At 65.3% G+C, this 91883-nt stretch carries 84 protein-coding genes; 37 read left to right on the top strand and 47 right to left on the bottom strand.

The window, feature by feature from the left end; genetic code table 11:
- Positions 1-34: 34 nt before the first annotated feature.
- The 4 genes from ACFPO9_RS16265 to ACFPO9_RS16280 form a co-directional block, all read right to left on the bottom strand.
- Positions 35-421, bottom strand: a complete 387-nt coding sequence (locus ACFPO9_RS16265; RefSeq protein ID WP_379772169.1) for a hypothetical protein — start codon at positions 419-421, stop codon at positions 35-37.
- 517 nt (positions 422-938) lie between these two features.
- The gene (locus ACFPO9_RS16270; protein WP_379772171.1) at positions 939-2396 is read right to left on the bottom strand and encodes an NAD(P)(+) transhydrogenase (Re/Si-specific) subunit beta; all 1458 of its coding nucleotides are present in this window, start codon (positions 2394-2396) and stop codon (positions 939-941) included.
- The gene (locus ACFPO9_RS16275) at positions 2393-2737 is read right to left on the bottom strand and encodes an NAD(P) transhydrogenase subunit alpha part 2 (protein ID WP_379772173.1); all 345 of its coding nucleotides are present in this window, start codon (positions 2735-2737) and stop codon (positions 2393-2395) included. Before ACFPO9_RS16275 ends, ACFPO9_RS16270 begins: the two co-directional genes overlap by 4 nt.
- 142 nt (positions 2738-2879) lie before the next feature.
- Positions 2880-3992, bottom strand: coding sequence for a Re/Si-specific NAD(P)(+) transhydrogenase subunit alpha (locus ACFPO9_RS16280; protein ID WP_379772174.1), 1113 nt, complete (start codon positions 3990-3992; stop codon positions 2880-2882).
- A 258-nt stretch (positions 3993-4250) separates the two neighbouring features.
- Here ACFPO9_RS16280 and ACFPO9_RS16285 point away from each other — a divergent pair, with 258 nt between their 5' ends.
- The 3 genes from ACFPO9_RS16285 (at position 4251) to ACFPO9_RS16295 (ending at position 6488) form a co-directional block, all read left to right on the top strand.
- Complete coding sequence (locus ACFPO9_RS16285) at positions 4251-4757, top strand: NUDIX hydrolase (protein WP_379772176.1); 507 nt, start codon at positions 4251-4253, stop codon at positions 4755-4757.
- The gene (mnmA, locus tag ACFPO9_RS16290) at positions 4757-5863 is read left to right on the top strand and encodes a tRNA 2-thiouridine(34) synthase MnmA (RefSeq protein ID WP_379772178.1); all 1107 of its coding nucleotides are present in this window, start codon (positions 4757-4759) and stop codon (positions 5861-5863) included. The genes ACFPO9_RS16285 and mnmA overlap by 1 nt, the downstream gene beginning before the upstream one ends.
- Positions 5864-6011: 148 nt before the next feature.
- Positions 6012-6488: a chemotaxis protein CheW gene (locus tag ACFPO9_RS16295; RefSeq protein ID WP_379772180.1), complete on the top strand. Its 477-nt coding sequence runs from the start codon at positions 6012-6014 to the stop codon at positions 6486-6488.
- A 6-nt stretch (positions 6489-6494) separates the two neighbouring features.
- On the opposite strand, the gene ACFPO9_RS16300 is transcribed toward ACFPO9_RS16295, so the two are convergent.
- The 3 genes from ACFPO9_RS16300 to ACFPO9_RS16310 are packed head-to-tail and all read right to left on the bottom strand — an operon-like array spanning position 6495 to position 8347.
- A complete protein-coding gene (locus ACFPO9_RS16300) occupies positions 6495-6878 on the bottom strand; it encodes an ANTAR domain-containing response regulator (protein ID WP_379772181.1) in 384 nt (127 codons plus the stop codon).
- Positions 6879-6894: 16 nt separating this feature from the next.
- Entirely contained in the window at positions 6895-7671 is a 777-nt protein-coding gene (locus tag ACFPO9_RS16305) for a 5'-3' exonuclease (RefSeq protein WP_379772182.1), read from the bottom strand.
- Positions 7672-7675: 4 nt separating this feature from the next.
- Positions 7676-8347 (bottom strand): glutathione S-transferase family protein, encoded by a 672-nt coding sequence (locus ACFPO9_RS16310; RefSeq protein ID WP_379772184.1) that lies wholly within the window; start codon positions 8345-8347, stop codon positions 7676-7678.
- A 162-nt stretch (positions 8348-8509) separates the two neighbouring features.
- On the opposite strand from ACFPO9_RS16310, the gene ACFPO9_RS16315 reads away from it, so the two are divergent.
- The 3 genes from ACFPO9_RS16315 (at position 8510) to ACFPO9_RS16325 (ending at position 12559) form a co-directional block, all read left to right on the top strand.
- Positions 8510-10054 (top strand): methyl-accepting chemotaxis protein, encoded by a 1545-nt coding sequence (locus tag ACFPO9_RS16315; RefSeq protein WP_379772186.1) that lies wholly within the window; start codon positions 8510-8512, stop codon positions 10052-10054.
- Positions 10055-10117: 63 nt separating this feature from the next.
- On the top strand, positions 10118-12025 hold the full coding sequence (locus ACFPO9_RS16320) for a CocE/NonD family hydrolase (RefSeq protein WP_379772188.1): 1908 nt from the start codon (positions 10118-10120) through the stop codon (positions 12023-12025).
- Positions 12026-12211: 186 nt separating this feature from the next.
- The gene (locus ACFPO9_RS16325; protein WP_379772189.1) at positions 12212-12559 is read left to right on the top strand and encodes a hypothetical protein; all 348 of its coding nucleotides are present in this window, start codon (positions 12212-12214) and stop codon (positions 12557-12559) included.
- Between the two features lie 117 nt (positions 12560-12676).
- Here the strand turns inward: ACFPO9_RS16325 and ACFPO9_RS16330 are convergent, their stop codons facing one another.
- The 3 genes from ACFPO9_RS16330 to ACFPO9_RS16340 are packed head-to-tail and all read right to left on the bottom strand — an operon-like array spanning position 12677 to position 15120.
- Complete coding sequence (locus ACFPO9_RS16330; RefSeq protein ID WP_379772191.1) at positions 12677-12940, bottom strand: DUF6587 family protein; 264 nt, start codon at positions 12938-12940, stop codon at positions 12677-12679.
- Between the two features lies 1 nt (position 12941).
- Positions 12942-14840: a ferrous iron transporter B gene (gene feoB / locus ACFPO9_RS16335; protein ID WP_379772192.1), complete on the bottom strand. Its 1899-nt coding sequence runs from the start codon at positions 14838-14840 to the stop codon at positions 12942-12944.
- A gap of 13 nt (positions 14841-14853) precedes the next feature.
- On the bottom strand, positions 14854-15120 hold the full coding sequence (locus ACFPO9_RS16340; protein ID WP_230029700.1) for a FeoA family protein: 267 nt from the start codon (positions 15118-15120) through the stop codon (positions 14854-14856).
- A gap of 217 nt (positions 15121-15337) precedes the next feature.
- Here ACFPO9_RS16340 and ACFPO9_RS16345 point away from each other — a divergent pair, with 217 nt between their 5' ends.
- The 3 genes from ACFPO9_RS16345 to bfr all read left to right on the top strand — a co-directional run bounded on the left by ACFPO9_RS16345 (position 15338) and on the right by bfr (position 16876).
- Positions 15338-15553: a (2Fe-2S)-binding protein gene (locus tag ACFPO9_RS16345; RefSeq protein ID WP_230029699.1), complete on the top strand. Its 216-nt coding sequence runs from the start codon at positions 15338-15340 to the stop codon at positions 15551-15553.
- 127 nt (positions 15554-15680) lie between these two features.
- The gene (locus ACFPO9_RS16350) at positions 15681-16370 is read left to right on the top strand and encodes a PepSY-associated TM helix domain-containing protein (RefSeq protein ID WP_379772194.1); all 690 of its coding nucleotides are present in this window, start codon (positions 15681-15683) and stop codon (positions 16368-16370) included.
- Between the two features lie 23 nt (positions 16371-16393).
- On the top strand, positions 16394-16876 hold the full coding sequence (gene bfr, locus ACFPO9_RS16355; protein WP_379772195.1) for a bacterioferritin: 483 nt from the start codon (positions 16394-16396) through the stop codon (positions 16874-16876).
- On the opposite strand, the gene ACFPO9_RS16360 is transcribed toward bfr, so the two are convergent.
- Positions 16863-17828: a PfkB family carbohydrate kinase gene (locus ACFPO9_RS16360; protein ID WP_379772197.1), complete on the bottom strand. Its 966-nt coding sequence runs from the start codon at positions 17826-17828 to the stop codon at positions 16863-16865. The two genes, bfr and ACFPO9_RS16360, sit on opposite strands and share 14 nt — an antisense overlap.
- Before the next feature lie 8 nt (positions 17829-17836).
- Positions 17837-18454, bottom strand: a complete 618-nt coding sequence (locus ACFPO9_RS16365) for a glutathione S-transferase family protein (RefSeq protein WP_379772198.1) — start codon at positions 18452-18454, stop codon at positions 17837-17839.
- 165 nt (positions 18455-18619) lie between these two features.
- On the opposite strand from ACFPO9_RS16365, the gene purB reads away from it, so the two are divergent.
- A complete protein-coding gene (gene purB, locus ACFPO9_RS16370; protein ID WP_379772200.1) occupies positions 18620-19996 on the top strand; it encodes an adenylosuccinate lyase in 1377 nt (458 codons plus the stop codon).
- A gap of 141 nt (positions 19997-20137) precedes the next feature.
- Here the strand turns inward: purB and ACFPO9_RS16375 are convergent, their stop codons facing one another.
- Positions 20138-22090, bottom strand: a complete 1953-nt coding sequence (locus tag ACFPO9_RS16375) for a TOL_0244 family TonB-dependent receptor (protein WP_379772202.1) — start codon at positions 22088-22090, stop codon at positions 20138-20140.
- 279 nt (positions 22091-22369) lie between these two features.
- On the opposite strand from ACFPO9_RS16375, the gene ACFPO9_RS16380 reads away from it, so the two are divergent.
- Genes ACFPO9_RS16380 through ACFPO9_RS16390 form a run of 3 tightly spaced genes read left to right on the top strand, consistent with a single transcriptional unit; the run spans position 22370 to position 24133 of the window.
- Entirely contained in the window at positions 22370-22930 is a 561-nt protein-coding gene (locus ACFPO9_RS16380) for a cytochrome b (protein WP_379772204.1), read from the top strand.
- 10 nt (positions 22931-22940) lie between these two features.
- Complete coding sequence (locus tag ACFPO9_RS16385; protein WP_379772206.1) at positions 22941-23504, top strand: YceI family protein; 564 nt, start codon at positions 22941-22943, stop codon at positions 23502-23504.
- Between the two features lie 56 nt (positions 23505-23560).
- Positions 23561-24133: a YceI family protein gene (locus ACFPO9_RS16390; protein WP_379772207.1), complete on the top strand. Its 573-nt coding sequence runs from the start codon at positions 23561-23563 to the stop codon at positions 24131-24133.
- A 94-nt stretch (positions 24134-24227) separates the two neighbouring features.
- On the opposite strand, the gene ACFPO9_RS16395 is transcribed toward ACFPO9_RS16390, so the two are convergent.
- Positions 24228-25724: a hypothetical protein gene (locus ACFPO9_RS16395; protein WP_379772209.1), complete on the bottom strand. Its 1497-nt coding sequence runs from the start codon at positions 25722-25724 to the stop codon at positions 24228-24230.
- A gap of 264 nt (positions 25725-25988) precedes the next feature.
- On the opposite strand from ACFPO9_RS16395, the gene ACFPO9_RS16400 reads away from it, so the two are divergent.
- The 4 genes from ACFPO9_RS16400 (at position 25989) to ACFPO9_RS16415 (ending at position 30535) form a co-directional block, all read left to right on the top strand.
- Positions 25989-26258 (top strand): GlsB/YeaQ/YmgE family stress response membrane protein, encoded by a 270-nt coding sequence (locus tag ACFPO9_RS16400; protein WP_047826747.1) that lies wholly within the window; start codon positions 25989-25991, stop codon positions 26256-26258.
- Between the two features lie 87 nt (positions 26259-26345).
- A complete protein-coding gene (locus ACFPO9_RS16405) occupies positions 26346-27605 on the top strand; it encodes a phospholipase D-like domain-containing protein (RefSeq protein WP_379772210.1) in 1260 nt (419 codons plus the stop codon).
- Between the two features lie 99 nt (positions 27606-27704).
- On the top strand, positions 27705-29864 hold the full coding sequence (locus ACFPO9_RS16410) for a S46 family peptidase (protein ID WP_379772211.1): 2160 nt from the start codon (positions 27705-27707) through the stop codon (positions 29862-29864).
- Positions 29865-29938: 74 nt separating this feature from the next.
- Positions 29939-30535, top strand: a complete 597-nt coding sequence (locus tag ACFPO9_RS16415) for a YfbM family protein (protein ID WP_379772213.1) — start codon at positions 29939-29941, stop codon at positions 30533-30535.
- A 48-nt stretch (positions 30536-30583) separates the two neighbouring features.
- On the opposite strand, the gene ACFPO9_RS16420 is transcribed toward ACFPO9_RS16415, so the two are convergent.
- On the bottom strand, positions 30584-32083 hold the full coding sequence (locus ACFPO9_RS16420) for an APC family permease (protein ID WP_379772215.1): 1500 nt from the start codon (positions 32081-32083) through the stop codon (positions 30584-30586).
- A gap of 160 nt (positions 32084-32243) precedes the next feature.
- On the opposite strand from ACFPO9_RS16420, the gene ACFPO9_RS16425 reads away from it, so the two are divergent.
- Together ACFPO9_RS16425 and ACFPO9_RS16430 are read left to right on the top strand one after the other, a co-directional pair.
- A complete protein-coding gene (locus ACFPO9_RS16425) occupies positions 32244-32729 on the top strand; it encodes an RrF2 family transcriptional regulator (protein ID WP_379772217.1) in 486 nt (161 codons plus the stop codon).
- Positions 32730-32826: 97 nt separating this feature from the next.
- Entirely contained in the window at positions 32827-33996 is a 1170-nt protein-coding gene (locus tag ACFPO9_RS16430) for a globin domain-containing protein (protein WP_379772219.1), read from the top strand.
- An 86-nt stretch (positions 33997-34082) separates the two neighbouring features.
- On the opposite strand, the gene ACFPO9_RS16435 is transcribed toward ACFPO9_RS16430, so the two are convergent.
- The 11 genes from ACFPO9_RS16435 to ACFPO9_RS16485 all read right to left on the bottom strand — a co-directional run bounded on the left by ACFPO9_RS16435 (position 34083) and on the right by ACFPO9_RS16485 (position 50484).
- On the bottom strand, positions 34083-34946 hold the full coding sequence (locus ACFPO9_RS16435; RefSeq protein WP_379772221.1) for a head GIN domain-containing protein: 864 nt from the start codon (positions 34944-34946) through the stop codon (positions 34083-34085).
- A gap of 125 nt (positions 34947-35071) precedes the next feature.
- On the bottom strand, positions 35072-36187 hold the full coding sequence (locus ACFPO9_RS16440; protein WP_379772223.1) for an NADH:flavin oxidoreductase/NADH oxidase: 1116 nt from the start codon (positions 36185-36187) through the stop codon (positions 35072-35074).
- A 52-nt stretch (positions 36188-36239) separates the two neighbouring features.
- On the bottom strand, positions 36240-37235 hold the full coding sequence (locus ACFPO9_RS16445) for a succinylglutamate desuccinylase (RefSeq protein WP_379772224.1): 996 nt from the start codon (positions 37233-37235) through the stop codon (positions 36240-36242).
- Positions 37236-37244: 9 nt separating this feature from the next.
- The gene (locus tag ACFPO9_RS16450; protein WP_379772226.1) at positions 37245-41957 is read right to left on the bottom strand and encodes an NAD-glutamate dehydrogenase domain-containing protein; all 4713 of its coding nucleotides are present in this window, start codon (positions 41955-41957) and stop codon (positions 37245-37247) included.
- A gap of 198 nt (positions 41958-42155) precedes the next feature.
- Entirely contained in the window at positions 42156-43499 is a 1344-nt protein-coding gene (astB, locus tag ACFPO9_RS16455) for an N-succinylarginine dihydrolase (protein WP_379772227.1), read from the bottom strand.
- Position 43500: 1 nt separating this feature from the next.
- On the bottom strand, positions 43501-44970 hold the full coding sequence (astD, locus tag ACFPO9_RS16460) for a succinylglutamate-semialdehyde dehydrogenase (protein WP_379772229.1): 1470 nt from the start codon (positions 44968-44970) through the stop codon (positions 43501-43503).
- Positions 44963-45997, bottom strand: a complete 1035-nt coding sequence (gene astA, locus ACFPO9_RS16465) for an arginine N-succinyltransferase (protein ID WP_379772230.1) — start codon at positions 45995-45997, stop codon at positions 44963-44965. The genes astD and astA overlap by 8 nt, the downstream gene beginning before the upstream one ends.
- Before the next feature lie 22 nt (positions 45998-46019).
- Positions 46020-47072: an arginine N-succinyltransferase gene (locus ACFPO9_RS16470; protein WP_379772231.1), complete on the bottom strand. Its 1053-nt coding sequence runs from the start codon at positions 47070-47072 to the stop codon at positions 46020-46022.
- Positions 47073-47142: 70 nt separating this feature from the next.
- Positions 47143-48384 carry an acetylornithine/succinyldiaminopimelate transaminase gene (locus tag ACFPO9_RS16475; protein ID WP_379772232.1) on the bottom strand — a complete coding sequence of 414 codons (1242 nt, stop codon included), beginning with the start codon at positions 48382-48384 and terminating at the stop codon, positions 47143-47145.
- A 228-nt stretch (positions 48385-48612) separates the two neighbouring features.
- The gene (locus ACFPO9_RS16480) at positions 48613-49554 is read right to left on the bottom strand and encodes a GlxA family transcriptional regulator (protein WP_379772234.1); all 942 of its coding nucleotides are present in this window, start codon (positions 49552-49554) and stop codon (positions 48613-48615) included.
- Between the two features lie 18 nt (positions 49555-49572).
- Positions 49573-50484 (bottom strand): DMT family transporter, encoded by a 912-nt coding sequence (locus ACFPO9_RS16485; RefSeq protein ID WP_379772236.1) that lies wholly within the window; start codon positions 50482-50484, stop codon positions 49573-49575.
- 77 nt (positions 50485-50561) lie between these two features.
- Between ACFPO9_RS16485 and ACFPO9_RS16490 the strand changes: the two genes are divergently transcribed.
- The gene (locus ACFPO9_RS16490) at positions 50562-50843 is read left to right on the top strand and encodes a hypothetical protein (RefSeq protein ID WP_379772237.1); all 282 of its coding nucleotides are present in this window, start codon (positions 50562-50564) and stop codon (positions 50841-50843) included.
- 9 nt (positions 50844-50852) lie between these two features.
- Positions 50853-51686, top strand: a complete 834-nt coding sequence (locus ACFPO9_RS16495; protein WP_379772239.1) for an HDOD domain-containing protein — start codon at positions 50853-50855, stop codon at positions 51684-51686.
- Between the two features lie 378 nt (positions 51687-52064).
- Here ACFPO9_RS16495 and secF read toward each other — a convergent pair whose 3' ends face one another.
- The 5 genes from secF to queA all read right to left on the bottom strand — a co-directional run bounded on the left by secF (position 52065) and on the right by queA (position 57732).
- The gene (gene secF, locus ACFPO9_RS16500) at positions 52065-53087 is read right to left on the bottom strand and encodes a protein translocase subunit SecF (protein WP_379772241.1); all 1023 of its coding nucleotides are present in this window, start codon (positions 53085-53087) and stop codon (positions 52065-52067) included.
- A gap of 15 nt (positions 53088-53102) precedes the next feature.
- Positions 53103-54995 carry a protein translocase subunit SecD gene (gene secD / locus ACFPO9_RS16505; protein ID WP_379772243.1) on the bottom strand — a complete coding sequence of 631 codons (1893 nt, stop codon included), beginning with the start codon at positions 54993-54995 and terminating at the stop codon, positions 53103-53105.
- Positions 54996-55023: 28 nt separating this feature from the next.
- Positions 55024-55359 (bottom strand): preprotein translocase subunit YajC, encoded by a 336-nt coding sequence (gene yajC, locus ACFPO9_RS16510; RefSeq protein WP_230029665.1) that lies wholly within the window; start codon positions 55357-55359, stop codon positions 55024-55026.
- A 195-nt stretch (positions 55360-55554) separates the two neighbouring features.
- Complete coding sequence (tgt, locus tag ACFPO9_RS16515; protein ID WP_379772245.1) at positions 55555-56694, bottom strand: tRNA guanosine(34) transglycosylase Tgt; 1140 nt, start codon at positions 56692-56694, stop codon at positions 55555-55557.
- Positions 56695-56700: 6 nt separating this feature from the next.
- Positions 56701-57732 (bottom strand): tRNA preQ1(34) S-adenosylmethionine ribosyltransferase-isomerase QueA, encoded by a 1032-nt coding sequence (gene queA, locus ACFPO9_RS16520; RefSeq protein WP_379772311.1) that lies wholly within the window; start codon positions 57730-57732, stop codon positions 56701-56703.
- Positions 57733-57819: 87 nt separating this feature from the next.
- Between queA and recG the strand changes: the two genes are divergently transcribed.
- Positions 57820-59913, top strand: coding sequence for an ATP-dependent DNA helicase RecG (gene recG / locus ACFPO9_RS16525; protein WP_379772247.1), 2094 nt, complete (start codon positions 57820-57822; stop codon positions 59911-59913).
- A gap of 88 nt (positions 59914-60001) precedes the next feature.
- Here recG and ACFPO9_RS16530 read toward each other — a convergent pair whose 3' ends face one another.
- Positions 60002-60265 carry a hypothetical protein gene (locus ACFPO9_RS16530; RefSeq protein ID WP_379772248.1) on the bottom strand — a complete coding sequence of 88 codons (264 nt, stop codon included), beginning with the start codon at positions 60263-60265 and terminating at the stop codon, positions 60002-60004.
- Positions 60266-60422: 157 nt separating this feature from the next.
- Between ACFPO9_RS16530 and ACFPO9_RS16535 the strand changes: the two genes are divergently transcribed.
- Positions 60423-61166, top strand: a complete 744-nt coding sequence (locus tag ACFPO9_RS16535) for a CPBP family intramembrane glutamic endopeptidase (RefSeq protein WP_379772250.1) — start codon at positions 60423-60425, stop codon at positions 61164-61166.
- Here ACFPO9_RS16535 and ACFPO9_RS16540 read toward each other — a convergent pair whose 3' ends face one another.
- Positions 61167-61508 carry a hypothetical protein gene (locus ACFPO9_RS16540; RefSeq protein ID WP_379772251.1) on the bottom strand — a complete coding sequence of 114 codons (342 nt, stop codon included), beginning with the start codon at positions 61506-61508 and terminating at the stop codon, positions 61167-61169.
- A gap of 90 nt (positions 61509-61598) precedes the next feature.
- Positions 61599-62573, bottom strand: coding sequence for a GlxA family transcriptional regulator (locus ACFPO9_RS16545; protein ID WP_379772252.1), 975 nt, complete (start codon positions 62571-62573; stop codon positions 61599-61601).
- Between the two features lie 89 nt (positions 62574-62662).
- Between ACFPO9_RS16545 and ACFPO9_RS16550 the strand changes: the two genes are divergently transcribed.
- The gene (locus tag ACFPO9_RS16550; RefSeq protein WP_379772254.1) at positions 62663-63352 is read left to right on the top strand and encodes a DJ-1/PfpI family protein; all 690 of its coding nucleotides are present in this window, start codon (positions 62663-62665) and stop codon (positions 63350-63352) included.
- A 40-nt stretch (positions 63353-63392) separates the two neighbouring features.
- Here the strand turns inward: ACFPO9_RS16550 and ACFPO9_RS16555 are convergent, their stop codons facing one another.
- The 5 genes from ACFPO9_RS16555 to pyrC form a co-directional block, all read right to left on the bottom strand.
- Positions 63393-63794 carry a hypothetical protein gene (locus tag ACFPO9_RS16555; RefSeq protein WP_379772256.1) on the bottom strand — a complete coding sequence of 134 codons (402 nt, stop codon included), beginning with the start codon at positions 63792-63794 and terminating at the stop codon, positions 63393-63395.
- 150 nt (positions 63795-63944) lie between these two features.
- On the bottom strand, positions 63945-64319 hold the full coding sequence (locus ACFPO9_RS16560) for a 50S ribosome-binding protein YggL (protein WP_379772257.1): 375 nt from the start codon (positions 64317-64319) through the stop codon (positions 63945-63947).
- Between the two features lie 18 nt (positions 64320-64337).
- Complete coding sequence (locus ACFPO9_RS16565) at positions 64338-65336, bottom strand: Gfo/Idh/MocA family protein (RefSeq protein ID WP_379772259.1); 999 nt, start codon at positions 65334-65336, stop codon at positions 64338-64340.
- On the bottom strand, positions 65329-66162 hold the full coding sequence (locus tag ACFPO9_RS16570) for a DUF3025 domain-containing protein (protein ID WP_379772261.1): 834 nt from the start codon (positions 66160-66162) through the stop codon (positions 65329-65331). Before ACFPO9_RS16570 ends, ACFPO9_RS16565 begins: the two co-directional genes overlap by 8 nt.
- A gap of 6 nt (positions 66163-66168) precedes the next feature.
- Positions 66169-67218 (bottom strand): dihydroorotase, encoded by a 1050-nt coding sequence (pyrC, locus tag ACFPO9_RS16575; protein WP_379772262.1) that lies wholly within the window; start codon positions 67216-67218, stop codon positions 66169-66171.
- 169 nt (positions 67219-67387) lie between these two features.
- Here pyrC and ACFPO9_RS16580 point away from each other — a divergent pair, with 169 nt between their 5' ends.
- Both ACFPO9_RS16580 and ACFPO9_RS16585 read left to right on the top strand, forming a co-directional pair.
- A complete protein-coding gene (locus tag ACFPO9_RS16580; protein WP_379772264.1) occupies positions 67388-68104 on the top strand; it encodes a sulfite exporter TauE/SafE family protein in 717 nt (238 codons plus the stop codon).
- A gap of 125 nt (positions 68105-68229) precedes the next feature.
- Positions 68230-69402, top strand: coding sequence for a sensor histidine kinase (locus ACFPO9_RS16585; protein WP_379772265.1), 1173 nt, complete (start codon positions 68230-68232; stop codon positions 69400-69402).
- Here the strand turns inward: ACFPO9_RS16585 and ACFPO9_RS16590 are convergent.
- A complete protein-coding gene (locus ACFPO9_RS16590) occupies positions 69392-70117 on the bottom strand; it encodes an amino acid ABC transporter ATP-binding protein (RefSeq protein WP_379772267.1) in 726 nt (241 codons plus the stop codon). The two genes, ACFPO9_RS16585 and ACFPO9_RS16590, sit on opposite strands and share 11 nt — an antisense overlap.
- A gap of 173 nt (positions 70118-70290) precedes the next feature.
- Here ACFPO9_RS16590 and ACFPO9_RS16595 point away from each other — a divergent pair, with 173 nt between their 5' ends.
- The 5 genes from ACFPO9_RS16595 to ACFPO9_RS16615 all read left to right on the top strand — a co-directional run bounded on the left by ACFPO9_RS16595 (position 70291) and on the right by ACFPO9_RS16615 (position 74515).
- Complete coding sequence (locus ACFPO9_RS16595) at positions 70291-71562, top strand: dicarboxylate/amino acid:cation symporter (protein WP_379772269.1); 1272 nt, start codon at positions 70291-70293, stop codon at positions 71560-71562.
- Positions 71563-71676: 114 nt separating this feature from the next.
- Entirely contained in the window at positions 71677-72765 is a 1089-nt protein-coding gene (locus ACFPO9_RS16600) for a type II asparaginase (RefSeq protein WP_379772271.1), read from the top strand.
- A 400-nt stretch (positions 72766-73165) separates the two neighbouring features.
- The gene (locus ACFPO9_RS16605; RefSeq protein ID WP_379772273.1) at positions 73166-73657 is read left to right on the top strand and encodes an Hcp family type VI secretion system effector; all 492 of its coding nucleotides are present in this window, start codon (positions 73166-73168) and stop codon (positions 73655-73657) included.
- 10 nt (positions 73658-73667) lie between these two features.
- Positions 73668-74144 (top strand): penicillin-insensitive murein endopeptidase, encoded by a 477-nt coding sequence (locus ACFPO9_RS16610; RefSeq protein WP_379772275.1) that lies wholly within the window; start codon positions 73668-73670, stop codon positions 74142-74144.
- Positions 74141-74515 carry a hypothetical protein gene (locus ACFPO9_RS16615; RefSeq protein WP_379772277.1) on the top strand — a complete coding sequence of 125 codons (375 nt, stop codon included), beginning with the start codon at positions 74141-74143 and terminating at the stop codon, positions 74513-74515. The genes ACFPO9_RS16610 and ACFPO9_RS16615 overlap by 4 nt, the downstream gene beginning before the upstream one ends.
- A gap of 223 nt (positions 74516-74738) precedes the next feature.
- Here ACFPO9_RS16615 and ACFPO9_RS16620 read toward each other — a convergent pair whose 3' ends face one another.
- Complete coding sequence (locus tag ACFPO9_RS16620) at positions 74739-75611, bottom strand: Kdo hydroxylase family protein (protein ID WP_379772279.1); 873 nt, start codon at positions 75609-75611, stop codon at positions 74739-74741.
- Positions 75612-75614: 3 nt separating this feature from the next.
- Positions 75615-77471 carry an ABCB family ABC transporter ATP-binding protein/permease gene (locus tag ACFPO9_RS16625; RefSeq protein WP_379772282.1) on the bottom strand — a complete coding sequence of 619 codons (1857 nt, stop codon included), beginning with the start codon at positions 77469-77471 and terminating at the stop codon, positions 75615-75617.
- A gap of 62 nt (positions 77472-77533) precedes the next feature.
- Here ACFPO9_RS16625 and ACFPO9_RS16630 point away from each other — a divergent pair, with 62 nt between their 5' ends.
- Complete coding sequence (locus ACFPO9_RS16630; protein ID WP_230029645.1) at positions 77534-77968, top strand: acyl-CoA thioesterase; 435 nt, start codon at positions 77534-77536, stop codon at positions 77966-77968.
- A gap of 7 nt (positions 77969-77975) precedes the next feature.
- Positions 77976-79562: an alkaline phosphatase D family protein gene (locus ACFPO9_RS16635; RefSeq protein WP_379772285.1), complete on the top strand. Its 1587-nt coding sequence runs from the start codon at positions 77976-77978 to the stop codon at positions 79560-79562.
- A gap of 155 nt (positions 79563-79717) precedes the next feature.
- On the opposite strand, the gene ACFPO9_RS16640 is transcribed toward ACFPO9_RS16635, so the two are convergent.
- The 4 genes from ACFPO9_RS16640 to ACFPO9_RS16655 form a co-directional block, all read right to left on the bottom strand.
- Complete coding sequence (locus ACFPO9_RS16640; protein WP_379772288.1) at positions 79718-81391, bottom strand: long-chain-fatty-acid--CoA ligase; 1674 nt, start codon at positions 81389-81391, stop codon at positions 79718-79720.
- Positions 81392-81518: 127 nt separating this feature from the next.
- Positions 81519-83201: a long-chain fatty acid--CoA ligase gene (locus tag ACFPO9_RS16645; RefSeq protein ID WP_379772290.1), complete on the bottom strand. Its 1683-nt coding sequence runs from the start codon at positions 83199-83201 to the stop codon at positions 81519-81521.
- 153 nt (positions 83202-83354) lie between these two features.
- Entirely contained in the window at positions 83355-84482 is a 1128-nt protein-coding gene (locus ACFPO9_RS16650) for an aminopeptidase (protein ID WP_379772293.1), read from the bottom strand.
- A 138-nt stretch (positions 84483-84620) separates the two neighbouring features.
- Positions 84621-86699, bottom strand: a complete 2079-nt coding sequence (locus ACFPO9_RS16655) for a molybdopterin-containing oxidoreductase family protein (RefSeq protein ID WP_379772296.1) — start codon at positions 86697-86699, stop codon at positions 84621-84623.
- A gap of 126 nt (positions 86700-86825) precedes the next feature.
- On the opposite strand from ACFPO9_RS16655, the gene ACFPO9_RS16660 reads away from it, so the two are divergent.
- Positions 86826-88016: a M20 aminoacylase family protein gene (locus ACFPO9_RS16660; protein ID WP_379772299.1), complete on the top strand. Its 1191-nt coding sequence runs from the start codon at positions 86826-86828 to the stop codon at positions 88014-88016.
- 95 nt (positions 88017-88111) lie between these two features.
- Here ACFPO9_RS16660 and ACFPO9_RS16665 read toward each other — a convergent pair whose 3' ends face one another.
- Positions 88112-89035: an NAD(P)-dependent oxidoreductase gene (locus tag ACFPO9_RS16665; protein ID WP_379772302.1), complete on the bottom strand. Its 924-nt coding sequence runs from the start codon at positions 89033-89035 to the stop codon at positions 88112-88114.
- Positions 89036-89126: 91 nt separating this feature from the next.
- On the opposite strand from ACFPO9_RS16665, the gene ACFPO9_RS16670 reads away from it, so the two are divergent.
- The 3 genes from ACFPO9_RS16670 (at position 89127) to ACFPO9_RS16680 (ending at position 91811) form a co-directional block, all read left to right on the top strand.
- Positions 89127-89684: an acyloxyacyl hydrolase gene (locus ACFPO9_RS16670; RefSeq protein ID WP_379772304.1), complete on the top strand. Its 558-nt coding sequence runs from the start codon at positions 89127-89129 to the stop codon at positions 89682-89684.
- Between the two features lie 129 nt (positions 89685-89813).
- Positions 89814-91265, top strand: coding sequence for a DHA2 family efflux MFS transporter permease subunit (locus tag ACFPO9_RS16675; RefSeq protein WP_379772306.1), 1452 nt, complete (start codon positions 89814-89816; stop codon positions 91263-91265).
- A 72-nt stretch (positions 91266-91337) separates the two neighbouring features.
- The gene (locus ACFPO9_RS16680) at positions 91338-91811 is read left to right on the top strand and encodes a YbhB/YbcL family Raf kinase inhibitor-like protein (protein ID WP_379772308.1); all 474 of its coding nucleotides are present in this window, start codon (positions 91338-91340) and stop codon (positions 91809-91811) included.
- Positions 91812-91883: the final 72 nt, after the last annotated feature.

Raw genomic sequence — 91883 nt, forward strand, 5'->3', positions numbered from 1 at the left:
GCGTCAGGCTCTGAAAACTGACGCTAACTAAGCATCAGGCTGTGTCCGGGAATAGCGGGGCAACATCACGCCGCACATTCGTGAAGCCGGCCTGCTCCAGCAGCCGGCCCAGCGAGTAGCGGTCGTACATCCCCATGTGGATTTCCCCGCTCAGCCGGAAGGCGCCGATGCGCAGGGCCTCGCTGCCCAGCTTGTCGCGCAGCTTGACGCGCAGGTGGCTGACCAGTTTCCTGGGTGTGAGCTTTTTCAGCTTTGCCATCATGGGAGTGGGCTGCGCGGCGGCGCTGCCCTCGGCCTGGCTGCGCCCGCGGGCGATGATGCTGCGCCCGACGTGCCCGATGCGCTCGACGATGTAGTCCTCGTTGGGCAGGCGCGGCTGCTTCAGGAAGTCGCCCATCTCGCCTTCCGGGCGGTTGCGCACCGTCTGGTCGAACAGCTCGAGCAGGATCCAGTCGTAATTCGCGCTTGAGACCGCGCTCGGATGCGCGAGGTTTCCTGCAGGTGGCGCAGGTATTCGACGGCGATGTTTTCCAGGTCGGGCACCACCACGCGCAGCACGCCGCCGGGTTTGAGGACCGGCAGGCGTTCGCGCACGAAGCCGGGCGCCTTGTCCTTGGGGACCTGCTCCAGCCCTGGGAATGGTAGACGACGTCGAACTGCTTGTCGGGATAGGGAAACCCCTGCAGGAGGTTATGGACCTCGACGTGCGGACTGCTCGAGGCCATGTCGACGTTGGTCCACGCCGGGTGGAACTTCTTGCCGCAACCAACGTTGAGATAGTTGATTTTTTGCATGGCTGCCTCACGAAACAGATGGACAACCGATCCACTATATCAATTTGAAAATTCGGGCTGTGGACCTTACGCAAAGCTGTGGCCTTACCGATACATCACTGCGGCAAGCGGGCACGACGGACTTTGCCGCGCCCGCGCCCTGCTTCACTCCACCGCTTTTACCATCGATTCGATCACCTTCTTCGCATCGCCGAACACCATCATCGTGTTCGGCTGGTAGAACAGGTCGTTGTCCAGGCCCGCATAGCCGGACGCCATCGAGCGCTTGTTGACGATGATGCTCTTGGCTTTATAGGCCTCCAGGATGGGCATGCCGGCGATCGGGGATTTGGGATCCTTGGCGGCAGGGTTCACCACGTCGTTCGCGCCCAGCACCAGCACCACGTCGGTCTGGCCGAACTCGCCGTTGATGTCCTCCATCTCCGCCACCTGGTCGTAGGGCACCTCGGCCTCGGCCAGCAGCACGTTCATGTGGCCCGGCATGCGGCCCGCCACCGGGTGGATCGCGTAGCGCACCGTCACGCCGTGCGCCGTCAGCTTGTCGACCAGTTCCTTGACCGTGTGCTGGGCGCGCGCCACCGCCAGGCCGTAGCCCGGCACGATGATCACGGATTCCGCATTCTGCAGGATGAAGGCGGCGTCCTCCGGGGAGCCGGCCTTGACCGGACGCTGCTCTTTCGCGCCGCCGGCATCGAGCGCTGCCGCCTCGCCGCCGAAACCGCCCAGGATCACATTGAAGAAGGAGCGGTTCATCGCCTTGCACATGATGTAGGAGAGGATCGCGCCGCTCGAACCCACCAGCGAACCGGCGATGATCAGCATCGAGTTATTCAGCGAGAAGCCGATGCCCGCCGCCGCCCATCCCGAGTAGGAGTTCAGCATCGACACCACCACCGGCATGTCGGCGCCGCCGATCGGGATGATGATGAGTACACCCAGCACGAACGACAGCACGGCCATCACGATATACGGCGTCCAGGCCGGCGCCACGCCATCCGAGAAGCAGAACACCAGGCCCAGCGCGATGATGGCGATCGCCACCAGCAGGTTGATCAAGTGCTGGCCCGGATAGCGCACCGGCGCGCCCTGGAACAGGCGGAATTTATATTTGCCCGCCAGCTTGCCGAAGGCGATCACGGAACCGGAGAAGGTCACGGCGCCCACAAACGTACCGATGAACAGCTCGAGCCGGTTACCGAAGGGGAGCGCCGCGTCGCGGGCGGCGATGTTGAATGCCCAGGGTTCGCTTACCGCGGCGATCGCGATGCACACGGCCGCCAGGCCGATCAGCGAGTGCATGGCCGCCACCAGCTCCGGCATCTTGGTCATCTCGACCTTGCGCGCCGCAACGGTGCCGATCGCGCCGCCGACCACCACGCCCAGCAGCACCAGGCCGAAGCCCATGCCGCCGGTCTGGATCTGTTCTTTCAGCTTGAACATCAAGGCGATGGTCGTGACGACTGCAATCGCCATCCCGCTCATGCCGAACACATTGCCCATGCGCGCCGTCGAGGGCGAGGATAGCCCCTTCAGCGCCTGGATGAAGCATACCGAGGCCACCAGGTAGAGCAGCGTCACCAGATTCATGCTGATGAAATTCATGCAGCCTCCTTTTCGCGCGCGGCGGGCGCGGGCTTCGCTTCGCGGGAAGCTTTCGGCTCCTTTTTCCTGAACATCTCCAGCATGCGCTGGGTGACCAGGAAACCGCCGAACACGTTGACGGCCGCCAGCGCCACCGCCAGCGTGCCCGCCACCTGGCCGGTGACGCCTTCGGTCAGGCCGGCCGCCAGCATGGCGCCGACGATGATGATGGCCGATATCGCATTCGTCACCGCCATCAGCGGCGTGTGCAGGGCCGGCGTGACGGTCCACACCACGTGGTAGCCGACGTAGATCGCCAGCACGAAGATGATCAGGTTGATGATCGTGTGACTGATTTCCATACTCTGCTTCTCCTTTTGAATTCCAATTACTGTCATGCCGGGCATTGCCCGACCTGACTCCCCGCGCAGGCGGGGATCCAAGTCTGTGCGCGTAACGCTAGCTGAACTTGGGTTCCCGCCTTCGCGGGAACGACGATGAGTGTTATTTACGTAGCACTTCCCCATCGGCGCACACCATCACGGCCTTCACGATCTCGTCGTCGCGATCGATGGCCAGTTTGCCGTTCTTGTCGACGATCAGCTTCAGGAAATCGAGCACGTTGCGCGCGTACAGGGCCGAGGCGTCGGCCGCCACCAGGGCCGGCAGGTTCGGCTCGCCGATCAGGGTGACGCCGTGCTTGACCACGGTCTTGCCGAGTTCCGTCAGCGGGCAGTTGCCGCCCTGCTCGATCGCCATGTCGACGATGATGGAGCCGGGCTTCATGGCTTTTACCGTGTCTTCGGAGATCAGGACCGGCGCCTTGCGGCCAGGGATCAGCGCGGTGGTGATGACGATGTCGGCCAGCCTGGCGCGCTCGTGCACCAGTTCGGCCTGGCGGCGCATCCAGTCGGCCGGCATCGGGCGCGCATAGCCGCCTGCGCCTGCCGCGATCTCCTTCTCTTCGTCGGTAATGAAGGGCACGTCGATGAACTTGGCGCCCAGCGATTCCACCTGCTCCTTCACCGGCGGGCGCACGTCGGACGCTTCGATCACGGCGCCCAGGCGCTTGGCGGTGGCGATCGCCTGCAGGCCGGCCACGCCGACGCCCATGATCAGCACGCGCGCCGCCTTCACGGTGCCGGCGGCCGTCATCAGCATGGGCATGAAGCGCTGGTAGGCGTTGGCGGCCATCATGACCGCCTTGTAGCCGGCGATGTTCGCCTGCGAGGACAGCACGTCCATCGACTGCGCGCGGGTGATGCGCGGCGCGGCTTCGAGGGCGAAGGCGGTAAGGCGCTGGTCGGCCATCGCGGCCAGGTTTTCGGTATCGAAGGGGTTCAGCATGCCGACGAGAAGCGCGCCGGGCTGCATCAGGCTGCGTTCGTCGGCGTCCGGGGCGCGCACTTTCAGCACCAGCGCCGCTTGAAACGCTTCCCGGGCGGTGACGATGCGGGCGCCGGCGGCGGCGTAGGCGTCGTCAGGCACGGAGGCATGCAGCCCGGCGCCTGCCTGCACCAGCACCTCGTGCTGGGCGGCCAGCTTCTTGACGGTTTCGGGCGTTGCAGCGACGCGTGTTTCGCCCGGCCGCGATTCGGCCGGTACACCAATCTTCATGATGCCCCCATTAAATTGATAAACTGTCTACAATCTAGCATGCAAAAGCGGACAAGAGCCGTTGTCAATACCGATCAGTGGTATTTCGTAAACAGATCGGCAATTTTCCTGCTCAACGTGTTACAGACCTAGGCATATCCCACTGTTTTTTGTATCAAATCAAGCGAAAACCCTGGCCGGAACTGTTGCAATGCAGCGTGCGTGCAAGCAACGACCTTTTCATCAAGGTAGAATGTCGGCACATTTTCAAGGACGCGCATGACCCATACCTTCAGACCATCGGTGACCGTCGCCGCCATCATCCAGCGCGATGACGGCCGCTTCCTGCTGATCGAAGAGGAAACCAGCGACGGCATCCGGTTGAACCAGCCGGCTGGCCACCTCGATCCGTTCGAATCGCTGGAACAGGCGGTCATTCGCGAAGCCATGGAAGAAACCGCGCACGAGTTCATCCCCGAGGCGCTGGTCGGCATGTACATCTCGCGCTACCACTCGAAGTCGCGCGGCGCCGATGTGACTTACCTGCGCTTCACCTTCTGCGGCAAGCCGGGCAAGCAATACGACCGGCCGCTCGACGATGGCATCCTGCGCACCTTGTGGATGACCCGCGACGAACTCGCGGCCTGCCAGGAGCGGCACCGCAGCCCGGCCGTGCTGAAATGCGTGGACGACTACCTGGCCGGCAAGCGCACCTCGCTGGACCTGATATATACAGATGAGTCCGTCTTTCATGGCGGACTGCCAATGCAACCGGACGTAATGTAATGACCAAGAAAAAAGTCGTGATCGGGATGTCGGGCGGCGTCGACTCCTCGGTCGCGGCCTGGATGCTGAAAGAACAGGGTTACGAAGTCATCGGCCTGTTCATGAAGAACTGGGAAGACGACGACGACTCCGAATACTGCTCCACGCGCCAGGACTGGATCGACGCGGCCAGCGTGGCCGACGTGGTCGGCGTGGACATCGAGGCCGTCAACTTCGCCGCCGAATACAAGGACCGCGTGTTCGCGGAGTTCCTGCGCGAGTACCAGGCCGGCCGCACGCCGAATCCGGACGTGCTGTGCAACGCCGAGATCAAGTTCAAGGCCTTCCTCGACCACGCCATGAAGCTGGGCGCCGACCTGATCGCGACCGGCCACTATGCGCGCGTGCGCGAGAACCCGGGGACCGGCAAATTCGAACTGCTGAAAGCCTTCGATTCGACCAAGGACCAGAGCTACTTCCTGCACCGCCTGAACCAGGCGCAGCTCTCGAAGGCCCTGTTCCCGCTGGGCGAGATCGCCAAGACCGAGGTGCGCAAGATCGCCGAAAAGCTGCAGCTGCCGAACGCCGCCAAGAAGGACTCGACCGGCATCTGCTTCATCGGCGAGCGCCCCTTCCGCGAATTCCTGGGCCGCTACCTGCAGCACAAGCCGGGCCCGATCAAGCTGGATAACGGCCAGACGGTCGGCGAGCACGTCGGCCTGTCCTTCTACACGCTCGGCCAGCGAAAAGGCATCGGCATCGGCGGCCTGAAGTCCCACAAGAACGCGGACGGCACCAGCGAGCCGTGGTTCGTCGCGCGCAAGGATATCGCCAACAACACCCTGTACATCGTGCAGGGCCACGACCATCCGTGGCTGCTGTCCGCGGAACTGGGCGCGGGCCAGGCCAGCTGGATCGCCGGCGAAGCGCCTGCGCCGCGTGCGCTGTCCGCCAAGACCCGCTACCGCCAGGCCGACGTGGCCTGCAGCGTGGCGCCGGAAGGGCTGGACCGCTTCAGCCTGCGCTTCGACGAGCCGCAGTGGGCGGTGACGCCGGGGCAGTCGGCGGTGTTGTATGACGGGGATGTTTGTCTGGGTGGCGGGATTATCGATTCGGCTGCAAGCTGAGCGTCGGGGGATTGTGTTGCATCCTCCCCCCAAATTTCACGAAATGTGCCCCCGCTTGCCATTTCTCCATCGAACTCCCCGCGGAAATGCCGTAATCTTCACCAAAGTTGCCGAACGGCAAAATAATTGAAGAACACAAGGAGCAGCCATGGCTGAAGGCATCGTCAACAACACGACAGAAGTGCTGTCGTTCCGTCTGGGCGGCGAAGAGTACGCGCTCAGCATTCTCAAGGTCCAGGAAATCCGCGGCTACGACAACGTCACCCGCATCGCGAGCGCGCCGGATTACCTGAAGGGCGTGGTCAACCTGCGCGGCATCATCGTGCCGATCGTGGACATGCGCATCAAGTTCGGGGTCGGCGATCCGACCTATGATGCCTTCACCGTGGTGATCGTCCTGAACATCAACGGCCACACCATCGGCGTGGTGGTCGACAGCGTGTCCGACGTCGTGACCCTGACCCCGGACCAGATCAAGGCCGCGCCGGACCTGGGCGCCAGCGTCGCCGCCGACTACCTGATGGGCCTGGGCACCGTCGGCGAGCGCATGCTGATCCTGCTCGACATCGACAAGCTGCTCAGCTCCGACGAAATGGGCCTGCTGACCGCCGCGCGCAGCGCCTGAACAAAATCAGCCGCCGCGGTGCTGCCTGACGATCGCCAGCACCGTGCTGCGGATCGTCTTCAGCACCGCATCCGCCTTGAAGGGCTTCACGATGAAGCCCTGCACCCCGCGCGCCAGCGCCGCCTGCACCGCCGGCGCGTCCAGCGTCCCGGACACCATGAAGATCATGGTCTTGGGCAGCTGGGCGCGCAGCTGTTCGACCACGTCGTTGCCGTCCTCGACCTGCTCGCGCGCGATGCAGAAGATGTGCGGGTGGTGCTTCTGCGCCAGCAGGAAACCCGCATGGCTGGTATGGGTCTGGCCGACCACCTCGTGGCCGGCGTCCATCAGGACGGTGTTGAGCAGGCCGCGCGAAATCGCGTTCGAGTCGACAATCACTGCCTTCAGCATCGTTGATTCCTTGTAGTCAGAAGCTGTCGTAGGCGAGCATGTTCCAGCTCACCCCGAGCTTCACGTCGGTCTTCAGCTCGACCAGCTTGCGCGAGACCTCGAGGATCCCGCGCTCGGCGCGCAGGCGCTCGCCCAGCGGCGTCTTGAGGATGCCGGCGCCGGCCATCACGGCTTCCAGGCTGCCGTAGGCATTCAGCAGGCGCGCCGCCGTCTTCATGCCGATCTTCGACACGCCCGGCACGCCGTCGGTCGCGTCGCCCATCAGCGCCAGCAGGTCGTGCAGTCGCTCCGGCGCCACGCCGAATTTATGCCGCACCCAGGCATCGTCGTGCCACTCGCCCTTGAAATGGTCCCACACCAGGGCGCCGTGCGCGATCAATGCGTGCAGGTCCTTGTCGGTGGTGGCGACCACCGCGTCGCCGCGTCCTTCCGACAGCCAGCGCATCACGCCGGTGGCGATCACGTCGTCGGCCTCGACCTCGGGAATCATCAGCACGTGCAGGCCGGCCTCGCGCAGGCGCTGGTGGAATTCGGGCAGGGCCTTGCGCAGGTCCGAGGGCATGGGCGCCCGCCCTTCGCGGTAGCGCGGATACAGCGCGTGGCGCCAGGTCTCGCCGCCGTAGTCGAAAGCCGCCAGCACGTGGGTCGGCGCATGCGCGTCCAGCACGTTGCGGAAGGACGAGAAGGCGTGGCGCAGGGCGATGCTGGCCTTCAGGTCCGAGTCCGGCTCGGGACTCGCCTCGTACACCCGGCGGACGATGTTCAGGCCGTCGATGGCCAGCAGCTTTGCCATAGGCTTACTTCACGAAATCGTACTTCCCGCCCCGTTCGAGCGCGCGCGCATAGGCCGGGCGCGCGTGGATGCGTTCGAGGAAGGCGCTCAGCTTCGGATACTGCGCGTCCAGCCCGCCGCGCGCCGCGGCGGCCTCCAGCGGGAAGCTGAGCTGGATGTCGGCCGCCGAGAAGTCGTCGCCCGCAAACCACGCGCGTTGCCCCAGTTCGCCTTCGAGGAAGGCCAGGTGCTGGCGGATCTGCGGCAGCACGAAGCTGTCCTTGACCTTGCGCGCGATGGCGCGCGCGATCGGGCGCACGAAGAAGGGCGCGGGCGTGCTCTCGACGCGGTCGAACACCAGTTTCAATAGCAGCGGCGGCATGGCCGACCCTTCGGCGTAATGCAGGAAATAGGTGTAGCGCAGGCGCTCCGGCGTGCCGGCCGCCGGCGCCAGGCGGCCCTCGCCGTAGCGCCCGACCAGATACTCGATGATGGCGCCGGATTCGGCCACGATGGTCTCGCCGTCCTGGATCACCGGCGATTTGCCGAGCGGGTGCACGGCGCGCAGCTCGGGCGGCGCCAGCATCGTCTTCGGGTCGCGCTGGTATTTTTTGATCTCGTAGGCCAGGCCGAGTTCCTCCAGCAGCCAAAGGATGCGCTGGGAGCGGGAGTTGTTCAGGTGATGGACGATGATCATGTGAGGCCGGGGTCGCGTGAAATGGCGCTAGCTTAGCACTGTTGCGTGTTTGCCAGTAGTCATCAGCAGTTCCGGCAATTTTTTATTGTTTTAATGCAACTTGCATGTATACTCGCCAACTTCCGTCAATACTGACAATTGTTATTTTCTGATTTCATCTCCATGAATCGTTTCTCCAGCCTGAACATCGCGAGGAAGCTCGGGCTCCTCACCCTCATCACGGGTCTCGGCATCGCCGCCGTCGCCGCCGGCTTCCTGGTGTCCGAGCGCCAGCTGATCGGCGACGAACGCGGCCGCGCCGTGCGCCAGGCCGTCGAAGTCGCCGGCGGCGTGATCGCCCGCTATGAGCAGCTGGCCGCCAGCGGCGCCCTGCCCGCCGACCAGGCCAGGCACGAGGCGCTGGAAGCGCTGCGCGCGCTGCGCTACGACGGCCAGGAATACTTCTGGGTCAACGACATGCAGCCGCGCATGCTGATGCATCCGAATACCAAGCTGGAAGGCAAGGACGTGGGCGACATGACCGACCCGAACGGCCTGTACCTGTTCCGCGTCATGGTCGACGTGGCGAAGAACCAGGGCGGCGGCTTCATCGCCTATATGTGGCCCAAGCCGGGCAGCGACAAGCCGGTGCCGAAGATCTCGTATGTGAAGGCGGTGCCGGGCTGGGGCTGGGTGGTCGGCTCGGGCGTCTACCTGGATGCCATCGGCGCCGTGTTCTGGCCGCGCGTGATCGGGTTCTCGCTGGCGGCCGCCCTGCTCTCGGGCGTGCTGATGCTGGCAGGCCACCTGATCTCGCGCAGCATCCGCCTGCCGCTGGCGCGCGCCGTGACGCTGGCGAACACGGTGGCCGCCGGCGATCTCACCACCGTCATCGAGGCCAGGGGCCAGGACGAGACGGCCCAGCTGCTGCGCGCCCTGCGCGAGATGAACGACAGCCTGTCCGGCATCGTCGGCGAAGTCGACGCCGGCATCCGCACCATCGCCAGCGCCTCGACCCAGATCGCGAGCGGCAACCAGGACCTGTCGAGCCGTACCGAACAGCAGGCCGGCGCGCTGCAGGAAACCGCGGCCACGATGGAAGAGCTGACCGGCGCCGTGCAGCAGAACGCCGCCAATGCGCGCCACGCCAGCAGCCTGGCTTCGTCGGCGAGCGAGGTGGCGCAGCGCGGCGGCTTGGTCGTCGGCCGCGTGGTCGAGACCATGGATGCGATCCACGGCTCGGCGCAGCGGATCGCGGACATCATCGGCGTCATCGACGGCATCGCTTTCCAGACCAATATCCTGGCCCTGAACGCGGCGGTGGAAGCGGCGCGCGCCGGCGAACAAGGCCGCGGCTTCGCGGTCGTGGCCGGCGAAGTGCGCGCGCTGGCGCAGCGTTCGGCGGCGGCGGCCAGGGAAGTGCGCAGCCTGATCGACGATTCCGTGCGCAAGGTCGACGACGGCTCGGCGCTGGTGCGCCAGGCCGGCGACACGATGCGGGAAATCGTCGCCAGCGTCGACCGTGTGAACGGCATCATCGGCGAGATCGCTGGCGCCAGCGAACAGCAGCAGGAAGGCATCGGCCAGGTCAACCAGGCCATCGCCGGCATGGACGATGCGACCCAGCAGAACGCGGCCCTGGTCGAGCAGGCTGCCGCCGCGGCGGCGGCGATGAACGAGCAGGCGCAGCGCCTCAGTGAAGTGTTCAGCGCGTTCAAGGTGGCGTAGCACACGATTGCACCGATTCGCCACTTGGGTGATATGCTTGGATGCAACTTCATGGAGAATCCGATGTCGCGTTCGCGCCTGCCGTCCCTGTCCGTTCTTCCCCTGCTGCTCGCCGCGCTCGGCGGCGCGGCCATGGCCCAGACGCCGCCGATGGCGCCCGACATCCCGCCCGACAAATTCTCCATCACGGTCCCGAACGCGGATTACACCAAACAGGAAGTGATGATCGCGATGCGCGACGGCGTCAAGCTGCACACCGTGATCGTGATTCCGAAGGGCGCAGCGCACGCGCCCATCATGCTGACCCGCACGCCCTACAACGCATCCGGCCGCGCCGGCCGCATGAAGAGCCCGCACATCAGCTCCATTCTGGGCGACGGCGACGACGCCTTCATCGCCAACGGCTACATCCGCGTGTTCCAGGACGTGCGCGGCAAGTACGGCTCCGAAGGCGACTACGTGATGACGCGCCCGGTGCGCGGCCCGCTGAACAACACCCAGGTCGACCACAGCACGGATGCCTGGGACACCATCGACTGGCTGGTCAAGAACATCAAGGAATCGAACGGCAAGGTCGGCATGGTCGGCTCCTCGTACGAAGGCTTTACGGTGCTGATGGCGCTGGTCGAGCCCCACCCCGCGCTGAAGGCCGCGGTGCCGATGAGCCCCATGGTGGACGGCTGGCGCGGCGACGACTGGTTCCACAACGGCGCCTTCCGCAATACGAATCTCGATTACATCGCCGGCCAGAACTCGGCGCGCGGCGCGGGCGAGCGCATCGTCACCGGCACCTTCGACGACTACGACGCTTTCCTGCGCGCCGGCTCGACCTTCGATTTCGCCCACCTGTACGGCGTCGACCAGCTGAATTTCACGAAGAAGATCTTCGAGCACCCGGCCTACGACAGCTTCTGGCAGGAGCAGGCGCTGGACCGCATCCTGGCCAGGAAACCGCTGGCGGTGCCGACCATGACCGTGGTCGGCCGCTGGGACCAGGAAGACATCTACGGCGCCTACGCGACCTATGCGGCGGTGGAGCCGAAGGACAAGGACAATCGCATGAATTCGCTGGTGGTCGGGCCCTGGCGCCACAGCGGCGTGAACTACGAGGGCTCCTCGCTGGGCGCGCTGAAATTCACCGGCGACACCGCCCAGCAGTTCCGCCGCGAGGTCATGCTGCCCTTCTTTAACCAGTACCTGAAGGATGGCGCGCCGACGTTCGACACGCCGCCGGTATGGTCGTATCAAACCGGTGTGAACCGCTGGCGCAGGCTGGAGCAGTGGCCGCTGGTCCCGAGTTCGACGAAGATGTACCTGAAGCCGGGCTTCTCGCTCGGCTTCGAGAAGGGCGACAGCAAGGCCGCCGCCTTCGACGAATACGTGTCCGACCCGGCAAAGCCGGTGCCCTTCGTGCCGCGTCCCGTGCGCATGAGCGAGGGCACGGTCTGGAAGCCCTGGCTGGTGACCGACCAGCGCTCGTATTCGGACCGCCCGGACGTGCTGACCTATGTGAGCGAACCCCTCGGCCAGCCTTTGGCGCTGGCCGGCGAACCGATGGTCAACCTGTTCGCGTCCACCAGCGGCACCGACAGCGACTGGGTCGTGAAACTGATCGACGTCTATCCGGACGAAGTCGCGGCCCAGCCGGAGATGGGCGGCTACCAGCTGCCGATCGCGATGGACATCCTGCGCGGCCGCTACCGCCAGGGCTTCGACAAGCCGGCCGCGATCCCCGCCAACAAGGCCGAACGCTACCGCTTCGCGCTGCCGAACGTCGACCACGTCTTCCTGCCGGGCCACCGCATCATGGTGCAGATCCAGTCCAGCTGGTTCCCGCTCTACGACCGCAACCCGCAGACCTTCGTGCCGAACATCTTCTACGCGAAGCCGGGCGATTACCGCAAGGCGACCCAGCGGGTCTACCACGCGCCGGGCATGGAAAGCGCGATCGAACTGCCGGTGGTGAAGTAGCCACAGCTTGTCGCCGCTCGGCGACAAATGTTAAAGATGGGCAGGACTTTCGACACAGACAGGTGTAGGCTGAACCCGCCACCGCCCTGTTGTTCGGCAGTGCGCTCGCGCATGCCCAATCCGCCCTCTGGACCTTTACCTACACCGGCTTCTACGACCGGGAAGCCGCCGCTCACCATCGGCTCCATGGACTACGCGGCCTGCGCCGCGTCCAGCAATGCGTATTACCACTGCGGCGCCGACAGCTTCGTCTTCTCGCCGAATAGCGGCCTGTCGTTCAGCCTCGGCGAATACGGCGGCGATCCCGAAGGCTGGAACAGCGGCGGCCACCTGACCGAGACGGGCAAGCTGAGTTACGACTACCGGATCACGCCCTACAACACGGTCGAACACCACCTGCTGTGGAACGAGAACACGGTGCTGAGCATGGTGTCGGCTTCCGCGGTGTCGCCGGTGCCGGAGGCGCCCGCCTGGGCGATGCTGGCGGCGGGGCTGGGGACGGTGGGTTTGTGGCGCCGGCGGCCGGCGGCCTGAGTACGTCGTGCCGGGCATTGCCCGACCCGACTCCCCGCGCAGGCGCGCAGGCGGGGCCCCAAGGAAAAGTATGCTCTGATCACGAAACTTGGATTCCCGCCTGCGCGGGAATGACGATTAACGCTTCACGTGCACCTGGATGATCTTGCGGCCCTTCTCATCCTTCTCCGGCATCGGCGCCGGCGCGCAGGTCCCGCAGGTATCGCAGCCGCTGCCGCAGCCGGCATCCTTGTCCAGCCAGCGCGCCAGCCAGCCCTTGCCCGAGCCGTCGGAGAATTGGTAGACGATCTTGCGGCGCCAGGACAGCGGCAGGTACTTGGCGGCGGCGTAGCCTGCCGCCAGCAGCACGATCAGGCCGACCACCAGGTACTGGGCGAGCATCTCAGCTCCCGAGGGCGTAGCGCGCCACGTGGTAGGTGATGAAGGAGGCGATATAGGCCAACGCGAACATGTAGCCGGCCATGACGAAGGCCCAGCGGATGCTGCCGGTCTCGCGCCGCACCACGGACAGGGTCGACAGGCACTGCGGCGCGAACACGTACCAGGCCAGCAGCGACAGCGCGGTCGCCATGCTCCAGGAGTGGGCGATCAGCGGCGCTAGCGAGCCGGCCACGTCGTCGCCCGAAGACGACAGCGCATACACGGTGCCGAGCGCGCCCACCGCCACTTCGCGCGCGGCCATGCCCGGCACCAGCGCGATGCAGATCTGCCAGCCGAAGCCGATCGGCTCGAAGATGACGGCGAGGGCGCGGCCCAGCATGCCGGCCACGCTGTAGTAGATCGGCGGATGGGTCGCGCCTTCCGGTGCGCCCGGGAAGCTGGACAGGAACCAGACCAGCACCATCAGGGTCAGGATCACGGTGCCGACGCGGGTCAGGAAGATCTTCGCGCGTTCCCACAGGCCCAGGGCCAGGTTCTGCAGGTGCGGCCAGTGGTAGGCCGGCAGCTCGAGCATCAGCGGGTGCTGGCCCTTGGTGCGCGCGGCGCGCTTGAAGAACCAGGCCACGCCCATCGCGCTGACGATGCCGGCCGCGTACAGCACGAACAGCACCAGGCCTTGCAGGTTGATGCCCGCGACCAGCTCGCGATTCGGGATGAAGGCGGCGATCACCAGCGCGTACACCGGCAGGCGCGCGGAACAGGTCATCAGGGGCGCGATCATGATCGTCACCAGGCGGTCGCGCGGATTCTGGATCGTGCGCGCCGCCATCACGCCGGGAATCGCGCAGGCGAAGGACGAAAGCAGCGGAATGAAGGCGCGCCCGGACAGGCCGACGCTGCCCATCATGCGGTCGAGCAGGAAGGCCGCGCGCGGCAGGTAGCCGCAGTCTTCCAGCACCAGGATGAAGAAGAACAGGATCAGGATCTGCGGCAGGAACACCAGCACGCTGCCGACGCCGCCGAAGATGCCGTCGACGATCAGGCCGCGCAGCGGGCCCTCGGCCATGTTGGAGCCGACCCAGGCGCCGAGTCCTTCGACGCCGCTCTTGATCAGGTCCATCGGCGCGGCGGCCCAGCTGAACACGGCCTGGAACACCAGGAACATCAGCACCGCCAGGATGACCGGGCCCAGCACCGGGTGCAGCACGACCTGGTCGATCTGCTCCGACAGGTTGCCGGTGTCCTTGTCGAAGCTGACGCAGGCCTCGATAATGCGGCGCACCTCGCGCTGGGTCTCCTCGACCGGCACGGCGTCGATCGCGCTCAGCGGGTGCGGCTTCACGGGGGTGGCCAAGGACAGGGTTTCCAGCATGGCCAGCAGCGGCTTCTCGCCGCCGGACTGCACGGCCACGGTCTCGACCACCGGCATGCCCAGCTCGCGCGACAGCCTGGCGGTGTCGATCTCGATGCCGCGCTTGTTGGCCACGTCGACCATGTTCAGGGCCAGCACCATCGGCAGGCCGAGGCGCCGGATCTCGAGCACCAGGCGCAGGTTCAGGCGCAGGTTGGTGGCGTTGACGACGCAGACCACGGCGTCCGGCGCCTGTTCGCCCGCGCGCAGGCCGGCGACCACGTCGCGGGTGATGGCTTCGTCGGGGGTGTGGGCGGACAGGCTGTAGGCGCCCGGCAGGTCGAGCACGCGCATGGCGCGGCCGCCCGGCAGGGTGAAACTGCCTTCCTTGCGTTCGATGGTGACGCCGGCGTAGTTCGCGACCTTCTGGCGCGCGCCGGTGAGGCGGTTGAACAGTGCGGTCTTGCCGCAGTTCGGATTACCCAGCAGGGCGATGAGCGGCGCTTTTGTCGCAGTCGCCGCCTGGACCTGCTGCTCTACTGCTCCCATTGATGTGTTCCGTTTATTCCGGCTGGATCGAGACCAGCGCCGCCTCGAAACGGCGCAGTGCGAACGTGGATTGACCGACCTTGACCGCGACCGGGCCGCCTGGCAGGCCGCGCTTGAGCATGCGGATGCGTTCGCCGGGGACGAAGCCGAGTTCCATCAGGCGGCGCGATACGTCTGCGCCATCGCCGCCATGGCCCTGGCTGGGCGCGAGGTGGATCACGGTGGCGCTCTGGCCCGCCTTCAGGGCGTCGAGCGTGGTCAGGGTGGGTGCGAGAGTCATGGTTGTCGTTTCCGTATGGCTTCAATGCGGCACTGATGAGACGATGTGAGCATCATAAACCTAAATGCGAATTATTTCTATTTGCGTTTTGTCTACTTGTGTTCACTCTGCCTCAATGACCCGACAAAACGCTTGCATTCGGGTGTCGATTTCGGGAGAATACAAACCTTAATGAGAATGATTCGCATTATATACCAGGCAACGAGGAAAGAAAGACATGATCGTCTGCGTTTGCAACAACATCTCCGACCGTGAAATCCGCCAGGCCGTCGAAATGGGCCTGACTTCGATGTCCGACCTGTACAAGGAACTCGGCGTCGGCACCTGCTGCGGCAAATGCGTCAGCTACGCCCGCGAAGTGATGAACGAACACCTCGACGCGCGCACCACCGTCACCGAGCTGCGCCGCACCCCGGCCGATCTGGCGGCCTGAGCCGGCCGCCCGGCTCTCCCGGAATTCCGAGTGGTCATTGCCGCGCACATTTACGCCGTGCGCAGTGGCCGATGGGCGGCGCGTCCTGATAACATGGTGCTTCCAACGCAGCCATCACGCCTGTCTTATGCCCGTCATCCCGTTTCGCTCCCCGAGGACGCCGCCGCAACCCTTCACGGTCCCACCGCCACCCGCGCCCTCGCGCCGCGCTATCGCCGTCAAATGGCTGCGCAAGATGCATGGCTGGATCGGCCTGTGGGGCGCGGTGCTCGGCCTGCTGTTCGGCAGCACCGGCATCCTGCTGAACCACCGCGCCGTGCTGAAGATTCCCGCCGCCCAGGTGCAGGAAAGCACGGTACAGATTCCCCTGCCCGACCCGGCGCCCGCCGATCCGGAGGCGCTGGCCGCCTGGCTGAAATCCTCGCTCAAGCTCCAGCCCGATCCGGCGCGCGTCAAAGCCGAGCCGGCGCGGCCGGTGGCCTGGGGCGACCGCGCCCTGGTCCAGCCGGCGCGCTGGAGCGCCAGCTTCACCTCGCCCAGCGGCGCGGTCCAGGCCGAGTATTGGGTCGGCAACAATTACCTTACCCTCAAGCGCAACGAGAACAATGTCTTCGCCACCCTGATCAACCTGCACAAGGGCGTCGGCATGCCCATGGGCTGGATCTTGCTGGTGGACACGCTGGCCGGCTCGATCATCCTGCTGTCGCTGTCCGGGGTGGTGCTGTGGACGCTCACCAACCGCCGGCGCACGGTGGGGATCGCGATCGCGTCGGTCTCGCTGCTGCTGGCCGGCGGCGTTGCGCTGGCATCGATTTGAACAACTAATAAGAAAGGGATTTCATGAAGGGCGATCCGAACATCATCCGCGCGCTCAATGCGCAGCTGACCAACGAGCTGACCGCGGTCAACCAGTACTTCCTGCATGCCCGCATGTACAAGCACTGGGGCTTCACCCGCCTCGGCAAGAAGGAGTACGACGAGTCGATCGGCGAGATGAAGCACGCGGACCGGCTGATCGACCGCATCCTGATGCTGGATGGCTTGCCCAACCTGCAAGCCCTGCACAAGCTGCTGATCGGCGAGTCGGCGCAGGAGATGCTGGAATGCGACCTGAAGCTGGAGCGCGGCGCCCAGCAGTGCGTTAAGGACGGCATCGCCGCCTGCGAAGCGGCGCGCGATTACGTGTCGCGCGACCTGCTGCTGGAGATCCTGGAAGACACCGAGGAACACATCGAGTGGCTGGAAACCCAGCTCGACCTGATCGTCAAGGTGGGGATCCAGAATTACTTACAAAGCCAGATGGGCGACGTCAGCGAGATGTGAACGCTGCCGCCGGCGTGCCTTCGCGCCAGCGATTGACCCATTTGTCGTAGAAGTTCAGGTCGCGCGGCACCGCGCCGGCGACCGCGCAGATGGCGCCGGCGAATTCGTTGGCGCGCGCCAGGGTCAGCGCCAGCGGCCAGCCGCGCGCGCGGCCCAGCAGGAAGATCGCCGAGAAGGCGTCGCCCGCCCCCACCGTGTCGATCACGAAGGGCGGCGCCGGGGTGTCGCGGGTGGCGATCGTGCCGCCGTCCGCCAGGAACACCACCGAGCCGCGGTGGCCCAGGGTCACGATCAGGGTCTCCAGGCCGAAGCGGTCCATCAGCGCGCGGCAGGCCGCGTGCACTTCTTCCGTCGACAGCGCCGCGTCGTCCGGGCCGATCTGGAAATACCACTGGAACAGCGCCTGCAATTCCTCTTCGTTGACCTTGACGATGTCGGCCGCGCTCAAGGAGCGCGTGACGGTGGCTTCCTCGACCTGGTCCGGGCGCAGGTTCAGGTCCAGGTAGCGGCTGGCCGGGCTTGCCTCCAGCACGGCGGCCAGGGCCGCGCGCGAACCTTCTCCGCGCTGGGCCAGGGTGCCGAAGTAGACGAGACCGGCCTCGACCTTCGCCAGGCTGGCGGTGGCCGCGCCGGCGTCGATGAAGTCGTAGGCCTGGCGCGGCAGGATGCGGAAACGATGCTCCTGGCCATTGCGCTCGACCACCACGCGGCCGGTTTCTTCCATCGGATCCAGCTGCAGGCCGGCGTCGCTCATCGCGAAACGCTCGAACTCGCCGCGCACGGCCTGGCCGTTGCGGTCGCGCCCGATGCGGGTAATCATCAGGGCCGGCTCCATGAAGGCGGCCAGGTGGCGCGCGACGTTGAAGGGCGCGCCGCCCACCACCTGCTCGGTCGGGAATTCGTCGACCAGGGCTTCGCCGAACACGACCGTGGTCGAGGCAGGCTTGTTCACTGGTGTATTCACGAGGCGACGACCGGGACGGTGTCCTTGAAGGACGGACGCTCGGACAGCTTGTCGAACAGGCGCGCCAGATTGGCATGCTGGTCGCGCCAGGCGATGTCGGGGAAGCGCAGGGACAGCCAGCCCAGCACGCAGCCGACGGCGACGTCGGCCAGGGTGTAGTGGTTGCCCATGCAGAAAGCCTGCTCGCCGAGGTGATCGGACATCACCTGCAGGCTATTCTTCACCTTGCCCATCTGGCGGTCGATCCACGCCTGGCTCTGCAGCTCGGCGGGGCGCTGGGTGCGCTCCAGGTAGGCCAGCACGGCGGCATCGCCGACGCCGTCGGCCAGGGCTTCCCATACCTTGACGTTGGCGCGGTCGCGGCTGTTGGCCGGCAGCAGCTTGCAGACCGGCGTCAGCGTGTCCAGGTACTCGGCGATCACGCGCGAATCGTACATCGCGCTGCCGTCTTCCATGACCAGGCAGGGCACCTTGCCGAGCGGGTTGGAGGCGGAAATCTTCGTCTCCTGCGACCACACGTTTTCCAGCTCGAACGCGTAATCGAGCTTCTTCTCTGCCAACACGACGCGCACCTTGCGCACATAGGGACTGGTGACAGAACCGATCAGTTTCATAAATGCTCGAGTAAGGGGAGTGGCTCACAGTATAGCATCGGCCAAACGCCGGATAAGGGGGTGGGAAAGGCTTGCAACGCTGTCCACGTTCGGCTTGACAAACACGGTTCGTGCAGGCTCCCGATGGTAAAATCGCGCTTTTGCAATCATCCCCGCCTGCCCGCCATGACCTCTACCTCCTCCTCGACCCTGTCGGCCCTGTCCCCGCTGGACGGCCGCTATGCCGCCAAGACCGACAAGCTGCGTCCCATCCTGTCGGAAGCCGGTTTCATGCACCACCGCGTGAAGGTGGAGATCGCCTGGCTGCAGGCGCTGGCGCAGGCCGGCTTTGCCGAACTCAAGCCGTTCTCGAACGAAGCCGGCGCCCTGCTCGACAAGCTGGCGGCCGATTTCTCGGATGCCGACGCCGCGCGCATCAAGGAAATCGAAGCCGTCACCAACCACGACGTCAAGGCCGTCGAATACTGGCTGAAGGAGAAGGTCAAGGACGTGCCGGAACTGGTCGCGGCCAGCGAGTTCATCCACTTCGCCTGCACCTCGGAAGACATCAACAACACCTCGCACGGCATGATGCTGAAAGCGGCGCGCGACGGCGTGATGCTGCCGGCCCTGCAGGCGATCATCGCGAAGCTGACGGACATCGCCCACGTCAACGCCGAGCTGCCGATGCTGTCGCGCACCCACGGCCAGACCGCCAGCCCGACCACCCTCGGCAAGGAATTCGCCAACGTGGTCGCGCGCCTGCAGCGCGCCGTCAAGCGCATCGAAGGCGTCGAGATCCTCGGCAAGATGAACGGCGCGGTCGGCAACTACAACGCCCACCTGTCGGCCTACCCGTCGTTCGACTGGTCCACTTTCTCGAAGAACGTGATCGAGCAGCGGCTTGGCCTGACCTTCAATCCGTACACCATCCAGATCGAGCCGCACGACTACATGGCCGAGCTGTTCGACGCCATCTCGCGCACGAATACCATCCTGCTGGACCTGAACCGCGACATCTGGACCTATGTCTCGCTGGGCTACTTCAAGCAGAAGCTGAAGGCCGGCGAAATCGGTTCGTCGACCATGCCGCACAAGGTCAACCCGATCGACTTCGAGAACTCGGAAGGCAACCTGGGCCTGGCCAATTCGGTGCTGCGCCACATGGCGGATAAACTGCCGGTCTCGCGCATGCAGCGCGACCTGACCGACTCCACGGTGCTGCGCAACATCGGCGTCGGCTTCGGCTACGCGCTGCTGGCCTACGACAGCTGCCTGCGCGGCCTGAACAAGCTGGAAGTGAACCCGCAGCGCCTGGCGCAGGACCTGGATGCGAACTGGGAAGTGCTGGCCGAGCCGGTGCAGACCGTGATGCGCCGCTACGGCATCGCCAACCCGTATGAACAGCTGAAGGAACTCACCCGCGGCAAGGGCATCACCCGCGAGGCGCTGCAGGAGTTCATTGGCGGCCTGGCCGTGCCGCAGGAAGCCAAGGACTTGATGCTGGCGATGACGCCGGCGAATTACACGGGCCTGGCGGCGCAGCTGGCGAAGGCGATCTAAGCCAAGTACGCTCGTCGTTCCTGCACCTTAACCGTCGTCCCCGCGGACTACTCGTCGTCCCCGCGCAGGCGGGGACCCAAGTTTGTTCGCCTTCGATAGCGCACGCAGAACCTGGATTCCCGCCTTCGCGGGAATGACGATCTAGCGCTGCCACACCAGCTTGATCCCCAAGCTCCGCGGCACCTCGCTGGCGAACTGCGCCACCCCATACTCACGGTGCCCGCCGTTCAGGTTGGCCCCGATCACCGACAATTCCATCCCCGGCGCGAAACGCCAGCCGAAGCGCAGGTCGACGGCCGTGTAGCCCGGCACCGCGAGCAGGCCGACAGGGCCAACGCGGCGCAACGCCACTTCCAGCTCGCGCGCGCTGTCGAAAGCGTAGTTCGAGCGCAGCTGGGCGGTGTAGGCCGGGTCGACGCCGGTGGTCGCCAAGCTGCCGAGGTCCGTGCTGCCCGGCTTCAGGCTGAAGCGCTCGCGCAGCGCGGTGACGCCGGCCGACAGGCGCCATGCCTCGCTCATCTGGTAGCTGGCCCAGGCCTCGATGCCGTGCGCCCGTCCTTCCATCTGGTTGCCGAATTCGATCGTGCCGGCAGGGGTCAGGTCCGTGGTGCGCAGGTGGTCGTACAGGTTGCGAAAAGCCGTGACCGAATACGACAGGTCCTGCCCCACCTGGCCGCGGTAGCCGAGCTCGAATACGCGCGCCACTTCGGAGCGCACCCGCGGGCCGCCGGCCAGCAGGAAAGGCGGCGCGCCGGGAACGAAGGCGTCGACGTCCAGGCGCGAGGGCGCGCGCACGGTGCGCGAGTAAGCGGTCCACAGCGAGTGCGCCGGCGACATGCGCCAGGACAGGCGCAGGGTCGGCAGGAACTCGGCGCCGGTGTAGGGATTGCGTTCGTAGCGCGCGCCGGCCGTCAGCTGCAGGTCGTCGCGCAGCGCGACCTGGTCCTGGACGAACAGGCTGGCCCAGGCCTGCTTGTCGCTGGCCGGCAGGAAGGCCACGAAGCGGCTGTTGGTGACGCTGTCCCGGCTGTAGCGGTATTCGCCGCCCCAGACGATATTGTGCGCACCCAGCGCCGGCAGCGAATGCTGGACCTGGACGTCGGCGATGTCGACCGAGTCCGTGAAGGTCGGCGGCACCTGGCGGTAGCGGTGGTCGACATAGGCCAGCACGCTGACGCTGCCGCCGTCGTCCAATGCATGTTCCCAGTGCCCGCTCAGGTTGGCGCCGCGCGTGATGATGTCGTCGACGCCGGTGCCGGCGCCCGGGGCGGAGATGGCGCCCGGCGCCGGCTGGCCCTGGCGGCCGCGCCAGGCGTTGGCGTTGACGCTGAAGCGGTCGGCGCCGCGCTCCCAGTCGGAACGGAAGCCCACCTGGCCCTGGTCCCAGGCGTCGTCGATGTGCGCGCCCGTATTCAGTTCGCTGCGGGGCAGGCCGAACACCTTGCCGTAGACCCGCCAGCGATGGCCGGCGTCGCCCGCGCCGTGGCGGAAGGCGGCCTGCGCGCCGTCGCTGTCGCCGCGCAGCGCCAGCAGGTCGCCCTGGGTGTCGGCCGCATGGCGGGTGATGATGTTGATGACGCCGTTGACCGCGTTCACGCCCCACAGCGTGCCGCCCGGGCCGCTGATCACCTCGATGCGCTCGACGTCTTCCAGCATCACGTCGGGCTCGTCCCAGAACACGCCCGAGAACAGCGGCGAATACACGGAGCGGCCGTCGATCATCACCAGCAGCTTGTTGGCGGGGCTGTTGCTGGTGCCGTTCAGGCCGCGCGCGGAGATGTAGTAGCCGCTGTTGCTGGCGCGCGCCACCTGCAGGTTGGGCGCCAGGCGCAGGGCTTCGGGCAGGCTGCGGCTGCCGGCGCGCCGGATGTCGTCGGCGGTGATCACGAACACCGAGGCCGGCGCGTCCTGCAGGCGCTCGGGGCGCTTGGAAACCGAGGTCACGTCGATGTTCGCCAGTTCCTCGATCGACAGGTCGGCGAATTCCGCCGCCTGGCGCTCGGCGGCGGTGCGCTCGCCGTCCTGGTCTCCGCTAGCCTGGGCACAGGCGGCCGTAACCATACCCAGCAGCAGGAAGGACAGGTGGCGCGTCATAAATTTTTTTCGGAAATTTTCATGTCCGACAATTATCATTTATAAATCGGTCTCGTCAACATTTTACGTTCCTTCCCTGCAGAGCGTCGTTGACGGCCGGGCTAACGTGCGCAGGCCCGGCCATTGATCATGGATTGTCCCATCAGTTGAACAATGTTATCCGTTTGCCTGTCTTCCTCAAGCCCGGTGGAATCGTTAAAGTAGCGAAAGAGTCTGGAATTAATACATCAGCTATTTTGTTAAGATCGCGTTCCAACAAGAACAGATCCCGGAGACAACATGCAGCTTCAGCAACATCAGGAACAAGCGCGTTACACCACGATCGCGATCGTGCTTCACTGGCTGATCGCCGTGCTGATCGTGGGCGCCTTCACGCTTGGTCTGGTGATGACGGACATTCCCGGCTTTTCGCCGACCAAGCTGCGCTACTTCTCCTGGCACAAGTGGGCCGGCGTGACCGTGCTGCTGCTGGCGGCCCTGCGCCTGCTGTGGCGCCTGAAGCAGCGCCCGCCCGCGCTGCCGGCGGCGATGCCGGCCTGGCAGCGCGGCGCCGCCCACGGCCTGCACCATCTGCTGTACTTCATGATGTTCGCGGTGCCGGTATCGGGTTACCTGTACACGCTGGCCGCCGGCGTCCCGGTGGTCTGGTTCGGCCTGTTCAAGCTGCCGGTGTTCTTCGCCAAGAACGCGGCGCTGGCCGAGACCCTGAAACCGGTGCATTACTGGCTCAACATGCTGCTGGCGGGCCTGGTCGGCCTGCACCTGCTGGCCGCCCTCAAGCACCAGCTCATCGACCGCGACGGCACCATGCGCCGCATGCTGCCCGGCCGTTCCCATTGAAGGAGTCACCATGAAACCATCCCCTACCCTGACCGCGGCCCTGTCCGCCACGCTGCTCGGCGCCGCCCTGATCGCCAACGCCGCGCCGCTCAAGACCGACGCCGCCCACAGCACCGTCTCGGCCGTGTTCAAGCAAATGGACGTGCCGGTCGAATCGAATTTCAAGCGTTTTACCGCGCAGATCGACTATGACGCCGCGCACCCGGAAAAGGCGACGGCGCGCGTGGACATCGACACCGCCAGCTTCGACATGGGCCAGGCCGACTACAACAAGGAGATCGCCAAGAAGGAGTGGTTCAACTCGGCCCAGTTCCCGAAGGCGAGCTTCGTCTCCTCCTCGATCAAACCGGCCGGCGCCGGCAAACTGGCCGTCGCCGGCAAGCTGACCATCAAGGGCAAGACGCTTGACGTCAGCTTCCCGCTCACGGTCAAGCCGCAAGGCGGCAAACAAGTATTCGAAGGCCAGCTGCCGATCAAGCGCCTGGCCTTCAATGTCGGCGAAGGCGAGTGGCAGGATACGAGCATGGTCGCCGATGAAGTCCTCATCAAGTTCCGCGTCGCCGCGGGACAGTAATCGTCGTTAAGCAAGCAGCAAACAAGCAGCCACACTCACCCAAGGGAACCCGTCTGATGAAACTGAAGAACCTGAGCATCGCCCTCCTCGCCGCCACGCTGGCAACCGGCGCCTTCGCCGCCGACACCTATAAAGTCGACCCGAGCCACACCTACCCGAGCTTCGAGGCCGACCACTTCGGCGGGCTGTCGGTCTGGCGCGGCAAGTTCAACAAGTCCGAAGGCAGCATCGTGGTGGACCGCGCGGCCAAGACCGGCACCGTCGACATCACCATCGACACCACCACCATCGACTTCGGCAACGACAAGCTGAACGAACACGCCAAGAAGGCAGAGATGTTCGACGTCGCCAAGTTCCCGACCGCGACCTACAAGGGCAAGCTGGTGTTCAACGGCGACAACCCGGCATCGGTCGACGGCGAGCTGACCCTGCACGGCGTCACCAAGCCGGTGACCCTCACCATCAACAAGTTCAAGTGCATCATGAATCCGATGCTGAAGAAGGAAGTCTGCGGCGCCGACGCTTCGGCCAGCTTCAAGCGCAGCGATTTCGGCGTGAGCTACGGCGAATCCTTCGGTTTCAACATGGATGTCAAGCTGGCGATCCAGGTCGAAGCGATCAAGCAATAATTTTTTGCCGGACGTAAAAAAAACCTCGGGCCTTGCGGCACCGAGGTTTTTTTACATGCGTAGGGTGGGCACACCGTGCCCACGTTCACATCGATCAGCGGCCGTCGCGATCCAGATCACCCGGCATCGCACGCTCGACCTTGTCCCAGGCCGCGCGGCTGGCCGACTTGGCCTGCTCCCACGACAGGCGCGAATGGCCTTTCACGCGATCCCATTCGTCCGCCATGTGCGGCTCGGCCAGGTCGTAGTTCGGGTAGCGGCGGGCGTTGTTATAGCCCAGCGCATAGGCCGGCGAGTAGTCGTCGTAGGTGTAGCCCGGCGAGTAGTAGGACTGGGTCTGGTAGTTGGTGCGCCAGTAGTTGTCTTCCTCGGTCGGGTTGACCAGCTGGCCGGCGCCCTTGCCGACCATGCCGCCGGCGATGCCGCCGATGGCTGCACCGGCAGCCATGCCGATCGGGCCGCCCACCGCGCCCAGCGCAGCACCGGTTGCCGCGCCACCGCCCGCGCCGACACCGCCGGCCAGGTTGTGCTCGTGCAGCTGGTCGCCCGCTTTCGGGTTCACGACTTCACCGGCGCCCTTGCCGGCCATGTCGCCGGCGATGCCGCCTGCGACGGCGCCAGCCACTGCGCCGATCGGGCCGGCCGCGGCGCCGATCGCAGCGCCAGCCAGCGCGCCGCCGGCAGCGCCGGTGCCCTGTGCCAGGTTGTGTTCATGCAGGCGGTCTTCCGAATGCGGATTCACCACTTCGCCCGCGCCGCGGCCAGCCGCGCCGCCGGCCAGGCCGCCGATCGCCGCACCGGCAGCCATGCCGATCGGACCGGCCACCGCGCCCGCGGCGGCGCCCATTGCAGCGCCCGCGCCGGCGCCCACGCCCTTGGCCATATAGTGTTCGCCCAGGTCGTCGCCCGTTTTCGGGTTCACGACTTCGCCCACGCCCTTGCCGGCCATGCCGCCGGTGATGCCGCCGATCGCGGCGCCCGCCAGGGTGCCGATCGGGCCGGCTGCCGAGCCGATCGCAGCGCCGGTGGCCGCACCAGCCAGGGCGCCGACGCCGGTGCCGATCACGTGCGAGCCGCCGTTGTCGGTGAAGGACTTGTTGATGTATTCGATGTCGTCGTCCGAGCGCGGGGTCACGCCCATCACGATGCCGCCGTTGTTGATGCCTTCCTCATAGTGCTTGACGCGCTCTTCCGGAATACCGGCGCCGATCAGTGCGCCGATCAGGCCGCCGGTGATGCCGCCGGCGCCCGCGCCGGCCAGGCCGGCCGCCAGCGGACCGGCAACCACCAGGCCCAGGCCCGGCAGGACCAGGGTGGTGCCTAGTGCGGCCACGCCGGCCAGCACGGCGCCGATGGTGCCGCCGATGCCCGCGCCGACGCCGGCGCCTTCGGCTGCTTTGCTGCCCAGTTCAGTTTCGGTGTCGTTGAAGTGGGTTTTACGGGTCGAGTCCGACATCATCAGGTTGACATCGTCCTTGGTGTAGCCGCGGGTAGAGATGGTGTTATAGGCGCGTTCGGCGCTTGCGCGATCCGGGAACAGGCCGGTGACCATACGATTCTGTTTCTGCTTATCGGTGTCGAAAATGCTCATGGTGTGTGTCCTCTCAAGGTTCGGTGTACGGCAATCGGTATGCACTGCTTGTCTAGCAAAGATATTCCTGCCCAGCAGTGCGCTTCTGTTCGCTGACGCACTCATTCGTTGACATTCCGTCTATCAACAGAACGCGAATTCACTTTGCGCGTCTAACGTTCGTTGCCGCACCGACCCGGGTGCATACGCATCCGTAGACTTTGCCCATGGCCTCGGCAATCAATTGGCCTGGAGTATGTTTTTCCAACTTGAGGAGGAATCAACATGTTATTCATTATCTGGATCGTCGTCGGTGGTATTCTCGGCTGGCTCGCCAGCATGGTCATGAAAACGGACGCTGAACAAGGCATGATTCTCAATGTCGTGGTCGGTATCGTTGGCGCCTTCCTGGGTGGCTGGCTGCTGTCGCCGCTGTTTGGCTCCGGCACCATCAACTCCGATGACTTCAGCGTCTCGTCCCTGCTGGTTTCCTTCCTGGGCGCCGTCATCCTGCTGGCCATCGTGAACCTGCTGCGTCGCGGTCGCGCACGCTAAGCAGTGCGGTATGTTCGCTAAAACCAACGCTCTCCAGCGTTGGTTTTTTTATGTCTGAAAATTCTGCTTATGCGTATTAAACGTCCTATGGTTGCATTGATCGCCTGCCTCGCCACCGTGGTGGCGGGTCTGCTCGTGCTGAATTTTGCGCCGACCGAAAAGAAGATCGAGACCCAGCTCACCCGGCTTTACGACACCGACGATCCGCAATTCCGCCGGTCCCTCGGCGTGCTGCTCGGTCCGCCGCTGGTCGAAGGCAACAAGGTCGAGGTCCTGCTGAACGGCGACCAGATCTTCCCTGCCATGCTGAAGGCGATCCGCGAAGCGAAAAAGACGATCACCTTCGAAACCTATATCTACTGGTCGGAAACCATCGGCAAGGAATTCGCCGATGCCCTGGCCGAACGCGCGCGCGCCGGCGTCAAGGTCCACCTGATGCTGGACTACATCGGCAGCATCAAGATGGACGACGCCTCGATGAAAGCACTGCGCGACGCCGGCGTCGAAGTGCACCGCTACCACAAGCCGGTCTGGTGGAAGCTGGCGCGCCTGAACAACCGCACCCACCGCAAGCTGCTGATCGTCGACGGCCAGATCGGCTTTACGGGCGGCGTCGGCATCGCCGACAAGTGGCGCGGCCATGGCCAGGATGAAGACCACTGGCGCGACACCCACTTCCGTGTCGAGGGCCCGGTGGTCGGCCAGATGCAGGCCGTGTTCAACGATAACTGGACCAAGGCCACCGGCAAGGTGCTGGACGGCGAGGCGTATTTCCCGGCCCTGGCTGCGAAGGGCGACTCGCCGGCGCAGATGTTTTCCAGCTCCATCACCGGCGGCGGCGAAAGCATGCACCTGATGTACCTGATGGCGATCACCGCCGCGCGCCACACGATCCATCTTTCGAATTCCTATTTCGTGCCCGACGAACTGGCGGTCAAGGCGCTGGTGGCGGCGGCCAAGCGCGGGGTCGAGGTGCGCATCATCACGCCCGGCAAGATCATCGATTCCGACGTGGTGCGCGCCGCCTCGCACGAGCGCTGGGGCGCACTGCTCAAGGCCGGCGTCAAGATGGCCGAATACCAGCCGACCATGTACCACGTGAAGGCGCTGGTGGTCGATTCGCTGCTGGTGTCGGTGGGCTCGACCAATTTCGACAACCGCTCCTTCAGCCTGAACGACGAAGCCAACCTGAACGTGCTCGACCCGGTGTTCGCCAAACAGCAGGAAGCCGTGTTCGAGCAGGACTGGCTGCGCGCGAAACCGATCTCGCTGCAGCAGTGGGAAGACCGTCCCCTGCACGACAAGGCGGCGGGCAAGCTGGCCGACCTGATCGGCTCGCAGCTGTAAGGACGCGGGAAAATTTGGGTTGACGGTGGTTTTTCACATACGCATACTGTTGCGAGCTCATTCGAGCCAGTGAAGAACAATTATCTACCGACGGACCCGATGAAAAAATCCCTCTTATCGCTCGCCATCCTGACCAGCTTCGCCGCACAGGCCGACGAAGGCATGTGGATGCCGCAGCAGCTGCCACAAGTAGCCAAGCAACTGAAAGCCGCCGGCCTCAAGCTCGATCCGGCCTCGCTCACCAAGCTGACCGAATTCCCGGCCGGCGCCATCGTGAGCCTGGGCGGCTGCTCGGCCTCCTTCGTCTCGCCGGAAGGCCTGGTCATCACCAACCACCACTGCGTCTACAGCAGCGTGGCGATCAACTCGACCCCGCAGCGCGACCTGCTGGCCGACGGCTTCCTGGCCAAGACCATGGCCGACGAACTGCCGGCCGCGCCGGGCAGCCGCATCTTCGTGACCGAGGAAGTGACCAACGTCAGCAACCGCGTGATCACCCCGGAAGTCGCCAAGCTGACCGGCAAGGCCCGTGTCGATGCGATCGAGAAGAACCAGAAGGCCCTGGTGGCCGAGTGCGAAAAAGAGCCGGGCTACCGCTGCACGGTGCCGAGCTTCTACGGCGGCCTCGAGTTCTACCGCATCAAGCAGCTGGAAATCCGCGACGTGCGCCTGGTGCACGCACCGCCGTCGGGCGTGGGTAAATTCGGCGGCGACACCGACAACTGGATGTGGCCGCGCCACACCGGCGACTACGGCTTCTATCGCGGCTACGTGAGCCGCGACGGCAAATCCGCCGAGTTCTCGAAGGATAACGTCCCCTACAAGCCGAAGCACTTCCTGAAAATCGCCAAGGAAGGCGTGAAGGAAGGCGACTTCATCATGGCGCTGGGCTATCCGGGCCGCACCAACCGTCACCGCCTGCCGTCGGAAGTGGCGTTCACCTTCGACTGGAACTACCCGGCCTTCGTGAAGGCCTCGGGCGAGACCCTGGCCGTCATCGAACGCGAGACCAAGAACGATCCGGCCGCCAAGCTGAAGTACGCCAGCCAGGTCGCGGGCGTCAACAACTACTACAAGAACCGCAAGGGCATGATCGCCAGCTACGAAGGCAGCGACATCCTGGCGCGCAAGACCGCCGAGCACAACGCCCTCAAAACCTGGATCAATGCGAACGCCGCACGCAAGGCCGAATTCGGCGCCGACATCGAGGCCGTCGAGAAGCTGATCGCCGAGCGCGACGCCAAGGTCAAGCGCGAGTTCTTCCTGAGCTACTCGACCCCGCGCTTCCTGAATTCGGCGCGCACCCTGTACCGCCTGGCCAACGAGCGCAGCAAGCCGAACGCCGAGCGCAAGTCGGGCTACCAGGACCGCGACATGCCGCGCATGACCTCGGCCATCACCGGCCAGGACCGCACCTACGACGAAAAGGTCGACAAGGCGCTGGTGCTGAACTTCCTGAAGCAGTACAGCGCACAGCCGGCCAACGAGCACAACCTGGCATTCGATAACGCCCTCGGCATCAAGGCCGGCATGAACGAAGCCGAGCTGAAGGCCGCGCTGGACAAGCTGTACGCCGGTTCGCAGATGCAGAACAAGGACTTCCGCACCCAGTGGCTGACCAAGTCGCCGGCGGACTTCCAGTCGAGCAACGACGCCTTCATCAAGGCCGCCGTCGCCCTGTACGACGCCGACCGCAAGGAAGAAGCCGAGGAAGAGGAACTGGGCGGCAACATCCAGAAGGCCTACGCCAGCTACATGAAGGCCAAGATCGCCTACATGAACAGCCGCGGCCAGGCCGTCTACCCGGACGCCAACTCGACCCTGCGCGTGACCTTCGGCAACATCAAGGGCCGCAACTACGGCGCCGACGGCACCGGTTCCTGGACCGCTTTCACCACCGTGAAGGGCGTGGTCGCCAAGCACACCGGCGAAGGCGAATTCAACGCACCGGAAAAGCAGCTGGCCGCGATCCGCGCCAAGGACTTCGGCAAGTACCTTGACCCGAAGCTGGGCACCGTGCCGGTCGACTACCTGGCGACCCTGGACATCACCGGCGGCAACTCGGGTTCGGCCGCGCTGAACGCCAAGGGCGAGCTGATCGGCCTGGCCTTCGACGGCACCCTGGATTCGATCATCTCGGACTGGGACTTCAACAAGGCCGCCACCCGCGACATCCAGGTCGACATCCGCTACATCCTGTGGAACATGGAGAAGGTCGACCACGCGGATAACCTGCTGAAGGAGATGGGCGTCAAGTAAGCGCCCGTCATCGATGCATCATCGAAAGCCACGCTGCCGCAAGGCGCGTGGCTTTTTTTTCGAAGGAGACGCAGATGGGAATGATTGCCGCTTTTTATATGGTGAGCGACCGTAACATCGAGAAGATCCTCGCGGATCCGCCGCTGGTCTGGAAGGTGGTCGCGCCGGACGATCCCGAAGCCTATGCCAGCTACCGGCAGGCCGCCAGGCCGGGTTTGCTGGGCCGCCTGCTGGGACGCAGGAGCGAACCGGCGGCAGCGCCGGCCGAGCTGGAGCCGGCGGACGGCGACACCGCGGAGACCGATGTCGACAAGGCCTGGCACGGCATCCACTACCTGCTCACGAAAACGGATTGGGGCGGCGCCTTCCCGCTCAACTTCCTGGTCGACGGCGGCGCGGCGGTCGGCGACATCGAAGTCGGCGTCGGCCCGGCGCGGGCTTTCCGTGCGGCCGAGGTGCAGCTGATCGACCAGGCCCTGCGCGGCATCGACCAAGCCACGCTGAGGGCGCGTTTCGACCCGGCCGAGATGCAGGCGCTGCAGATCTACCCGGATGGCATCTGGCGCAACGAGGATGCGCTGGACTACTGCATCGACTACTTCGGGGTGCTGAAGGCGTTCGTCGGCAAGGCGGCGGAACGGCGCCTCGGCATGCTGGCCACCAACGGCTAGGCGGCTTCGCGCAGGAAGGCGTGGGTGGCGCGCCGGATCGTGTCCATCTCAGTGCGTCAGCTCGGTCTGCTGCGCACCCGATTTGTTCAAACGGCTGTTGCGCAGCCCGTAGCCGAAATAGGTCAGCACCGCCACCGTCATCCACACCGCGAACACGCTATAGGTGACCTTCGACAGGCCGAACACCAGGTACAGGCAGGCCAGGATCGACAGGCCCGGCACCAGGTAGGGGCCGAAGGGCACGCGGAATCCCTTGCGGCCGCTGACGCTGTCCTTGCCCTGCTTGCGGCGGATGACCGGCACCGCGATCGACACCACGATGAAGGCCACCAGGGTGCCCATGCTCACCATGTCCCACAGGAAGGTGGCGTCGACCAGGCCGGCCACGATGGCCACCACGATCGAGACGATCAGGGTGTTCGCCACCGGCGACTGGGTGCGCGGGCTCACCTGCTGGAAGGTCTTGGGAATCAGGCCGTCGCGCGAGATCGCGTACAGGATGCGGGTCTGGCCGTAGATGGTCACCAGGGTCACCGAGAACACGGAGATGACGGCGCCGGCCGACAGCACCAGCGCCGGCCAGGCCTTGCCGGTGACGTTCTGCAGGATCACGGCGAGGCCCGCCTCCTGGCCTTCGAACATGTGGGCCGGCTGGGCGCCCATCGCGGCAATCGCCACCAGCATGTAGAACACGGTCACGATGACCAGGGCCGCCAGGATCCCGAGCGGCACGTCGCGGGTCGGGTTGCGGGTTTCCTCGCCGGCGGTGGCGATGGTGTCGATGCCGATGAAGGAGAAGAACACGGTGCCGGCCGCCGCCGTCACGCCGGCCATGCCGCCCGCGCTATGGACGTTGGCGCCCGAGAAGAAGGGGTGGAAGTTGTTGATGTCGAAGCCGCTCAGGGCGATCGCCGAGAAGAACACCAGGATGGCCAGCTTGATGACGACCATGACGGCGTTGGTGGTGGCCGATTCCTTGGTGCCGCGGATCAGCAGCACGCAGCACAGCACCACCAGCAGGATGGGCGGCAGGTTGATGTGGCCGGCATGGATCTCGATGCCCTCCTTGCCGGAGACGATCAGCGGCGAGCGCAGCGCTTCCGGAATCTGCCAGCCGAACGCGTTCTGCAGGAAGTTGTTGAGGTAATCGGACCAGCCGATTGCGGTGGCGCTGCCGGCCAGGCCGTATTCCAGCAGCAGGCAGGCGGCGACGATGAAGGCGGCGAACTCGCCCACGGTGGCGTAGGCGAAGGAGTAGGACGAGCCGGAGGCCGGCACGCGGTCCGCCAGTTCGGCGTAGCACAGCGCGGTGAGGCCGGCGGTAATGGCGGCCAGCAGGAAGGACAGGACGACCGCCGGGCCGGCCTTCGGCACCGCTTCGACCATGGTGAAGAAGATGCCGGTGCCGATGGTGGCGCCGACGCCGATCATGGTCAGGGGGAACAGGCCCAGGGTACGATGCAGGCCGCCACCCGTGTCGTGGCCGTCCTCGCGCTTACGCTCCAAGGTCTTGGTTCTCAACAGCTTCTGGCCCAATGTCTGATTCACGGCGTGTCCTCTGGTCGCACTTCCAAAGCTTGCGATTATAGGGCCAGTTGCCAGCCACTTATAGATAACATTTTGCAATGCTCGGAAAAAATACTTTCCTTAAAGATGCATTTTTTATGCATATTTAGTAGAATACGCCTGTCATTACGAAGAACACACGATGCGCCTCACCCGCTTCTCCGATATTGGTTTGCGCGTGCTCATTTACCTGGAGCGGGCCGGCGAACGTTCGCAGCCCGTGACGGTGGCGGAGATCAGCAGCCAGTTCGACATCCCGCTGAACCACCTGGTCAAAGTGGTCGGCCAGCTGGCCAAGCTGGGCTGGATCAAGGCGACGCGCGGACGCAACGGCGGCCTGCGCCTGCTGGCCGACCCGGCCACGCTCACGATCGGCCAGGTGCTGCGCAAGCTGGAAGGCGAAGAAGACGAACTGGTCGATTGCGAGGGCACGAACTGCGCCCTCAAGCTCGACTGCCAGCTGCGCGGCATGCTGCGCGCCGGCATGCGCGCGTTCTACGAAGCCATGGACGGCTACACGCTGGCTCAGGCGACCTCGGGCGCGACCGGCGAGCAGGTGATCCGGATGCACAAGATGTTCTGGAGCGGCATGCCAGCGGCAAGCGGCGCGCCTGCTGCGATTGAATAGAAGTAAGTACTGGCTTTATTGTTTTGGCTTGAGCCCTTTTGTGGGCGTTTTTTTGAAACTTAAATCTGCATTTCAGATGCATCAATAAGGACGAATCATGATTTCCGACGCTTCCCGCCCCTTCATCGACGCCAGCGTACCGGTCCTGCGCCAGCACGGCCTGAGCATCACGAAGCTGTTTTACGCGAACATGTTCAAGGCGCACCCTGAGCTGACCAGCCTCTTCAACATGGGCAACCAGGCGAGCGGCGCGCAGCAGCAATCGCTGGCGTCGGCGGTGTTCGCCTATGCCGCGAACATCGGCAATCCGAGCGCGCTGGGCCCGGTGGTGAATCGTATCGTCCACAAGCACGTCTCGGTCGGCATCCGCGCCGAGCACTACCCGATCGTCGGCCACCACCTGCTCGGCGCGATTGCCGAAACCCTGGGCGACGCCGCCACCCAGCCGCTGCTGGATGCCTGGGCCGAAGCCTACGGCTCGCTGGCCAAGCTCTTGATCGCCGCCGAAGCCGAGATGTATGACACCGCCGGCATCCAGCCGGGCGAGACCCGCTTGATGCGCGTCACGGAAGTGCGCCGCGAGAGCGAGAACGTGATGTCCTTCCGCCTGGTCGCTGCGGACGAGAAGCCGCTGCCGGCCTTCAAGCCGGGCCAGTACGTCAGCGTCGCCGTGGACCTGCCGGATGGCCGCCACCAGCTGCGCCAGTACAGCCTGTCCGATGCGCCGGGCCTTGATTCCTGGCGCATCTCGGTCAAGCGTGAAGATGGCGCCGAAACGCCGGCCGGCATGGTGTCGAACTGGCTGCACCGGAACGTGCAGGTGGGTTCGGTCCTGCAGGTGTCGCACCCCTTCGGCGAGTTCACCCCGAACACGGAAGACGAGCAGACCATCGTGCTGCTGTCGGCCGGCGTCGGCGTGACCCCGATGGTGTCCGCGGTCAAGCGCATCGCCGCGGTGAACCCGCAGCGCCGCGTGATCTTCGCCCATGCCGCCCGCAATGCCGCCCACCACGCGCTGCGTGCGGACGTGGAAGCGCTGAAGGCGATCATGCCGAACCTGGCGGTGGTGAGCTTCTACGAAGATGTCGAAGGCCGCATGGACCTGGCCAGGCTGCCGGTGTGGAAGCGCGAGGAAGCGGAAGTGTGGCTGTGCGGTCCGCACAAGTTCATGCAGGCGCAGTGGCTGTCGCTGCTGCATGCGGGCGTGCCGGCGGCGCGCCTGCATCGCGAGGTGTTCGGGCCGGAGTTGCTGGATCACCTGCTGTAATTTGCGGTGATGATGCGTGGGCACGGGGTGCCCACCCTACATGAACGCCGATGGGCGCGTGAACGGATTCCGTCACGCGCCCTTTTTCAATTCAGCATCTGCACGTGGTTGCCGCTCACCGAGCGCTGCCCCGGGTTGCCGTACACGCGGATGCCGCCCGAGCCGCCGTTCTGCGCGATCAGCGACTGTCGCACGTTGGCGGTGATGCCGCCCGAGCCCGAGGACGAGAGGTCGGCCTGGTCGCTGGTCAGCTTCGCCAGGTCGAGGTGGCCGGAGCCGTTCGAACGCGCCGTCAGCGAGCGCACCGTGCCGCTCACATGCAGCTGGCCCGAGCCGTTCAGATTGACGATCGCATAGTCGCCGCGTACCTGGCCGACTTCGAGACGGCCGGAGCCGCTCATGGCCAGCTTGGCGCTGGCGCTCTGCAGGCGGCTGGCGTCGACGCTGCCGGAACCGTTGTTGTCGACCTCCAGGCTGGCCACCTGGCCGGACAGGGACACCATGCCCGAGCCGTTGCGGCGCACGGTCAGCGGGGAGCCGGACAGGCCTTCCACCGCGATGCGGCCGGAGCCGTTCTGGTGCAGGTCGGTCAGGCGCGGCACCGTGTAGATCACGTGCACCGGATTGCGGCTGCGGTAAGAACGGTCGGTATGGATGTTCAGGGTATCGCCGCGCACGTCGGTGCGGATCAGCGGCAGCAGGTTGCTGTCGGCCTCCACCACCAGCGAGGTGGCCGGGCCGACCCGCACGTCGACCACGATGGCGCCATTCACGTCCAGGCCATTCACGGTGCCGACCGAGCGCTGCTCGTGCGCGGCGATGCCGTCACCTTCGATCGTGTTGCCGTTGAAGGGGGTACGAACGGTGTAGTCGCCGTCGGCGCCGGGAGCGACGACGATGGCGCAGCCGCCGAGGGCGGCGAGGCAGGCGATGGCAAGCAGGGTACGCATGGAGGATGGCCTTTCTTGTTTGGGATGACTTACTCTAACAAGAGAGCTTCCAGCCATCCCGCGCCATGCGACAAACTGCTAAAAATGCGGAACGAACGGTGGCTGGCACGGATTGGCGCGCTTCTTTACCTCTGTCCGAGCCGCGTATCGCCGAACAGGTTCTTGAACTCGTGCGGCTGCGAGCGCCAGTACTGCGGCGGCGCGCTCACGCTGGCGCCCAGCTCGGCCGCCGCATGCCAGGGCCAGCGCGGGTCGTACAGCATCGCGCGCGCCAGCGCCACCATGTCGGCCTGGCCGGTCTGGACGATGGTCTCGGCCTGTTTCGCTTCCGTGATCAGGCCCACGCCGATGACCGGCATGGCGGTCTGCTGCCGGATGCGGGCCGCGAACTCGATCTGGTAGCCCGGCCCCACCGGGATCTTCTGCTGCGGCGACACGCCGCCGCTCGACACGTGGATGAACTGGCAGCCGCGCTTTTCGAGTTCCGCGCTCAAGGCCAGGCTCTGCTCCAGGTCCCAGCCGCCCTCGACCCAGTCGGTGGCCGAGATGCGCATGCCGACCACCATTTCCGCCGACACCGCCGCGCGGACCGCGTCGAACACCTCCAATGGAAAACGCATGCGGTTCTCGAGCGAGCCGCCATATCGGTCGCTGCGCCGGTTAGCCAGCGGCGACAGGAACTGGTGCAGCAGATAGCCGTGGGCGCCATGGATCTCGATCGCGTCCAGGCCCAGGGCATCGGCGCGGCGGGCGGCGGCGGCAAAGGCTTCCTTCACGCCTTGCAGTCCTTCCGCATCGAGCGCCAGCGGCACGGTTTCGCCCTGCGCATGCGGCACATTCGAGGGCGCCACGGTCTGCCAGCCGCGCTGGTGGTCGACCGGGATATTCGCCCCGCCCTGCCACGGCACTTCGCTGGACGCCTTGCGGCCGGCGTGGCCGAGCTGGATCGCGATCCTGATCGGGGAGTGCTTGCGCATGGCGTTGACGACCGGCTCGAGCGAAGCCGCGTGCGCGTCCGACCACAGACCCAGGTCCTCGGGCGAGATGCGTCCCTCCGGCGTGACCGCGGTGGCTTCGATGATCAGGAGGCCGGCGCCGGACAAGGCCAGGTGGCCGAGGTGGATCATGTGCCAGTCGGTCGCGTGGCCTTCCGCGGCCGAGTACTGGCACATCGGGGCGATGGCGATGCGGTTGGGCAGTTCGATCGGGCCGAGCTTGATCGGAGAAAACAGCATACTCATGGAAAAGACTCCCCTTTCGTTCGAAAGGGGTAGTCTAGCGCGCACAGCAAATTTACGTGCGCACCACCATGATCCCGGCGCGCAGACCCACACGCACGTCCGGGTTGGGGAAGACGACGAATTCCTCGTCGTGCTTGACGGTGTAGACGGTGTCGCCATCGGTGGCGATCACGTCTCCCTGTTTGAGAGGGGTGAAATTTTCGGTCTCGCGACCAAAACTCATCCTGAATGCATCGGACAGCTTGGTGATCGACTGCACCGTATTGAACACCAGCGGCGCGGCGCCCTGCGGCGCAGGGAGACCACGCAGCAGCGCATGCAAGGCGGCGCTCATCGCCGCAAACTGCGACAAGTCGTTCTGCCCCAGCGTGCCGATGCGGCCCAGCTCCACCGTGCTGGAGGCGGCGCCATGCTGCTCCGCGGTCCAGTACGAATAGGTGCCGGCCGACTTCGGGTTCATGATGACGGCTTCGATGCCGCCCTGCCCCAGCCATTCGATCAGCGCATTGCGCGGACCATCGGCAATCAGCTCGGGCACGATCGCAAACTGCGGATAGCGCGAGGCGCGGATCGCCGTGTGCAGGTCGAGGTGCCAGCGCCGGGGGCCGGCGCCGTCGAAGAAATCGCGGGTGGCCGCGATCAGGGTGTCCGCCCTGCCCGCCTCGAAGGTAGCGGCAAGGTCGCCGCGGTCGAGACGGAACATGCGATTCAGGTCGGCGTCGATGAAACGCTTGCCGACCGCGATCGCATCGATGCTGCCGACGCATAGCATCAGGTCCACCTTCAGCCCGTGCGGTGCACGCGACAAGGCATCGACCGTGTGCGCGACCATCTCGATCGGCCCGGTCTCGTCGCCGTGCACGCCCACCGACAGCAGCACGGCCGGACGATCCGCATCCGGCTGCGCGGACTTCACGGTCAGCACGCCCTTGGCGGGCAGGCCGACCGTGAAGCCGGCAGCGCGGAACAGATCCGCCACCTGGCCGAAATCGGCCTGGGCCAGGGCCCGTACCGATTCCGGCAGTGCTTCGAACGAAGCTTTGCTCATCGCCGAGCCTTAGGCCGCGATGCGTTCCGGGCTCGAACCTTCCGACAGCGACCAGACGTTCAGCATTGCCTGTTCGAGGTCGGTCGGCTGAGCGAAGCCGGTCAGGCCCATCGCGCCGGTGGTGTCGCGCACGGCAGCCTGCATGTCGCCGGTCTGGCGGGTGCGTTCCAGCACGGTCAGCAGCAGGCGCTGCTGGGTGCGGCGCAGTGCCTGCATCGCGTAGTTGCGCAGCTGTTCCTGCGACTTGCTGGTGGCCGGCAGCTTCAGGCCTCGCTCCAGCGTGTCGATACCGGAAGCGGCGCGCAGCACCATGCCGACCTGCAGGAACTCGGCCAGCGACATGCCGCTTGGGCGCTGCACCGACACCGCGGCGAACAGGAAGGCCGCCAGCGATTCGACCGTGTCGACCGCCTTCCAGGCCTGCACGAAGGACGGCGACAGGCCGGCGTGGGCGTCCGCATCCGACTTGGCCGGGTTCAAGGCGCCCAGTTGCTCCGGCTGCGAGAACAGGTTCGACAGCTCGGCCATGCCGCCGGCGCCGGCTTGTTCCGCCGGCAGCGACAGCACGCCTTCGATCACGGTGCGCAGCATCGCGCGGGTGCGCGCATCGACCGTCTGCGAGACGTCGCGCGGCACCTTCAGGGCGTCGGCGTCGAGCGCGTCGAACACCGGCGCCAGGTGCAGCGCCGACCAGGCCTGGCCCCAGGCCTTGACCACTTCGGCGTCGTCGATGCGGTGTTCCAGCGCCAGGTCGCGCAGCATCAGCGGACCGCAGCGGTTGACCGACTCGTTGGCCAGCACGGTCGCCAGGATGGCGTTGGCCAGCGGGTGATCCAGCGGCTTGCGGGTGGCGACCAGCTGTTCCGGGAAGTACGGACGCAGCACGGTCTCGGCCCACGGCAATTCCGTCAGCGGCAGCGCAGCCAGCACGCGCTTGAAGCGGTTCTTGACGTTGGCGATGACCACCGCCAGTTCCGGCGTGGTCAGGCCCAGGCCGAGGGCCTTGCGGCGCGCCAGCTCGGTTTCCGACGGCAGCTGCTCCAGTTCGCGCGACACGGCGCCCTCGAGCTCCAGGCTGGAGATCAGGGCGGCGTAGCCATCGACGACAGCGCTGTTCGACTGCGCCTGTGCTTCGCGCACCAGCAGGTGGGTCTGCAGGGTGTTGTCGCGCAGGACCAGGTCTTCCACGGCGCCGGTCATTTCGTTCAGCACGCGGTTGCGGTCCGCTTCCGGCAGCTGGCCGGCGTTGACTTCGGTGTCCAGCCAGATCTTGATGTTGACTTCGTGGTCGGAGCAATCCACACCGGCCGAGTTGTCGATCGCATCGGTGAAGATGCGGCCGCCGGCCAGCGCGAATTCGATACGGCCGGCCTGGGTCGCGCCCAGGTTGCCGCCTTCGGCCACGACCTTGCAGCGCAATTCGCTGCCGTTGACGCGGATGTTGTCGTTGGCGCGGTCCTTCACCTGGGCGTGGGTCTCGCTGGACGACTTGATGTAGGTGCCGATGCCGCCGTTGTAGAACAGGTCCACCGGCGCCAGCAGGATGCGGTGCATCAGCTCTTCCGGGGTCAGCGAGGTCTCTGCGATATCGAGGGCTGCGCGCACTTCAGGCGACAGCTCGATGTGGCGCGCCGAGCGCGGGAACACGCCGCCGCCGGCCGAGATCAGGCTCTTGTCGTAATCTTCCCACGAGGAGCGCGGCAGCGCGAACATGCGCTCGCGTTCCTTGAACGAGACTTCGACGTCCGGGGTCGGATCCAGGAAGATGTGGCGGTGGTCGAAGGCGGCCAGCACTTTCAGCTGGCGCGACAGCAGCACGCCGTTGCCGAACACGTCGCCCGACATGTCGCCCACGCCGACCATGGTGATCGGGGTGGTGGCCATGTCGTGGCCCATTTCGTAGAAGTGGCGCTTGACGGCTTCGAAGGCGCCCTTCGCGGTGATGCCCATCTTCTTGTGGTCGTAGCCGTTCGAGCCGCCCGAGGCGAAGGCGTCGCCCAGCCAGAAGCCGCGCGAGACGGCGATGCTGTTGGCGATGTCGGAGAAGGTCGCGGTGCCCTTGTCGGCGGCGACCACCAGGTAAGGGTCGTCCTGGTCGTAGCGCACGGTGGCGTTCGGCGGTACGATCTCGCCGCGCACGCGGTTGTCGGTCACTTCCAGCAGGCTGGCGATGAACAGGCGGTAGACTGCTTCGCCTTCGGCCGCCACCACTTCACGCACGGCGTCCTTCGGCATCTGCTTGCAGACGAAGCCGCCCTTCGAGCCGGCCGGCACGATCACGGCGTTCTTGACCATCTGCGCCTTCACCAGGCCCAGCACCTCGGTGCGGTAGTCTTCCATGCGGTCCGACCAGCGCAGGCCGCCGCGGGCGACCGGGCCGCCGCGCAGGTGCACGCCTTCGAAGCGGCGCGAGAACACATAGATTTCGCGGAACGGACGCGGTTCCGGCACCAGCATCAGGTTGCTGGTGTTGAGCTTGAAGATGATCTTCTCGCCCTCGTTCTGGAAGTAATTCGTGCGCACGGTCGCCATCACCAGGTCGACCAGGGCGGCCATGATCTCTTCGGTGTCGGCGTGATTGACCTTGGCCAGGCCGGCCTTCAGCTCGGCCAGCTTGGCGTTGCCGGAAGCGTGTTCGTCTTCCGACAGCGCCGGGTTGAAGCGCAGCTTGAAGCCTTCCACCAGTTCGCGCACCAGGCCGGCGCGCAGGCGCAGGGTTTCGGCCATGTAGCGGGTCGAGAACTTGCTGCCTGCCTGGCGCCAGTAGCTGATGTAGGCGCGGACCAGCTGCACTTCGCGGGTCGACAGGCCGCCTTCGATGGTGAGACCGTTCAGGCGGCCATCTTCGGCTTCATCGTTGAACAGGGCGGCGAACAGCTCTTCGGCGACGTCGGCGATGCCCGGCTTGGCCAGCTTGGCCGCGCTTTCCTCATCGACGATCAGGCTGGTCACGAAGTGGCGGGTACCGTCGTTGGTGGTGATGGCGAAAGCCTGCTCGCGGTCGATCGCGACGCCGGCGTTCTGCAGGGCCGGCAGGATGCGCGACAGCGAAGGCACGCTGCCGGTCGAGTACAGGCGCAGCGAAGCGCCGGTCGCGGCATCGCTTTCGATGCGCACCGACACGTGGTTCGGCTTGCCGTTGTTGATCAGCGCGCACAGGTCGCGGAAGGCGACTTCCGGATTGGTGGCGGCCACGTAGTTGACCGGCAGGGTCGGCATGAGCTTGCGCAGTGCGTTGCGGGTCGGGACGTCGGCGATGTCCTCGGTCAGCACGGTGTAGCGGTCATGCCAGCCGTCCAGCACGGCCAGCAGCGGCTGCTGGATGTCGGTTTCGAGATCCAGCGGATTGCGCGCGGCTTCGGCGATCAGGTAGACGCGGGCCAGCGGGCCGTCGGCCACCATGGTCTGGGTGCGCACGTCGGTGGCGCCCGAGCTTTCCTTCAGGGCCTGGGCCAGCGAGGCCACCACGGCGGCGCTGTAGCGCTCGCGCGGCAGGTAGATCAGCACGTTCAGGTGGCGGGCGTAGACGTCGCGGCGCGCGAACACCTTGGCGCGCGGCTGCTTGTACAGCGAGACCACCGAGCTGCAGACCTGGGCCAGCCATTCCGGATCGGCTTCCAGCGCTTCGGTACGCGGCAGCGATTCGAGGATCTCGAGGAATTTCTCGGCGCGGAAGCCTTCCTGGCGCACGCCGGCGATGCCCAGCACCTTCGCCACGCGGCCGCGCGCGAACGGCAGGCGCGCCAGCGGGGTCGAGGTGGCGGCGCGGGTGAACAGGCCGATGAAGCAATGTTCGCCGATGGTGTTGCCCTGGGCGTCGGTGGCGCGCACGCCGATGAAGTCGAGCGGCTGGTCGCGGTGCAGGGTGCCGGCCACGTCGGCCTTCACGATCGACAGGGTCTCTTCGCGCTTGGAGAGGATCTCGAAGTCGCCCGGGATGTTCTGGATGCTGGTCGCGTAGACCGGGTGCGAGGTGTCCCGCAGCACGCCGATGCGGCTCGGGATGTCGCGTTCGAGTTCGCGCACGCCCGGCTTGACGAAGTAGTAGGCATAGCCGAAGGGCTCGAAGCCTTCGTTCTTGGCCCACTCGAGGAAGGCGGCGACTTCCTGGCCGGAAGGCGTGCCCTGGGCGGCGGCCGCGGCGGCGACGGCGCTCATGCGGTCGCCCATGGCGACGGCGTCGCGGTGCACCACGGCGGCGTCGCGCGCCACCATCTGGATGCGACCGATCAGCGCGTCCAGCTCATCCTGCGGCAGGTCTTCGGCCAGCAGGCAAAGCACGTAGGATTCCAGCGGCGCGCCGGCTTCGCCGACGGAGATGACGGCGCCGTTCGCATCGCGGCGCACCGGCAGCACGGCGTTCATCACGCCCGAAGCCACCACGCGCTGGCGGCGCAGCGCCATCACGAAGGAGTCGACCAGGTAGGGCATGTCCTCGTTGAGGATCAGGAGAGCGGTCGACATGCCGCAACGGCCGTCGGTGTAGCGCATCTGCGCGATCTGGCAGCCCGGCGTGGTGCGTTGCGCGACCTGGGCAAAGCCGTCCTGCAGGATCGCCGCCAGGCTGTCGGGCGAAACGCCGGCCAGGTCCTCGTCGTCGAGGGAACCGAGCCAGGCGCCGATCAGTGCGGCCACCTGTTCGGACGGCTTGTTATCCGCATTTTCATCATTAACCAGGGCGAGCGTACGGGTACGCAGGTCGGCCGGCAGTGCTTTGTTCATTTACATCTCCAATGCTGGTAGTTGTGCCAGGTCCGCTACGGCTTGTGGCCACGCGTCCTCCGGCTTATGCGGACGGGGTTGTCCCGTCCAGATTCCGTGCTTCCTTATCCCGAAAGCTAATCCGCTATTAGAACATGCCGCGCAAACGCTGCGGGCGTGTTTAGTATCCATGCGGCAACACTTCCAGGCCCAGTGTTGCTAATTCAATTCGTACAGTCCGGGCAGGCCGAGCAGGCGTTCCAGCTCTTCCAGCGCGGTGGCGCATTCGATGGCCAGCTGCGGGTCGGCCAGGTCCTTCGGCTCGACGTGGTCGCGGTAGTGGCGCTCGACCCAGGGTACGAGTTTCGCGTACAGGTCTTCGGTCATGATCACACCCTGGTGCATCGCCGCTGCTTCGTCGTCGGTCAGCGCCACGCGCAGGCGCAGGCAGGCAGGGCCGCCGCCGTTGCGCATGCTCTGGCGCAGGTCGAATTCGATCAGCTCGTCGATGGCGCTGCCGCCCGCAATAAGGCTTTCCAGGTAGCGCGAAACAAAGGCGTTCTCGCGGCACTCGTGCGGCACCACCAGCGCCATGCCGCCGTCCGGCTTGGACAGCAGCTGGCTGTTGAACAGGTAGCTGGCCACCGCATCGGCGACCGGCACCATGTTCGTATCGACGCGCACCGCCTGCAGATCGGCGTCCACGCCGGCCAGGGCGCGCCGCAGCGCGTCCAGGGTGCCGGCTTCGTTGGCGAAGGCCTGCTCGTGGTAGAACAGCACGTTGCCGTTGCCGACCGCGATCACGTCGTTGTGGAACACACCCTGGTCGATCACGTCCGGGTTCTGCGAAGCGAACACGGTGCGCGCGCTATCGAGGCCATGCAGGCGGGCGATGGCTTGCGAGGCTTCGAGGGTCTGGCGCGCCGGGTATTTTTTCGGGCTTGGTGCGGACGGGTCGAACTCGACCTTCCCGTAGACGAAGAACTCGACGCCGGCCGCGCCGTGGGCGCTGGCAAAGCGGGTGTGGTTGGCCGCGCCTTCGTCGCCGAAGGCCGGCGTGGACGGCAGCGGCTCGTGCACCACGAAGCGGTCGCTGTTCGCGAACAGCGCGCGCAGGGTGCGGGTCGACTGGATGTGCTCTTCGGCGCGGTGCAGCTTGTTGTTCAGGTTGGCGGCGGTGAAGTGCACGCGGCCGTCCGCGGTGTCGCTCGAGGGGCTGACGGTGGCGGCGTTGGCGGTCCACATCGGCGATGCCGAATAGGCGCAGGCCAGGATCACCGGCGACTCGCGGTAGGCCTGGGCCAGCACGTCGGCATCGGTACCGGAAAAGCCCAGACGGCGCAGCAGGCGGAAGTTCGGGCGCGCCTGCGGCGGCAGCACGGCTTGCGCGAAGCCGCGCGCGGCCAGTTCGCGCATCTTGGCAAGGCCCTGCAGGGCGGCCTGCCTCGGATTCGAGGCGCTCTTCACGTTGTTGAAGGAGGCGACGTTGCCGAAGGAGAGGCCGGCGTAGTTGTGCGAGGGGCCGACCAGGCCGTCGAAGTTGAATTCGCGGGCGTTACGCATTTTAAAAGCTCAGTCCAGGCGACAGTTTGGCCGGCATTTCCAGCTCGGCGGTTTCGATCGAGGCGACCGGGTAGGCGCAGTAGTCGGCAGCGTAGTAGGCGCTCGGGCGGTGGTTGCCGGATTTGCCGACGCCGCCGAAAGGCGCCGAGCTGGCCGCGCCGGTGGTCGGGCGGTTCCAGTTCACCACGCCGGCCCTGGCCTTGATGGCGAAGCGCTTCCACAGTTCTTCCGATGGTGACAGCAGCGCGGCGGCCAGGCCGAATTCGGTGGCGTTGGCGGCCTTGATGGCGCTGTCGAAGTCCGGCACGCGCACGATCTGCAGCAGGGGGCCGAACCATTCCTCGTCCGGGATGCCTTGCGCATCGGTGACGTCGACGATGCCCGCGGTGACGAAGCCGGCATTCGGATCGAGCTGGCGCATCTGCAGCAGCACCTTGCCGCCCTTCTGTTCCATCATCTGCTGCGCTTCGACCAGACGCTGGGCCACCTGCGCGGACACCACCGGGCCCATGAAGGGCTGCGGCTCGGCGTTCGAGGGGCCGACCACCAGCCTGGCGGCGACTTCCACCAGGCGGTCGATGAAGGCTTGTCCCTCCGGGGTGTCGTGCACGATCAGGCGGCGCGCGCAGGTGCAGCGCTGGCCGGCCGAAATGAACGCCGACATCACGGCGTGGTGGACGGCGGGGTCGATGTCCTTGACGTCCCACACGACCAGCGGGTTGTTGCCGCCCATTTCCAGCGCCAGCATCTTGCCCGGCATGCCGCCGAACTGTTTATGCAGGGCGGCGCCGGTCTGGCTGGAGCCGGTGAACAGGATGCCGTCGACGTCGGCGTTGGCGCCCAGCGCCATGCCGGTCTCGCGGCCGCCGTTGACCAGGTTCAGCACGCCTTTCGGCAGGCCGGCCTGTTCCCACAGCTGGACCGTGCGCACGGCCGTGCGCGGCGCGAATTCGCTGGGCTTGAAGACGACCGTGTTCCCGGCGATCAGGGCCGGCACGATGTGGCCGTTCGGCAGGTGGCCGGGGAAGTTGTAGGGGCCGAACACGGCGAACACGCCATGCGGGCGGTGGCGCAGCACGGCATTGCCGTCGGCGACCTTGCTGGCCACTTCGCCGGTGCGGGCGCCGAAGGACTGGACCGAGATGTCGACCTTGTTGGCCATGGTCGTGACTTCGGTGCGGGCTTCCCACAAGGGCTTGCCGACTTCCTCGGCGATGATCGCGGCCAGTTCCTCGTTGTGCTCCTTGAGCAGGTCGCGGAAACGCTGGCAGACGGCGACACGCTGCTCGAGCGGGGTCAGGGCCCAGTCTTCGAAGTGCGCGCGGGCGGCCTGCACAGCGCGCGCCACGTCCTCTTTCGAGGATTCCTTGCTGGTCCAGGTCTGGCGGCCGGTGGACGGATCGATCGTGACCAGCTCCTGGCCACTGCCGGCGAGCCACTCGCCGTCGATGTAATTGGAGAGATTAGCCATGCGAATTTTTCCTTACATTGAGTGACAGCGTGCGCACCGGGTCGCCCGCCTGGCAATGCAGCAGCTGCAGTTCGCGCACGTTCAGCGCCACCCTGGCGCCGCCGTCGCAGGTTTGCGTGAGGATCATGCGGAAGTCCTCGAGTTTCGTGTTCGAGACCAGGGTGATGTCGCACTCGCCTTCCGGGACGCCCTCTTCCGCCACGGTCGCCACGCTGTCGCGCACCGCGCGCAGCTCGGACACGCGGCCTTGCAGCACCGGGCCGGCGTCGAAGATGTCGACGTAACCTTCGTAGTGCATGCCTTCCTGCTCCAGCAGCTTGCGCGCCGGGAGCGTGGAGCGGTGCACCTGGCCGATCACGGCCTGCGCATCTTCCGGCAGGTAGTCCACGTACAGCGGCTGGCGCGGCATCAGTTCGGCGATGAAGGACTTCTTGCCGAGCGCGGTCAGGCCATCGACGTGGTCGAAATCCATCTTGAAGAAGTGGCGGCCCAGGCCCTCGTAGAAGGGCGAGGTGCCGTCGTCGAGCTGGAAACCGCGCATCTCGGCGATGATCTTTTCGGTGAACAGCTGCTGGAACTGGGCGATGAACAGGAAGCGGCTCTTCGACAGGAACTTGCCGTTATGGCCGGTGCGGTATTCCGGCATCAGGAACAGCGAGCACAGTTCGCTCGAACCGGTCAGGTCGTTCGACAGGTAGAGCGTGTCCATGCGCGTGAACACGCCCAGCTCGCGGCTGGAGTGGACCAGGGTGCCGATGCGGTAGTTATAAAAGGGCTCGGTCAGGCCGACCGCGCCCTTGATGGCGCACACGCCAGCCAGGCGATGGTTGGCGGTGTCCTCCATCACGAACATGTAGTCGCGTTTTTCGGGCGGGATGGCCTGGGCGAAGGAAGCGACGGCGGTCTCGACGCGCTCGCCGAGCATCGCGCGGTCCGGCTTCAGCGTCGTCATGCCGCTGCCGACCTGGCGCGCCATCTCGATCAGGGGATCGATGTCGTCGAGGGTGATTGCGCGAATTACGAGCATGGATTCCTCTTGGTGGGGTGCGTCAGATGCGCACGCAGATGACGTTGTCGCCGGGCGCGACGCCGAGCGCCTGCTGGGCCCAGGCGGGCAGGCACAGCGACTCGCTGCTGTCGGCCGGCGCGCAGGCCACGACGATGGCGCGGAACTTGCGCTCGCTGCTGGCCACGGCGTAGTCGACCAGCGAATGCGGACCTGCGGACGCGCCGGCCGGCTGGTCCTGGGTCGCGACCTTGCGCACCATCGCGCTGCGGAAGGAGCGCAGCGCGTTCTTGTGTGCCTGCAGGATCGGGCCGCCGTCGAAGATGTCGATGTACTCGTCGGCTTCGAAGCCCTCTTCCGTCAGCAGATCGAAGGCCAGCTGGCCGCTCGGGTGGATCTGGCCGAGCGCCGCCTGCGCCGGGCCGGGCAGCAGCGGCACATACACCGGGTAGTGCGGCATCAGCTCGACGATCAGGGTGCGGTTGCGGGCGCCGCCGATGGTGCGCTCGGCATCGAGGAAGTCCATCTTGAAGAACTTGCGGCCCAGCGCGTCCCAGAACGGCGACTGGCCGTCATCGTCGGTGACGCCGGCCAGCGGCACGAAGAAGCGGTCGCCGAAGCGGTGCGGCGCCAGCACCGAATACAGCAGGCGCGCGCGCGACAGCAGGGCCGCTTCGTGGGCGGCGCTGTCGCTTTGGCGGACGCTCTGGCTGATGAAGAAGCCGGACAGCTGCGAGTAGGCGGTCAGCTCCGAGCACAGGGTGAGCGCGTGCACGCTGTGGCTGATGTTCAGGTCGCGCGAGACCTGCTGGATCACGTCGTTGCGGAAGGCGAAATAGGTGCCGTTCGAACCGGCCGAGGCGTGGATCGCGGCGGTGCCGGCCAGCTCGCGGGTGGCGAGGTCCTCCAGCACGAACAGGTAGGTTTCCTCGCTGGGGATGTCGACGTGGGCCGCGAACGAGGCGACCGAGCGCTCGACCAGGGCGGCGATCTTCTCGCGCGTGCGCGGCAGGGTATGCACTCCCGGCATGGAGGCGGCCAGCAGCGTCTCGAGGGCGCCGACATCCGCGGGCTCTACCGGACGGACAACATACATGGGAACTCCCGATCTTGGGTCGGACAAGCCGGCTGCTTGCGCGGCCGGCCGGGCGGCTTCGGCTATCCGATCAGCCGGCGATGAAGGCTTGGGCGGCGTCGCGCATGATGCGGTCGGCTTCGATCAGCTGCTCGTCCGAGACCACCAGCGCGGGCGCCAGGCGCACCACGTCCGGGCCGGCGATCAGCAGCATCAGGCCCAGCTTCTCGGCGGTCTTGGTGTAGTCCTTGGCGCGGCCCTTGTTTCCTTCGGCCATCGGCAGGCCGATCAGCAGGCCCTTGCCGCGCGGCTTGCCGAACAGCTGCGGGAAGTCGTTCGAGAGTTTTTCCAGCTGGGCGAACAGCTTGGCGCTGGCTTCGTTCACGCGCGCCAGGAAGGACGGCTGGTTGATCTGCTCGACCACGTTCAGGGCGACGGTCGCGGCCAGCGGGTTGCCGCCGTAGGTGGTGCCGTGCGAGCCGACGTTGAAGTGCTGCGCGATCTCGTCGGTGGTCAGCATGGCGCCGATCGGGTAGCCGTTGCCGAGGGCCTTGGCCGAGGTCAGGATGTCCGGGGTCACGCCCACGTTCATGTAGTCGTACAGGGCGCCGGTGCGGCCCACGCCCGACTGCACTTCATCGAACACCAGCAGGGCGCCGGTCTTGTCGCACAGCTCGCGCAGCGCCTTCAGGAAGTCGATGTCGCCCGGGATCACGCCACCTTCGCCCTGGATCGGCTCGACGATCACGGCGGCGACGTCATCGGTGATGGCGGTGCGCGCCGACTCGATGTCGTTGTAGGCGATGTGGTTGATTTCCTGCGGCAGCGGCTCGAAGCCCTCGGTGTACTTCGGCTGGCCGCCGACGGACACGGTGAACAGGGTGCGGCCGTGGAAGGACGACAGGCAGGACACGATGCGCGACTTGTGCGGGCCGAACTTGGTGTGCGCGTACTTGCGCGCCAGTTTCAGGGCGGCTTCGTTGGCTTCGGCGCCGGAATTGCAGAAGAAGGCGCGGTCGGCGAAGGTGGCGGCGGTCAGGATGGATGCCAGGCGCAGCACCGGCTCGTTGGTGTAGCCGTTACCGAGGTGCCACAGGGTGTTGACCTGGCGCGTGACGGCGTCGACCAGCAGCGGGTTGCAATGGCCGAGGCTCGAAACGGCGATGCCGGAAGTGAAATCGAGGTAATGCTTGCCTTCCTGGTCCCAGACGTCGAGACCGGCGGCGCGCACCGGCACCATGGCGGCCGGGGCGTAGGTCGGGACGAGGACCTCGTCGAAAGTCTGGCGTGTGACAGGCAGCGAAGTGACACCCGATTCGAGCTTAGCATTCATGACGTTCTTCCTCATCCAAATAAGAGTCGCGCGAACTCCAGCAGCCGCGCCGAGCGCCCCATTATAAAAAGCCCACCCTTGCAGTTCTTTTCAAACTGCGACAGGCATTTTCATTTTTGGACGAGCAACATTTGCGCAACCCCAAACCGGGGTCAGACCCCGATTTTTGGCAATGTCATTTGAACAATTTCCAAAATAAGGGCTCTGACCCCGGTTTGATGGAACTCGTTACTCTGCTAATTTCCGCTGGCGTTCTTCGCGGGGCGTGTTGCCGAACTGGGCGCCGAAGGCGGTGGAGAAGTGGGAGCCGGAGGAGAAGCCGCACATCAGGCCGACCTGCACGATCGAGTGATTGGTGTCGCGCAGCAGCTGGCGGGCGCGTTTGAGGCGCAGTTCGAGGTAGTAGCGTGAAGGCAGGCTGCCCAGGTATTGCTTGAACAGGCGCTCCAGCTGGCGCCGCGAAATGCCGGCCAGCTGGGCGATGTCGTCGGTCGAGAGCGGCTCTTCGATGTTGGCTTCCATCAGCGTCACGGCCTCGGTCAGCTTGGGCTGCAATACCCCGAAGCGGGCCTGCAGGGCCACGCGCTGGCGTTCTTCCTGGCCGCGCACGCGGTCGACGCAGAGGATTTCCTTGACCTGAGCCTGGACCGTGGCGCCGAACAGGATGTCGACCAGGGTCAGCGCGAAGTCGATGCTGGCGCCGCCGCCGCAACAGCTCAGGCGCGCGCCGTCGATTTCGTACAGATGGGGGCTCAGCATGGATTGGTCGGCGATGGCGTCGGCGTCCGGGTACAGCGACCAGGGCAGCGCGGTGCGCGCACCAACGAAGGCGCCCGCTTCGGCCAGCCACAGCACGCCGGCGCCCACGCCTCCCCAGCAGGGCGCGGCGCGGCAGCGCTGGGACAGCAGCCGCATGTTGGCCGGGCGCAGGCCGGCTTCGGCTTCATCGGCGACCAGCAGCACCAGGTGCCAGTGGCGCTGGGCGTCGCCGGCGAATTTGTCCGGGCTGCGCACGTCGACGATCAGGCGCGCCGGCCCCACCATCTTGGCCGCCAGGCGCAGCGGCTGCACGATGCCGGACCAGGTCAGGGAATCCGGCTCGCCGGCATTCACCAGCAGCACACGCAGCGGCGCTTCCCGCGCGAGGCTGGACAGTTCAGCGGGCTGCATGGGGACGGATCAGGGTCATTACTCGGGGGCGAGCGCGGCGGCTGGCCGGCTCTCGGCATTCCATTGACTGACAATCATACCGGAGATCAACAGCGCCGCGCCCAGCCAGCCGCGCGCCGTCATCGCCTCGCCCAGCCAGAAATAGCCGAAGAAGGCCGCCGCGCCCGGCTCGAAGGCGTAGATCACGGCCGCCTCGTTGGCGGTGGTGCGCGACTGGCCCCAGACCTGCAGCGAGATGATGGCGGCGGTGCAGACCACGCCCAGGTAGGCGAAATTCGGCCAGTAGGCCAGCAGGTTGCCGCCAATGTAGCGCCAGTAATTGCCGCCGTCTTCGAGCATCCCGAAGCCGCGCGGCGCCTCGCGCAGCAGCAGCCACACGGCCGCGCAGACGGCCACGGTGCCGATCTGCGCCGCGGTCACGCTCAGCAGGCGTTGCGCCGTGCGGGTGCGGATTTCCATGAGCTTGACGTAGGCGCCGAAGCAGAAGGCGCCCAGCAGGGCCAGGGTATCGCCCCGGCCCCAGGCCCCGCCGTCCCAGCACAGCGCCGCCAGGCCGGCCACCGCCAGCACCAGCGCGAGCACGATGCGGCGCTCCGGCAGGCGGCCGCCGAGAATGCCCAGCAGCGGCACCACCAGCACATTCAGGCCGGTGATGAAGGCGTTGCGGTTCGAGCTGGTCAGGGCCAGGCCCTCGACCTGGAACAGGTAGCAGAAGAACAGGACCATGCCCAGCAGCACGCCGGAGCGCAGGTCGCTCACATGGGCGCGCCACAGGAAAGGCGACAGGATCAGCACCGCGAGGGCGAAGCGCGTCAGGATGATCCACACCGGCGAGAAGGTCGCAGTGAGATCTTTCATGGCGGGGAAGGTCGTGCCCCACACGAGAACGACGAGGATGAGGGCGGCAATGCCGCGCAGTTGCTGGGTCATGGGGCGATATGGTACCAGCCGCAGAGGCGCGCAGGCCGCTATAATCCGTGCATGTTCAAGGAAAGGAAAACCGACTCGTGAAAACTGCCCTGCTCGACGGTAAAAAGCCGCCCCATTTCGACAAGCACATCATCGGCAACATCTTGCTCGATATCGCCCCTGCCGACGAGGTGCGCCAGGAGAAGATGGTGATCGGCGTGCGCAACGACGCCGGCGAGATCTATCGCCTGATTGGCGCCACCAAGGTCAACAGCTTCATGAACGCGGTCGAGGAACTGTTCGACCTGGGCCTGGTTGACGAGCTGCAAGACACGGAAGAGCCGCGCGACGGCTGCGACGCGATCTTCAGCGAGCCCTGATATTTCCCCATGGAAAGACTCGACGCCCTCAAGAGCATCGCCGCGCAGGCCGGGCGTGGCGAGCTGGCCTTTCCGACCCACGTCAACGCCACGCTCAAGCTGCAGCGGGCGCTGAGCGATCCCGACTGCCACGTCGAGGAAGCCGCGCGCCTGGTGCAGGCCGAGCCGCTGCTGGCCGCGCGCACCGTCGCCATCGCCAACTCGGCCGCCTACAACCGCGCGGGCAATGACGTCACCAATGTCCGCGCCGCCGTGCAGCGGGTGGGCTTCCGCACGCTGGGCGCGCTGGCCGCGTCCGTGATCGTGCGCCAGCTGGCCAGCGGCGTCACCGACCCGCTGCTGCGCGCCAAGGCCGACCAGCTGTGGCAGCACTCGGCCAACGTCGCCGCGCTCGCGCTGGTGATCGCGCGCCGCGTCTCCTTCGTCGATCCGGACACGGCGATGTTCGCCGGCATCGTGCACGAGGTCGGCGGCTTTTACCTGCTGTCACGCGCGGCCGAATTCCCCGGTCTGCTGGACGGCGGCGCCGACGAATGGATCGAATACGGCCAGGTCGACATCGGCCGCGGCGTCCTGCTCAAGCTGGGCATCCCGACGCCCGTGATGGATGCGATCGAAGCGCTGTGGAACGGCATGCGCGCGCTGCCGCCGGAAACCCTGGGCGACACCCTGATGCTGGCCAAGGACCTGGCGCCCATCCCCTCTCCCCTGCTCGAGCGTCCAGGCTTCAGCCCGGCCCAGGCCAGCGCCACCATCGATTTCGCGGTCGGCGACGGCACCCTGGCGCTGATCCTGCGGGAGTCGGAAGAGGAAGTGCGCAGCCTGGTCAACGCGCTGGACTGACACGCGCGCGCAAAAAAAAACGCCCGCTACAAAGAGCGGGCCAAGTCCAAAACTAGGGATGTCCTGAAAGAGACAGCTTCATATTAGTTCCCTGAATCGAAACACTCTGTGCGCGAACTCACATTTTGTTAAATCTTTTAAGATGACGCTTGAAACAACTCAGCAGTACATCTTGTTCCAGATCAGCACAAAAAAAAACCCGCTCCAGCGGAGCGGGTGAAGTCCAAAACTAGGGATGTCCTGAAAGAGACGAGTCCATCTTAAGTCCGCCTTAAGAACACCTCTGTGCGGTGCTTCACTTATAAAAGAAATCGTACGCAATCAACAAAAAAGCCGCCAACGGCCGGGGCCGTAGGCGGCTTTTTGTATTGACGACGGTTAAACGACAGCGCCGTCGGTCTCGTCGCGTTCCTTGATCGGCTTGATCAGGTCTTCGCGTTTGACGCCCAGCCACTTGGCGATGGCGGCCGCCACGAATACGGACGAATAGATACCGAACAGGATGCCGATGGTCAGCGCGACAGCGAAGTAATGCAGGGCCTGGCCGCCGAAGAACAGCATCGACAGCACCATCATCTCGGTACAGCCGTGGGTGATGATGGTACGCGAGATGGTGCTGGTGATCGCGTGGTCGATGACCTCGGTCACGCTCATCTTGCGCTGCTTGCGGAAGGTTTCGCGGATCCGGTCGAAGATCACGACCGATTCGTTGACGGAGTAGCCCAGCACCGCCAGCACCGCCGCCAGCACGGTCAGCGAGAATTCCCACTGGAAGAAGGCGAAGAAGCCCAGGATGATCACGACGTCGTGCAGGTTGGCGATGATCGCCGCCACCGCGAACTTCCATTCGAAGCGCACGGCCAGGTAGATCACCACGCCGACCACCACCATGATCAGAGCGTTCAGGCCATTCTGCGCCAGCTCTTCACCGACCGAGGGGCCGACGAATTCGACGCGCTGCAGGTGCACGGCCTCGACGCCGGCCGCGGTCACGCAGCTGGCACGGGTAACGCTTTCGCCCTTCTCGGTAGTCTGCTGGACCTGCTTGCTGGTACCGTTTTCGGCCGCGCACAGGGCGTCGAAGACCGTGGTCGAGGCGCTCGCGCCCGGCAAGTCCTTGCGGGTCGGCAGGCGCATGATGACGTCCTGGGCCGAGCCGAAGCTGGTCACTTCCGGCTGCTCATAGCCCAGCTTTTCCAGGCTGCGGCGGATTTTTTCCTGGTCCGCCGCATGCGGGTAGCGCAGCTCCATGGTGGTGCCGCCGGTGAACTCCACCGAGAAGTGCAGGGGCTTGGTGATCAGGAAGAACACCGCGGCAACGAAGGTCAGCGCCGAAATCACGTTGAAGATCAACGCGTGGCGCATGAACGGGATGTCCCGTTTAATCTTGAAAAATTCCATGTCTTTCCTCGCTGCTTATTTCTTGGCTGCGGACTTGGCGCCCGCCGCGGTGATGCCCGGTTCCCAGACGGTACCGATGGCGATCTTGCCCAGCTTCTTCTTGCGGCCGTACCAGAGGTTCACCACGCCGCGCGAAAGGAACACGGCCGAGAACATCGAGGTCAGGATGCCCAGGCAGTGCACGACCGCGAAACCGCGCACCGCGCCCGAACCGAACACCAGCAGGGCCAGGCCGACGATCAGGGTGGTCACGTTGGAGTCGAGGATGGTCGCCCACGCGTGGCTGAAGCCGGCCGCGATCGCCGCCTGCGGCGTATTGCCCGCACGCAGTTCCTCGCGGATGCGCTCGTTGATCAGCACGTTGGCGTCGATCGCCATACCCAGCGCCAGCGCGATTGCGGCAATGCCCGGCAGGGTCAGCGTGACTTGCAGCATCGACAGGATGCTCAGCAGGAACAGCAGGTTACAGGCCAGGGCCACCACGCTGAAGAAGCCGAACAGCTGGTAGTAGATGATCATGAAGATCGCAATCGCCACGAAGCCCCACACGGTCGAGTGCAGACCCTTGGCGATGTTCTCGGCGCCCAGCTGCGGGCCGACCACGCGTTCTTCGATGAACTCCATCGGCGCCGACAGGGCGCCGGCGCGCAGCAGCAGGGCCAGCTCGGCGGCTTCCTGCGGCGTGCGCATGCCGGTGGTGCGGAAGTTCGCGCCGAATTCGCCCTGGATGGTGGCGACCTGCAGCACGGTGTACTTGCCCTTCTCTTTCAGCAGGGTGGCCATGCGCTTGCCGGTGCGTTCGCGGGTCATGGCGCGCATGGCGCGGCCGCCTTCGGCGTTCAGCTCGATGTTCACGGCCGGACGCTGGTTTTCGTCGAAGCCCGGGGTGGCGCTGATGATCGATTTACCGGTGACCACGGCGTCTTTCGATACCACCACCGGCACGTCGCGGCCCTGGGTGAACAGTTCCGAATTCAGCGGAATCGCGGCGCTCAGTTCGGTGCCCGGCGTGATGCTGTCGTCGGTGATGCGGTATTCCAGCGTGGCGGTGCGGCCGATGATGTCCTTCGCATGGGCGACGTCCTGCACGCCCGGCAGCTGCACCACGATGCGGTCGCGGCCCTGCTGCTGGATCACCGGCTCGGTGGTGCCGAGTTCGTTGATGCGCTTGCCCAGGGTGCTGATGTTCTGCTTGACGCCCTCGTCCACGGCTTTCTGCAGCGCGTCCGGCTTCAGGCTCGCGACCAGCTTGAGGTCGGTGCCGTCGGCGGTCTCGGCGAAGGCCAGGTCGGGATTCGCATTGGCCAGCACGCTGCGCGCCTTGGCGCGGGTTTCGGCGTCGCGGAAGCGGATTTCGACGCGGTCGCCGACGCGGTCGATGCCGGCGTGGCGCACCTTCTGGTCGCGCAGCAGGGTGCGGGCCGAGGACTGGATGCCCTTGACGCGCGAGTCCAGGATTTCCTTGGCGTTGACCTGCAGCAGGAAGTGCACGCCGCCGCGCAGGTCCAGGCCCAGGTTCATTGCCTGTGCGCCCAGCTTCTGCATCCAGAACGGGGTGTTCTTCGCCAGGCCGACGGTGACGATGTAGTCGGGGTCGGTCTGGTCGCGGTTCAGGTCGCGCTCGAGGGCCAGCTTGGCCTTGAACTGGGCGTCGGTGCTGGCGAAGCGTGCGCGCACAGCGCTGGTATCGCCGCTACCTTCCAGGCTCACCGCTTCAGGCGGGAGACCGTCGCGCCTGAGCGCCTCGGTGACCGTGCGGACGGTGTCGCTGTTGACCTTGACCGTCGCTTTCGAGGTCGTGACCTGCAGCGCCGGCGAGTCGACGAAGTAGTTCGGCGCCGTGTACAGCAGGCCAAGCAGCACTGCTGCGAGGATCAGTATGTACTTCCAGAGGGGATAGCGATTCATGATAGGGGCCGTGCGGCTGGTTACGGGGTTACAGGGCCTTCAGCGTGCCCTTCGGCAGCAAGGTGGTGACGGCGTTCTTCTGCACCACGATTTCGGTACCGGCTGCCACTTCGATGGTGACGTAGGCGTCGGCAACCTTGGAAACGCGGCCCAGCACGCCGCCGACGGTGATCACTTCGTCGCCCTTGGCCAGCGCGTCCATCATCGTCTTCATTTCCTTCTGACGCTTCTGCTGCGGACGGATCATGATGAAATACATGACCACGAACATGATGATGATCGGCGCGAACGTCGTCAGGCTGCCCATGATGCCAGGGTCGGCGGCGCCGGCTGCGGTTTGGGCGTAAGCGTTGGAAATGAACACAAGGACTCCGATTTATAAGAATGTGAAAAAACAAGCGCTGTATTCTAGCACCCGCAAACTGTCAACAGCCAGTTTCGGGGATGTGGGACCGTCATGCTTGATTGCAAGACGTTGCTGAAAAAATAATGCGGCGATCGTGGGCACGTTCGTATTGAGGCAGGGGCCTCAATACGAACGTGCCCACGTTGCATAAATTTACACGCCGCGGGCGCGGTCGGCGTTGAACTGCAGGCGGAACTCGTGGAAGCGGTCGCCATCGATCGCATCCCGGATTTCCTGCATTAAATTCAGGTAATAGTGCAGGTTGTGGATGGTATTCAGGCGCGCACCCAGAATTTCCTTCGAGCGGTGCAGGTGGTGCAGATAGGCGCGCGAAAAATTCTTGCAGCAATAGCAAGTGCAGGATTCGTCCAGCGGCGCGGTGTCATCCTTGTAGCGCGCGTTCTTGATCTTGAGGTCGCCAAAGCGGGTGAACAGCCAGCCATTGCGCGCGTTACGGGTCGGCATCACGCAGTCGAACATGTCGACGCCATTCGCCACGCCCGCCACCAGGTCTTCCGGCGTGCCCACACCCATCAGGTAATGCGGCTTGTTTTCCGGCAGGCGCGGGCCGACGTGCTCGAGGATGCGCATCATGTCTTCCTTCGGCTCACCGACGGAAAGGCCGCCGATCGCCAGGCCCGGGAAGTTGATGTCTTCGAGGCCGGCCAGCGATTCGTCGCGCAGGCGCTCGTACATGCCGCCCTGGACGATGCCGAACAGCGCGTTCGGGTTCTCGCCGCGATGGAACTCGTTCATCGAGCGCTGGGCCCAGCGCAGCGACATGCGCATCGACTTCGCGGCTTCTTCGCTCGTCGCCGGACGGCCGTCGATCTCATAGGGAGTGCATTCGTCGAACTGCATCACGATGTCCGAGTTCAGCGAGCGCTGGATCTGCATCGAGATTTCCGGCGACAGGAACAGCTTCGAACCGTCGATCGGCGAGGCGAACTTCACGCCCTCTTCCGTGATCTTGCGCATCGCGCCCAGCGAGAACACCTGGAAGCCGCCGGAGTCGGTCAGGATCGGCTTGTCCCAGCCCATGAAGCCGTGCAGGCCGCCGAACTTGTCCATCACCTCGGTGCCCGGGCGCAGCCACAGGTGGAAGGTGTTGCCGAGGATGATCTGCGAACCGACTTCCTTCAGCTCGATCGGGTCCATCGCCTTGACGGAACCGTAGGTCCCGACCGGCATGAAGATCGGCGTCTCGATGGTGCCGTGGTTGAGTTTCAAACGGCCGCGGCGCGCGTGCGACAGGCCGCTGGTGTCTTTTTTAAGGAGGGTAAATTCCAGCATCGTCTATCAATTATCTTTACGGGTGAGCAGCATCGCATCGCCATAGCTGAAGAAGCGGTATTCGCTGGCGATCGCGTGGGCGTAGGCCTTGCGGATCTCGTCGTAGCCGGCAAAGGCCGAGACCAGCATCATCAGGGTCGACTTGGGCAGGTGGAAGTTCGTGATCAGGCGGGTCACGGTCTTGAATTGGTAGCCCGGGGTGATGAACAGGCGGGTGTCGCCGCTGCCCGCCACCAGCTGGCCGGACTGCGAAGCCGATTCCAGCGCGCGCAGCGAGGTCGTGCCGACCGCCACCACGTCGCGGCCGGCGGCTTTGGCGGCGGCCACCTTGTCGACGGTCTCCTGGGCGATCGTGTACCACTCGCTGTGCATGTTGTGCTCGGCCAGGTTCTCGACGCGCACCGGCTGGAAGGTGCCGGCGCCCACGTGCAGGGTGACGTAGGCGATGTTCACGCCTTTCGCGGCCAGCTTGTCGAGCAGCGGCTGGTCGAAGTGCAGGCCGGCGGTCGGCGCGGCGACGGCGCCCGGCTCCTTCGAATAGACGGTCTGGTAACGCTGCTCGTCGAATTCGTCGGCGTCGTGGGCGATGTAGGGCGGCAGCGGCAGGCGGCCGTGGGCCTCGATCAGCTCGAACACGTCGGCCCCTTCCTGCGGAAAGTGCAGGGTGAAGAACTCGCCGGCGCGCTCGCCGGCGGTGACGTCGAATGCGTCGGCCAGGCGGATGCGCTTGCCGGGCTTGGGCGATTTGGATGCCCTGACCTGGGCCAGCACGGTGCGGTTGTCGAGCACGCGCTCGACCAGCACCTCGACCTGGCCGCCGGATTCCTTCTGGCCGAAGAAGCGCGCCTTCAGCACGCGCGTGTTGTTCATGACCAGCACGTCGCCGGCCTGGAGCTGGTCGACGATGTCGGCAAAGGTGCGATCGGTGATGCGGTCGCCGTCGAGCTGCAGCAGGCGCGAAGCGCTGCGGTCGGGCAGCGGCACCTGCGCGATGCGCGCTTCCGGCAGGTCGAAATCGAAATCGGAGAGGGAGTAGATTCTGCTCATGATGGGAAAACAGTGCCAGGAGCCTTACAATAGAAGCTCAAGCGTATGCGGCGAACCCTCTATTTTACACCAGCCTTTATGCCCGCAACCAAAGACAAGGCTGCCGCCAAGCCCGCAGCCAAGCCAGCAACATCGGTCCAGAAGACCATCGAGAGCAAATTAGCAAAGCTCGGCCTGCGCACCGACATGGACCTGGTGCTGCATCTGCCGATGCGCTACGAGGACGAGACCGAGATCGTGCCCATCCGCGAGGCCTGCCTGCGCGGCGGCCACGTCTCGCAGGTCGAAGGCATCGTCAGCAAGAATGAAATCACCTATAAACCGCGCAAGCAGCTGCTGGTGTCCATCGCCGACGAGACGTCGGACATCCAGCTGCGCTTCATGAACTTCTACGGCAGCCAGGTCAAGCAGCTGGCCGAAGGCACCCGCGTGCGGGCGCGCGGCGAGGTGCGCCACGGCTTCTTCGGCGCCGAGATGGTCCACCCGGTTTATAAAATCGTCAACGAGGGCGCGCCCCTGCCGGCTTCCCTGACGCCCGTCTACCCGGCCGGCGAAGGCCTGTCGCAGACCGTGCTGCGGCGCGCGATCGCCGACGCCATGAAGCGTGTCGACTGGACCGACACCGTGCCGCGCGCGGTGCGCGAAAAGCTGTCGCTGGCCGAGTTCCAGCCGGCCGTGCGCCTGCTGCACTACCCGCCGCCGGATGTGGACGAGAACGCGCTGATCGAAAAGACCCACCCGGCCTGGACCCGCGTGAAATTCGACGAGCTGCTGGCGCAGCAGCTGTCCCTGAAACGCGCCCAGCAGGCCAGGCGCGAAAAAGGCGCGCCGCAGCTGAGCACCGTCGGCGCGCTGTCTTCAAGCTTCCTCGAAGCCCTGCCCTTCAAGCTGACCAACGCGCAGGCGCGCGTGGTGCAGGAGATCAGCAAGGACCTGCACGAGAGCTATCCGATGCAGCGCCTGCTGCAGGGCGACGTCGGCAGCGGCAAGACCGTGGTCGCGGCGCTGGCGGCCGCCCAGGCCATCGACAGCGGTTACCAGGCGGCCCTGATGGCGCCGACCGAGATCCTGGCCGAGCAGCACTTCCGCAAGATCGCGGCCTGGATGGAGCCGCTGGGGGTGAAGGTCGCCTGGCTGACCGGCAGCCTCAAAAAGAAGGAAAAGCAGGCCGCCAGCGAGATGGCCGAATCGGGCGAAGCGAACCTGGTGATCGGCACCCACGCCCTGATCCAGGATTCGGTGCAGTTCGCGAAACTGGGCCTGGTGCTGGTCGACGAACAGCACCGCTTCGGCGTCGGCCAGCGCCTCACCCTGCGCAACAAGGGCAGCGCCGGCCTGGTGCCGCATCAGCTGATGATGTCGGCCACGCCGATCCCGCGCACGCTGGCCATGACCTATTACGCCGACCTGGAAGTGTCCGTCATCGACGAGCTGCCGCCGGGCCGCACGCCCATCGTCACGCGCGCGATCGACCAGAACCGGCGCGACGAGGTGATCGAGCGCGTGCACGCCGCGGCGCTGGAAGGCCGCCAGGTCTACTGGGTCTGCCCGCTGATCGAAGAGTCGGAGGCGCTGCAGCTGCAGACCGCCACCGACACCTTCGAGACCCTGGCGGCGTCCCTGCCCGACCTGGTGGTGGGCCTGGTCCACGGCCGCATGAAGCCGGCGGAAAAGCAGGTGATCATGGATGCCTTCTCGGCGGGGCACGTGCACGTGCTGGTGGCGACCACCGTGATCGAGGTCGGGGTCGACGTGCCGAACGCCTCGCTGATGGTGATCGAGCACGCCGAGCGCTTCGGCCTGTCGCAGCTGCACCAGCTGCGCGGCCGCGTGGGCCGCGGCTCGGCGGCGTCAGTGTGCCTGCTGCTCTACCAAAGCCCGCTCGGCCACGTCGCCAAGCAGCGCCTGATGACGATGCGCGAGACCACCGACGGCTTCGAGATCGCGCGCCGCGACCTCGAGATCCGCGGCCCCGGCGAATTCCTGGGCGCGCGCCAGTCCGGCGAAGCCATGCTGCGCTTCGCCAACCTGGAAACCGACCAGTGGATCGTCGAGCAGGCGCGCGACGTCGCGGCCTGGCTGCTGGCGTCCGACCGGCCGGAGGCAGAGGCGATCGTCGATGCGCACCTGTTGCGCTGGCTGGGCGGGCGCGAGGAATTTCTCAAGGTCTAATCTGATCGTGCCGGGCATTGCCCGACCCGACTCCCCGCGCACTCAAGCCGTCGTCCCCGCGAAGGCGGGTATCCAAGTTTGTCTGCAATCAGGCCGTGGTGTCTTCCTTGCTGGCGTGGCCGTCGTCCGGTTTGGCCTTTTTGTTCGCCTTGCCCTTGGCCTTTTTGGACTTGGCGCCAGCCTTGGCGTCCTTCGTGGCCTGCTTCTCATGCCCGGCGGCGGCCTTGGCGACCGCCGGCGAGGTGCTCGAATCGGGGGTGGTGGTCTGGGCCGGCGCCTGGGCGGGCGCGCTCTGGGCGAAAGCGGCGCCGGCGAACAGGCAGGCGCTCAGGGTCGTGATCAGCGTTTTCATTCGAATGCTCCTCCGCGTGGGCTGAGCCCCCAATGTACACCCATCCGTAAAGACGGCCTGTTCCGCGAATTCTGCCGTCCGTCGCAAAGCGATGGCCCGGCCAGTCCGTGGCCTTTACAGTGCGCTCGTCACTACAACAACAACGATGAGACCCGCCATGCACACCTCCCGCAACATCGACTCCCCGATTCCCTTCGCCATCGCCTGCGCCGTCGGCCAGTTCCTGCTGACGATCGCGATCCTCAAGTTCGGCTTCAGCCTGGCCGCCCCCGAGGCCCATGGCAAGGTCAAGCTGATCGCCTTCGCGTCGACCATCATCTACCCGCTGGTACTGGCCCAGGCCTTCGGGATGTGGCAGCGGCTGGCGCTGGGCCTGAACCGCATCCGGCTCGAGCCGGTCTTCCTCGCCAGCCTGTCGACGGCCGCGCTGTTCCTGCCCTGGGGCCTGCGCAGCGCCGACAACGGCAAGCTGCTGTCGGACTTCACGATCCAGCTCTTCAACGCCTTCGGCGAGGAGCTGCTGTTCCGCGGCGTGATCTTCGCGCTGCTGCTGTCGCTGCCGGTCTGGCGCGGCATCGTGCTGAACGGCCTGCTGTTCGGCGCCATGCACCTGATCCACGGCTTCATGGGCACCGACTGGAAGACCGCCTGCGGGCAGATGCTGGTGACCTCGGTGTGCGGCATGATGTTCACCGCCGTGCGCTACCGCACCGGCAGCCTGTGGCTGTGCGTGATCCTGCACATGGTCCTGAACCTGTGCATGATGTATTCGAAGGTGCAGGGCGCCGCCGGATCGACGGTGTTGCTGGTGGAGCGCGGCGCCAACGTGATCGAACTGGCGCTGGTGGCCTGGGTGATCCTCGCCGCGCGCCGCACTGCCGCGGCGCCGGCCGCGGCTTGATTACTCCGTCTTGGTCAGCTCGACGCCGTCGATGGTCATCTTCCATTTGCCGCCCTCGCGATGGGGCGGCTTGCTGACCACGAAGGTGGAGCGGATCAGGCTGACGCCGACGTCGAAATTGTCGCCGTTGAAGCCCTGCAGGTCGACGCTGAGGCTCAGGTCCTTGCCCGGCTGCTTGCGCTTGTATTCGACCTGGCCGTCCTGCTTGATGTTCAGCCGCATGTCCTTGCCCAGCCATTCGCCCACGTAGGCGATCTTGTCGGCGGGGACCGGCACCGGGGCCGCAAAGCCGGGTTGGGCCGCGCACAGGCAGGCGGCGAGCAGGATGGCGCGACGGATCATGAGGCTTCCTTTCAGGGACTGGTTCGGGACGGGACAGCGAAAAGTATCGATGCGCCCGCCGGCGCTGTCAAACACAAACCGATATGCACGTCAGTCCGGGGCCGGCGCATGCATCTCGCGGAACAGGCCCGGGTTCAGGCCGAAGCGCCGCGCAAAGGCTTTCGAAAACTGCCCCTGCGTGGCATAGCCGGTCCTGGCGGCGATCTCTTTCAAGGAAGCGCGGGTCTGCAGCAGCTGGCGCGCATGATCGAGCCTGAGCGTTTCGATGAAGCGGCCCGGCGTCTCGCCGGTCGCCTCGAGGAAGCGGCGGTGAAAGCTGCGCGGCGACATGCCGGCGCGTTCGGCCAGGCGCTCGACGTCCAGGGCTTCCGACAGGTGCGCGCGGATCCATTCGATCAAATCGGAGAAAGCGGTATCGGCCCTGGCCTGGGCCGCCAGCATGGGACTGAACTGCGACTGGTAGCCGGGCCGCCGCGCATACAGCACCAGGCGCTGCGCGATTCCGTTCGCCACCGGCTCGCCGAGATCGCGCGCGACCAGCGCCAGGCACATGTCGATGCCGGTGGTGACGCCGGCCGAGGTCCACACTCGGCCATCCTCGACGTACAAGGCATTGGCATCGACCTGCAGGTCCGGGTAGTGCCGGCCGAGCAGCGCGCTGCCCTCCCAGTGGGTGGCGACGCGCTTGCCCTGGATGATGCCGAAGTGGGCCAGCACGAAGGTCCCGCTGCACACCGAGCCGTAGCGCCGCGCACGGGCAGCGGCCCGCACCATCCAGGCGCGCGCGGCCTCGTCCTGCGCCAGCGCGCGCAAGCCATCCCCGCTGCCGCCGGCGACCAGCACCGTGTCCATGATTTGTGACTCCACATCACAAATCGCCTCGGTCACCAGCGCGACCCCGCAGCTGCTGGCGACCGCGCCGCCGCGCGGCGAGACGATATGCAGCCGGTAGTGCGGCCCGCCGGGCGCGTCGTTGGCGGCGCCGAACACGGCGGCCGGCCCGGTGATGTCGAGCACCTGCACGCCGTCGAAGGCCAGCAGGGCGATGTGGCGAAGCTTCTTCATTGGCAGGATTTGACCAGAGATTGGCATTCCTGCCAAGCATCGCGCACCTAGAATTTGTCCATCCCCTACCCTGCCATGGAGAATCCACGATGAGCACGTCCTGCCATATCGGCTTCCTGCTGTTCCCCCACGTGACCCAGCTCGACCTGACCGGTCCCGCGCAGATCCTGAGCCGCATTCCCGGCGCCAAAGTACACCTGCTGTGGAAGACCCTGGACCCAGTGATGACCGACGTCGGCTTCAGCATCAACCCGACCACCAGCTTCGAGGCGTGTCCGCCGCTGGACGTGCTGTGCGTGCCGGGCGGCTTCGGCATCCGCGCCCTGTTCGGCGACGGCGACACCCTCGCCTTCCTGCGCCGCCAGGGCGGACAGGCGCGCTACGTGACCTCGGTGTGCAATGGCTCGCTGGTGCTGGGCGCGGCCGGCCTGCTGGACGGATACCAAGCCGCCTGCCACTGGATGTGGCGCGACTACCTGCCGCGCTTCGGCGCGATCCCGGTGGCCGAACGCATCGTCCGCGACCGCAACCGCGTGTCGGGCGGCGGCGTCACGGCCGGCATCGACTTCGCGCTGGCGCTGGCCGCCGAACTGGCGGGCGAGGAAACGGCCAAGCTGCTGCAGCTGAATTTCGAATACGATCCGCAGCCGCCTTTCGATTGCGGTTCGCCCGCGGCGGCTGGAGAGGAGCGGGTGGCGAGGTCGCGGGCCTTGCAGGCGGAGAGGTTGAAACTGGTGGAGGAAGAGATGGATAAGCTGGCGCAATTCGCCAGCCCGTAAACGTCGTTCCCGTGCAGGCGGGAACGACGGGTCAGGGTGCTTACTTAGCCGGCGTTACGGCAGCGACGGTGGTAGCTTTGTGTTCGGCCTTGGCTTCCTTCACATCGGCCTTGGCGGCTTCCTTGGTGGCCTTGGCGTCGGCCTTGGCTTCCTTCACATCGGCCTTGGCGGCGTGCTTGGCTTCCTTGACGTCGGCTTTCGCGTCGGCCTTGGCGGCTTCCTTGCTCACCTTGGCATCGGCCTTGGCTTCCTTGACGTCGGCCTTTGCTGCCGCTTTGGTCTCTTTCACTTCAGCCTTCGCAGCCTGCTTCTCTTGCTTGGCTTCGGCCTTGGCCACTGCGGGCGCCGCGCTCGCTGCCGGGGTAGTGGCGGCAGGCGTCTGTGCTGCGAATGCCGCGGTGGCGAACAGGCCGGCGATCAGGGTAGCGATGGTCTTTTGCATGATGTGGTCCTTGGTTTTGTCTCGGGGTTGTCAGTGCACGTTTGCGTGTCACTTGAGCCTGAAACGAGGCGCCGCATCATGCTGTTGACGGCCTTTACAAAGCCTTACCGCGCTGACAAATGCTTACAAGTCAGCCGTATCGGCGCAGTTTCAGAACCTGTAGCCGTGCCAGGCGTCCTTGAAGTCCTTGGCGCGAGCGTCCGTCACTTCCTTGCGGCCGCGCAGCCAGGTCACCACCGCCTCGCGGTCTTCCTCGGTGGGCGAACCGCGCTCGATGTTGGCGATCACGCCTTCGGTCTCGCTGAACGGCTCCTTGCCGCCAAAGCCGCCGCCCAGCAGGCCGCGCCGCTCCAGGAAGCCGAAGAAGTCGTTGATGAAGTCGTGGTAGGGCTCGCCGCGCATCGGGCTGTTGAATACCAGTTCGATGTCGAAGCAGTGCTCCTTGAATTCGCCGACGCGCTGCTTCTTGCGCTGGCGGGCGTTCAGGCGGCGCATGCGGCCGTTGGTGCGGGGATCGCGTTTCATGTTTTTCTCCTTGTTGGTTTATTCGTTATGTGCAGCATCGTCGGCCGCATAATGCACGCCGATCTGGCGCCGCACCTCGTCCATCACGCCCATCAGGGCCAGCGTGTCTTCATGCGTCATGCCCGGGCTTTCGATCAGGCCGGCCTGCCAGCAGCGCTGCGCCTCGATCGCCTCGTGCACGTAGCCATTGCCGAGGAAGGGCGTGGCCACGGTGCGCGAGATGCCGTCCGCGCGCGCCACCGTCACCGTCTGGGCGCGGTGGAACATGGTATTCATGCGCACGTGGCCCTGCTCGCCGGCGATGGTCAGCTCGCTGGGCAGGCGCGCGCGCAGCGAGCAGCTGCACACCGACATGCCGCCGTCGCGGTGGCGCAGCAGGAAGCCGGTCTGCTCGTCGACGCCGGTCGGGCCGAGTTCGGCCTGCGCCGCCACCGAGGCCACGGGGCCCAGCAGCGCCACCGCGATCGACAGCGGATAGATGCCCAGGTCGAGCAGCGCGCCGCCGCCCAGCACCGGATTGAACACCCGATGCTCGTGGCCGAAATCGGCCTTGAAGCCGAGGTCCGCGATCACCTGCGTGACCTTGCCGATCTCGCCGGAGGCCACCACACGGCGCACTTCCGCCAGCGCCGGCATGAAGCGCGTCCACATCGCCTCCATCAGGAACAGCTTTTTTTCACGCGCCAGCGCCACCAGTTCTTCGGCTTCGCTGCGGTTCATCGTAAATGGCTTCTCGCACAGCACGCCCTTGCCGGCGTTCAGGGCCAGGCGCACGTTGTCGACGTGGGCCGGGTGCGGGGTGCCGACGTAGATCAGGTCGACGTCGCCGGCCTGCGCCAGTTCTTCGTAGGAGCCATAGGCGGCGCCGCCGAATTCGCCGGCGAAGGTCTTCGCGCTGTCCAAGGTGCGCGAGCCGACCCCGGCCAGCACCGCGCCCGGCGTCTCCTTCAGTGCGTTGGCGAAGGCCTTCGCGATCTTGCCGGTGCCGAGTATGCCCCAGCGAACCACATCAGTCATGCTTTCCTCCCTGGTTTGCGTTCTTGTCCGCCCGCTTGGGGCGGAATACGGTGTCGTCGAGATAAAAGGCCTCGTCTTGCGCCGGCCACCAGCCGGGCACGCCCAGTACCGGCAGCGGCGTGAAGGCTGACGTGACCAGGCCCTCGGTGCAGAGCTGGCCGGCCACCTGCATGTCGATCCAGGCGCGCCGGTCTTCCCAATCGAGATCGAACCAGGCGGCGGGCGCGAACAGCACCCGCGTATGCGCCGTGATCGCCTTGCGCGGCGCGACCAGCTTTTCCATCAGTGCGTGGCCGAACAGCAAGACCTGCGCGCTGCCGCCTGCGCCGAACAGGGCGCGCCGGGCAAACAGCGTGTCGTGCCAGCGGTGCGCACGCAGGCCCTCGGCCAGCGCCCGGCCCACATCCGCATCGCGCAGCACCAGCAGGGCCGCGTTCTCGTCGAAGATGGTGGCGGCGTCGCGCGCCGGTCCGCGCGACTTGCCCACGCCGGCTTGCGCGATCTGCGCCGCCTGCAGGGCGTTCAGCTCGCGCTTGATGAGCGGGAAGGTCTGCCACACCAGGCCGTTGAAGAAGTCGTGCAGGTTCTCGCGCGTCGGCACGCAGCCGGTGGCGCCGATGAATTCTTCGTAGGCGGTGTTGGGCGGCAGCTCGGCCTGGGGCACGAAGCGGATCGGCTGGCCGCGGTGGTTCTGCAGTCCCAGCCTGGCCGCGTTGGTATTGAACCCGTCGATGAAAGGGACGCCGGGCGCCAGGCTGTCGAAGGCGGGACGCACTGCGTCATACCACGCGCGTCCCCAGTCGATCTGCGCGATCTCCGCAGACATCCGCGCTTACAGCATCTTCCAGTTGAGCTGGTCGCCGCCGTCGAGCGGCACCAGCTGGTGCTCGCCCATCGTCACGCTGGGCGGAATGGTCCAGGCTTCGCGCTTCAGGGTCACGGTGCCCTCGTTGACCGGCAGGCCGTAGAAAGCCGGGCCGTTCAGGCTGGCGAAGGCTTCCAGTTTATCCAGCGCGCCGGCCTGTTCGAAGGCGGTGGCGTACAGCTCCATCGCGTGCAGGGCCGTATAGCAGCCGGCGCAGCCGCAGGCGCTTTCCTTGGCGTGCACCGCGTGCGGGGCCGAGTCGGTGCCGAGGAAGAAGCGCTCGTCGCCGCTGGTGGCGGCCGTGACCAGGGCCAGGCGATGTTCTTCGCGCTTCAGCACCGGCAGGCAGTAATAGTGCGGGTTGATGCCGCCCTTGAAGATCTGGTTGCGATTATATAAAAGGTGGTGCGCCGTGATGGTGGCGGCGATCGGGCCTTCGGCTTCGGCCACGTACTGGGCGGCGTCGCGGGTGGTGATGTGCTCGAACACGATCTTCAGTTCCGGGAAGTCGCGGCGCAGCGGGCGCATCACGCGCTCGATGAACACGGCTTCGCGGTCGAACAGGTCGATGTCGCCATCGGTGACTTCGCCGTGCACCAGCAGCGGCATGTCGAGCTCCTGCATCACTTCCAGGGTCTTGTAGCACTTGCGCAGGTCGGTCACGCCGGCCGCCGAGTTGGTGGTGGCGCCGGCCGGGTACAGTTTGACGGCGTGGATGAAGCCGGTCTCCTGGGCGCGGCGGATCTCGTCCGGGTCCGTGTTGTCGGTCAGGTACAGGGTCATCAGCGGCTCGAAGGCCATTCCCTGCGGCAGCGCGGCCAGGATGCGATCGCGGTAGGCGGTCGCGTCGGCGGCGGTGGTGACCGGCGGCTTCAGGTTCGGCATCACGATGGCGCGGGCGAACTGGCGCGCGGTGTGCGGCAGCACGGCGGCCATGTGCGAGCCGTCGCGCAGGTGCACGTGCCAGTCGTCGGGGCGGATGAGGGTGATGGTGTCGGGGGATTCGATGATGGACATGGCGGCTCTCGGATTGCGAACCGCGATATTTTACCTGCAGGTCTGGAAAGCGGCACGCGCCGGCCTGGGGTGCGCACGATACGTTTCCCCAAAGAACTAAAAATGCCGGAGACGTTAAAATTAAAGCATTTAAGGTTCACACTTCGGCATGGGAATCGGATTCGACACGTTGGCCCCGCTCGCGTTCATCATCGTTTTCGCCTACACGGTCTTCGGCCTGACCGGTTTCGGCTCGACCATCACCGCCATGCCGATGCTGGTGCTGGTGATCCCGCTGCGCATGGCGGTGCCGCTGATGCTGGTGTTCGACCTGGCCTCCGGCCTGCTGCTCGGCCTGAAGAACCGCCGCTTCATCGAACGCCGCGAAGCGCTGCGGCTGGCGCCCTTCATGCTGGGCGGGATGGCCTTCGGCGTGCTGGCCCTGGTCAAGGCGCCCGAGCGCATGCTGCTGGTGATCCTCGGCGTCTTCATCCTCTGCCATGCGGCCTGGAGCCTGCTGGTGCGCGGCGAACCGCAGCCGCTGGCGGGCGCCTGGGCCGCGCCCTTCGGCGCCGTCGGCGGCGTCTTCACCGCCCTGTTCGGCGCCGGCGGCCCCTTTTATACGATCTACCTGACGCGGCGCCTGCCGGACAAGCTGGCCCTGCGCGCCACCATCAGCGGCGTGCTGTTCTTCAGCGCGCTGGCGCGGCTGGTGCTGTTTTCCAGCGCCGGCCTGTACAAGCAGGAGTCGCTGGCGCTGCTGGCCGCCGTGCTGCTGCCGTGCGCATTGGCTGGACTCTACCTGGGCAACCGCCTGCACCAGCGCCTGCCCGCGGAGCGGATCCGGCAGGCGATCTGGGTGGTGCTGATCGTGGGCGGGGCCAGCCTGGTGCTGCGTAACATTTAGCCTGTGTCTTGACCGGCAAAATTTTCGCCGGCATGGCTGTCGTCCGGACATGGGCAGTGCTAGCATGTCGTCTTCATACGATATCAGATACAAGGCCGGCAATGCAGGAAAGTGTCTTACGCGACGTGGCTGCCATCCAGGCCATCAGCGCGGTGCCTACCATCCTCGAGACGGTTGCCGTCACAACCGGGCTGGGTTTCGTCTGCATCGCGCGCGTTACGCAGGATTCCTGGACCACCTGTGCGGTACTGGACAAACTCGATTTCGGCCTGAACGTCGGCGACGGGCTCGATGTCACGACCACCCTGTGCGAAGAGGTACGCGACACCGGCAAGGCCATCATCATCGATTGCGTCAGCACCGATGGCGCCTACCACGACCACCATACGCCGCGCATCTATGGTTTCGAGAGCTATATCTCGATCCCGATCTTCCGCCAGAACGGCGACTACTTCGGCACCTTGTGCGGGCTGGATCCGAAGCCCGCCACGCTGTCCACGCCGGCCATCACCTCCAGCATGACGCTCTTCGCCCAGTTGATTTCGCTGCAGATGGAAGCCGATGCGCAGCTGACGGATACCCGTGGCCTGCTGGCCGACGAGCGCGAAACGGCGGAGTTGCGCGAACAGTTCATTGCCGTCCTCGGCCACGATTTGCGCACGCCGCTCGGATCGATCCTGATGGCGGTGGAAGTCGCCAAGCGCAAGGAACCCGACAGCGGAATGCGGGCCCTGCTCGACCATATCGGGCGCAGCGCCCATCGCATTTCGGCGCTGGTCGACGACGTGGTCGACTTCACCCGCGGACGCATGGGCGGCGGCATCGCCCTCGAACTGCGCCGCGAGTACAATCTGCACCTGGCGTTCGAGCAAGTCATCGAGGAGCTGCGCGGTGTGCATCCGGAACGCACGATCAATGCGCAGCTGCAGCCGATCGCGCTCTTGCTGTGCGACCGGGGCAGGATGAGCCAGATGCTGTCCAACCTGCTCAACAATGCGCTGGTGCACGGCGATCCGGCCTTGCCGGTCGAGGTCACGGCCAGCGAGGCAAACGACGTCTTCCAGCTCACGGTCACGAATGCCGGCCCACGGATCCCGGACGAGGTCAGGCGCCAGTTGTTCAAGCCGTTCTGGCGCGGTTCGGTCAAGGTGGCCCGCGAAGGGCTAGGCCTGGGCCTGTTCATTGTTTCCGAGATCGCGCGCTCGCACGGCGGGCGCATCGATGTCGTCACCTCGGACAAGGCGACATCCTTCATCTACAAAGTGCGCAGGATGGATTTCGCTGCGCTCAGTGGATAATCCGCGCCAGGAATTCGCGCGCCCGTTCCGACTTCGGCGCCGTGAAGAAATCGTCCTTGGCGCTCTCCTCGACGATGCGGCCGTGGTCCATGAACAGGATGCGGTCGGCCACCCGGCGCGCGAAGCCCATCTCGTGGGTCACCACCATCATGGTCATGCCGTCCTGGGCCAGGCCGGTCATCACGTCCAGCACCTCGCCCACCATCTCCGGGTCGAGCGCGGAGGTCGGCTCGTCGAACAGCATCGCGATCGGGTCCATCGCCAACGCGCGCGCGATCGCCACGCGCTGCTGCTGGCCGCCGGAGAGCTGGCTGGGGAATTTGTCCTGGTGCGCCAGCAGGCCGACCCGTTCCAGGTATTTCAGGCCGTTGGCGGTGGCTTCCTCGCGCGAGCGCTTCAGGACCTTCATCTGGGCCAGGTTCAGGTTGTCGCGCACGGACAGGTGCGGGAACAGCTCGAAGTTCTGGAACACCATGCCGATCTTCGCGCGCAGCGCCGGCAAACGGGTACTTGGGTCGCCGACCGCGGTACCGTCGACGTGGATGCTGCCCTGCTGGAAGGGCTCGAGGCCGTTGACGGTCTTGATCAGGGTCGACTTGCCCGAACCGGAGGGGCCGCAGACCACCACCACGTCGCCGCGTTGCACCCGCGTGCTGCAGTCGCTGAGCACCTGGAAGCTGCCATACCACTTGCTGACTTTGTCTAATTCGATCATGGGCTTAACTATGTGTTTCCCTGCATTTGAGCGTGCTTGACAGCACCATCGGCCCCTAGGATACTGCGGAACTTGTCAAGATTGTCAGCATTGTGCCCGAAAAGCCAGGAGAGCAGGACCGACGATCCCGCCTGATTTCCGCCGCGCCGCCGCCACCACCAGAAGGAAGCCCTATGAATAATCGAAACCGCCTGACCACTTATATTCTCGTGGGGCTGGTGCTCGGCATCGCCGCCGGCTATATCGCGCACACGAACCTCGCTGATCCGGCCGGCTTCGCCGACACGCTGTCACTGGTGACCACCCTCTTCCTCCGCCTGATCAAGATGATCATCGCGCCGCTGGTGTTCTCGACCCTGGTGGTCGGCATCGCCAAGATGGGCGACGCTTCGGAGGTCGGCCGCATCGGCGTCAAGGCGCTGGGCTGGTTCATCATCGCCTCGATCCTGTCGCTGACCCTGGGCCTGGTCCTGGTGAACCTGTTCCGCCCGGGCGACGCGATGGCCGCCGCCGGCCACCTGCCGGCCGTGACGGAATCCTCGGGCATCGCCGTCACCGGCCTGACGCTCAAGGAATTCATCACCCACCTGGTGCCGTCCTCGATCGTGGACGGCATGGCCAAGAACGAGATCCTGCAGATCGTGATCTTCTCGATCTTCTTCGGCACCGGCGCCGCCGCCGTCGGCGCGCGCGCCACCCCGCTGATCGACGCCATCGACGGCGCCGCCCACGTGATGCTGAAAGTGACCGGCTATGTCATGAACTTCGCGCCGGTCGCGGTGTTCGCGGCGGTCGCCAGCGTGATCGCCAAGAGCGGCGTCGGCGTGCTGGCGACCTACGGCGTGTTCATGGGCGAGTTCTACCTCGGCATCGCCCTGCTGTGGATCGTGCTGATCGCGATCGGCATCCTGTTCGTCGGCCCGCGCATCCTGCAGCTGCTGCGCGAACTGCGCGAACCGACCATCCTGGCCTTCACCTGCGCCTCGTCGGAAGCCGCTTTCCCGAAAACCCTGGAAGGCCTCGAGCGCTTCGGCGTGAAGAACCGCCTGGCCGCCTTCGTGCTGCCGATCGGTTACTCGTTCAACCTCGACGGCTCGATGATGTACTGCACCTTCGCCACCATCTTCATCGCCCAGGCCTACGGCATCGAAGTGCCGCTGTCGACCCAGATCACGATGATGCTGGTGCTGATGCTGACCTCGAAGGGCATGGCCGGCGTGCCGCGCGCCTCGCTGGTGGTGATCGCCGCGACCCTGAACCAGTTCCACATCCCGGAAGCCGGCCTGCTGCTCCTGCTGGGCATCGACCACTTCCTGGACATGGCGCGCTCGGCCACCAACGTGATCGGCAACGGCATCGCCACCGCCGTGGTGGCGAAGTGGGAGGGCGAGCTGACCAATCCGACCGCGCCCGAGAAGGATATCGCGACGTCGCCGCTGCGCTGAATTTTTTAAACGTCGTCCCCGCGCAGGCGGGGACCCAAGTTCTGCGTGAGCCAACGTAACGCGGACACACTTGGGTCCCCGCCTCCGCGGGGACGACGATTTTATGGAGACCACATGACTTATCTGAAATCCGCGCGCACCCTGTTCGCGCTCTTCCTCTGCCTGTTCGCCCTCGCCGCCCAGGCCCAGACCGCGGCCCCGGCCCCGGCCAAGCTGCCGAACGTGGTCATCCTCGCCACCGGCGGCACCATCGCCGGCACCGGCGCGACCAGCACCACCACCGTCGGCTATACCGCCGCCACGGTCGGCGTGCAGGCCCTGATCAACGCCGTGCCCGAGCTGCAGAAGGTCGCCCACGTGAGCGGCGAGCAGGTGTTCCAGATCGCCAGCGAAAACATGGGCAACGAGCAGTGGCTGACCCTGGCAAAGCGCGTCAACGCCCTGCTGGCGCAGCCGAACGTGGACGGCATCGTGATCACCCACGGCACCGACACCATCGAGGAAACCGCCTACTTCCTGAACCTGGTCGTCAAGAGCAAGAAGCCTGTCGTGGTGGTCGGCGCGATGCGTCCGTCGACCGCGATCTCGGCCGACGGCCCGATCAACCTGTACAACGCGGTGCTGACCGCCGGCAGCCAGGAAGCCGTGGGTAAAGGCGTGCTGGTGGTGATGAACGACCAGATCAACGCCGCGCGCGAAGTCACCAAGACCAACACCGTCACCACGGATACCTTCAAGTCGCCGGAACTGGGCATGCTGGGCTACGTGGTCGGCAACCAGGCGCACTTCTACCGCGCCTCGACCCGCAAGCACACGGTGGACACCGAGTTCGATATTTCGAAGCTGGACGCGCTGCCGGCGGTGGAGATCGCCTACACCTACGCCAACGTCGGCCCGACCGCCGTCAACGCCTTCGTCGCCGCCGGCGTCAAGGGCCTGGTCCACGCCGGCGTGGGCGATGGCAGCCTGCCGACCAAGGTGCGCCCTGCCCTGTCGGCAGCACGCGCAAAAGGCGTGGTCGTCGTGCGTTCGAGCCGCGTCGGCCAGGGCATCGTGGCGCGCAATGGTGAGGCGAATGACGACGAGCTGGACTTCGTGGTGTCGGATACCTTGAATCCGCAAAAGGCGCGTATTTTGCTGATGCTGGCGCTGACCAAGACTGGCAGCACCAAAGAGATTCAGCGGATGTTTTACACATATTGATCGTTAGCAGGACAGCGCCGCTGTCACCGCTACGATAGAGTCGCCTTCAGGCGTAATGCCGTTCAGCCAAGTCTGAACGGCATTTTTTATTTATAGCTTGTAAATGAGCATGTCGCGTACTTATCGCCATCGATGAATGGTGGCTTGGGACGGCCATTGTGAATCAAGTCGAGCAGTCACCGATTGTATACTTTGACGTTGCACCTCTCGGTGGCGATTCCAAGTCCCGATTTAGTCGATTGCGCGTTAATTGTCTTACGCTTCCCCCCTTCGCTGCCCCTTGCGGTAACTCGCACTTTTGATATAGCGAGCTAAGCGCCTTGATACCCATCAATTGTCATCCCTAGCGGCCCTATGACAATAGCCTCTTTTATCAGCACCCATTCCCGGAGGCAATGCCATGGCAATCGACGTGTACCTGCAAATAGACGGTATTAAAGGCGAGTCGGCAGACTCTACGCATCAAGGTTGGATCGAACTCACTTCGGCAAATTGGGGCGTAATACAGCCCAGGAGCGCAACGGCATCGACGGGCGGAGGACATACCGCTGAACGTTGTGAGCATCGATCTGTTGCCTGCACTAAGCTTGCGGACTTGGCGTCGCCGGTCCTGATGCAGCACTGCTCGATGGGAAAAACAATCCCTAAGGCCAAGCTGGAGTTCATGCGAGCTGACGGTGACGGCAAGCCGGTGAAGTATTATGAGGTCGAACTGGAGAATGTCCTGATTGCCAGCATGGACCAAGCCGTTCACCAGGGGACCATGCTTCATGACAACATCGGACTGCGGTTCTCGAAGGTCAAGTGGAAGTATTGCCAGCAGAAGATCGGTGGAGGCGCGGGAGGAAACACGGCCGGTGGCTGGGACCTGGCGGCAAACAAGGTCGCGTGAGGGAGCCGCCATGCTGGAAGTCCAACCCAAGGATTCACGCGGCTTCTTTATGATACCGCAGCACCCTGAAGGCGCCGGCTATTACGTTTACGGCACGCCGACAAATGGCGCTGGGCAGTACGGACACCCGGCGTTGCTTTCCGTCCTTTTCTTCGTGGAGCGCGAGTGGCTGGCCTCCGATACTCGCAGGTTCGGCATCGGAAATATCAGCCTTGCCAATGGCGGAGAGTACGGCAAACATCACAGCCACGTGAACGGCTTGCAGGTCGACGTCCGGGCACTCCGGCTCGATGGCGCGGAGGCTCCTGTGACTAGGTTCCAGCATGGCATATACGACCGCGCAAGCACGGCCAGGCTTATCGCGATCTTTCGCTCCCATCCTTCGGTGCATCAGGTTCTGTTCAACGACACGAGCATTCCTGGCGTCATGCCCTGGGACAAACATGATGATCACTTTCACGTTGGCGTTCGGGCGGCGATCAAATGAAAACCTCACTGCTACTTCTCTCCACTGCTGCATTCTTGACCACTGCGGCCAGCGCCGAGCAAAAGGCGATCTATCCCGCCCCGGCTAAACCACTCAAGGCGGAATACACCGTCTACTCGGGGGAGCTGGGCAACGAACAGCCACCAACCCGCACCGAACGCAAGCTTTCCGTAGAGGTAACCGGCCAGGGAGCTAAGGATATTTTCGACTCGCTCTATCCTGATGATAAGGTCACTTGCAGCGACGAGGCAGGCGAGCGATTGCGTAGTAAGGGAAATATCACGTGCTCCTACGTTCCGGCTCGCGGATATCGCTGCTTCTTTGGATTTGACCTTCGGACTGGCCGCAGCATCGCCGGGGGCAGCTGCTAAGAGGCCACATGAAGCTACGGACGGACATCCTCACTGCCAGTCAGGTTGACCGCTGCTTACCTTGCCGGCAGAGCTGTTCCCGCACCGACCGCCGTCTTCGACGGCTAGTAGCCCGATTGAGGCACGCGCGTTAGGACCTGTATAAACAAGGCCGCTAGGGATAGCGGCCTTGTCTTTTCAAACATTGTCTTCTGTCTATGGTTTGCGTATTTGCGGTGCTGGCTTACACCAGCGCATGCCCCTGCAAGCGCGTCAGGATCGCCAGCGGACTCGATTCCTTATCATACTGCCGCATCGGCGACAGCTGCGCCGTGTATTCCATCATGTACTGCCCCGACATCACCGAGTGCGAGGTCTGGTCCGAGAAGCACACCCAGGCGCAGCCGGGCGGGAAGCCGAAGGTCTCCTGCGGCGCGTTCTTCTGGTAGTCGAGGTCGGACTTCATGGCGTCGTGCAGCTGCAGCATCAGGTGGTCGTACTCGCTGCGCAGCGACTTGGTGACGTGCAGCGCATTCAGCGCTTTCGCCTGCCAGGCCACGTAGGGCTTCACGCGCGGCAGGAAGCGGCGCGCCACATCCTCGAAGGGCTCGCCGACGCGCCACACGCGCGGCACGCCGTCCAGGTTCACATTGGTGAATACGCGCAGCAGGCGCTCGCCGCGGTTCGGACGCGAGGGAAAGGCGTCGACGTGCAGGCGGCGGTCGTCGGCGCGCCAGGACTGCACCCGGGTCTCGACCTTCGAAGGACGGAAACTGGCGGCGCCGCGGCGCAGGTGCTCGGTATAGCGCGGCACCAGCTTGCCCAGCAGGCCTTCGGCTTCGTCGCGGAAGCGCTTGACCATGCCGGCCATCAGGGCCTGCGTGGCATCGTCGCCGATCACGCCTTTCAGCTTGCCGCCCTGGTCCAGGCTGATGTTGCGGACCTTCGGGTCGCGCACGTCTTCGCGGAACAGCGCCAGCTCTTCCTTCTGCGGTGCGAAGCCGTGCTCGCCGAAGTTCGGGAAGTACAGCACCTTGCCCGCTTCCAGCGCGGCGATCCAGGCCGGATTGCCGTGGCCGACCTCCTGCATGTCGATCTCGACGATCTGGTTTTCCATGTCTTATTCCTGTTCCTGTTCGAGTTCCAGCGGCGGCGACGCCAGGTCTTCGTCCTGCCTTGCCTGCTGCCGGTCCCACATCTGTTGATAGAGTCCGCGCTGCGCGATCAGTTGGGCGTGCGTGCCGCGTTCGACGATGCGGCCGTGGTCGAGCACCAGGATCTGGTGCGCGTCGGCGATGGTCGACAGGCGGTGCGCGATCACCAGGGTGGTGCGCTGCTTCGCGATTTCCTTCAGCTGCGCCTGGATCGCCTGCTCCGACTTGGAGTCGAGGGCCGACGTCGCTTCGTCGAAGATCAGGATGGCCGGGTTCTTCAGCAGCGTGCGCGCGATCGCCACCCGCTGTTTCTCGCCGCCGGACAGCTTCAGGCCGCGCTCACCCACCATTGTCGCATAGCCGTCGGGCAGGCTTTCGATGAAGTCGTGGATGGAGGCGGCGCGCGCCGCCGCGACGATATCCTCGCGGCTGGCGCCCGGGCGGCCGTAGGCGATGTTGTATTCGATGGTGTCGTTGAACAGCACCGTATCCTGCGGCACGATGCCGATCGCGTGGCGCAGCGAGTCCTGGGTGATGTTGCGGATGTCCTGGCCGTCGATGCAGATCGAACCCCGCTGCACGTCGTAGAAGCGGAACAGCAGGCGCGAGAGGGTCGACTTGCCCGAGCCGCTGTGGCCGACCACGGCGGTGGTGGTGCCGGCCGGGATCGTGAAATCGACGTCGAACAGGATCTGGCGCTTGGGGTCGTAGTTGAATTCGACGTGCGAAAACTCGACCTTCGCGCCATGCGTCACGAGCGGCTTCGCATCCGGCGAATCGGCCACTTCGCGATGCTGCTCCAGGAGGCCGAACAGGCGCTCCATGTCGGCCAGGCTCTGCTTGATCTCGCGGTAGATCACGCCCAGGAAGTTGAGCGGAATGTACAGCTGCAGCATGAAGGAGTTCACCAGCACCAGGTCGCCCAGGGTCATGCTCTTGTCGATCACGCCCTGCGTCGCGCGCCACAGGATGGCGGTGACGGCGGCGGCGATGATCAGCGACTGGCCGGTATTCAGGAAGGACAGCGAGGTCTGCGAACGCACGGCGGCGCGCTCGTAGCTCTGCAGGCCTTCGTCGTAGCGCTTGGCTTCATAATCCTCGTTGCCGAAGTACTTGACGGTCTCGTAGTTGATCAGCGAATCGATGGCCTTGGTGTTGGCCTTCGAATCCAGCTCGTTCATCGTGCGCCTGAAATGCGTGCGCCATTCGGTGACGACGATGGTGAAGGTGATGTAGGTGACCAGCGCCACCGCGGTGATGATCGAGAACCACTTGTCATAGCGCGCGGCCAGGTAGCCCAGTACCAGCGTGATCTCGACCAGGGTCGGCAGGATCGAGAACAGCGAATAGGACACCAGCGAGCTGACGCCGCGCGTGCCGCGCTCGATATCGCGCGTCATGCCGCCGGTCTGGCGGTTCAGGTGAAAGCGCAGCGACAGCGCGTGCAGGTGGCGGAACACTTGCAAGGCGATGGTGCGCACCGCGCGCTGGGTGACGCGCGCGAACAGGAACTCGCGCAGCTCGGTGAACAGCGTGCTCGAGAAGCGCAGCGCGCCATACGCGAACAGCGCGCCGAGCGGCAGCGCCAGCAGCGCATAGGGATGCGATGGCGAGATGCTGAGGCTGTCGACGATATTCTTCAGCACCAGCGGCACGCCGATGTTGGCCACCTTGGCGCCGATCAGGCAGAGCAGCGCGGCCATCACGCGCCATTTATACACCCACAGATAGGGCAGCAGCGTGCCGATCACAGCCCAGTCGTTGCGCTTGGCGTTGGGGTCGCCGGTCGGCGGCGGGGAATTGCTTGGAGGAGAGCGTCGCATGACAGAGTTTCTTTATTTATGGTTCAATCTGGGACGATTGTAGCTTTTACCGAGATTTCAAGATGACCCAGCCAGAAAACCAGACGCCATCCACCACCCGCCTGCCTGAAGGAAAGATGCCGGTGCTGCGGATGATGCCTGCCCCGTCCGATGCCAACGTCTACGGCGACGTGTTCGGCGGCTGGATCATGGCCCAGGTCGACGTCGCCGGCTCGCTGCCGGCCGTGCGCCGCGCGAATGGCCGCGTCGCCACCATCGCCGTGAATTCCTTCCTGTTCAAGAACCCGGTCTTCGTCGGCGACCTGCTGTCCTTCTACGCCGACATCGTCAAGGTCGGCAATACCTCGATCACCGTCTACGTCGAAGTCTACGCCGAGCGCAACCGCCTGCAGACCAATGTGGTGAAAGTGACCGAAGCCACCCTCACCTATGTCGCCACCGGCGCGGACCGCAAGCCGCGCCAGTTGCCGCCGCTCGAAGCGCTGATCGCGGAATAACACAAGGATGTCATCGCGCCGCCTGTTCCTGCTGGACGCGGCGCGCCTTGCCGCGGCGTTCACCGCCGCCGGCCCGTCCGTGCTGCGTGCAGCGCCGTCGAACGCGGCCGGCTATCCGTTCAGCCTGGGCGTGGCCTCCGGTTCGCCGCTGCCCGATTCCGTGATCCTGTGGACCCGCATCCTGCCAGATCCATTGGACGCCGGCTCCGCGCCCAGGCTGGCCGTGCCCTTGCGCTGGGAAGTCGCGCAGGACGAGGCCTTCCGCCGCATCGCCGCGAAGGGCAGCGCCATCGCCACGCCCGAGCTGGCGCACAGCGTGCGCGTGAACGTGACGGGACTGCAGCCGGGGCGCTGGTACTTTTATCGCTTCCTGTTCGGCGATGCCGTCAGCCCGGTCGGCCGTACGCGCACCGCGCCGGCCCCGGGCAGCATGCCGGACATGCTGAAACTGGCCGTGGCCTCCTGCCAGCACTGGGAATTCGGCAGCTATGCGGCGCACCGCTATATCGCGGAAGCGGCGCCGGACCTGGTCGCTTTCCTCGGCGACTACATCTACGAATGGGGCGCCTTCCGGCGCCAGCATCCGCAGCCGGGAGAGCGTATCGTGCGCCAGAACGAGTCGTTCGACTTGCAGAGTTATCGCCAGCGCTACGCGCAGTACAAGACCGACCCGGACCTGCAGGCGGCCCACCTGGCCGCGCCCTGGATCGTGACCTGGGACGACCATGAGGTGGCCAACGATTACGGCGCCGACCACGACGAGCGTCTCTCGAGCGATTTTTCAGCCCGGCGCGCGGCGGCCTACCAGGCCTTCTACGAACACATGCCGCTGCGCCTGCCGCCGCCGCGCAGCTTCGCCAGCGTGCGCATGTTCCAGCGTGTCGACTGGGGGCGGCTGGCGCGTTTCCACGTGCTCGACGACCGCCAATACCGCGCTTATCAAGCCTGCCCGCGCAAGGACCGGGGCGGCTCGAACTCGGTGGGCCCGCGCGCCTGCCCTTCCCTGCTCGACCCGTCGCGCAGCATGCTGGGCCGGGAGCAGGAAGCCTGGCTGGAGGAAGGCCTGACGTCCTCGAAGGCGCGCTGGAACATCCTCGCGCAGCAGACCCTGATGGCGCAATCGACCCAGGTGCCCATCGCCGGCGCGGACGGCGGGCGCTTCTGGACCGACGGCTGGGATGGCTATCCGGCGGCGCGCCGGCGCCTGTTCGATGCGCTGCTGTCCAGCCGCGCGAGCAATCCGCTGGTGCTGGGCGGCGACGTCCACACCTTCTACGCGAGCGAACTGCGCGCGGACTTCAACCGGCCGGTTTCGCGCGACAATCCGCCGATCGCGACCGAGTTCGTCGGCACCTCGGTGACCTCGAGCTCGCGCCCGCAGGAGCGCACCTTGCAGTATCTGGCGATGAACCCGCACATCAAGTTCGGGCGCAGCGACAGGCGCGGCTACATGCTGATGGAAGTGACGGCGAAGGAAACGCGGACCCGCTTCATGGGCCTGGATGAGGTAAGGGATCCGCAGACGGCGCAGCGGGAGCTGGCGGCGTTTCGGGTGGCGGATGGTAGAGCGGGGCTGGAGATTACTTCGAGCTAGGCCTGCGGCCTATGCCCGTCGTTCCCGGCATTGCCGGAAACGACTCCCCGCGCAGGCGCCTCGCGGCGCGACGCCCCAAGTCAAGCTAGCGTACTGCGAACAAACTTGGATTCCCGCCTCCGCGGGAATGACGGTCTTATCGCTAACGACAGGCTTTACGCCGTCTGTTTCTCATCCCGCAGTTCGCGCCGCAGGATCTTGCCCACGTTCGTTTTCGGCAGCGTCTCGCGGAACTCGATGAACTTCGGCCGCTTGTAGCCGGTCAGCTGCTCCTTGCAGAACTCGAGCAGGTCTTCCTTGCTCAAGGCCTTGTCCTTCTTCACCACATACAGTTTCACAGCCTCGCCCGAGTGCTGGTCCGGCACGCCCACGCAAGCCACTTCCAGCACGCCCGGGTGCGAGGCGACGACTTCTTCCACCTCGTTCGGGTACACATTGAAGCCCGAGACCAGGATCATGTCCTTCTTGCGGTCGACGATCTTGATGTAGCCCTGCTCGTTCATGATGCCGATGTCGCCGGTCTTGAAGAAGCCGTCGGCGGTCATGACCTTGGCCGTTTCGTCAGGACGCTGCCAGTAGCCGGCCATCACCTGCGGGCCGCGCACCGAGATTTCGCCGGCGGTGCCGAACGGGACTTCCTGGCTGGCTTCGTCGAGGATGCGGATCTCGGTGGACGGCAGCGGCAGGCCGATGGTGCCGGTGAAGCCGGTGATGTCGCAGCGGTTGGCGGCGACCACCGGCGAGGTCTCGGACAGGCCGTAGCCTTCGACGATCGGGGTGCCGGTCAGCGCCAGCCACTTGTCCGCCACCGGCTTCTGCACCGCCATGCCGCCGCCCGGGCAGACCAGCAGGCCCGAGAAATCGAGGCTGGCGAAGTCCGGGTTGTTCAGCAGGCCGTTGTACAGCGTATTCACGGCCGGGAAGACGTTGATGCGGTAGTTGCGCAGCTCCTTGATGAAGCCGCCAATGTCGCGCGGATTCGGGATGAGTAAATTCATGCCGCCCACGCGCATGCCCAGCAGGGCGCACACGGTCAGCGCATAGATGTGGTAAAGCGGCAGCGCGCACACGAACTGCAGGTCGGCGCCGGCCTTGGCCAGGGTCGGACCGAACCAGGCTTCGTTCTGCAGCACGTTGGCGATCACGTGCTTGTGCAGCAGGACCGCGCCCTTCGACACCCCGGTGGTGCCGCCGGTGTACTGCAGGAAGGCGACGTCGTCGTGGCCGACCGTGACCGGCTTCAGGGTCTGGCGGGCGCCTTCGGCCAGCACGCGCTTGAAGGGCACCGCGTTCGGGATCGACCAGGCCGGGACCATCTTCTTGACGGTGCGGACCACGAAATTCACGATCAGGCCTTTTGCGCCCAGCAGGTCGCCCATGCTGCCGACGATGACGTGTTTTACTTTGGTCTGGCCCACGACTTCCGCCACCGTGTGGGCGAAGTTTTCCAGCACCACGATGGCTTCGGCGCCCGAGTCGTTCAGCTGGTGCAGCAGCTCGCGCGGCGTATACAGCGGATTCACGTTGACGATGGTGTAGCCGGCGCGCAGGACGGCGGCCATCGCCACCGGATACTGCAGCACGTTCGGCATCATGATGGCCACGCGCGCGCCCGGCTGCAGGCCGCGGCTTTGCAGCCAGGCCGCCATCTGGCCGGACAGTTTATCGAGTTCGGCATAGCTCATGGACTTGCCCATGCAGGCATAGGCGGGGCGCGCCGCGTACTTGTGGAAGGCCTCCTCCAGCAGGTGCGTGAGGGAGCGGTATTGGGTCCAGTCGATGTCCGACGGTACGCCCGCCTCGTACGAATCCAGCCAGAATTTGTCCATGTGATTACCTTTCTTGTTTCAACAAACGTCGTCCCCGCGAAGGCGGGGACCCAAGTTCTGCATACGTTACTGAAACGCCAGCAAACTTGGGTCCCCGCCTTCGCGGGGACGACGGTAAAAATGCCAGCTATGCCGCCTGCTTTTCCTCGCGCAGCGCGCGTCGCAGGATCTTGCCGACGTTCGTCTTCGGCAGTTCGGTGCGGAACTCGATGTACTTCGGTTTCTTGTAGCCGGTGAACTCGCGCTTGCAGTAGTCCATCAGCTGTTCGGCCGTCAGGTTCGGGTCCTTCTTGACCACGAACACCTTCACGGCCTCGCCGGAATGCTCGTCCGGCACGCCGATCACCGCGCATTCCATCACGCCCGGATGCGCCGCGATCACGCCTTCCAGTTCGTTCGGGTACACGTTGAAGCCCGACACCAGGATCATGTCCTTCTTGCGGTCGACGATCTTCACGTACCCGTTCTCGTCCATCACGCCGATGTCGCCCGACTTGAAGTAGCCGTCCGGCGTCATCACCTTGGCCGTTTCGTCCGGGCGCTGCCAGTAGCCGGCCATCACCTGCGGACCGCGGATCGCGATCTCGCCGACGCTGCCCAGCGGGAGCTCCTTGCCGTCGTCGTCCAGGATCGCCACCTCGGTCGACGGGATCGGCAGGCCGATCGTGCCCGTGAACGACGAGATGTCGCAGCGGTTCGCGGTGGCCACCGGCGAAGTCTCCGACAGGCCGTAGCCTTCGATGATGTGCGCGCCGGTGACGGCCTTCCACTGGTCGTTGACCGCCTGCTGTACCGCCATGCCGCCGCCGTTCGACAGCTTCAGGCCCGAGAAATCCAGGTGCTTGAAGTCCGGATGGTTCACCAGCGCGTTGTACAGCGTGTTCACCGCCGGCAGCGCGTTGAACTTGTACTTGCCCAGCTCCTTGATGAAGCCCGGGATGTCGCGCGGGTTCGGGATCAGGATGTTCATGGCGCCCACCCGCATGCCCCACAGCGCGCAGACCGTCAGCGCGAAGATGTGGTACAGCGGCAGCGCGCAGACGATGACCGGGTGCTCGACCACCGGCGGCCGGTTCATCGCCACCGCCGACCAGGCCTCCGATTGCAGCAGGTTGGCGATCACGTTCCGGTGCGTCAGGGTCGCGCCCTTCGACACGCCGGTGGTGCCGCCCGTGTACTGCAGGAAGGCGACGTCCGTGTTCTTCAGCTGCGCCGGCTGGAAGGACATCTTCGCGCCCTGCGCCAGCGCGTCCTTGAAGCGCACGCTGCTCGGCAACGAGAACTCCGGCACCATCTTCTTGACGTTGCGGACCACGAAGTTGACCAGCATGCCCTTGGCGCCACCGAGCATCTCCCCCATGCTCGCCACCACCACGTGGCGCACCGGGGTCTTGCCCATCACCTGCTGCAGCGTGTGCGCGAAGTTCTCGAGCACGATGATGGCTTCGCTGCCCGAATCCTTCAGCTGGTGCTCCAGCTCGCGCGGCGTGTACAGCGGGTTCACGTTCACCACCGTGTAGCCGGCGCGCAGGATGGCGGCCAGCGCCACCGGGTATTGCAGCACGTTCGGCATCATCACCGCCACGCGCGCGCCCTTGGCCATGCCGCGGCTTTGCAGCCAGGCCGCCAGGCGCTTCGACATGCTGTCCAGCTCCGCGTAGGTGAGGAACTTGTCCATGCAGACGAAGGCGTTATTTTTGGCATACTTCTGGAAGGATTCTTCCAGCATCTGTACCAGCGAGCCGTACTGGTCGGGATCGATTTCCGCGGGAACGCCGGGCGGGTACGACTTGAGCCAAATCTTGTCCATCGGGTGCCTGTCTCCAGTGTAATTATTCTGTCTGGGCCGCCCAACCGAAAAAAACGCACGGTCGTGCTTGAGTATCTTCCATGATGCTATCGGGCAGCGCGCCCGATAGCAAGCATTTTTACTGCAATTCGAACATGCATTCTAGCCGCTTCGCTAGCGTCCTCCCATGGTCGGCGCTTCGCTGCGTTGCACCATCAAGGGCGCGCTCGGCGCCGGCGGCACCAGGGCCTTCAGGATGCGGTGACGCTCCTTGCGATCCAGCTCGGACAGCTGCCTGACCGACTTGTAGAAACGCCCGAAGCTGCCGTCCCGCTTGAGCATGGCGCGGAAGGCCGGCACGAAGTCCTCATAGGTCGCGATCGAGGCCAGGTGGGCGTTCGACAGCGGCTGCTCGAAGAAGCGGTCGTAGCCGGCATAGCCGCCCCAGTTGCCCTTCAGGACCTGGTACTCGTCCTTCAGTTCCTGGAACAGGCGCACCTTGACCGCGCGCTTTTCGTTGTCGCTGCGGTCGACCACGCCATAGTTCTGCTCGAGCGCCTTGCGGTACTTGAGCAGCAGGGCCAGGAAGTCGTGCTTGCGGCTCTTGTAGCGCGCATAGGCGTCGCGCATGCCCTGGTTGCCGAAGCGCTCCATCCAGCGTTCCACGCCCGCCTCCTCGACCGTGCTGGCGAAGGATTCGTTGAACTGCGAGTCGCCGGCCACGTAGACGACCTGGTGCGCCAGCTCGTGGAAGATCATGCGCGCCAGCTCGGCGTCAGGATAGTTGATGAAGGTGGAGATCAGCGGATCGCTGAACCAGCCCAGGGTCGAGTAGGCCGGCACGCCGCCCACTTCGACGTCGTTGCCGTCCGCCTTCAACTCCTTGGCGTAGGCCATGGCGGCGTTCTTGTCGTAGTAGCCGCGGTAGTTCACGCAGCCGGCCACCGGGAAGCACCACTGCAGGGGCCGCAGCGACAGCTCGGGCGTGGCGACCACGTTCCACAGCACGTAGGGGCGTTTCAGGGAGGCGTATTTTTTATAACTGTCATTATCTGGCAATGACATTTCGCTAACGGCGTAGCGGCGGATCTGGCGCGCGGTCTCCAGGCGGAGACGCAGTTTGGAGCTGGTGCCGGGGTCGGCGATCCAGTCGTCGATCGGACGGGAGTCCGACAGGAGTTCAAGCTGGCCCTGGGCCGCCTGCGAGTAGTAGTTCAGCGTGGAGCAGCTGGCCAGCAGCCCCGCCGCCGTGCCCACCAGGAGCAGGGCCCGGAGCCGCGGGTTGATTCGCGAAAGTTTCATGTGTCAGTAAGTTCATGGTGCGATCTTTAGGCATCATGAAAAACCGTAGCGAGCGGAAGCAATGCCTGCCGAGAAGCGCAGCTGTACGAACAGTACAGCGAGCATCGCCGGCTGGCAGTGCGACGCGCAGTAGGTTTGTCATGATGCCGACTCCACCTGCACCAGCGTGTCGTAGAAGGTCGGCGCCCGGCCCATGTCGGTCAGGCGCTGGCTGGTTACTTCGTTGGCGTTCTTGCCGTCGCTGGCGAGCTTTTTCCACCAGATCGACAGGCCGACCACGAGGCCGGCCCGCGCCTTGGGCGTGACACGGGCGCGCGCGACGAACGCGCCCCTGTCGTTAAAGATGCGCACCATCTCGCCGTGCTCGATGCCGCGGCTGGCGGCGTCGACGGGATGGATGTCCAGGTGAGGTTCACCTTCCGTGGCGCGGAGGCTCTGGACATTGACAAAGGTAGAGTTGAGGAAGTTCCTGGCCGGCGGAGAAATCATCGCCAACGGATATTTTTCCGCCAGTTCGGGATTGGATGCCACGGATTCGTAGTTGGCGATGTAGCTTGGCAGCGGATCGAGACCGTCCGCCAGCATCGCTTCGGAATAAAACTCGCACTTGCCGGAAGGCGTGGGGAAGCCGCCTTCGGCGAAGGGCGCGGCCGGCATGTTCAGCTTGCTCCAGCCGGTGCGCTTCAGCGATTCCCAATCGAAGTGCACGGCGCGTGCGTCCTGCTTGTTGAAGGCTTGCGCGGCGAGCTCGTCATCGGTCTCGTCGAACACCGGGTCATCCATGCCCATGGCCTTGGCCAGCAGGCGGAAGATCTCGGTGTTCGGTTTCGCTTCGCCCAGCGGCGCGATGGCGGCGTTATTCGCCATCATGTACAGGTGGCCGTAAGCCAGGTGGGCGTCGACGTGCTCGAGCTGGGTCGTGGCCGGCAGCAGGATGTCCGCGTAATCGGCGGTGTCGGTCTGGAAGTGTTCCAGCACCACGGTAAATAAATCGTCGCGCTCGAAGCCGCGCTGCACTTTCGACGAATCGGGAGCGATCGCCACCGGGTTCGCGTTGTAGACGATGACGGCTTCGATCTTCGAACCGAATGCCGGCGAGGCCTCCTTCAGCAGGTCGTCGCCGATGGTGTTCATGTTGATGGTGCGCGGAAGGCGGCCGCGCAGCAGGTCCGGGCGCTGCAGCGCCAGTTTATTTGCCGGGAAGGAGCCCGAGGTCGACAGCTGCACGCCACCGGCCGGATGGCGCCAGGCGCCGATCAGGGCCGGCAGGCAGGCGATATTGCGCACCGCCATGCCGCCGCCGCGCACGCGCTGCAGGCCGTAGTTCATGCGGATCGCCACCGGCTCGCCGCGCAGCGCGGTCTGACCATATTCGCGCGCCAGGTTCACGACTTCGTCCACCGTGATGCCGCAGGTTTCGGCGGTGCGCTCCGGCGTCCATTCGGCCACGCGGTCCTTCAGCTGCGCGAAGCCCAGCGTGTGCCTGGCGATGTAGTCGTGATCCAGCAGGTTTTCCTTGACCAGCACGTGCATCATGCCCAGCGCCAGCGCGCTGTCCGTGCCCGGCATGACGGCGATGTGCTGGTGGCACTTCTCGGCCGTCAGGGAACGATAAGGATCGATGGCGATGAGCTTTGCGCCGCGGCGCTTGGCTTCCTGCACGCGCATCCAGAAATGCAGGTTGGAGGCGATCGGATTGCCGCCCCAGATCAGGATCAGCTTCGCATCCTGGAACTGTTCGATGTCGGTGCCGATCGAACCACCAATGGTGTATTTGTAGCCCGTGAAGCCGGCGGTCGCGCACACGGTGCGATCGAGGAAGGACGCACCCAGCTTGTTGAAGAAGCGCATCGCCATCGCCTCGCCCTGCACCAGGCCCATGGTGCCGCAATAGCTGTAGGGCAGGATGGCCTGCGGGTCGCGTTCCGCGATCGGTTTCAGGCGCGCCGCGATTTCATCGAGGGCCTGTTCCCAGCTGATGGGTTCAAAACGGCCTTCGCCTTTCCTGCCGACGCGGCGCATGGGCGTGAGCAGGCGGTCCGGGTGATAGGTACGGTCGACGTAGCGCGAGACCTTGGTGCACAGCACCCCGGCCGTGGTCGGGTGATCCGGGTCGCCCTTGACCTCCGTCGCGACGCCGTCTTCCACCGTCACGAGGATGGCGCAGGTATCGGGGCAATCGTGCGGGCATGTTGCCCTGACAAGGGTCGTGGTCATCGAATCAGATCCGGAAAAAACGTCGAGAAACCAATAGTTTAGACGATTCCCGCGGCCATTGTGCCGGCACTGGCAAGGTCTGCTGCGTAAGGGCTACAATAGTCCAAAAACATGGGGAGAGAAGCTATGAGACTAGTCGAACCTATCCTGGCTTTTCAGTCAGAACTGGAAACCATCCGCCGCGACATCCACGCGCATCCCGAACTCTGCTACGAAGAACAACGCACCGCCGACGTGGTGGCGCGCTGCCTGGAAAACTGGGGCATCGAGGTCGTGCGCGGCCTCGGCGTCACCGGCGTCGTCGGCATCATCAAGAACGGCACTTCGGACCGCGCGATCGGCCTGCGCGCCGACATGGACGCGCTGCCGATGCAGGAACTCAACACATTTGAGCACGCGTCGCGCCACGCCGGCAAGATGCATGCTTGCGGTCATGATGGACACACAACGATGCTGTTGGGTGCAGCCCACTATCTGTCGCAGAACCGCAACTTCGACGGCACGGTCTACCTGATCTTCCAACCAGCCGAGGAAGGCGGCGCCGGCGCCCGCCGCATGATGGAGGACGGCCTGTTCGAACGCTTCCCCATGGATGCCGTGTACGGATTGCATAACTGGCCGGGTATGGCCGCCGGCACGTTCGGCGTCGTCGCCGGACCGATGATGGCATCCAGTAACGAGTTCCGCGTGCTCGTGAAGGGCAAGGGCGCGCACGCCGCGCAGCCGCACCGCGGCATCGACCCGGTGATGGTGGCGGTGCAGATCGCGCAAGCCTGGCAGACCATCATCTCGCGCGAAAAGAACCCACTGGCAACCGCCGTGCTCTCGATCACCCAGATCCACGCCGGCAGCGCCACCAACGTGATCCCCGACGAAGCGGTCCTGATCGGCACCGTGCGCACCTTCACCACCGAGGTGCTGGACCTGGTCGAACGCCGCATGGGCGAGATCGCCCAGGGTGTCTGCGCGGCCTTCAATGCGGGTGTCGATTTTTCGTTCAAGCGCAATTACCCGCCCCTGGTGAACCACCCGGAACAGACGGCGTTTGCGATCGAGGCCATGCAGGCGGTGGTCGGCGCGGACAAGGTGGATTCGAAGGTCGAACCGACCATGGGCGCCGAGGACTTCGCCTTCATGCTGCAGGCCAAGCCGGGCTGCTATGTCTTCCTCGGCAACGGCGACGGCGAACACCGCCTGGGCGGCCACGGGCTCGGGCCTTGCCAGCTGCACAATGGCAGTTATGACTTCAACGATCAGCTGCTGCCGATCGGGGCGAGTTACTGGGTGCGCCTGGTGGAGATGAGCTTGGCTAAATAAGACCGATAACGTAAGCACGTCATTCCCGCGGCCTTAATTCGTCGCCCCCGCGGCCTTAACTCGTCGCCCCCGCGAAGGCGGGGGTCCAAGTTTACTTAGCGTTCAGGCAGCGTGTCCGCCCGATCGCCAACCCGCTTGCCCGGATTGATCCTCTCGAGCGCAATCAAGGCCGCCGAGTGATCGGCCGCCGGCAAATCCGCCGCGATCGTTTCATACTGCCGCGTCACCAGCTCGGCCACCGGCAGCGTCACGCCGGCCCCGGCCGCGGCCGCCAGGATATTGCGCTGATCCTTGAGCTGGGTTTTCACCTGCCCGCCCGGCACGAAGTTCCGCTCGAGCATGCGCTGGCCGTGCACTTCCAGCACGCGGCTGCCGGCAAAGCCGCCGCGGATCGCCTCGCGCACCGCGGCCGGATCGGCGCCTGCCGCATCGGCCAGCAGCAGCGCCTCGGCCACGATGTTGATGGTCGCGCCGACGATCAGCTGGTTGCACAGCTTGGCGACTTGGCCGCTGCCGACCGGCCCGACCAGGGTCGGCGATCCCATCGTCTTGAGCACGGGAACAGCTTTCTCGAAATCGGCCCCGCTGCCGCCGGCCATGATCGCGAGCGTGCCCGCTTCCGCACCGACCACGCCGCCGGACACGGGCGCATCGACGAAGCGGGAGCCGGCCTGCTTCAGCCGCGCGTCGAAGTCCAGAGCTTCGTCCTGGCGGGTCGAACTCATGTCGATCCACAAGGTACCGGGCGCAAGGAAGGGAAGCGCGGCATCGAGCACCTGGCCGACCACCGGTCCCGCATCCAGTATCGAGATGACGATGGCGGCCCCCTTGACCGCATCTTCGAGCTCGGCACAGGGCCGGGCGCCGGCGCCGCGCAGGACCTCGGCTTTCGCATGGGTGCGGTTCCAGGCGCGCAAGGGATAGCCGGCCTTGGCCAGCCGGGTCGCCATCGGTTTGCCCATCAGGCCGATGCCGAGGAACGCCAGGGTCGGCAGTGGGAGATTGGTATCGTTTTCCATTCTTCGATTCTAACAATTGACGGACCGGCCACGCCAAAACGCGGACCTCGCTAAAATAGCGGGATTCGTCATTCGAAACCAAAGGAAGAAGATGTTCTCCACCAAGAAACTCGCTACCTCGATGGCCGCTGTCGCGGCCCTGTTCGCCGCTCAGGCGGGCCATGCCCAGAACGGCCTGGTCGACGCCTACGCCGTGGAAGCCGGCGGCGGCGAACACGTGCAGGTGCTGCGCCTGTCGGCCCAGAAGGACTGGAACAAGAACTGGTTCCCGACCAGCGGCTATCACCTGTCGGGCTACTGGGACGCCAACATCGCTTACTGGCGCGCCAACCAGTGGCTGGACGTGCCGGGCAATCGCCACAACCTGGCCGTGATCGGCCTCACCCCGGTGTTCCGCTGGGAAGCCGACAACAAGCTGGGCTTCTATGCCGACGCGGGTATCGGCGCGGCCCTGTTCTCGGACGTGTACCGCAACACCCACCGCCAACTGTCGACCGCTTATGAATTCGCCGACCATGTGGGCATGGGCTATGTGTTCGCCAACAAGTGGGAACTGGGTGCGCGGCTGCAGCATTACTCGAATGGCGGTATCAAGCATCCGAACGGTGGGGTGAATCTGTTCATGGTGAAGGCGACTTATCACTACTAATTGGCGTTTCGGCTGAACACCGGGGTCAGTGAATACCGGGGTCAGAGCCCGGTTTTCGCGGGTGGGCTCTGACCCCGGTATTCACTGACCCCTGCGCCAACATTGAGCGGCTTGTGTGACAATCGCCCAATGACCGATACCAGCACCGTCAAGAGCTACCTCCCCTGGCTGGTGGCGACTGCCCTGTTCATGGAGCAGCTCGACGCCACCATCGTCAACACTGCCATTCCCAGCATCGCGGCCAGCCTGGACGTCACGCCGCTGAGCCTCAAATCCGTCGTCACCAGCTACATCCTCAGCCTCGCCGTCGGCATTCCGGTGAGCGGCTGGATGGCCGACCGTTTCGGCACCCGGCGCGTGTTCTTCATCGCGATCGGCATCTTCACGGCGGCATCGGTGCTGTGCGGACTGTCGGTGAACGCGCAGATGATGGTGGTGGCGCGCCTGCTGCAAGGACTGGGCGGCGCCATGATGATGCCGGTCGGACGCCTGGCCATCATCCGCACCTTTCCCAAGAGCGAGCTGCTGGGCGCGATGAACTTCGTGATCCTGCCGGCCCTGATCGGGCCACTGCTCGGCCCCACGGTCGGGGGCCTGATCGTGCATTGGAGTTCGTGGCGTGCGATCTTCTTCGTCAATGTGCCGGTCGGCCTGCTGGCGCTGTTTCTCGTGCATCGCTACATGCCCGATTACAAGGGCGCCGAGCCGCGCCCGCTGGACGTGATCGGCCTGATCCTGTTCAGCTCGGGCACGGCGCTGCTGTCCTGGCTGCTGGAGATCTTCGGCGAACATACGCTGGACATGGTGACCATGGTGCTGATGCTGGGCCTGTCGGTGGCGCTGCTGGCGGCCTATGTCTGGCACGCGAACGAGCGCGAGCATCCCTTGTTGCGCCTGGCGCTGCTGAAAGTGCGCACCTTTCGCATTTCCGTGATGGGCGGTTTTATTACCCGCCTGGGCGTCGGCGGCTTGCCTTTCCTGCTGCCGCTGCTGTACCAGTTGGGTCTCAAATTGCCGGCCTGGCAGTCGGGCCTGCTGATGATGCCGACCGCGGCCGCCGCGATGGGCATGAAGCTGATCGCGCCCAAGGTGCTGGCACGCTTCGGCTACCGCCAGGTGCTGGTGGTGAACACGATCTGCATCGGCCTGACGATCGCGCTGTTCGCGCTGGTCGGACCGGGCACGCCCTGGTATGCAATCGCCGGTATCGGCCTGCTGCAGGGCTTCTTCAATTCCTTGCAATTCTCGAGCATGAACACCCTGGCCTATGCGGACGTCGCGCAAAAGGACTCGAGCATGGCGAGCACGATCGCCAGTTCAGTACAGCAGTTGTCGATGAGTTTCGGCCTGGCCAGCGGATCGCTGGTAACGGCCTGGTTCCTGGGCCGTGTGCCGCAGACTAACCAGCTGATGGTGACCTCGGCCCTGCATCATGCCTTTCTGACGCTGGCCGTCACGACAATGCTGTCTTCTATCGTATTCTGGCGTTTGCGTCGTAACGATGGCGAGAGTATCAGCCGCGGCAAGCAGCGTGTGGAAGAGGCCGCCGCGCAGGATACGGCGCCGCTGTCGCAGGCTTGACCCGTTCGGGTGCAACCTGACCGGCATCGCATGGTCGAAGCGTGTAAGGCGTTCAGCCTGTAGGAGAAGAGCATGAGCCTGACACTCGTTTCGGCCGACTTCGACGCCGGCGGCAGCATTCCCGCGATACACACCTGCGATGGGACCGATACCTCACCGGCACTGTCCTGGTCGGGCGCGCCGCCGGGCACCAAGAGTTTTGCCTTGATCGTCGACGATCCGGATGCGCCGGATCCCGCGGCGCCCCAGATGACCTGGGTGCACTGGGTGCTCTACAACATTCCGGTCTCGGCGGCCAGCCTGCCCGCCAGCATACGGGGCACGGACCTGCCGCCCGGTACGCGCACCGGTTTGAACGACTGGAAGAAGAATGCGTATGGCGGGCCATGTCCGCCAACGGGACGCCACCGTTATGTGCACAAGCTCTACGCGCTGGACGTGGTCTTGCCTGACCTCGGCAATCCGACCAAGACCGACCTGGAAAAAGCGATGCAGGGGCACGTTCTGATGCAGGGCGAACTGATTGGCACCTATCAGAAGAAGTAGCGGCGCTGAAAAGCAAAAAGCCCGCCCAGAATTAACTGGACGGGCTCTGCATAATAATTAGCCTGACGATAA

The sequence above is a fragment of the Massilia aerilata genome (assembly GCF_042656905.1).
Classification (GTDB): Bacteria; Pseudomonadota; Gammaproteobacteria; order Burkholderiales; family Burkholderiaceae_D; genus Telluria; species Telluria aerilata.

Coding starts and splice junctions, on each gene's coding strand:
- ACFPO9_RS16270 (WP_379772171.1), bottom strand. CDS start 2,396: ATGAATTTCATCAGCATGAATCTGGTGACGCTGCTCTACCTGGTGGCC.
- ACFPO9_RS16275 (WP_379772173.1), bottom strand. CDS start 2,737: ATGGAAATCAGTCACACGATCATCAACCTGATCATCTTCGTGCTGGCG.
- ACFPO9_RS16280 (WP_379772174.1), bottom strand. CDS start 3,992: ATGAAGATTGGTGTACCGGCCGAATCGCGGCCGGGCGAAACACGCGTC.
- ACFPO9_RS16285 (WP_379772176.1), top strand. CDS start 4,251: ATGACCCATACCTTCAGACCATCGGTGACCGTCGCCGCCATCATCCAG.
- mnmA (WP_379772178.1), top strand. CDS start 4,757: ATGACCAAGAAAAAAGTCGTGATCGGGATGTCGGGCGGCGTCGACTCC.
- ACFPO9_RS16295 (WP_379772180.1), top strand. CDS start 6,012: ATGGCTGAAGGCATCGTCAACAACACGACAGAAGTGCTGTCGTTCCGT.
- ACFPO9_RS16300 (WP_379772181.1), bottom strand. CDS start 6,878: ATGCTGAAGGCAGTGATTGTCGACTCGAACGCGATTTCGCGCGGCCTG.
- ACFPO9_RS16305 (WP_379772182.1), bottom strand. CDS start 7,671: ATGGCAAAGCTGCTGGCCATCGACGGCCTGAACATCGTCCGCCGGGTG.
- ACFPO9_RS16310 (WP_379772184.1), bottom strand. CDS start 8,347: ATGATCATCGTCCATCACCTGAACAACTCCCGCTCCCAGCGCATCCTT.
- ACFPO9_RS16315 (WP_379772186.1), top strand. CDS start 8,510: ATGAATCGTTTCTCCAGCCTGAACATCGCGAGGAAGCTCGGGCTCCTC.
- ACFPO9_RS16320 (WP_379772188.1), top strand. CDS start 10,118: ATGTCGCGTTCGCGCCTGCCGTCCCTGTCCGTTCTTCCCCTGCTGCTC.
- ACFPO9_RS16325 (WP_379772189.1), top strand. CDS start 12,212: ATGGACTACGCGGCCTGCGCCGCGTCCAGCAATGCGTATTACCACTGC.
- ACFPO9_RS16330 (WP_379772191.1), bottom strand. CDS start 12,940: ATGCTCGCCCAGTACCTGGTGGTCGGCCTGATCGTGCTGCTGGCGGCA.
- feoB (WP_379772192.1), bottom strand. CDS start 14,840: ATGGGAGCAGTAGAGCAGCAGGTCCAGGCGGCGACTGCGACAAAAGCG.
- ACFPO9_RS16340 (WP_230029700.1), bottom strand. CDS start 15,120: ATGACTCTCGCACCCACCCTGACCACGCTCGACGCCCTGAAGGCGGGC.
- ACFPO9_RS16345 (WP_230029699.1), top strand. CDS start 15,338: ATGATCGTCTGCGTTTGCAACAACATCTCCGACCGTGAAATCCGCCAG.
- ACFPO9_RS16350 (WP_379772194.1), top strand. CDS start 15,681: ATGCCCGTCATCCCGTTTCGCTCCCCGAGGACGCCGCCGCAACCCTTC.
- bfr (WP_379772195.1), top strand. CDS start 16,394: ATGAAGGGCGATCCGAACATCATCCGCGCGCTCAATGCGCAGCTGACC.
- ACFPO9_RS16365 (WP_379772198.1), bottom strand. CDS start 18,454: ATGAAACTGATCGGTTCTGTCACCAGTCCCTATGTGCGCAAGGTGCGC.
- purB (WP_379772200.1), top strand. CDS start 18,620: ATGACCTCTACCTCCTCCTCGACCCTGTCGGCCCTGTCCCCGCTGGAC.
- ACFPO9_RS16375 (WP_379772202.1), bottom strand. CDS start 22,090: ATGACGCGCCACCTGTCCTTCCTGCTGCTGGGTATGGTTACGGCCGCC.
- ACFPO9_RS16380 (WP_379772204.1), top strand. CDS start 22,370: ATGCAGCTTCAGCAACATCAGGAACAAGCGCGTTACACCACGATCGCG.
- ACFPO9_RS16385 (WP_379772206.1), top strand. CDS start 22,941: ATGAAACCATCCCCTACCCTGACCGCGGCCCTGTCCGCCACGCTGCTC.
- ACFPO9_RS16390 (WP_379772207.1), top strand. CDS start 23,561: ATGAAACTGAAGAACCTGAGCATCGCCCTCCTCGCCGCCACGCTGGCA.
- ACFPO9_RS16395 (WP_379772209.1), bottom strand. CDS start 25,724: ATGAGCATTTTCGACACCGATAAGCAGAAACAGAATCGTATGGTCACC.
- ACFPO9_RS16400 (WP_047826747.1), top strand. CDS start 25,989: ATGTTATTCATTATCTGGATCGTCGTCGGTGGTATTCTCGGCTGGCTC.
- ACFPO9_RS16405 (WP_379772210.1), top strand. CDS start 26,346: ATGGTTGCATTGATCGCCTGCCTCGCCACCGTGGTGGCGGGTCTGCTC.
- ACFPO9_RS16410 (WP_379772211.1), top strand. CDS start 27,705: ATGAAAAAATCCCTCTTATCGCTCGCCATCCTGACCAGCTTCGCCGCA.
- ACFPO9_RS16415 (WP_379772213.1), top strand. CDS start 29,939: ATGGGAATGATTGCCGCTTTTTATATGGTGAGCGACCGTAACATCGAG.
- ACFPO9_RS16425 (WP_379772217.1), top strand. CDS start 32,244: ATGCGCCTCACCCGCTTCTCCGATATTGGTTTGCGCGTGCTCATTTAC.
- ACFPO9_RS16430 (WP_379772219.1), top strand. CDS start 32,827: ATGATTTCCGACGCTTCCCGCCCCTTCATCGACGCCAGCGTACCGGTC.
- ACFPO9_RS16435 (WP_379772221.1), bottom strand. CDS start 34,946: ATGCGTACCCTGCTTGCCATCGCCTGCCTCGCCGCCCTCGGCGGCTGC.
- ACFPO9_RS16440 (WP_379772223.1), bottom strand. CDS start 36,187: ATGAGTATGCTGTTTTCTCCGATCAAGCTCGGCCCGATCGAACTGCCC.
- ACFPO9_RS16445 (WP_379772224.1), bottom strand. CDS start 37,235: ATGAGCAAAGCTTCGTTCGAAGCACTGCCGGAATCGGTACGGGCCCTG.
- ACFPO9_RS16450 (WP_379772226.1), bottom strand. CDS start 41,957: ATGAACAAAGCACTGCCGGCCGACCTGCGTACCCGTACGCTCGCCCTG.
- astB (WP_379772227.1), bottom strand. CDS start 43,499: ATGCGTAACGCCCGCGAATTCAACTTCGACGGCCTGGTCGGCCCCTCG.
- astD (WP_379772229.1), bottom strand. CDS start 44,970: ATGGCTAATCTCTCCAATTACATCGACGGCGAGTGGCTCGCCGGCAGT.
- astA (WP_379772230.1), bottom strand. CDS start 45,997: ATGCTCGTAATTCGCGCAATCACCCTCGACGACATCGATCCCCTGATC.
- ACFPO9_RS16470 (WP_379772231.1), bottom strand. CDS start 47,072: ATGTATGTTGTCCGTCCGGTAGAGCCCGCGGATGTCGGCGCCCTCGAG.
- ACFPO9_RS16475 (WP_379772232.1), bottom strand. CDS start 48,384: ATGAATGCTAAGCTCGAATCGGGTGTCACTTCGCTGCCTGTCACACGC.
- ACFPO9_RS16480 (WP_379772234.1), bottom strand. CDS start 49,554: ATGCAGCCCGCTGAACTGTCCAGCCTCGCGCGGGAAGCGCCGCTGCGT.
- ACFPO9_RS16485 (WP_379772236.1), bottom strand. CDS start 50,484: ATGACCCAGCAACTGCGCGGCATTGCCGCCCTCATCCTCGTCGTTCTC.
- ACFPO9_RS16495 (WP_379772239.1), top strand. CDS start 50,853: ATGGAAAGACTCGACGCCCTCAAGAGCATCGCCGCGCAGGCCGGGCGT.
- secF (WP_379772241.1), bottom strand. CDS start 53,087: ATGGAATTTTTCAAGATTAAACGGGACATCCCGTTCATGCGCCACGCG.
- secD (WP_379772243.1), bottom strand. CDS start 54,995: ATGAATCGCTATCCCCTCTGGAAGTACATACTGATCCTCGCAGCAGTG.
- tgt (WP_379772245.1), bottom strand. CDS start 56,694: ATGCTGGAATTTACCCTCCTTAAAAAAGACACCAGCGGCCTGTCGCAC.
- recG (WP_379772247.1), top strand. CDS start 57,820: ATGCCCGCAACCAAAGACAAGGCTGCCGCCAAGCCCGCAGCCAAGCCA.
- ACFPO9_RS16530 (WP_379772248.1), bottom strand. CDS start 60,265: ATGAAAACGCTGATCACGACCCTGAGCGCCTGCCTGTTCGCCGGCGCC.
- ACFPO9_RS16535 (WP_379772250.1), top strand. CDS start 60,423: ATGCACACCTCCCGCAACATCGACTCCCCGATTCCCTTCGCCATCGCC.
- ACFPO9_RS16540 (WP_379772251.1), bottom strand. CDS start 61,508: ATGATCCGTCGCGCCATCCTGCTCGCCGCCTGCCTGTGCGCGGCCCAA.
- ACFPO9_RS16545 (WP_379772252.1), bottom strand. CDS start 62,573: ATGAAGAAGCTTCGCCACATCGCCCTGCTGGCCTTCGACGGCGTGCAG.
- ACFPO9_RS16550 (WP_379772254.1), top strand. CDS start 62,663: ATGAGCACGTCCTGCCATATCGGCTTCCTGCTGTTCCCCCACGTGACC.
- ACFPO9_RS16555 (WP_379772256.1), bottom strand. CDS start 63,794: ATGCAAAAGACCATCGCTACCCTGATCGCCGGCCTGTTCGCCACCGCG.
- ACFPO9_RS16560 (WP_379772257.1), bottom strand. CDS start 64,319: ATGAAACGCGATCCCCGCACCAACGGCCGCATGCGCCGCCTGAACGCC.
- ACFPO9_RS16565 (WP_379772259.1), bottom strand. CDS start 65,336: ATGACTGATGTGGTTCGCTGGGGCATACTCGGCACCGGCAAGATCGCG.
- ACFPO9_RS16570 (WP_379772261.1), bottom strand. CDS start 66,162: ATGTCTGCGGAGATCGCGCAGATCGACTGGGGACGCGCGTGGTATGAC.
- pyrC (WP_379772262.1), bottom strand. CDS start 67,218: ATGTCCATCATCGAATCCCCCGACACCATCACCCTCATCCGCCCCGAC.
- ACFPO9_RS16590 (WP_379772267.1), bottom strand. CDS start 70,117: ATGATCGAATTAGACAAAGTCAGCAAGTGGTATGGCAGCTTCCAGGTG.
- ACFPO9_RS16595 (WP_379772269.1), top strand. CDS start 70,291: ATGAATAATCGAAACCGCCTGACCACTTATATTCTCGTGGGGCTGGTG.
- ACFPO9_RS16600 (WP_379772271.1), top strand. CDS start 71,677: ATGACTTATCTGAAATCCGCGCGCACCCTGTTCGCGCTCTTCCTCTGC.
- ACFPO9_RS16605 (WP_379772273.1), top strand. CDS start 73,166: ATGGCAATCGACGTGTACCTGCAAATAGACGGTATTAAAGGCGAGTCG.
- ACFPO9_RS16610 (WP_379772275.1), top strand. CDS start 73,668: ATGCTGGAAGTCCAACCCAAGGATTCACGCGGCTTCTTTATGATACCG.
- ACFPO9_RS16615 (WP_379772277.1), top strand. CDS start 74,141: ATGAAAACCTCACTGCTACTTCTCTCCACTGCTGCATTCTTGACCACT.
- ACFPO9_RS16620 (WP_379772279.1), bottom strand. CDS start 75,611: ATGGAAAACCAGATCGTCGAGATCGACATGCAGGAGGTCGGCCACGGC.
- ACFPO9_RS16625 (WP_379772282.1), bottom strand. CDS start 77,471: ATGCGACGCTCTCCTCCAAGCAATTCCCCGCCGCCGACCGGCGACCCC.
- ACFPO9_RS16630 (WP_230029645.1), top strand. CDS start 77,534: ATGACCCAGCCAGAAAACCAGACGCCATCCACCACCCGCCTGCCTGAA.
- ACFPO9_RS16635 (WP_379772285.1), top strand. CDS start 77,976: ATGTCATCGCGCCGCCTGTTCCTGCTGGACGCGGCGCGCCTTGCCGCG.
- ACFPO9_RS16640 (WP_379772288.1), bottom strand. CDS start 81,391: ATGGACAAATTCTGGCTGGATTCGTACGAGGCGGGCGTACCGTCGGAC.
- ACFPO9_RS16645 (WP_379772290.1), bottom strand. CDS start 83,201: ATGGACAAGATTTGGCTCAAGTCGTACCCGCCCGGCGTTCCCGCGGAA.
- ACFPO9_RS16650 (WP_379772293.1), bottom strand. CDS start 84,482: ATGAAACTTTCGCGAATCAACCCGCGGCTCCGGGCCCTGCTCCTGGTG.
- ACFPO9_RS16655 (WP_379772296.1), bottom strand. CDS start 86,699: ATGACCACGACCCTTGTCAGGGCAACATGCCCGCACGATTGCCCCGAT.
- ACFPO9_RS16660 (WP_379772299.1), top strand. CDS start 86,826: ATGAGACTAGTCGAACCTATCCTGGCTTTTCAGTCAGAACTGGAAACC.
- ACFPO9_RS16665 (WP_379772302.1), bottom strand. CDS start 89,035: ATGGAAAACGATACCAATCTCCCACTGCCGACCCTGGCGTTCCTCGGC.
- ACFPO9_RS16670 (WP_379772304.1), top strand. CDS start 89,127: ATGTTCTCCACCAAGAAACTCGCTACCTCGATGGCCGCTGTCGCGGCC.
- ACFPO9_RS16675 (WP_379772306.1), top strand. CDS start 89,814: ATGACCGATACCAGCACCGTCAAGAGCTACCTCCCCTGGCTGGTGGCG.
- ACFPO9_RS16680 (WP_379772308.1), top strand. CDS start 91,338: ATGAGCCTGACACTCGTTTCGGCCGACTTCGACGCCGGCGGCAGCATT.